The sequence below is a fragment of the Streptomyces sp. NBC_00028 genome (assembly GCF_045041065.1).
In the GTDB taxonomy this organism is placed as follows: Bacteria; Actinomycetota; Actinomycetes; order Streptomycetales; family Streptomycetaceae; genus Streptomyces.
Genome location: NZ_CP108293.1, coordinates 4521224 through 4634693 on the forward strand (window position 1 = coordinate 4521224; position 113470 = coordinate 4634693).

104 protein-coding genes and 3 rRNA genes (2 of these 107 cut by a window edge) are annotated in these 113470 nt (G+C 69.9%); 37 read left to right on the forward strand and 70 right to left on the reverse strand.

Annotated features, from left to right (window positions below; all coding sequences use genetic code 11):
• From OG885_RS20140 to OG885_RS20160, 5 genes are all read right to left on the reverse strand, one after another.
• Positions 1–120: the start of a uroporphyrinogen-III synthase gene (locus OG885_RS20140; protein ID WP_399966880.1), read on the reverse strand. 1590 nt of this gene lie to the left of the window's left edge; 120 of the gene's 1710 nt are visible here — the first part of the coding sequence; the start codon lies at positions 118–120; its stop codon lies beyond the left edge, outside the window.
• Complete coding sequence (gene hemC, locus OG885_RS20145; RefSeq protein WP_399966881.1) at positions 117–1076, reverse strand: hydroxymethylbilane synthase; 960 nt, start codon at positions 1074–1076, stop codon at positions 117–119. The genes OG885_RS20140 and hemC overlap by 4 nt, the downstream gene beginning before the upstream one ends.
• Positions 1077–1081: 5 nt before the next feature.
• A complete protein-coding gene (locus tag OG885_RS20150) occupies positions 1082–2809 on the reverse strand; it encodes a glutamyl-tRNA reductase (RefSeq protein WP_405733460.1) in 1728 nt (575 codons plus the stop codon).
• Positions 2806–3579, reverse strand: a complete 774-nt coding sequence (locus OG885_RS20155) for a redox-sensing transcriptional repressor Rex (RefSeq protein ID WP_405733463.1) — start codon at positions 3577–3579, stop codon at positions 2806–2808. The genes OG885_RS20150 and OG885_RS20155 overlap by 4 nt, the downstream gene beginning before the upstream one ends.
• 235 nt (positions 3580–3814) lie before the next feature.
• On the reverse strand, positions 3815–4102 hold the full coding sequence (locus OG885_RS20160) for a glutaredoxin family protein (RefSeq protein WP_399966884.1): 288 nt from the start codon (positions 4100–4102) through the stop codon (positions 3815–3817).
• Positions 4103–4220: 118 nt separating this feature from the next.
• On the opposite strand from OG885_RS20160, the gene OG885_RS20165 reads away from it, so the two are divergent.
• The 3 genes from OG885_RS20165 to OG885_RS20175 all read left to right on the forward strand — a co-directional run bounded on the left by OG885_RS20165 (position 4221) and on the right by OG885_RS20175 (position 7768).
• Complete coding sequence (locus OG885_RS20165; protein WP_194083959.1) at positions 4221–5141, forward strand: HAD family phosphatase; 921 nt, start codon at positions 4221–4223, stop codon at positions 5139–5141.
• Positions 5142–5500: 359 nt separating this feature from the next.
• Positions 5501–6280, forward strand: a complete 780-nt coding sequence (locus OG885_RS20170) for an ECF subfamily RNA polymerase sigma factor, BldN family (protein ID WP_399966885.1) — start codon at positions 5501–5503, stop codon at positions 6278–6280.
• Between the two features lie 255 nt (positions 6281–6535).
• Positions 6536–7768 (forward strand): DUF5667 domain-containing protein, encoded by a 1233-nt coding sequence (locus tag OG885_RS20175; RefSeq protein WP_405733468.1) that lies wholly within the window; start codon positions 6536–6538, stop codon positions 7766–7768.
• Between the two features lie 64 nt (positions 7769–7832).
• Here OG885_RS20175 and OG885_RS20180 read toward each other — a convergent pair whose 3' ends face one another.
• From OG885_RS20180 to OG885_RS20235, 12 genes are all read right to left on the reverse strand, one after another.
• Positions 7833–8891, reverse strand: a complete 1059-nt coding sequence (locus OG885_RS20180) for a lysophospholipid acyltransferase family protein (RefSeq protein WP_405733471.1) — start codon at positions 8889–8891, stop codon at positions 7833–7835.
• A 14-nt stretch (positions 8892–8905) separates the two neighbouring features.
• Entirely contained in the window at positions 8906–9979 is a 1074-nt protein-coding gene (locus tag OG885_RS20185) for an NAD-dependent epimerase/dehydratase family protein (RefSeq protein ID WP_399966888.1), read from the reverse strand.
• A 236-nt stretch (positions 9980–10215) separates the two neighbouring features.
• The gene (locus OG885_RS20190; RefSeq protein ID WP_003948845.1) at positions 10216–10314 is read right to left on the reverse strand and encodes a 30S ribosomal protein bS22; all 99 of its coding nucleotides are present in this window, start codon (positions 10312–10314) and stop codon (positions 10216–10218) included.
• Positions 10315–10435: 121 nt separating this feature from the next.
• Positions 10436–10648 carry a helix-turn-helix domain-containing protein gene (locus tag OG885_RS20195; RefSeq protein ID WP_004984898.1) on the reverse strand — a complete coding sequence of 71 codons (213 nt, stop codon included), beginning with the start codon at positions 10646–10648 and terminating at the stop codon, positions 10436–10438.
• Between the two features lie 129 nt (positions 10649–10777).
• On the reverse strand, positions 10778–11593 hold the full coding sequence (locus OG885_RS20200) for a phosphatase (protein ID WP_405733475.1): 816 nt from the start codon (positions 11591–11593) through the stop codon (positions 10778–10780).
• A 303-nt stretch (positions 11594–11896) separates the two neighbouring features.
• Positions 11897–13072 carry an acetoin utilization protein AcuC gene (locus OG885_RS20205; protein ID WP_405733478.1) on the reverse strand — a complete coding sequence of 392 codons (1176 nt, stop codon included), beginning with the start codon at positions 13070–13072 and terminating at the stop codon, positions 11897–11899.
• The gene (locus OG885_RS20210; RefSeq protein ID WP_405733481.1) at positions 13023–14240 is read right to left on the reverse strand and encodes an MFS transporter; all 1218 of its coding nucleotides are present in this window, start codon (positions 14238–14240) and stop codon (positions 13023–13025) included. The genes OG885_RS20205 and OG885_RS20210 overlap by 50 nt, the downstream gene beginning before the upstream one ends.
• Positions 14241–14322: 82 nt before the next feature.
• Entirely contained in the window at positions 14323–15048 is a 726-nt protein-coding gene (locus tag OG885_RS20215) for a VC0807 family protein (RefSeq protein WP_405733484.1), read from the reverse strand.
• Between the two features lie 81 nt (positions 15049–15129).
• Entirely contained in the window at positions 15130–15774 is a 645-nt protein-coding gene (locus OG885_RS20220) for an HAD family hydrolase (RefSeq protein ID WP_405733487.1), read from the reverse strand.
• A gap of 62 nt (positions 15775–15836) precedes the next feature.
• Positions 15837–15953: ribosomal RNA gene (gene rrf / locus OG885_RS20225) — 5S ribosomal RNA — on the reverse strand.
• A gap of 113 nt (positions 15954–16066) precedes the next feature.
• Positions 16067–19189 (reverse strand): 23S ribosomal RNA (locus OG885_RS20230).
• A gap of 303 nt (positions 19190–19492) precedes the next feature.
• Positions 19493–21018 (reverse strand): 16S ribosomal RNA (locus tag OG885_RS20235).
• The 16S, 23S and 5S rRNA genes sit together here, the layout of an rRNA operon.
• Positions 21019–21855: 837 nt before the next feature.
• Between OG885_RS20235 and trpS the strand changes: the two genes are divergently transcribed.
• Entirely contained in the window at positions 21856–22875 is a 1020-nt protein-coding gene (gene trpS / locus OG885_RS20240; RefSeq protein ID WP_405733490.1) for a tryptophan--tRNA ligase, read from the forward strand.
• Between the two features lie 46 nt (positions 22876–22921).
• On the opposite strand, the gene proC is transcribed toward trpS, so the two are convergent.
• The 3 genes from proC to OG885_RS20255 all read right to left on the reverse strand — a co-directional run bounded on the left by proC (position 22922) and on the right by OG885_RS20255 (position 25511).
• Positions 22922–23731: a pyrroline-5-carboxylate reductase gene (gene proC / locus OG885_RS20245; protein ID WP_405733493.1), complete on the reverse strand. Its 810-nt coding sequence runs from the start codon at positions 23729–23731 to the stop codon at positions 22922–22924.
• A gap of 131 nt (positions 23732–23862) precedes the next feature.
• Positions 23863–24654 carry an ABC transporter permease gene (locus OG885_RS20250; protein WP_405733496.1) on the reverse strand — a complete coding sequence of 264 codons (792 nt, stop codon included), beginning with the start codon at positions 24652–24654 and terminating at the stop codon, positions 23863–23865.
• Positions 24651–25511 (reverse strand): ABC transporter ATP-binding protein, encoded by an 861-nt coding sequence (locus OG885_RS20255; RefSeq protein WP_405733499.1) that lies wholly within the window; start codon positions 25509–25511, stop codon positions 24651–24653. The genes OG885_RS20250 and OG885_RS20255 overlap by 4 nt, the downstream gene beginning before the upstream one ends.
• Positions 25512–25764: 253 nt before the next feature.
• Here OG885_RS20255 and OG885_RS20260 point away from each other — a divergent pair, with 253 nt between their 5' ends.
• Positions 25765–27207: a SulP family inorganic anion transporter gene (locus OG885_RS20260; RefSeq protein ID WP_405733502.1), complete on the forward strand. Its 1443-nt coding sequence runs from the start codon at positions 25765–25767 to the stop codon at positions 27205–27207.
• Here OG885_RS20260 and OG885_RS20265 read toward each other — a convergent pair.
• The 3 genes from OG885_RS20265 to OG885_RS20275 form a co-directional block, all read right to left on the reverse strand.
• Positions 27171–27938 carry a class I SAM-dependent methyltransferase gene (locus tag OG885_RS20265; protein WP_405733504.1) on the reverse strand — a complete coding sequence of 256 codons (768 nt, stop codon included), beginning with the start codon at positions 27936–27938 and terminating at the stop codon, positions 27171–27173. The two genes, OG885_RS20260 and OG885_RS20265, sit on opposite strands and share 37 nt — an antisense overlap.
• 73 nt (positions 27939–28011) lie before the next feature.
• Entirely contained in the window at positions 28012–28518 is a 507-nt protein-coding gene (locus OG885_RS20270; protein WP_405733513.1) for an EamA/RhaT family transporter, read from the reverse strand.
• Positions 28519–28607: 89 nt separating this feature from the next.
• Entirely contained in the window at positions 28608–28928 is a 321-nt protein-coding gene (locus OG885_RS20275; RefSeq protein WP_405733532.1) for an SH3 domain-containing protein, read from the reverse strand.
• A 181-nt stretch (positions 28929–29109) separates the two neighbouring features.
• Between OG885_RS20275 and OG885_RS20280 the strand changes: the two genes are divergently transcribed.
• Positions 29110–31212 carry a serine/threonine-protein kinase gene (locus OG885_RS20280; protein ID WP_405733535.1) on the forward strand — a complete coding sequence of 701 codons (2103 nt, stop codon included), beginning with the start codon at positions 29110–29112 and terminating at the stop codon, positions 31210–31212.
• A 52-nt stretch (positions 31213–31264) separates the two neighbouring features.
• Here the strand turns inward: OG885_RS20280 and ilvD are convergent, their stop codons facing one another.
• From ilvD to OG885_RS20300, 4 genes are all read right to left on the reverse strand, one after another.
• A complete protein-coding gene (ilvD, locus tag OG885_RS20285) occupies positions 31265–33118 on the reverse strand; it encodes a dihydroxy-acid dehydratase (protein ID WP_405733538.1) in 1854 nt (617 codons plus the stop codon).
• Positions 33119–33219: 101 nt separating this feature from the next.
• Positions 33220–33828 carry a TetR family transcriptional regulator gene (locus OG885_RS20290; RefSeq protein ID WP_405733541.1) on the reverse strand — a complete coding sequence of 203 codons (609 nt, stop codon included), beginning with the start codon at positions 33826–33828 and terminating at the stop codon, positions 33220–33222.
• Positions 33825–34649: a sugar phosphate isomerase/epimerase family protein gene (locus tag OG885_RS20295; protein WP_405733544.1), complete on the reverse strand. Its 825-nt coding sequence runs from the start codon at positions 34647–34649 to the stop codon at positions 33825–33827. The genes OG885_RS20290 and OG885_RS20295 overlap by 4 nt, the downstream gene beginning before the upstream one ends.
• Before the next feature lie 153 nt (positions 34650–34802).
• Positions 34803–35735: a Ppx/GppA family phosphatase gene (locus tag OG885_RS20300; protein ID WP_399952021.1), complete on the reverse strand. Its 933-nt coding sequence runs from the start codon at positions 35733–35735 to the stop codon at positions 34803–34805.
• Between the two features lie 206 nt (positions 35736–35941).
• Between OG885_RS20300 and OG885_RS20305 the strand changes: the two genes are divergently transcribed.
• Positions 35942–36736, forward strand: a complete 795-nt coding sequence (locus tag OG885_RS20305) for a hypothetical protein (protein WP_405742799.1) — start codon at positions 35942–35944, stop codon at positions 36734–36736.
• Between the two features lie 72 nt (positions 36737–36808).
• Here OG885_RS20305 and OG885_RS20310 read toward each other — a convergent pair whose 3' ends face one another.
• The gene (locus tag OG885_RS20310) at positions 36809–38506 is read right to left on the reverse strand and encodes a BACON domain-containing protein (protein WP_405733547.1); all 1698 of its coding nucleotides are present in this window, start codon (positions 38504–38506) and stop codon (positions 36809–36811) included.
• Positions 38507–38694: 188 nt separating this feature from the next.
• Here OG885_RS20310 and OG885_RS20315 point away from each other — a divergent pair, with 188 nt between their 5' ends.
• The 3 genes from OG885_RS20315 to disA all read left to right on the forward strand — a co-directional run bounded on the left by OG885_RS20315 (position 38695) and on the right by disA (position 42078).
• Positions 38695–39381 carry a hypothetical protein gene (locus OG885_RS20315; RefSeq protein WP_405733550.1) on the forward strand — a complete coding sequence of 229 codons (687 nt, stop codon included), beginning with the start codon at positions 38695–38697 and terminating at the stop codon, positions 39379–39381.
• Positions 39382–39461: 80 nt separating this feature from the next.
• Positions 39462–40871, forward strand: a complete 1410-nt coding sequence (gene radA / locus OG885_RS20320; RefSeq protein ID WP_405733553.1) for a DNA repair protein RadA — start codon at positions 39462–39464, stop codon at positions 40869–40871.
• An 82-nt stretch (positions 40872–40953) separates the two neighbouring features.
• The gene (gene disA / locus OG885_RS20325) at positions 40954–42078 is read left to right on the forward strand and encodes a DNA integrity scanning diadenylate cyclase DisA (RefSeq protein WP_399952036.1); all 1125 of its coding nucleotides are present in this window, start codon (positions 40954–40956) and stop codon (positions 42076–42078) included.
• A gap of 20 nt (positions 42079–42098) precedes the next feature.
• Here disA and OG885_RS20330 read toward each other — a convergent pair whose 3' ends face one another.
• On the reverse strand, positions 42099–42926 hold the full coding sequence (locus OG885_RS20330) for a hypothetical protein (RefSeq protein ID WP_405733556.1): 828 nt from the start codon (positions 42924–42926) through the stop codon (positions 42099–42101).
• Between the two features lie 181 nt (positions 42927–43107).
• On the opposite strand from OG885_RS20330, the gene OG885_RS20335 reads away from it, so the two are divergent.
• The 5 genes from OG885_RS20335 to cseC all read left to right on the forward strand — a co-directional run bounded on the left by OG885_RS20335 (position 43108) and on the right by cseC (position 47737).
• A complete protein-coding gene (locus OG885_RS20335; protein WP_405733559.1) occupies positions 43108–44052 on the forward strand; it encodes an A/G-specific adenine glycosylase in 945 nt (314 codons plus the stop codon).
• A 236-nt stretch (positions 44053–44288) separates the two neighbouring features.
• Positions 44289–44831 carry a SigE family RNA polymerase sigma factor gene (locus tag OG885_RS20340; RefSeq protein WP_399952043.1) on the forward strand — a complete coding sequence of 181 codons (543 nt, stop codon included), beginning with the start codon at positions 44289–44291 and terminating at the stop codon, positions 44829–44831.
• Positions 44816–45538 carry a hypothetical protein gene (locus tag OG885_RS20345; protein WP_405733563.1) on the forward strand — a complete coding sequence of 241 codons (723 nt, stop codon included), beginning with the start codon at positions 44816–44818 and terminating at the stop codon, positions 45536–45538. The genes OG885_RS20340 and OG885_RS20345 overlap by 16 nt, the downstream gene beginning before the upstream one ends.
• Positions 45539–45674: 136 nt before the next feature.
• Positions 45675–46379, forward strand: a complete 705-nt coding sequence (gene cseB / locus OG885_RS20350) for a two-component system response regulator CseB (protein ID WP_329336337.1) — start codon at positions 45675–45677, stop codon at positions 46377–46379.
• Between the two features lie 11 nt (positions 46380–46390).
• Positions 46391–47737, forward strand: a complete 1347-nt coding sequence (gene cseC, locus OG885_RS20355; RefSeq protein WP_405733567.1) for a two-component system sensor histidine kinase CseC — start codon at positions 46391–46393, stop codon at positions 47735–47737.
• Between the two features lie 172 nt (positions 47738–47909).
• On the opposite strand, the gene OG885_RS20360 is transcribed toward cseC, so the two are convergent.
• Positions 47910–49493 carry an MDR family MFS transporter gene (locus OG885_RS20360; RefSeq protein WP_405733570.1) on the reverse strand — a complete coding sequence of 528 codons (1584 nt, stop codon included), beginning with the start codon at positions 49491–49493 and terminating at the stop codon, positions 47910–47912.
• A gap of 120 nt (positions 49494–49613) precedes the next feature.
• Between OG885_RS20360 and OG885_RS20365 the strand changes: the two genes are divergently transcribed.
• Positions 49614–50210, forward strand: coding sequence for a TetR/AcrR family transcriptional regulator (locus OG885_RS20365; RefSeq protein WP_405733573.1), 597 nt, complete (start codon positions 49614–49616; stop codon positions 50208–50210).
• Between the two features lie 30 nt (positions 50211–50240).
• On the opposite strand, the gene OG885_RS20370 is transcribed toward OG885_RS20365, so the two are convergent.
• Positions 50241–50789, reverse strand: coding sequence for a M23 family metallopeptidase (locus tag OG885_RS20370; protein WP_405733575.1), 549 nt, complete (start codon positions 50787–50789; stop codon positions 50241–50243).
• A gap of 525 nt (positions 50790–51314) precedes the next feature.
• Between OG885_RS20370 and OG885_RS20375 the strand changes: the two genes are divergently transcribed.
• The 3 genes from OG885_RS20375 (at position 51315) to OG885_RS20385 (ending at position 58049) form a co-directional block, all read left to right on the forward strand.
• Positions 51315–54242, forward strand: a complete 2928-nt coding sequence (locus OG885_RS20375) for an NACHT domain-containing protein (RefSeq protein ID WP_405733578.1) — start codon at positions 51315–51317, stop codon at positions 54240–54242.
• Positions 54243–54359: 117 nt separating this feature from the next.
• Positions 54360–54956: an HAD family acid phosphatase gene (locus OG885_RS20380; RefSeq protein WP_405733580.1), complete on the forward strand. Its 597-nt coding sequence runs from the start codon at positions 54360–54362 to the stop codon at positions 54954–54956.
• A 60-nt stretch (positions 54957–55016) separates the two neighbouring features.
• A complete protein-coding gene (locus tag OG885_RS20385) occupies positions 55017–58049 on the forward strand; it encodes an NACHT domain-containing protein (protein ID WP_405733583.1) in 3033 nt (1010 codons plus the stop codon).
• A gap of 69 nt (positions 58050–58118) precedes the next feature.
• Here the strand turns inward: OG885_RS20385 and OG885_RS20390 are convergent, their stop codons facing one another.
• The gene (locus OG885_RS20390) at positions 58119–60644 is read right to left on the reverse strand and encodes an ATP-dependent Clp protease ATP-binding subunit (RefSeq protein WP_405733586.1); all 2526 of its coding nucleotides are present in this window, start codon (positions 60642–60644) and stop codon (positions 58119–58121) included.
• Between the two features lie 430 nt (positions 60645–61074).
• Here OG885_RS20390 and OG885_RS20395 point away from each other — a divergent pair, with 430 nt between their 5' ends.
• Positions 61075–61851: an SCO3374 family protein gene (locus OG885_RS20395; RefSeq protein WP_405733589.1), complete on the forward strand. Its 777-nt coding sequence runs from the start codon at positions 61075–61077 to the stop codon at positions 61849–61851.
• 9 nt (positions 61852–61860) lie between these two features.
• Here the strand turns inward: OG885_RS20395 and OG885_RS20400 are convergent, their stop codons facing one another.
• From OG885_RS20400 to OG885_RS20445, 10 genes are all read right to left on the reverse strand, one after another.
• The gene (locus OG885_RS20400) at positions 61861–62196 is read right to left on the reverse strand and encodes an Lsr2 family protein (RefSeq protein ID WP_329336353.1); all 336 of its coding nucleotides are present in this window, start codon (positions 62194–62196) and stop codon (positions 61861–61863) included.
• A gap of 225 nt (positions 62197–62421) precedes the next feature.
• On the reverse strand, positions 62422–62970 hold the full coding sequence (locus tag OG885_RS20405) for an amino-acid N-acetyltransferase (protein WP_405733592.1): 549 nt from the start codon (positions 62968–62970) through the stop codon (positions 62422–62424).
• A gap of 9 nt (positions 62971–62979) precedes the next feature.
• Positions 62980–63426: a BlaI/MecI/CopY family transcriptional regulator gene (locus OG885_RS20410; RefSeq protein ID WP_405733594.1), complete on the reverse strand. Its 447-nt coding sequence runs from the start codon at positions 63424–63426 to the stop codon at positions 62980–62982.
• Between the two features lie 135 nt (positions 63427–63561).
• Positions 63562–63756 (reverse strand): hypothetical protein, encoded by a 195-nt coding sequence (locus tag OG885_RS20415; RefSeq protein WP_399952079.1) that lies wholly within the window; start codon positions 63754–63756, stop codon positions 63562–63564.
• A 179-nt stretch (positions 63757–63935) separates the two neighbouring features.
• Positions 63936–64865, reverse strand: a complete 930-nt coding sequence (locus OG885_RS20420; RefSeq protein WP_405742801.1) for a hypothetical protein — start codon at positions 64863–64865, stop codon at positions 63936–63938.
• 178 nt (positions 64866–65043) lie between these two features.
• On the reverse strand, positions 65044–65841 hold the full coding sequence (locus tag OG885_RS20425; RefSeq protein WP_126273529.1) for a type III pantothenate kinase: 798 nt from the start codon (positions 65839–65841) through the stop codon (positions 65044–65046).
• Between the two features lie 5 nt (positions 65842–65846).
• Positions 65847–66824 (reverse strand): carboxylating nicotinate-nucleotide diphosphorylase, encoded by a 978-nt coding sequence (gene nadC, locus OG885_RS20430; RefSeq protein WP_405733599.1) that lies wholly within the window; start codon positions 66822–66824, stop codon positions 65847–65849.
• 5 nt (positions 66825–66829) lie between these two features.
• A complete protein-coding gene (locus OG885_RS20435; protein ID WP_405733602.1) occupies positions 66830–68545 on the reverse strand; it encodes an L-aspartate oxidase in 1716 nt (571 codons plus the stop codon).
• Entirely contained in the window at positions 68542–69543 is a 1002-nt protein-coding gene (gene panC, locus OG885_RS20440; RefSeq protein WP_405733605.1) for a pantoate--beta-alanine ligase, read from the reverse strand. The genes OG885_RS20435 and panC overlap by 4 nt, the downstream gene beginning before the upstream one ends.
• Complete coding sequence (locus OG885_RS20445) at positions 69540–70505, reverse strand: Rossmann-like and DUF2520 domain-containing protein (RefSeq protein WP_405733608.1); 966 nt, start codon at positions 70503–70505, stop codon at positions 69540–69542. Before OG885_RS20445 ends, panC begins: the two co-directional genes overlap by 4 nt.
• A gap of 174 nt (positions 70506–70679) precedes the next feature.
• On the opposite strand from OG885_RS20445, the gene OG885_RS20450 reads away from it, so the two are divergent.
• On the forward strand, positions 70680–71888 hold the full coding sequence (locus tag OG885_RS20450; protein ID WP_405733611.1) for a threonine aldolase family protein: 1209 nt from the start codon (positions 70680–70682) through the stop codon (positions 71886–71888).
• On the opposite strand, the gene OG885_RS20455 is transcribed toward OG885_RS20450, so the two are convergent.
• Complete coding sequence (locus tag OG885_RS20455) at positions 71847–72050, reverse strand: hypothetical protein (protein WP_405733614.1); 204 nt, start codon at positions 72048–72050, stop codon at positions 71847–71849. The genes OG885_RS20450 and OG885_RS20455 overlap by 42 nt on opposite strands.
• Before the next feature lie 154 nt (positions 72051–72204).
• Here OG885_RS20455 and OG885_RS20460 point away from each other — a divergent pair, with 154 nt between their 5' ends.
• A complete protein-coding gene (locus OG885_RS20460; RefSeq protein ID WP_405733617.1) occupies positions 72205–73305 on the forward strand; it encodes a DUF5937 family protein in 1101 nt (366 codons plus the stop codon).
• Between the two features lie 18 nt (positions 73306–73323).
• Here OG885_RS20460 and OG885_RS20465 read toward each other — a convergent pair whose 3' ends face one another.
• The 3 genes from OG885_RS20465 to OG885_RS20475 all read right to left on the reverse strand — a co-directional run bounded on the left by OG885_RS20465 (position 73324) and on the right by OG885_RS20475 (position 75963).
• The gene (locus OG885_RS20465) at positions 73324–73956 is read right to left on the reverse strand and encodes an AAA family ATPase (RefSeq protein ID WP_405733620.1); all 633 of its coding nucleotides are present in this window, start codon (positions 73954–73956) and stop codon (positions 73324–73326) included.
• Between the two features lie 49 nt (positions 73957–74005).
• The gene (locus OG885_RS20470; RefSeq protein WP_399952098.1) at positions 74006–74677 is read right to left on the reverse strand and encodes a response regulator; all 672 of its coding nucleotides are present in this window, start codon (positions 74675–74677) and stop codon (positions 74006–74008) included.
• An 83-nt stretch (positions 74678–74760) separates the two neighbouring features.
• A complete protein-coding gene (locus OG885_RS20475; protein WP_405733625.1) occupies positions 74761–75963 on the reverse strand; it encodes a sensor histidine kinase in 1203 nt (400 codons plus the stop codon).
• Positions 75964–76081: 118 nt separating this feature from the next.
• Between OG885_RS20475 and OG885_RS20480 the strand changes: the two genes are divergently transcribed.
• Positions 76082–77110, forward strand: coding sequence for an SAM-dependent methyltransferase (locus OG885_RS20480; protein ID WP_405733628.1), 1029 nt, complete (start codon positions 76082–76084; stop codon positions 77108–77110).
• Here OG885_RS20480 and OG885_RS20485 read toward each other — a convergent pair.
• Positions 77075–78226 carry an NADH-quinone oxidoreductase subunit D gene (locus OG885_RS20485; RefSeq protein ID WP_399952104.1) on the reverse strand — a complete coding sequence of 384 codons (1152 nt, stop codon included), beginning with the start codon at positions 78224–78226 and terminating at the stop codon, positions 77075–77077. The two genes, OG885_RS20480 and OG885_RS20485, sit on opposite strands and share 36 nt — an antisense overlap.
• Before the next feature lie 31 nt (positions 78227–78257).
• Here OG885_RS20485 and OG885_RS20490 point away from each other — a divergent pair, with 31 nt between their 5' ends.
• A complete protein-coding gene (locus OG885_RS20490; protein WP_405733631.1) occupies positions 78258–78761 on the forward strand; it encodes a PH domain-containing protein in 504 nt (167 codons plus the stop codon).
• Entirely contained in the window at positions 78758–80101 is a 1344-nt protein-coding gene (locus OG885_RS20495) for a PH domain-containing protein (protein WP_405733634.1), read from the forward strand. Before OG885_RS20490 ends, OG885_RS20495 begins: the two co-directional genes overlap by 4 nt.
• Positions 80102–80208: 107 nt before the next feature.
• On the opposite strand, the gene OG885_RS20500 is transcribed toward OG885_RS20495, so the two are convergent.
• The gene (locus OG885_RS20500) at positions 80209–81651 is read right to left on the reverse strand and encodes a hypothetical protein (RefSeq protein ID WP_405733637.1); all 1443 of its coding nucleotides are present in this window, start codon (positions 81649–81651) and stop codon (positions 80209–80211) included.
• A 133-nt stretch (positions 81652–81784) separates the two neighbouring features.
• Positions 81785–82912 (reverse strand): alpha/beta hydrolase, encoded by a 1128-nt coding sequence (locus OG885_RS20505; protein WP_405733640.1) that lies wholly within the window; start codon positions 82910–82912, stop codon positions 81785–81787.
• A gap of 233 nt (positions 82913–83145) precedes the next feature.
• On the opposite strand from OG885_RS20505, the gene OG885_RS20510 reads away from it, so the two are divergent.
• The 6 genes from OG885_RS20510 (at position 83146) to OG885_RS20535 (ending at position 88285) form a co-directional block, all read left to right on the forward strand.
• On the forward strand, positions 83146–84957 hold the full coding sequence (locus OG885_RS20510) for a phosphatidylglycerol lysyltransferase domain-containing protein (protein WP_405733643.1): 1812 nt from the start codon (positions 83146–83148) through the stop codon (positions 84955–84957).
• A gap of 122 nt (positions 84958–85079) precedes the next feature.
• Positions 85080–85973, forward strand: coding sequence for a dihydropteroate synthase (folP, locus tag OG885_RS20515; protein ID WP_405733646.1), 894 nt, complete (start codon positions 85080–85082; stop codon positions 85971–85973).
• Complete coding sequence (locus OG885_RS20520) at positions 85970–86473, forward strand: nuclear transport factor 2 family protein (RefSeq protein WP_405733649.1); 504 nt, start codon at positions 85970–85972, stop codon at positions 86471–86473. The genes folP and OG885_RS20520 overlap by 4 nt, the downstream gene beginning before the upstream one ends.
• 272 nt (positions 86474–86745) lie before the next feature.
• On the forward strand, positions 86746–87105 hold the full coding sequence (gene folB / locus OG885_RS20525) for a dihydroneopterin aldolase (RefSeq protein ID WP_399952120.1): 360 nt from the start codon (positions 86746–86748) through the stop codon (positions 87103–87105).
• Positions 87102–87713, forward strand: a complete 612-nt coding sequence (gene folK / locus OG885_RS20530) for a 2-amino-4-hydroxy-6-hydroxymethyldihydropteridine diphosphokinase (RefSeq protein ID WP_405733653.1) — start codon at positions 87102–87104, stop codon at positions 87711–87713. Before folB ends, folK begins: the two co-directional genes overlap by 4 nt.
• Before the next feature lie 86 nt (positions 87714–87799).
• Positions 87800–88285 carry a DUF3180 domain-containing protein gene (locus OG885_RS20535; protein WP_405733656.1) on the forward strand — a complete coding sequence of 162 codons (486 nt, stop codon included), beginning with the start codon at positions 87800–87802 and terminating at the stop codon, positions 88283–88285.
• Positions 88286–88527: 242 nt separating this feature from the next.
• Here OG885_RS20535 and folE read toward each other — a convergent pair whose 3' ends face one another.
• The 6 genes from folE to dacB all read right to left on the reverse strand — a co-directional run bounded on the left by folE (position 88528) and on the right by dacB (position 96122).
• Positions 88528–89133, reverse strand: coding sequence for a GTP cyclohydrolase I FolE (folE, locus tag OG885_RS20540; RefSeq protein WP_405733659.1), 606 nt, complete (start codon positions 89131–89133; stop codon positions 88528–88530).
• Positions 89134–89256: 123 nt separating this feature from the next.
• Positions 89257–91296 (reverse strand): ATP-dependent zinc metalloprotease FtsH, encoded by a 2040-nt coding sequence (ftsH, locus tag OG885_RS20545; RefSeq protein WP_399952132.1) that lies wholly within the window; start codon positions 91294–91296, stop codon positions 89257–89259.
• 196 nt (positions 91297–91492) lie between these two features.
• A complete protein-coding gene (hpt, locus tag OG885_RS20550; RefSeq protein ID WP_329344192.1) occupies positions 91493–92053 on the reverse strand; it encodes a hypoxanthine phosphoribosyltransferase in 561 nt (186 codons plus the stop codon).
• A gap of 53 nt (positions 92054–92106) precedes the next feature.
• Positions 92107–93171, reverse strand: coding sequence for a tRNA lysidine(34) synthetase TilS (tilS, locus tag OG885_RS20555; RefSeq protein WP_405733662.1), 1065 nt, complete (start codon positions 93169–93171; stop codon positions 92107–92109).
• 175 nt (positions 93172–93346) lie between these two features.
• A complete protein-coding gene (locus OG885_RS20560; RefSeq protein WP_405733665.1) occupies positions 93347–94477 on the reverse strand; it encodes a zinc-dependent metalloprotease in 1131 nt (376 codons plus the stop codon).
• A 67-nt stretch (positions 94478–94544) separates the two neighbouring features.
• Positions 94545–96122: a D-alanyl-D-alanine carboxypeptidase/D-alanyl-D-alanine-endopeptidase gene (gene dacB, locus OG885_RS20565; RefSeq protein ID WP_405733667.1), complete on the reverse strand. Its 1578-nt coding sequence runs from the start codon at positions 96120–96122 to the stop codon at positions 94545–94547.
• Positions 96123–96201: 79 nt separating this feature from the next.
• Between dacB and OG885_RS20570 the strand changes: the two genes are divergently transcribed.
• Complete coding sequence (locus tag OG885_RS20570) at positions 96202–96693, forward strand: inorganic diphosphatase (RefSeq protein ID WP_194078292.1); 492 nt, start codon at positions 96202–96204, stop codon at positions 96691–96693.
• A gap of 136 nt (positions 96694–96829) precedes the next feature.
• Positions 96830–98503: a threonine/serine exporter ThrE family protein gene (locus tag OG885_RS20575; RefSeq protein WP_405733670.1), complete on the forward strand. Its 1674-nt coding sequence runs from the start codon at positions 96830–96832 to the stop codon at positions 98501–98503.
• Between the two features lie 96 nt (positions 98504–98599).
• On the opposite strand, the gene OG885_RS20580 is transcribed toward OG885_RS20575, so the two are convergent.
• Positions 98600–99478: a DedA family protein gene (locus tag OG885_RS20580; protein WP_405733673.1), complete on the reverse strand. Its 879-nt coding sequence runs from the start codon at positions 99476–99478 to the stop codon at positions 98600–98602.
• A gap of 133 nt (positions 99479–99611) precedes the next feature.
• On the opposite strand from OG885_RS20580, the gene OG885_RS20585 reads away from it, so the two are divergent.
• On the forward strand, positions 99612–99977 hold the full coding sequence (locus OG885_RS20585; protein ID WP_399952150.1) for a YbjQ family protein: 366 nt from the start codon (positions 99612–99614) through the stop codon (positions 99975–99977).
• Positions 99978–100001: 24 nt separating this feature from the next.
• Here OG885_RS20585 and OG885_RS20590 read toward each other — a convergent pair whose 3' ends face one another.
• Positions 100002–100763, reverse strand: a complete 762-nt coding sequence (locus tag OG885_RS20590; RefSeq protein WP_405733676.1) for a MerR family transcriptional regulator — start codon at positions 100761–100763, stop codon at positions 100002–100004.
• Between the two features lie 113 nt (positions 100764–100876).
• On the opposite strand from OG885_RS20590, the gene OG885_RS20595 reads away from it, so the two are divergent.
• Entirely contained in the window at positions 100877–102160 is a 1284-nt protein-coding gene (locus tag OG885_RS20595) for an ion channel protein (RefSeq protein ID WP_405733679.1), read from the forward strand.
• Positions 102161–102186: 26 nt separating this feature from the next.
• Complete coding sequence (locus OG885_RS20600) at positions 102187–103587, forward strand: glutamate decarboxylase (protein ID WP_405733682.1); 1401 nt, start codon at positions 102187–102189, stop codon at positions 103585–103587.
• A gap of 23 nt (positions 103588–103610) precedes the next feature.
• Here the strand turns inward: OG885_RS20600 and OG885_RS20605 are convergent, their stop codons facing one another.
• From OG885_RS20605 to OG885_RS20630, 6 genes are all read right to left on the reverse strand, one after another.
• The gene (locus tag OG885_RS20605) at positions 103611–104369 is read right to left on the reverse strand and encodes an ABC transporter permease (RefSeq protein ID WP_405733685.1); all 759 of its coding nucleotides are present in this window, start codon (positions 104367–104369) and stop codon (positions 103611–103613) included.
• Positions 104366–105304 (reverse strand): ATP-binding cassette domain-containing protein, encoded by a 939-nt coding sequence (locus OG885_RS20610; RefSeq protein WP_405733688.1) that lies wholly within the window; start codon positions 105302–105304, stop codon positions 104366–104368. Before OG885_RS20610 ends, OG885_RS20605 begins: the two co-directional genes overlap by 4 nt.
• 73 nt (positions 105305–105377) lie before the next feature.
• Positions 105378–106019, reverse strand: coding sequence for a PadR family transcriptional regulator (locus tag OG885_RS20615; RefSeq protein ID WP_405733691.1), 642 nt, complete (start codon positions 106017–106019; stop codon positions 105378–105380).
• Positions 106020–106029: 10 nt separating this feature from the next.
• Positions 106030–106581, reverse strand: coding sequence for a DinB family protein (locus OG885_RS20620; RefSeq protein ID WP_405733694.1), 552 nt, complete (start codon positions 106579–106581; stop codon positions 106030–106032).
• 109 nt (positions 106582–106690) lie between these two features.
• The gene (locus OG885_RS20625; RefSeq protein WP_405733697.1) at positions 106691–108151 is read right to left on the reverse strand and encodes an aldehyde dehydrogenase family protein; all 1461 of its coding nucleotides are present in this window, start codon (positions 108149–108151) and stop codon (positions 106691–106693) included.
• A gap of 148 nt (positions 108152–108299) precedes the next feature.
• Positions 108300–109124 (reverse strand): helix-turn-helix domain-containing protein, encoded by an 825-nt coding sequence (locus OG885_RS20630; protein ID WP_405742803.1) that lies wholly within the window; start codon positions 109122–109124, stop codon positions 108300–108302.
• Positions 109125–109478: 354 nt separating this feature from the next.
• On the opposite strand from OG885_RS20630, the gene OG885_RS20635 reads away from it, so the two are divergent.
• Complete coding sequence (locus OG885_RS20635; RefSeq protein WP_405733700.1) at positions 109479–109964, forward strand: ATP-binding protein; 486 nt, start codon at positions 109479–109481, stop codon at positions 109962–109964.
• A 92-nt stretch (positions 109965–110056) separates the two neighbouring features.
• Here the strand turns inward: OG885_RS20635 and OG885_RS20640 are convergent, their stop codons facing one another.
• The 7 genes from OG885_RS20640 to OG885_RS20670 form a co-directional block, all read right to left on the reverse strand.
• Positions 110057–110317, reverse strand: a complete 261-nt coding sequence (locus tag OG885_RS20640) for a DUF397 domain-containing protein (RefSeq protein WP_399952176.1) — start codon at positions 110315–110317, stop codon at positions 110057–110059.
• A gap of 148 nt (positions 110318–110465) precedes the next feature.
• Positions 110466–110930 (reverse strand): SRPBCC domain-containing protein, encoded by a 465-nt coding sequence (locus OG885_RS20645; RefSeq protein ID WP_405733703.1) that lies wholly within the window; start codon positions 110928–110930, stop codon positions 110466–110468.
• Entirely contained in the window at positions 110927–111283 is a 357-nt protein-coding gene (locus OG885_RS20650) for an ArsR/SmtB family transcription factor (protein WP_405733706.1), read from the reverse strand. The genes OG885_RS20645 and OG885_RS20650 overlap by 4 nt, the downstream gene beginning before the upstream one ends.
• A gap of 25 nt (positions 111284–111308) precedes the next feature.
• Complete coding sequence (locus OG885_RS20655) at positions 111309–111680, reverse strand: VOC family protein (RefSeq protein ID WP_399952184.1); 372 nt, start codon at positions 111678–111680, stop codon at positions 111309–111311.
• A 65-nt stretch (positions 111681–111745) separates the two neighbouring features.
• The gene (gene rpsR, locus OG885_RS20660) at positions 111746–111982 is read right to left on the reverse strand and encodes a 30S ribosomal protein S18 (RefSeq protein WP_405733710.1); all 237 of its coding nucleotides are present in this window, start codon (positions 111980–111982) and stop codon (positions 111746–111748) included.
• A 5-nt stretch (positions 111983–111987) separates the two neighbouring features.
• Positions 111988–113304 carry a GTP-binding protein gene (locus tag OG885_RS20665; RefSeq protein WP_405733713.1) on the reverse strand — a complete coding sequence of 439 codons (1317 nt, stop codon included), beginning with the start codon at positions 113302–113304 and terminating at the stop codon, positions 111988–111990.
• A protein-coding gene (locus OG885_RS20670; RefSeq protein ID WP_405733716.1) for a type B 50S ribosomal protein L31 crosses the window boundary here: on the reverse strand, positions 113304–113470 show its 3' portion. 91 nt of this gene lie beyond the right edge of the window; 167 of the gene's 258 nt are visible here — the last part of the coding sequence; its start codon lies off the right edge, out of view — the gene reads right to left on this strand; its stop codon occupies positions 113304–113306. Before OG885_RS20670 ends, OG885_RS20665 begins: the two co-directional genes overlap by 1 nt.

Genomic DNA, 113470 nt, shown 5'->3' on the forward strand with positions numbered 1-113470 from the left:
CGCGCTCGCGAGCGCCTCCACGGCGCGCAGAGTCAGTAGTCCCGGATCCCCGGGTCCGGCACCCAGGAAGGTGACGTGCCCGTGCTCAGGACCGGCGGCAGGAAGGGCGGTGGGGCTCACTGTGCTCGCTCCCCCATCAGACCGGCCGCGCCCTGGGCAAGCATCTCGGCCGCGAGTTCACGGCCGAGCGCCATTGCCTGGTCGTACGTCTCGGGCACGGGACCGGTGGTGGACATCTGCACCGTACGAGAGCCGTCGGTGGTACCGACCACCCCTCGCAGGCGCATTTCCTTGACAACGTGCCCGTCGGCCAGCAGGTCGGCCAGCGCGCCCACAGGGGCGCTGCAACCGGCCTCCAGGGCGGCGAGCAGCGACCGCTCGGCAGTCACGGCGGCCCGCGTGAACGGGTCGTCGAGCTCTCCGAGCGCGGCGATCAGGTCCGCGTTGTCCGCGGTGCATTCGATCGCGAGTGCTCCCTGGCCGGGAGCGGGCAAAACCGTGTCGACCGACAGGAAGTCGGTCACTTCCTCGCTGCGCCCGATGCGGTTCAGCCCGGCCGCGGCCAGCACCACCGCGTCCAGCTCACCGTCGTGCACGTACCGGATCCGGGTGTCGACGTTCCCCCGGATCGGCACGGTCTCGATGTCCAGCCCGTGGGCGCGGGCGTACGCGTTCAACTGGGCCATCCGCCGCGGCGAGCCGGTACCGATCCGGGCCCCGCGGGGCAGGTCGGTGAACTTCAGCGCGTCCCGGGCGACGATGACGTCCCGCGGGTCCTCGCGCTGCGGGATCGCGGCGAGCGACAGCTCGTCGGGCTGCCCGGTCGGCAGGTCCTTGAGCGAGTGGACGGCGAAGTCCACCTCACCCTTGAGAAGCGCCTCCCGCAGAGCGGTCACGAAGACACCCGTGCCACCGATCTGCGCGAGCTGCTCCCGCGACACATCTCCGTACGTCGTGATCTCGACGAGCTCGACGGGCCGCCCGGTCACCTGGCTCACGGCGTCCGCCACCTGCCCGGACTGGGCCATGGCGAGCTTGCTCCGCCGTGTCCCGAGCCGTAGCGCCCTGTCACTCATGCCGCTCATGCCGGCCCTCGGTCTTTCTCATTGGTGTTGCTGTCCTCGGCCCGGGAGACGGCGGCCACCGTCTCCGGGTCGAGGTCGAACAGGGTCCGCAGCGCGTCCGCGTACCCGGCACCGCCGGGCTCGGCCGCGAGCTGCTTGACCCGTACGGTCGGTGCGTGGAGCAGCTTGTCCACCACGCGCTTCACCGTCTGTGTGATCTCGCTGCGGTGCTTGTCGTCGAGCCCCGGGAGGCGCCCCTCCAGCCGGGCCATCTCCCCGGCCACCACATCGGCGGCCATGGTGCGCAGCGCGACGACGGTGGGCGTGATGTGCGCGGCCCGCAGCGCGGCCCCGAACGCGGCCACCTCGTCGGCGACGATCCGCCGCACCTGGTCGACGTCGGCGGCCATGGGAGCGTCGGCGGAAGCCTCGGCCAGCGACTCGATGTCGACGAGCCGTACCCCGGCGATCCGGTGGACGGCGGCGTCGATGTCGCGGGGCATGGCGAGGTCGAGCAGGAAGAGCACGGGCTGCGGCCCCGCGGCGATGGGCTCCGGCCGACGCCGCTCGGGAATCCGCCCGACGGTGGCGACGGTCGCGACCAGGGCGGCAATGGCCCCGGCCTCGTCGACAGCGACGGAAGTCTGCGGCCGCGGGGCGTTGTCCACCCAGGCGGCATGCTGCTCGAGCTCGGCGGCGCCCATCCCGGCGACAGCGGCTTCACCGAGCACGGAGAAGCCGGGGGTGGCCTGGACGGCGTTCAGATCAAGCGGACAGTTCTCGTCAGCCGACCCCGTCTGGTCTGCGGGCAGTCGTGCCGCTTGGACCGCACGGGTGGGCGCAGACGGCACCCCGCCGGCGCCGGGCCGCGCGACCTCCACGTCCGGCACCCGCCCACCCACAGCGGCCGCAACGGCCTCCCCGGTGAGCACCAGCCCCGTCGCCCCCGTACAGGACACCACAACATCGGCACGTGTCAGCTCGCCCGGCACCGCATCCATCGGTACCGCGCGGGCCAGCACGTCCCCAACAACCAAGTCGGAAGAGGCGCCCTCATTGAGAATCTCGACCAGCCGCGAGGCCCGCTCGGCGGTCCGGTTGGCGACGACCACCTCACCGACCCCGGCACGCACCAGCGTCGCCGCGGCCAGCGAGGACATCGACCCGGCCCCGATGACCAGCGCCGTCTTCCCCCGGGCCCAGTCCGCGACCTCACCGCCGGAGGCAAGCTGCTCAAGGCCGAACGTCACCAGCGACTGCCCGGCCCGGTCGATCCCGGTCTCGGAGTGCGCCCGCTTGCCGACCCGCAGCGCCTGCTGGAAAAGATCGTTGAGCAGCCGTCCGGCGGTGTGCAGATCCTGCGCCTTGGCCAGCGAGTCCTTGATCTGCCCGAGGATCTGCCCCTCGCCGACGACCATGGAGTCGAGTCCGCAGGCGACGGAGAACAGGTGGTGAACCGCCCGGTCCTCGTAGTGCACATACAGATAGGGAGTGAGCTCCTCCAGCCCCACCCCGCTGTGCTGGGCGAGCAGCGTGGACAGCTCGGCGACACCGGCGTGGAACTTGTCGACGTCGGCGTACAGCTCGATGCGGTTGCAGGTGGCGAGCACCGCGGCCTCGGCGGCCGGCTCCGCGGCGACCGTGTCCTGGAGCAGCTTGATCTGGGCGTCGGCGTTCAGCGCCGCCCGCTCCAGCACGCTGACCGGAGCGCTGCGATGGCTCAGCCCTACGACGAGGAGACTCATGCCGGCATCACGGCGGGTACGTCCCCGTCGGGTCCTTTGTCGGCCGAGGCGGACTCACCGCGCGCGGCGACGGCCGGAGCTCCCCCGTCGTTCCCGGCGGCGGCCTCCTCACCGGCCTTGCGCTGCTCGTGGAAGGCGAGGATCTGCAGCTCGATCGACAGGTCCACCTTGCGCACGTCGACGCCGTCCGGAACGGACAGCACGGTCGGCGCGAAGTTCAGGATGGAGGTGACACCGGCGGCCACGAGCCGGTCGCAGACCGGCTGGGCGGCACCGGCGGGGGTCGCGATGACACCGATGCTCACCCCGTTGTCCTCGATGATCTTCTCCAGATCATCGGAGTGCTGCACGGGGATCCCGGCGACGGGCTTCCCGGCCATGGCCGGGTCGGCGTCGATGAGCGCGGCGACCCGGAAGCCACGGGAGGCGAACCCGCCGTAATTGGCGAGGGCGGCGCCGAGGTTGCCGATACCGACGATGACGACCGGCCAGTCCTGGGTCAGCCCCAGTTCGCGGGAGATCTGGTAGACGAGATACTCGACGTCGTACCCGACACCACGCGTTCCGTAAGAACCGAGGTAGGAGAAATCCTTGCGCAGCTTCGCGGAGTTGACGCCCGCCGCGGCCGCGAGCTCCTCGGAGGAGACCGTGGGGACCGAGCGCTCCGACAGTGCGGTCAGCGCGCGGAGGTACAGCGGAAGCCTGGCGACGGTGGCCTCGGGAATCCCTCGGCTACGGGTCGCCGGTCGGTGAGTTCGGCCAGTTGCCACGGTGCTCCTGCGGGTAGAGCGGGGCTGCAGGCGGTCACACGTACCTAGACCGCCCCGTCGAAAGCAGGCTATGTCTTTGTGAACGCGTGCACAAAGATGGTGTCCGATTTGCCCGGCCAACGTGACCGGGGTCACGCACTGCAGTCTCGGGGGCAAAACGGGTCACTCTCCTCACGAATCCCACCCCCGAGGCCAAGCCGCCAACGATCCTAAGCGAGTTTGCGGATCGTTTGGACTACTCGGTCAGTGCCTTGCGCAGCCGATCTTCGTTCACCCGCCAGAACGTGTGCTGTTCACCGTCGACGAGTACGACCGGAATCTGCTCCCAGTACTGGTCGTGCAGCGTCTGATCAGTGGAGATGTCCTTCTGCTCCCACCGCGCGCCGACCTCGCCGCACACCCTCTCCACCACGAGCTGTGCGTCATCACACAGATGACAACCGGGCTTGCGAATGAGGGTGACCAGCCGATCCTGGGGCGCCACGGACGGCTTGCGACGGAAAAGTGGACTCATACCGGCCATTGTCCCGCGCCCCTCGACCCGCCCGCGAGCAGTCCTTTAACGGTGGAGTCGCGGAGAGTTCACACCCTCCAAACCTCTCGACTCCGGAACCACCGAACAGACTGGCTATGCTCACGCCATGGCCGCTCTCGGATGGCTCACTCCCCGTAGGCGCTCCGCCACGGCGCGGAGCGTGTTGGCAGGCGAGGCCTCGGCGGAGGCCGCGCGCAAGTCGTCACAGGAGGTCGAGGAGACCTCCACCCCGGAACCGGAGTTCCCGGTACTCGGCGACGACAAGGCAGCCGCCTTCTTCGACCTCGACAACACGGTGATGCAGGGCGCCTCGCTCTTCCACTTCGGCCGGGGCCTGTACAAGCGGAAGTTCTTCGAGACCCGCGACCTCGCCAAGTTCGCCTGGCAGCAGGCCTGGTTCAGGCTGGCCGGCATCGAGGACCCCGAGCACATGCAGGAGGCCCGCGACTCGGCCCTCTCCATCGTCCAGGGCCACCGCGTCTCCGAGTTGATGTCCATCGGCGAGGAGATCTACGACGAGTACATGGCCGAGCGGATCTGGCCCGGCACCCGCGCCCTCGCCCAGGCCCACCTGGACGCGGGCCAGAAGGTGTGGCTCGTCACGGCGGCCCCCGTGGAGATCGCCCAGGTGATCGCCCGCCGCCTCGGCCTGACCGGCGCGCTGGGCACGGTCGCGGAATCGGTGGACGGCGTCTACACCGGCAAGCTGGTCGGCGAACCGCTGCACGGCCCCGCAAAGGCGGAAGCCGTACGCGCGTTGGCCTCCGCGGAGGGCCTGGACCTCTCCCGCTGCGCCGCCTACAGCGACAGCCACAACGACATCCCCATGCTCTCCCTGGTCGGCCACCCCTACGCGATCAACCCGGACACAAAACTGCGCAAGCACGCCCGCCAACTGGACTGGCGCCTGCGCGATTACCGCACCGGCAGGAAGGCCGCGAAGGTGGGCATCCCGGCGGCAGCGGGGGTAGGCGCGGTAGCAGGCGGCACAGCAGCAGCGATCGCGCTGCATCGCCGCCGCCGCTAAAGGGCCTTTGCTTTTGGGGGCGCGGGGAACTGCGCGACAAGCCACGACGCGCCCGCACCCAAAACACAACCATTACCCCCCAGCCCCTCCCTCCAGTCGTCTTGTCGGCACACGGCCACAACACGCCCCGACCCTGACCGGAACTCGATCTCAATCGATCAACAACCGGTCACTCTGCGGTACTTGAGAGGGCATCAATCGGTTACAGAAGCGACGTAATCGATGAATAGAGCAACTGGGTGTAGCAGTGCCTGCACGAAGCGTTATTCTCCTCAGACGCAATCCGGTACCCCTCCGTCGCTACGACGGGTGAACGGTCCCGTACTGCACGTGATGGAAGCTCTGCCTCTGGGAGTCCCGTGTACTCACACGTCGGGGTTGACGCCTCGGGCCTGGCTACGCTGCGCGCGACGGTCAACAACCTCATGCGCTTCGTCCCCACCGCGTACGCCGTCCCCGCCCTTGCCGTAGCCACCGCACCAACCGGCCCGTGCTACGCACTGGCCGAGAGCAGCGCGGCCGTCGGCAGAAGGGGACGCTCGGCCGGCGCGGCCACCACCACTACCGCCCGCCGTCCCGCCGCGGACAGCGACAGCGCCCGGATGATGGACCTCGTGGAGCGCGCCCAGGCCGGCGAGGCCGACGCGTTCGGGCGGCTCTACGACCAGTACAGCGACACCGTCTACCGGTACATCTATTACCGCGTGGGCGGAAAGGCGACCGCCGAGGACCTCACCAGCGAGACGTTCCTGCGGGCGCTCAGAAGGATCGGCACCTTCACCTGGCAGGGCCGTGACTTCGGCGCGTGGCTCGTCACCATCGCCCGCAACCTCGTCGCCGACCACTTCAAGTCGAGCCGCTTCCGGCTGGAGGTGACCACCGGCGAGATGCTCGACGCCAACGAGGTCGAGCGCTCCCCGGAGGACTCCGTCCTGGAGTCCCTCTCCAACGCCGCGCTCCTCGACGCCGTACGCCGGCTAAACCCGCAGCAGCAGGAGTGCGTGACGCTCCGCTTCCTCCAGGGCCTGTCCGTCGCCGAGACCGCGCGCGTGATGGGCAAGAACGAGGGCGCGATCAAGACCCTCCAGTACCGGGCCGTCCGCACCCTCGCCCGGCTTCTGCCGGAAGACGCCCGCTGACCCCGGGCGCCGTCCGCCACGCTCCGCCACTTTCCGCGACACCCAACTCACGGTCAGTTAAAGTCTGTTGACTTCGCGATCCGATCATCCGCAGTCCGTAACCCAAGTGCCGCGCCGCTCGTTGTGCGGGATGCAGGCTCCCTGTGGTCACTCCCTGGCCGACTTCGATCACTCGATCGTGTGCATGCGGTCAGGGCGTGCAACCCTCAGGACCCCCTGGGGAGTCGACCGTCATGACGAGAGGAGGTGCCGCCAGTGATCGCGAACGTATCGGCGCACCGGCGGGCGAACGCCTTCGCCCAGGCCCTGGAGGACGAGTCCGACCGGGGCACGGCGGCCCAAGAGGCCGAAGGACCGGCGCCCGACCCGGCCGCCGCCGAACAGACCGGGAGCGGCCGCATGCTGGCCCTCGCGGAATGTCTCGGCGAGCTGCCGAAGCCGGAGCTGGATCCCGAGGTCAAGGTCGTCCAGCGGGCCCAGCTGGTGGCAGCGTTCGAGGCCATGCTCCAAGAGGGCACCGTCGGGGGCGAGGCAGGCAACGCGGTGCCCGAGCAGCGCTCGCATCGCGCGCGAGGCGCCCACCGGGCAACCGGACTGGGCAAGCTACGACCGCGTTCCCGGCTCACCAAGGGCCTCGCCGCCGGCGGGCTCAGCGTCGGCGTGGCCGCGGGAGCCTTCGGCGGGGTCGCGGCGGCCAGCTCGGACGCCCTCCCCGGCGACTCGCTCTACGGCCTCAAACGCGGCATCGAGGACTTCAAGCTCAACTACCTGTCCGACGGGGACGACGAGCGCGGCGAGGCCTATCTCGACCAGGCCTCCACGCGGCTCAACGAGGCCCGTCGGCTGATGGACCGCGACCGCGGCGGCCAACTGGACCACGAGTCGCTGGGCGAGATCCGCCGCGCGCTGTTCGGTATGCAGCACGACGCCTCGGAAGGCCACCGTCTGCTGCACGAGGCGTACGAACGCGACCCGGGCTCCCTCGGCCCCATCCAGGCCCTGTCCTCCTTCTCGCGCTCGCACCGCGAGGTCTGGGGCGCCCTCCGCGACCGCCTCCCGGTCCAGCTGGGCGACGTCAGTCAGCAGGTGTCGTCGGTGTTCGACGCCATAGACGAAGAGGTCGCGCCGCTCCAGTCCCTGCTCCCCCAACCCCCCGCCCAGGGCGGCGGCACGGGCAACAGACAGGGCGGCTCCGGTACGGCGTCCACGGGCACCTCCGGCTCCGACCGCTCGACGGCCCCGAGCAAGGGCAGCGACACATCCGACGGCGCGGGCACCGGCTCCGGCAGCCCCAGCCACTCCGCCTCGTCCGGCAGCGAGGACGGCCTGCTGGGCGGCAACACCGGCGGCCTCCTGGACCCCCCGGAGACCGGCACCAGCACCTCCACCCCCACCGCCACCCCATCCACCGAGCCGGACGTCACCCTCCCACCCCTCCTCCCCGGCCTCCTGCCCGGCCTGGGCATCAACGAAGAAGACGCAAGCTAGAGACGCCAGTACGACTGTGGGGGCGCCCTTCCTGAGAAGGGCGCCCCCACTGTCGTATCACCGACTAGAAGAACACCGACCGCCGCTGCACCAGCAGCTTGTAGAGCGTGTGCTGGATCTGCTCCCGTACCTGGTCCGTCAGGTTGAACATCAGCATCGGGTCCTCCGCCGCCTCCGGCGGATAGCCGTCCGTGTGGATCGGCTCGCCGAACTGGATCGTCCACTTCGTCGGCAGCGGGATCGCGCCGAGCGGCCCGAGCCACGGGAAGGTCGGCGTCAACGGGAAGTACGGGAAGCCGAGAAGACGGGCCAAGGTCTTGGCGTTGCCGATCATCGGATAGATCTCCTCAGCGCCCACGATCGAGCACGGGATGATCGGGGCACCGTTGCGCAGGGCCGTCGAGACGAAGCCGCCGCGGCCGAAGCGCTGGAGTTTGTAGCGCTCGCTGAACGGCTTGCCGATGCCCTTGAAGCCCTCCGGCATGACCCCGACCAACTCGCCCTGTCCGAGGAGGCGTTCGGCGTCCTCCGCGCAGGCCAGCGTGTGGCCGAGCTTGCGGGCCAGCTCGTTCACCACCGGCAGCATGAAGACCAGGTCCGCGGCCAGGAGGCGCAGATGCCGGCCCGCGGGATGGTTGTCGTGGACGGCGACCTGCATCATCAGGCCGTCCAGCGGCAGCGTCCCCGAGTGGTTGGCGACGATCAGCGCGCCGCCCTCCGCCGGGATGTTCTCGATGCCCTTCACCTCGACCCGGAAGTACTTCTCGTACACCGGCCGCAGCAGCGACATCAGGACCTGGTCGGTCAACTCCTCGTCGTAACCGAAGTCGTCGACGTCGTAGTCCCCGGTGAGACGGCGGCGCAGGAACGACAGCCCACCGGCGATACGCCGCTCGATACCACCGGCACCGTCCTCGTCCTGCGGCCCGACCGGCGGCGGCTGTTCCTCACGCGTCACAGGAACATCATCCTGCGCCGGCGCCCTGCTGGGCAGGGGTTGGACCTCACGGACCAGCGAGGACTCCTTGCGCCGGCTCCCCGCACCGCGCCGCCGCGCCGGCCGCTGCACGGCAGCCCCGCGAGACCTGTCGTCGTCGAACGGAATGACCTTGGCGTCCGCCATCGTTGATGCGCTCCTCAGTTGGCGCTCTGCGTCGGGGGCTGGCTCGGAAGATGGCCGCCGCCCAGGGCGGGCAGCGCGGCGATCCGGTCGACGGCCCCCGCGAGGGCCTCCGGCGGCAGCAGCCCGGGCCCACGGACCCGCGCGAAGTCCGCGAAGGTCTCCGCCGTCGTGTACTTCGGCCGGAAGCCGAGCGTCTCCCGCATCTGGACCGTCGACACGACCCGGCCATGGGTCAGCAGCCGGATCTGCTCGGGCGAGAAGTCCGTCACGCCCAGCGTACGGACCAGCGAGCCCGCCCAGGTGACGGCAGGCAGCAGCAGCGGCACGGTCGGCCGCCCGAGCCGCCGCGAGCACTGCGAGAGCAGCAGCACCCCGTCGCCGGCGATGTTGAAGGTGCCGCTGTTGAGCGTGCCCCGCTCCGGCTCGTGCGAGCCGATGCGCAACACCTCGATCACGTCGTCCTCATGGACGAACTGCAACCGGGGGTCGTACCCGAACACGGTCGGCAGGACCGGCAGCGAGAAGTACGAGGCGAGCGGCGTGTCCGCGCTCGGCCCGAGGATGTTCGCGAACCGCAGCACACACACGGCCACATCGGGCCGCCGCCGCGCGAACCCGCGCACATAACCCTCGACCTCGACGGCGTCCTTGGCGAACCCGCCGCTGGGCAGGGACTTGGGCGGGGTGGTCTCGGTGAAGACGGCGGGATCACGGGGCGCCGACCCGTACACGTTCGTACTGGACTTCACCACCAGCCGCTTGACCGTCGGCGACTTCTGACAGGCACCGAGCAGCTGCATGGTGCCGATGACGTTGGTCTCCTTGACCGTGGTCCGGCTGCCACTGCCGAGCGCCATCGCCGTCACATCCAGGTGTACGACGGTGTCGGCGGCCGTCTCGGCCAGCACGCGCGCGATGGTCGGCTGCCGGATGTCGGCCTGGATGAAGTCGGCACCGCCCAGATGGTGCTCGGGCGGCACGGCGTCTACGGCGATCACCCGGTCCACCCGCGGGTCACGCTGGATGCGTCGGACGAACCGGCCCCCCAGTTGACGGGCCACTCCGGTCACGAGCACGACCTTGCCCAAGATCAGCGCCTTCCTTCCCGCACTCGTCCCCCTGCGTACCCTGCCGCGTTCCCCGTCTGCGGCCAACCTAGCGGGTCGATGTTGCGCTGTGATGACCGCCCAATGCTCGAAGTGACGACATCCACAGTCGTACGACCAGACCAGGCCATGTGAAGGAGTGGTGCACTCCGGGTACGCGTGTGGCCCCCCACCGGGTGTGGTGGGGGGCCACAGTCACACTGCCTGCGCAGCGCCGCTTACTTCTTGTTGCGACGCTGAACGCGCGTGCGCTTGAGCAGCTTGCGGTGCTTCTTCTTGGCCATCCGCTTGCGCCGCTTCTTGATAACAGAGCCCACGACTACCCTCGCTCACTTCTCATCACTCGGTGCTGGGCGCCATGGGCCCATACGACCTACAAGGGGCCAGCCTACCCGCCCGAGCGCTGAGGTCGTAATCGAGGGCGTCGCCGACCGATGATCAGGCGGTTTCCACCCCCACATAACTCTCGCGAAGGTACTCGTGAACCGCTTGCTCGGGGACGCGGAAGGACCGCCCCACCCGGATCGCGGGCAGATGACCGCTGTGCACCAAGCGGTACACGGTCATCTTCGACACTCGCATCACCGAGGCGACTTCCGCCACGGTAAGGAACTGAACCTCGTTCAGAGGCCTCTCGCCAGCTGCAGCCATGACACACCTGAACCTTCCGCACTCGACGGCCACCGGCTTCCCCTTCCGGTGACTCTTCGTCGCTGCGTGCTCACTCCCCAATGTAGGGGCGGGTGATGCGAGTGGGGAAGAGGTGCACCCATCGGCGGCCTACTGTGACAGACACGCTCGATTGAGTACGTAGCGGGTAAGCGGCCGGTAGTAATCAGACCGCACAGCGTCATCAAGTGGAACGACGACGGACACGACCCCTTCGGCCTCCCCCACGAACAACGCGGGATCATCCGTGTCGGCCAGCCCAATGGCCTCAAACCCCAGCTGACCTGCCCCGCAGACCCACCCGTGGTCCCCGATGACAAGCTCGGGCAGGCCCATGCCCTGCTCCGCGGCGACCCCCAGCACGGTCCGAACCGGCAGCGGCGAGTGCGTGTGCACGCCGGTCGCACGACCGGAGCTCAACTCGCCGGGTTCCCGCACCAGCGCGACTCCTCGTACGTAGTCAAGGTTGTACGTACGTAGTCCGAACCGGGTCGTTATGTCGACACAGTGACCCTGCGCTGGGGTGAGAACGGTACATCCCGCCGCCGACAGCGCGTCCGCCAACCCTGCGTAGAAGCCGAGCAGCCGATGCGGATGACCGGTCCCCAGCAACACCGTGGCGCCACGCTCCGCGACAGAACCGAGCCGAGCAGCGAAGGCGTCAAGCGCGATGAGAGTCCGCTCAGGATCGATCACATCATGGCCGGTTGTATGCCCGGGATCGCCAGAAACCCCGCACTTGTCGGCCATCAACTCGATCAAATCCCGCTGCCCCCAGGTCTGCTCGGGATCAAGCCCGATCAGCACCCGAGGATCCCGAGCGGCGAAAAGCCGATAACTCCGCAGACTCTCCTCCCGCGAGGTAGCCACGGTCCCGGCCAGACGAGCAGCCAACAGATGGGCGCGCAACGCGCCGGTGCTCAACACGGGAGCGATGCTGACGGACGCAACCGCCGAACGGCATGGGAACAGGAAAACACCGCACAGTTGGCGTAACAGAAAGAAAACCGCCCCCACCTAGCTACGGCCACCCGCCCCTCCGCCCCAGCTGCAGCAAACCGCGACCCGCCCCAGTTACGCACACCCGCCCTTCCTCCGTAGCTGCGGGCAGTCGTGCCGCTGGGGCGGCACGGGTGGGCGCAGCGGCACCCCGCCAGCGCGGGCAAGCGAAAACCCACCCCCGCCCAGCACCACACCGGGCAGCCACCTACTCAACCGCCCTGACCAGCCCTACGCCAGCAACCCCCGCAACGGAAACACCGCCCGCCGAGTAGCCAGCACCGCCTGATCCAGCCGATCCGCAGGGTCGTACCCCGCCTCCCACCCCGCCCACTCCACCGGCCACCGCCCATCAGTCATCCGCATGGGCGCCAACTGCCGCGTACGCGCGAACACTTCCTGCCGCCAGCTCTCCGGCACCACACTCTTCGGCGCCAACTCCCGCCCCGCAGCGATCCCCACAAGATGCGTCCACGACCGAGGCACGACCTCCACCACCGCGTACCCGCCCCCACCCAACGCCACCCAACGCCCCTCGGCATACGAGTGCGCCAGCTCATGACAGGCCACCTGCACAGCCCGCTGCGCATCCAACGACACCGCCAGATGAGCCAACGGATCCTCGAAGTGCGTATCCGCCCCGTGCTGCGTCACCAACACCTGCGGCCGAAACTCGGCAAGCAGCTCCGGCACCACCGCATGGAACGCCCGCAACCACCCCGCGTCCCCGGTCCCCGCAGGCAACGCGACATTGACCGCGCTCCCCTCGGCCGCCCCGTCCGCCCCGGTCTCCTCGGCCCACCCGGTCTGCGGGAACAACGTCCGCGGATGCTCGTGCAGCGAGATCGTCAGAACCCGCGGATCCTCCCAGAACGCCGCCTGCACCCCGTCCCCGTGATGCACGTCGACATCCACATACGCGACCCGCTCGACACCCAGCTCCAACAACCGCGCGATCGCCAGCGAGGCGTCGTTGTAAATACAGAACCCCGACGCACCCCCCGGCATCGCATGATGCAGCCCACCCGCGAAGTTCACCGCGTGCAGCGCATCCCCCCGCCACACAGCCTCGGCCGCCCCCACGGACTGCCCGGCGATGAGCGCGGACACCTCATGCATCCCGGCGAAGGCGGGATCGTCCAGCGTCCCGATCCCGTACGCCCCGTCCGCCGCCCCGGGATTCTCCGACGCCGCCTTCACGGCCTCGATGTAGTCCTCCCGGTGCACGAGCCGCAGCGTCGACTCCCCGGCGGGCTTCGCGGCCACGACCTCCACGTCCCGGTCCAGCCCGAAGGCCCTCACCAGGCTCCGGGTCAGGGCGAGCCGGACCGGATCCATCGGATGCTCCGGACCGAAGTCATAGCCCGTTACTGCCTCGTCCCACATCAGCTGTGCGCGGCCGCTCATGCCCGCCACCGTATCGGTCCGGTTGAGCGGCGAACGACCGGGCGTACACAAGCGTCACCAGCACCAACACCATCGGCACCAGCATCGCCCCGCGATAACTCCAGGCGTCGCCCAGCGCCCCCACCAACGGAGAACCGATCAAAAACCCCACATAGTTGAAGACATTGAGCCGAGCGACAGCCGCATCGGACGCCCCCGGAAACAGCCGCCCCGCCGCCGCGAAGGTCTGCGGCACCAGCACACACAGCCCCAGCCCCAGCAAGGTGAACCCGAGCATCCCGACCCACGCCCCGGGCGCCACCGCCACCACCGCGAACCCGATCGCGGCCACCACGGCCCCCGCCCGCACCACCATCACGGCCCCGAACCGCCGCACCCCGAAGTCCCCGAGCCCCCGCCCGATCAGGGTGGTGACCATATAGACGTTGTATGGCACGGTAGCCAACTGCTCCGAGCTCCCCAGCACATCATCCAGATACTTCGCACTCCAGTTGGAGACGGTCGAGTCCCCGATGTACGCGAAGGTCATCACCAGACACAGCGGCAGCAGCGCCTTGAAGACCACACCACCCCCGCCGCCGCCGGCCTGCGCATCCACCGGCTCGGGCTCACCGCTGTCGACGTACCACCGACTCCCGACGAAGGCGGCCGGCAGCAGCACGATGACCACCGGCAGATACGACACGAACAACGCCAAATCCCAGTGCGCCCCCACCCACGCCAACGAGGCGCCCACGATCCCGCCCAGGCTGAACACGGCATGGAAGCTGAGCATGATGCTCCGCCCGTACGCCCGCTGCAGACTCACCCCGAGCATGTTCATCGAGGCGTCCAGCGCACCCACCGCGAGACCGAAGGCGGCCAGCGCGATCGCCAGCTCGACCATCGCGTCCCCGGCCCCGACCCCGAGCAGCGCCAACAGCACGACCGGCTGGGCCCAGCGCAGCAGCCGACTCGGCGGTATTCGCTTCACCACCTTCTCGGTCGTGACGCTCCCGACCCCCGCCAGCACCGGTACGGCTGCCAGGAAGGCCGGCAGCAGCGCGTCGGAGATCCCGTACCGGTCCTGGATCGCCGGAATCCGCGTCACCAGCAGAGCAAAGGCGACCCCCTGCGCAAAGAAGCTGAACGCCAACGAGGCCCTACCGCGCCGCAGCACATCTGTCATGGCGGCGAGCGTAGGGCCCCGGACTACTCGTGGGTAGATCCAGCCAAAGATGAATTTCCCTCAGCTTTGACGGTCAAGCCCGTCAGGCGGCGACGGCAACCCCCGCCTTGACGGCTTCCTCGGCCTCAACCCCGGCCTCAGCCCCGGCCTCAACCTCTACGGCGATCATCCGCTGCATGGGCCCGGCGCCCAGCGCCCCACCCACCACCATCCCGAGCACCATCGCACCGACCATGACGACCGAGCCCAACCACACCATGGTGTCCACGGGTACGGTGTACGCCCCCACGATCCGCGCCACGCACTCCGCGAGCAGCACCACACCCCACACCACGGAGAAGACCCGCTCGGCCCGCCGGAAGTCCGCCGAAGCCGAACTGAAGGCGGTACCACCCAGGAGCCGCTCCCACGCGGCCTGCTTGGCCGCGTCCGCCTTGACGAGGAAGGGCTGGAGAGCGGCCGTCATCATCGGCCGCCCCAGCACCACCGACACCAGGATCCCGATCCCGACCGTGCTGCTGACCGCGCTGTCCTTGGCCAGCATCAGCCGCGGATCCCCCGAGACAAAGCTGAGCAGCAGCGACACGACGTTCACGACCAGGATGAGCCCCGCGAGCCCGTTGGCCTTCCGCTCCCGGATCGCACACCACACCGTCCGACCGGCAGGCACCACACTGCTCCAGGCCAGGGCGGCGAAGGTGCTCATCCCGAAGGCTTCCCGGAAGAGGTAGTACGACCCGACAGGCACCGCCACGTCCAGGACCAGGGGGCGGAAGGGGTTCTGCTTGCTCGTACTCGTCGTCGTCATGCCCTCAGCTTCTCGTCCGCGAGGGGTCCCCCAGTAGAAACGATCGTCCGGAGCTAGCCATGACAAATGTCAGGCGCGAGATCACCGAAGCAGATGGACCAAGTCCCCCATGTCCGAGAAGAGTTGAGTGGCACCGGCGAGCTTGTCGGCGGGCGTCATGGCGGTGAACCCGTACACATCCATCCCGGCCGCCACAGCCGCCTGGACCCCCAGCGGACTGTCCTCGACGACGACACACCGCTCCGGCGCCACCCCCATCCGCTCGGCGGCGTACAGGAACAGATCCGGCGCCGGCTTACCCCGCCCCACATCCTGCGAACTGAAGATCCGCGACTCCCCGAACCACCGGTCCAGCCCGGTCGTCCGATGCCCCACCCGAATCCGCTCGTGACTCCCGGACGACGCCACGCAGTACGGCACTCCGGCCCCCGCCAGCTCCTCCAGGACATCCACCGCACCGCCCACGGGCTTCAACTCCCGCTCGAACGCGTCAAACACCCGCCGGTGAAAGACGTCGTCGAACTCCGCCGGCAACCGCTCCCCCGTACGCTCCAGCACCAGATCATGGATCCGATGCATCGCGGACCCCATGTAGTCCCGGATGGAGTCCTCGTACGAGGTCGGGTGCCCGAGCTCCGTCAGATAGGCGGCCAGCAACCGATTGGAAATCGGCTCGCTGTCCACGAGGACACCGTCGTTGTCGAAGATCACCAGGTCATAGCGCATAACCTTGAGCCTAAACGCAGAAAACCCCGCACCGAACCGGTGCGGGGGTTTTCTCAAAATTTGTTCGGCGGCGTCCTACTCTCCCACAGGGTCCCCCCTGCAGTACCATCGGCGCTGTAAGGCTTAGCTTCCGGGTTCGGAATGTAACCGGGCGTTTCCCTCACGCTATGACCACCGAAACCCTAATGGTTTCGAGCGAACAAGCACACTCTGTAGTTATTAGTGATGCGTTCTGCTCAAAAAACCGGCAACGGTCGTTGCCTCAGAACTAACACAGTGGACGCGAGCAACTGAGGACAAGCCCTCGGCCTATTAGTACCGGTCACCTCCACCCATTACTGGGCTTCCAGATCCGGCCTATCAACCCAGTCGTCTACTGGGAGCCTTACCCCATCAAGTGGGTGGGAATACTCATCTCGAAGCAGGCTTCCCGCTTAGATGCTTTCAGCGGTTATCCCTCCCGAACGTAGCCAACCAGCCATGCCCTTGGCAGAACAACTGGCACACCAGAGGTTCGTCCGTCCCGGTCCTCTCGTACTAGGGACAGCCCTTCTCAATATTCCTGCGCGCGCAGCGGATAGGGACCGAACTGTCTCACGACGTTCTAAACCCAGCTCGCGTACCGCTTTAATGGGCGAACAGCCCAACCCTTGGGACCGACTCCAGCCCCAGGATGCGACGAGCCGACATCGAGGTGCCAAACCATCCCGTCGATATGGACTCTTGGGGAAGATCAGCCTGTTATCCCCGGGGTACCTTTTATCCGTTGAGCGACGGCGCTTCCACAAGCCACCGCCGGATCACTAGTCCCGACTTTCGTCCCTGCTCGACCCGTCGGTCTCACAGTCAAGCTCCCTTGTGCACTTACACTCAACACCTGATTGCCAACCAGGCTGAGGGAACCTTTGGGCGCCTCCGTTACTCTTTAGGAGGCAACCGCCCCAGTTAAACTACCCATCAGACACTGTCCCTGATCCGGATCACGGACCCAGGTTAGACATCCAGCACGACCAGACTGGTATTTCAACGACGACTCCACCCATACTGGCGTATGAGCTTCAAAGTCTCCCAGCTATCCTACACAAGCCGAACCGAACACCAATATCAAACTGTAGTAAAGGTCCCGGGGTCTTTCCGTCCTGCTGCGCGAAACGAGCATCTTTACTCGTAGTGCAATTTCACCGGGCCTATGGTTGAGACAGTCGAGAAGTCGTTACGCCATTCGTGCAGGTCGGAACTTACCCGACAAGGAATTTCGCTACCTTAGGATGGTTATAGTTACCACCGCCGTTTACTGGCGCTTAAGTTCTCAGCTTCGCACGCCCGAAAGCGCACTAACCGGTCCCCTTAACGTTCCAGCACCGGGCAGGCGTCAGTCCGTATACATCGCCTTACGGCTTCGCACGGACCTGTGTTTTTAGTAAACAGTCGCTTCTCGCTGGTCTCTGCGGCCACCCCCAGCTCACCGTGTAAAACGGATCACCAGTGATGGCCCCCCTTCTCCCGAAGTTACGGGGGCATTTTGCCGAGTTCCTTAACCATAGTTCACCCGAACGCCTCGGTATTCTCTACCTGACCACCTGAGTCGGTTTAGGGTACGGGCCGCCATGAAACTCGCTAGAGGCTTTTCTCGACAGCATAGGATCATCCACTTCACCACAATCGGCTCGGCATCAGGTCTCAGCCTTAATGAGCGGCGGATTTGCCTACCACTCGGCCTACACCCTTACCCCGGGACAACCACCGCCCGGGATGGACTACCTTCCTGCGTCACCCCATCACTCACCTACTGCAAGTCTGGTCCGGCGGCTCCACCACTCCCCTTTGCCCGAAGGCTCCGGGGCGGCTTCACGGCCTTAGCATCGCCTGGTTCGATGTTTGACGCTTCACAGCGGGTACCGGAATATCAACCGGTTATCCATCGACTACGCCTGTCGGCCTCGCCTTAGGTCCCGACTTACCCTGGGCAGATCAGCTTGACCCAGGAACCCTTAGTCAATCGGCGCACACGTTTCTCACGTGTGAATCGCTACTCATGCCTGCATTCTCACTCGTGAACCGTCCACCACTGCCTTCCGGCGCAGCTTCACCCGGCACACGACGCTCCCCTACCCATCCATACAGGCGTTGGCCCTATTGTATGAATGACACGACTTCGGCGGTACGCTTGAGCCCCGCTACATTGTCGGCGCGGAATCACTAGACCAGTGAGCTATTACGCACTCTTTCAAGGGTGGCTGCTTCTAAGCCAACCTCCTGGTTGTCTGTGCGACTCCACATCCTTTCCCACTTAGCGTACGCTTAGGGGCCTTAGTCGATGCTCTGGGCTGTTTCCCTCTCGACCATGGAGCTTATCCCCCACAGTCTCACTGCCGCGCTCTCACTTACCGGCATTCGGAGTTTGGCTAAGGTCAGTAACCCGGTAGGGCCCATCGCCTATCCAGTGCTCTACCTCCGGCAAGAAACACACGACGCTGCACCTAAATGCATTTCGGGGAGAACCAGCTATCACGGAGTTTGATTGGCCTTTCACCCCTAACCACAGGTCATCCCCCAGGTTTTCAACCCTGGTGGGTTCGGTCCTCCACGAAGTCTTACCTCCGCTTCAACCTGCCCATGGCTAGATCACTCCGCTTCGGGTCTTGAGCGTGCTACTCCACCGCCCTATTCGGACTCGCTTTCGCTACGGCTTCCCCACACGGGTTAACCTCGCAACACACCGCAAACTCGCAGGCTCATTCTTCAAAAGGCACGCAGTCACGAGACACCAAGCAAGCTTGATGTCCGACGCTCCCACGGCTTGTAGGCACACGGTTTCAGGTACTATTTCACTCCGCTCCCGCGGTACTTTTCACCATTCCCTCACGGTACTATCCGCTATCGGTCACCAGGGAATATTTAGGCTTAGCGGGTGGTCCCGCCAGATTCACACGGGATTTCTCGGGCCCCGTGCTACTTGGGTGTCTCTCAAACGAGCCGTACAGATTTCGACTACGGGGGTCTTACCCTCTACGCCGGACCTTTCGCATGTCCTTCGCCTATCCATACGGTTTCTGACTCGTCTCACAGCCGACAGACTGTGAAAGAGAGATCCCACAACCCCGCATGCGCAACCCCTGCCGGGTCTCACACGCATACGGTTTGGCCTCATCCGGTTTCGCTCGCCACTACTCCCGGAATCACGGTTGTTTTCTCTTCCTGCGGGTACTGAGATGTTTCACTTCCCCGCGTTCCCTCCACATACCCTATGTGTTCAGGTATGGGTGACAGCCCATGACGACTGCCGGGTTTCCCCATTCGGAAACCCCCGGATCAAAGCCTGGTTGACGACTCCCCGGGGACTATCGTGGCCTCCCACGTCCTTCATCGGTTCCTGGTGCCAAGGCATCCACCGTGCGCCCTTAAAAACTTGGCCACAGATGCTCGCGTCCACTGTGCAGTTCTCAAACAACGACCAGCCACCCATCACCCTGCCCTCTACAGGACAAGTTCACTGGGGCCGGCATCGAGGGGGTTCATTCCCTCAGACACCCAACAGCGTGCCCGGCACCTTCGCCACTCGTGATCAGCGTTCCACGCTCCGAAGAGCAGTACTGGCAGCCCGAGATGACTGAAAGTGCCGAATAATCAACGTTCCACCCATGAGCAACCACCGCAGAACGTTTGCCTGCGTAGTGGCCTCTGGACAACCTTGCGGCTGCCTAGAAGTGCTCCTTAGAAAGGAGGTGATCCAGCCGCACCTTCCGGTACGGCTACCTTGTTACGACTTCGTCCCAATCGCTGGTCCCACCTTCGACAGCTCCCTCCCACAAGGGGTTGGGCCACCGGCTTCGGGTGTTACCGACTTTCGTGACGTGACGGGCGGTGTGTACAAGGCCCGGGAACGTATTCACCGCAGCAATGCTGATCTGCGATTACTAGCAACTCCGACTTCATGGGGTCGAGTTGCAGACCCCAATCCGAACTGAGACAGGCTTTTTGAGATTCGCTCCACCTCACGGTTTCGCAGCTCATTGTACCTGCCATTGTAGCACGTGTGCAGCCCAAGACATAAGGGGCATGATGACTTGACGTCGTCCCCACCTTCCTCCGAGTTGACCCCGGCGGTCTCCTGTGAGTCCCCATCACCCCGAAGGGCATGCTGGCAACACAGGACAAGGGTTGCGCTCGTTGCGGGACTTAACCCAACATCTCACGACACGAGCTGACGACAGCCATGCACCACCTGTACACCGACCACAAGGGGGGCACTATCTCTAATGCTTTCCGGTGTATGTCAAGCCTTGGTAAGGTTCTTCGCGTTGCGTCGAATTAAGCCACATGCTCCGCTGCTTGTGCGGGCCCCCGTCAATTCCTTTGAGTTTTAGCCTTGCGGCCGTACTCCCCAGGCGGGGAACTTAATGCGTTAGCTGCGGCACCGACGACGTGGAATGTCGCCAACACCTAGTTCCCACCGTTTACGGCGTGGACTACCAGGGTATCTAATCCTGTTCGCTCCCCACGCTTTCGCTCCTCAGCGTCAGTAATGGCCCAGAGATCCGCCTTCGCCACCGGTGTTCCTCCTGATATCTGCGCATTTCACCGCTACACCAGGAATTCCGATCTCCCCTACCACACTCTAGCTAGCCCGTATCGAATGCAGACCCGGGGTTAAGCCCCGGGCTTTCACACCCGACGTGACAAGCCGCCTACGAGCTCTTTACGCCCAATAATTCCGGACAACGCTTGCGCCCTACGTATTACCGCGGCTGCTGGCACGTAGTTAGCCGGCGCTTCTTCTGCAGGTACCGTCACTTTCGCTTCTTCCCTGCTGAAAGAGGTTTACAACCCGAAGGCCGTCATCCCTCACGCGGCGTCGCTGCATCAGGCTTTCGCCCATTGTGCAATATTCCCCACTGCTGCCTCCCGTAGGAGTCTGGGCCGTGTCTCAGTCCCAGTGTGGCCGGTCGCCCTCTCAGGCCGGCTACCCGTCGTCGCCTTGGTGAGCCATTACCTCACCAACAAGCTGATAGGCCGCGGGCTCATCCTTCACCGCCGGAGCTTTCAACCACCACAGATGCCTGCGGTAGTGGTATCCGGTATTAGACCCCGTTTCCAGGGCTTGTCCCAGAGTGAAGGGCAGATTGCCCACGTGTTACTCACCCGTTCGCCACTAATCCCCACCGAAGTGGTTCATCGTTCGACTTGCATGTGTTAAGCACGCCGCCAGCGTTCGTCCTGAGCCAGGATCAAACTCTCCGTGAATGTTTACCGGTAATCCGGTCGACACACACGAGAGCGGAACCACCGGAGGAATAATCCGATGGTTCACAGCGTCCTCGCTGTGTTATTTCAAAGGAACCTCGCCCCAACCGAATGGCTGGAGACGGGGTATCAACTAATCTGGCGTTGATTTTTGGCACGCTGTTGAGTTCTCAAGGAACGGACGCTTCCTTTGTACTCACCCGAGAGACTCTCTCAGGCTTTCCTCCGGGCTTTTCCCTTCGGTCTTGCGTTTCCGACTCTATCAGACCGTTTCCGGTTCCGATTTCCTCGGTGCTTTCCAGGTTCCCGCTTTCGCGTTTCCCTTTCCGGCGGTTCCGACTCTATCAGATCCTTTCGGGCCTGACTCCCAGTCAGCGGGGCTTGTCTTCCCGGCCCTTGGGCCGTTCCGACGAGTGAGACTTTAGCGGATTCCCGGCCCCCGAGCTAATCGGGGGTCCGCGTCCTTTCGAACGTGGATTCCTCATTTCGCGAATACGCACGGCAATACGCACGACGACGGATCGTCGATTGTTTGCTGGTACCTGCGGAATGGCTGTCCGGGGACCGACCGGAGTCGGCTCTCACGTCGGACAACTCGGAGAACACTACGGACCAGGTCCGGGTGTGTCAACTCCACTTCGGAGGGCACCCTCCAGGCGTACTGTGGGACGCATGACGACGCGTACGTACACCCAGCTGTGGTGGGCCGCCTGACGGCGGCCGGACCTACGTATGCACTCAACGGCCGCCGCTTCGGCGGCCGTTCTCGTTTCTCCTCCGGAGCTCCAGGGGGACGGCCCGCGCAGGCGGCGGTCCCGACCAGGAGGTGGAGTAGAGATGACGCGTGTCTTCAGTGGGGTCAAGCCGACCGGGCATCTGACGCTGGGGAACTACCTGGGTGCCATGCGGCGGTGGGCTGCCGTGGACCAGCACCAGGCAGACGCGCTCTTCTGCGTCGTGGACCTGCACGCGCTGACCGTGGACCACGATCCGGCGCGGGTGCGGCGGCTCAGCCGGCAGGCGGCGACCCTGCTGCTTGCCACGGGGCTGGATCCGGAGCTGTGCACCGTCTTCGTGCAGAGTCATGTGGACGAGCATGCGCGGCTGTCGTATGTGCTGGAGTGCGTGGCCACCGACGGTGAGATGCGGCGGATGATCCAGTACAAGGAGAAGGCCGCGCGGGAGCGGGAGCGTGGCGGGAGTGTGCGGCTGTCGCTGCTGACGTATCCCGTGCTGATGGCGGCGGACATCCTGGCGTACCGGACGGACGAGGTGCCGGTCGGGGACGACCAGACGCAGCATGTGGAGCTGGCGCGGGACATCGCGGTGCGGTTCAACCAGCGGTACGGCCATACGTTCGTGGTGCCTCGGGTCACGCGTCCCGGGGTGGCGGCTCGGGTCATGAATCTTCAGGATCCGGCGTCGAAGATGGGGAAGAGCGACGACGTCGGGCCCGGAATCGTCTATCTGCTGGACGAGCCGGACGTGGTGCGGAAGAAGGTCATGCGGGCGGTGACCGACAGTGGGGCCGAGGTCGTGTACGACCGGGAGGCTCGGCCGGGGGTGGCGAACCTGCTGGAGATCCTCGCGGCCTGCTCGGGTGGGAACCCCGAGGAGCTGAGCGGTGTATATGAGTCGTACGGCGCCTTGAAGAAGGACACCGCGGACGCCGTGGTGGAGGTGCTGAGGCCCGTGCAGGAGAGGCACAAGGAGTTGTGCGCGGATCCGGGCTATGTGGAGGGGGTGCTGCGGGATGGTGCGGAGAAGGCTAGGGCGATGGCTCGGCCGACCGTGGATGCCGCGTATCGGGCGATCGGCTTGCTGCCGGCGGCCGCCGATATCGGCGTGAGCCTTTAGGGCGGGCGCGGGGCCGCCCCTCCCCGGGGTGGGGCGGCCGGTGCGGTCAGTTGTTGCCGGAGGCCAGCTCGCGGCTGCGGTCGCGGGCGGCTTCCAGGGCGGCGATGAGGGCTGCTCGTACGCCGTGGTTCTCGAGTTCGCGGATGGCGTTGATCGTCGTGCCCGCGGGGGACGTGACGTTCTCGCGGAGCTTGACGGGGTGTTCGCCGCTGTCGCGGAGCATCGTGGCCGCGCCGATCGCGGACTGGACGATGAGGTCGTGGGCCTTGTCGCGGGGCAGACCGAGCAGGATGCCGGCGTCCGTCATGGCTTCGACCAGGTAGAAGAAGTACGCCGGTCCTGAGCCGGAGAGGGCGGTGCAGGCGTCCTGCTGGGACTCGGGGACGCGGAGCGTCTTGCCGACGGCGCCGAAGATCTCCTCGGCGTGGGCGAGGTGGTCGGCGGTGGCGTGGCTGCCGCCGGAGATGACGGACATGGCCTCGTCGACGAGGGCGGGGGTGTTCGTCATGACGCGGACGACCGGGGTGCCCGCGGCGAGGCGCTCCTCGAAGAAGGAGGTGGGGATGCCTGCCGCGCCGCTGATGATCAGGCGGTCGGCGGGGACGTGGGGGGCGAGCTCGTCCAGGAGGGTGCCCATGTCCTGCGGCTTGACCGTGAGGATCAGGGTGTCGGCGGTCTTGGCGGCCTCGGCGTTGGTAACCGGGGTGACTCCGTGGCGCGCACGGAGTTCTTCGGCTCGCTCCTGTCGGCGGGCGGTGACGAGGAGATCGGCCGGGGCCCAGCCGCCTCGGATCATTCCGCTGAGCAGGGCTTCGCCGATCTTGCCGGTGCCGAGGACTGCGACTTTCTGGGTCATGGCTGCGGGTGCCCTCCGGGGGTTGCGTCGTCCGGGGTTCATCCTCGCACCGGGCGTGGGGGTGTGGCTCGGTTGTCCGGTGGGCGGGATGTCCTGGTGGACGGCCGGGCGGGGTGTGGGCGCCCGTGCGGCTACTGGGTCCTGCGCCTGAGGGTCGCGGCGCCGAGGCCCAGGACCAGCAGGGCGCAGCCGGCCACGATCAGGGCGTCACGGACGAAGGCGGCGGTCATGTCGGTGTGCTTGAGGACCTCGTTCATGCCGTCGACCGCGTAGGACATGGGGAGGACGTCGGAGATGGCCTCCAGGACGGGGTGCATGTTGTCCCGGGGGGTGAACAGGCCGCAGAGGAGGAGCTGGGGGAAGATCACGGCCGGCATGAACTGGACGGCCTGGAACTCGGATGAGGCGAAGGCCGAGACGAAGAGGCCGAGGGCGGTGCCGAGGAGGGCGTCGAGCAGGGCGACCAGGAGGAGGAGCCAGGGGCTGCCGGTGACGTCGAGGCCCAGGCCCCAGAGGGCGAGGGCGGTGGCGAGCGTGGACTGGATGATCGCGAGGGTGCCGAAGGCGAGGGCGTAGCCGGCGATGAGGTCGCCTTTGCCGAGGGGCATGGCGAGGAGGCGTTCGAGGGTGCCGGAGGTGCGTTCGCGGAGGGTGGCGATGGAGGTGACGAGGAACATCGTGATCAGCGGGAAGATCCCGAGCAGGGAGGCGCCGATGTTGTCGAAGGTCTGCGGGCTGCCGTCGAAGACGTAGCGCAGCAGGAACAGCATCACGCAGGGCACCAGGATCATCAGCGCGATCGAGCGGGGGTCATGGCGGAGCTGGCGCAGGACGCGGGCTGCGGTGGCGAGGGTGCGGGAGGCGTTGAGGGCGCTGGTCGGGGTGGGGGTGACGGGTGTGGTGGTCGCGGTCGTGGTGCTCATCGAGTCGTCTCCTTGTCGTTCTCCTTCTTGTTCTCCCTCTTGCTCTCCGTCTTGTTCTCCGTCTTGCTCTCCGTCTTGTTCTGCCTGCGGCCGGCTGCGACGGCCTCGTCCACGAGGTGCAGGAAGGCGTCTTCGACGGTGTCGGCGCCGGTGCGGGTGCGCAGGGCGTCCGGGGTGTCGTCGGCGAGGATCTCGCCTTCGCGCATCAGGAGGAGGCGGTGGCAGCGCTCGGCCTCGTCCATGACGTGGGAGGAGATGAGGAGGGTGGCGCCGCGCTGGGTGGTGATGTCGTGGAAGAGGTTCCAGAGGTCGCGGCGCAGGACGGGGTCCAGGCCGACGGTCGGTTCGTCGAGGACGAGGAGTTCGGGGGCGCCGAGGAGGGCCACGGCCAGGGAGACACGGCTGCGTTGGCCGCCGGAGAGGTTGCCGGCGAGGGAGTCGGCGTGGTTGGTGAGGTCGACGTCGTGGATGACCCGGGTGACGTCGGTGTGGCGGCGGTCGGCGGCGGCGTGACCGGGGGTGAGGATCGCGGCGAAGTAGTCGAGGTTCTGGCGGACGGTCAGGTCGTCGTAGACGGAGGGGGCTTGGGTGACGTAGCCGATGCGGGTGCGCAGGGTGGGGTGTCCTGCGGGGCGGCCGAGGACGTCGAGGGTACCGGTGACCTTGGCCTGGGTGCCGACGACGGAGCGCATGAGGGTGGATTTTCCGCAGCCGGAGGGGCCCAGAAGGCCGGTGATCTGGCCGCGGGGGACGGTGAAGTCGAGGCCGCGCAGAACCGTGCGGGTGCCGCGGACGACGGTGAGGCCTTCGGCGTGGACGGCTGGGGTGTCGGGCGGACCGGACACATAATTCATCATGCGATGAATAATGCTCTCGGGCCCAGGGCCCGTCAAGCGGCGTGCGTGCGGCGGGTGCGGCAGCGCAGGCGCGTGCTGGCGTGATCGGAAGCAGACAGTCCGGCCGGTGTGCCTCAAGAGCCCCCTGTGGCTCGGCGGAACGGGCTGCGCGATCAACTCCCCTTCCTGACAATGGGATTCAGTGCCGGGTACTCCCCCGACGCGGCACGCCCACGCATCTCCCGATGGCTTCGCAACCGGAGGTGCTCCTGATATGCGTGTCCTGCGCGATGGTCCTTGCAAGGCCGATCTGTTCGCTTCTCTCGTCGTGTTTCTCGTGGCGCTGCCGCTGTGCGTAGGGGTCGCCATAGCCTCCGGTGTGCCCGCCGAGCTCGGGCTGGTGACCGGGATCGTCGGTGGACTGGTCGCCGGGACGCTGCCTGGCAGCAGCCTTCAGGTGAGCGGGCCGGCGGCGGGGTTGACCGTGCTGGTGTACGAGGCCGTGCACCGGTACGGGGTCGGAGCGCTCGGGGCGCTGGTGTTCGGGGCCGGGCTGGTACAGCTCGGGCTCGGGGCGCTGCGGCTCGGGCGGTGGTTCAGGGCGGTGTCCGTGGCGGTCGTGCAGGGGATGCTCGCCGGGATCGGACTGGTCCTGGTCGCCGGTCAGGTCTATGCGCTGGGCGACGCGACCGCGCCCGGGGGCGGGCTCGCCAAGCTCTCCGGACTGGTGTCGCTGCCGGCGCTGCTGGATCCGGTGGCGTTGTCAGTGGGGGGTGCCACAGTTGCCGTACTGCTGCTGTGGCCGCGGTGGGAGCGCGGGGCGCGTCTGGTGCCGGCGCCGCTCGTCGCGGTCGGCGTCGCGGCAGCGGTGACCGGGGTGTTCGGCCTGGACGTGCGGCGGGTCGAGGTGCGGGGGCTGCTGGATGCCGTACGGCTGCCGGAGGCCGCGGATGTCGGCCGGTTGACGGAAGTGGGCGTGCTGGGGACGGTCGTGGCGTTCGCGCTGATCGCGTCGGCGGAGTCCCTGTTCAGCGCGGCGGCGGTGGACCGGCTGCATGACGGGCGGCGTACGGACTACGACCGTGAGCTGATCGCGCAGGGCGCGGGCAACGCGGTGTGCGGGGTGCTCGGGGCGCTGCCGATGACCGCGGTGATCGTGCGCAGCGCGGCGAACGTGCAGGCGGGGGCCCGGACCAAGGCGTCGCGGGTGCTGCACGGGGTGTGGCTGCTGCTCTTCACGGTCGTCGTGCCCGGGGTGCTCGGGGTGATTCCGGTGGCGGCTCTGGCCGCGCTGCTGGTGCACGCCGGGTGCAAGCTCGTGCCGGTGCGGGAGGTGCGGGTGCTGTGGCGCGGGCATCGGGGGGAGGTGGTCGTGCTGGTGGTGACCGCGACGGCGATCGTCGTGGGCAATCTCTTCGAGGGGGTGTTGGTGGGGTTGGCGCTGGCGGTGGCGAAGACCGCGTGGGACGCCAGCCATGTGCATGTGGAGACGGAGGACCGGGGTGAGGCCGGGCTGGTCGTGCGGGTGCTGGGGCATGCCACGTTCCTGCGGCTGCCGAAGCTGCTCGACGCGTTGGAGGCGTTGCCCCGCGACCGGGAGGTGCGGCTTGAGCTGGGCGGGCTGCGGCATCTGGACCACGCCTGCGCGGCGGCCCTGGAGGGGTGGGCCGCCGGGCGGGGTCAGGCGTTGAGGGCGACGAACAGCTTCACGTCGTAGGTCTCCTCGACGATTCCGTCCGGGAACACCTGGAGCAGGTGGCGGCGCTCCTCGGTGAGGAAGGCCGTGGTGTGTTCCTCGTCGGCGACCAGGAAGATCGAGTGGCTGCCGAGGTTGGCCAGGTGGGCGTCGACAGGGATGCGGCGGCTCCAGCGGACCGTGCGCTGGGTCAGGCCGAGGCGGCCGGCGGGGTCCACGGCCCGGGCGCCGACGTTGCGCTGCTCGGCGGTGACGTCCACGGCGAAGTGGCGCTCGATCCGCCGCGAGGCGTCGGCGATCCACGGCACGTCGTGGGCGTCGGTGTTCCACCACAGAGCGAGCGCGCCGCCCGGGCGCAGCACGCGGAACGCCTCGGCGCCGGCGAGGGCCGGGTCGGTCCAGTGCCAGGCCTGGGCGTAGGTGACGAGGTCGAGGGAGGCGTCGGCCAGGGGAAGGGTGTTGCCGTTGCCGCGGACGATCGGTATGTCGGGGTGGCTGTGGCGGAACTGGGCGGCCATGCCGTCACCGGGTTCGACGGCGAGCACGTCGGCGCCACGGGCGTGCAGCAGGGCGGTGGCGATACCGGTGCCGGCGCCGATGTCCGCGACGCGGGCGCCGGTGAGGGGCCGGCCCGCGAGGTCCTCCACGGCGTCGAAGAGGGCGGGCGGGTAGGAGGGGCGGTTCGCCGCGTACTGGGCTGCGGCGGCGTTGAAGGAGTGGGCACGGGCGGTGTGCGAGGAGGCCGTCGTCATACCGCCATGGTGGCGGAGGTGGGTGCGGGGCGCGGTGAGTTCTTGGTGAGAGGGGATGCGGGGGCGGGTGCGCTCAGGAGCGGCGGCGCTTCTTCGACGGGTTGCCGGTGCGGCGGGTGCTGCGCTTCTCGTACTGCTTGAGGGCCGTCTCGTACTCCTCGCGATGGAGCTTCTCGCCCGGGGCCTCGGTGAGGGAGCGGAAGAAGTAGGCGAGGAGGGAGCCGACGAAGCCGATGGCCAGCAGGCCGCGCAGGGAGGCCTGGCGGTCGGGGTCGGGGCGCTTGGTGAAGCCGTCCCAGGTGTGGCGGAAGGCGAGGGCGCTGCAGATCGCGAACATCACGACCATCAGGAGGGTGACGAAGCTGCCGATGTCGGCGATCGCGAGGCCTTCGTAGGCGAAGCGGAGGACGAGGCAGGAGGCGATGGCGGCAGCGAGGGAGCCGACGGCGGCGCCCGTACGGCGGGCCGTGTAGCCGTGGTCATGGTCGACCCAGGTCGTGCCGAAGAACCGGATCGGCTCCGGGCGGGGGCCGGGTGCGGAGCCCGCCGGGGTTTCCTGGGTGCCGTTGTCGTCGCTCACGCGTCGATTATGGCTCCGAGGCGGGCGCGGGCTCCGCGAGGGCTCAGCAGCGGCCGGCCAGGTAGCCGTCGCTGCCGGAAGGCACCGGTTCAGACCGAGCAGCGCGGACGGATGTAGCCGTCACTGCCCGTGTTCACATAGGCGTCCGAGACGTACTTGCCGTTGGCGATGGAGTCCCAGATGTTGCTCGTGCCGTACGGGCCCGTGATGGTCGTGCCGGGCGTCTGGCACAGGATCGCGACCTTCGCCCCCTCGGACAGTACGTCGACGATGGAGTAGGTGGTGCCCGGTCCGCTGCGGACGTTGAGCCGCACCCCGGGCGCGACTGAGTAGTAGCGCACGGTCGTTGTCGCCGTCACGGCGATCTCCTGCTCGGCGCCCCCGACCTCTTCGACACGATCAACCGACATGAAGACCCTCCCCCGTTGAGCCCCACGCTTGTCGTGGGCCCCATTGATTCCCCCGTGGCACGTCCCGAAACAGACGTGCGCGACTCGAACACGAACGCTAGCAAGCCGCCTCTGTCTCGTACGAGTCATCGACTAGGCTCCGTGCGTCGCGCACGCGGACGAACAGCACGGGGGTGGTCCCATGGCGCCACAGCAGAACACCGGAGCGGGCGCGGAAGCGGAACTTCCCGAATACGCCGGTCACTACCGCCTGGAAGCACGTCTCGGCTCCGGTGGCATGGGTGTCGTGCATCGTGCGCGCAGCGCCTCGGGGATGACGCTCGCGGTGAAGGTCGTACACGCCGAATTCGCCAGGGATCCCGAGTTCAGGGGACGTTTCCGGCAGGAGATCTCCGCGGCGCGCAGGGTCAGCGGGGCGTTCACCGCGCCCGTCGTCGACGCCGATCCGGAGGCCGAACGGCCCTGGATGGCAACCCTGTTCATCCCCGGGCCGACCCTCGCCGACGAGGTCAAGCGGAACGGCCCCATGCCCGCGGCCCAGTTGCGCCGGCTGATGGCGGGACTGGCCGAGGCGCTGCGCGACATCCACCGGGTCGGGGTCGTCCACCGGGATCTCAAGCCGAGCAACGTGCTGCTCGCCGAGGACGGGCCCAAGGTCATCGACTTCGGCATTTCTCGGCCAAAGGACAGCGAACTACGCACCGAGACGGGGAAGTTGATCGGCACCCCGCCTTTCATGGCGCCCGAGCAGTTCCGGCGACCGCGGGCCGTCGGCCCCGCCGCCGACATCTTCGCGCTGGGATCCGTGATGGTCCACGCGGCCACAGGTCGGGGGCCGTTCGACTCCGACAGCCCGTATGTCGTCGCCTACCAGGTCGTCCACGACGAACCCGACCTGACCGACGTACCGGAGAATCTCGCGTCGCTGGTCGAGCGCTGTCTGGCCAAGGAGCCCGAGGACCGGCCCACGCCCGACGAGTTGATGCGGGAGTTGCGGTCGGTCGCGGCCTCGTACGACACCCAGGTGTTCATCCCCGCCCAGCGCACCGGCGAGACGCCCGGGCAGCCGGAACCGCCCCCCGTGGCGTCGAAGAAGAGACGGGGTGGCCGGCGGCCGGGCAAGCGGGCGCTGATCGGGGCCGGGGCTCTGGGGTTCGTCGCGCTGGCGGCGCTGGCCTCCGTCCAGTTCGTCGGCGACGGGGGCGCGAGTCCGCGGAGCAGTGCGGCGCCGGCCACGTCCGCCGGGTTCAGCCCATGGGCCACCCGACCGAAGGGCGCGGAGGGCGGTCTGCCCCGGTGCTCGTACGGCGGCGGGCGGCTGCTGTGCGTGCAGAGCGGGCTGGTCACCGGTCTCGATCCGGCCGATGGCCGGGTGCTGTGGCGCCACTCGCTCGGCGACGGCGACTCCCCCAGCGAGCCGCCGGTCTTCTCCGGCGGCCTGGCGCACGTGGTGACCCACACGGGCCGACGGCTGCTCGCGCTCGATCCGGCGACGGGCACCACCCGCTGGAAGCTCGACCTGTCCGCGTACCGGGGCTTCGCCCACGCCCGCGGGACGCTGCTGCTGACCGGCGCCGACGGCAGGGCCACCGGCGTCGACAGCGCGACGGGCGAGGTCAAGTGGCGCAAGCGGCTGCCCGGTTCGGCCGACGCGAGCTTCGCGCCGTTCCCGGACAGCGTCTGGGCCTACCGCACGACCAGATCCGCTGACGGAACCAGTACGCGGGTGACGCGAGTGGACCCGGCCTCGGGCGAGGTCGAGCGGGACGACCGGCTGGCGGGGGCGCTGCGCCCCGTCGGCACCTCGGACGGCGGCGTCTTCTTCCTTGCCGACGGCGGCAGTTACGGCGAGACGAGTGCCGTGGTCCGTTACGACCCGGAGTCCGGGGCGGTGCGGCGCGTGTCGCTGGCCGTACCCGTGGACCAGGCGCAGGCCACCGTGCGGGGCGACCGCGTCTGGCTGCTGGGCACGGGCGGCTCGCTGGTCGCCGTCGACATGAGCGCGAAGAAGCGGTTGTGGTCGCTCGAGACGGCCGTGAGCCAGGGTTCGGCACCGCTCAGCGACGGCCACCGGGTGTACGTCACCGCCCCCGACGGCCGGCTGCTCGCCGTCTCCGCCGCCGGCGGACGGCTGCTCGGGCAGACCCCGCCGCGGCTGGGCCCGCACGCGGACCAGGTGACGTCCTCACTGCCGGTACCCGTCCTCACCGACGGCCACGCCTACGCCACCGCCCCCGACGGCACCATCTTCGCCGTAGACGCGCAGAACCCGTCGGCCTGGTAGCAGCCGAAAGGGCCGCCCCCGAAAGCGGAGGCGGCCCCGTGGCTCAGAGGGTTCAGCCCAGCTTCGACACGTCCCGCACCGCGCCCTTGTCCGCGCTCGTGGCCATCGCCGCGTAGGCACGCAGCGCGGCCGAGACCTTGCGCTCACGGTTCTTGGGGACGTACGCCCCGCCCAGCGCCTGCTCGCGGCGGGCGAGCTCGGCGTCGTCGACGAGGAGGTCGATCGTGCGGTTCGGGATGTCGATGCGGATGCGGTCGCCGTCCTCGACGAGGGCGATCGTGCCGCCCGCGGCGGCCTCCGGGGACGCGTGGCCGATCGACAGGCCCGAGGTGCCGCCGGAGAAGCGGCCGTCGGTGACGAGGGCGCAGGCCTTGCCGAGGCCGCGGCCCTTCAGGTACGAGGTCGGGTAGAGCATCTCCTGCATGCCGGGGCCGCCCTTGGGGCCCTCGTAGCGGATGACCACCACGTCGCCCTCCTTGATCTCCTTCAGGAGGATCTTCTGGACGGCCTCTTCCTGGGACTCGCAGACGACCGCCGGGCCCTCGAAGGTCCAGATGGACTCGTCGACGCCGGCCGTCTTCACGACACAGCCGTCGACCGCGAGGTTGCCCTTGAGGACCGCGAGGCCGCCGTCCTTGGAGTAGGCGTGTTCGGCGGAGCGGATGCAGCCGCCCGCCGCGTCCTCGTCCAGCGTGTCCCAGCGCTCCGACTGGGAGAAGGCCTCGGCGGAGCGGACGCAGCCCGGGGCCGCGTGCCACAGTTCCACCGCGTCGGCGGAAGGGGAGCCGCCGCGGACGTCCCACGTCTTCAGCCAGTCCGCCAGGGACGGGCTGTGCACCGAGTGGACGTCCTCGTTGAGGAGGCCGGCGCGGTGCAGTTCACCCAGCAGGGCCGGGATACCGCCCGCGCGGTGCACGTCCTCCATGTAGTACGTGCGGTTCCTCGCGACGTTCGGCGCGACCTTGGCCAGGCACGGCACGCGGCGCGAGACGGCGTTGATCTCGTCGAGGCCGAAGGGGACCTCCGCCTCCTGGGCCGCGGCCAGCAGGTGCAGGATCGTGTTGGTCGAGCCGCCCATGGCGATGTCCAGGGCCATCGCGTTCTCGAAGGCCGCGAAGGTGGCGATCGAACGCGGCAGGACCGTCTCGTCGTCCTGCTCGTAGTAGCGCCGGGTGATGTCCATGACCGTACGGGCCGCGTCCTCGTACAGCCGGCGGCGGGCCGTGTGCGTGGCCAGGACCGAGCCGTTGCCGGGGAGCGAGAGGCCGATGGCCTCCGTCAGACAGTTCATCGAGTTGGCGGTGAACATGCCGGAACAGGAGCCGCAGGTCGGACAGGCGTTCTCCTCGATACGGAGGATGTCCTCGTCCGAGATCTTGTCGTTCACGGCGTCGGAGATCGCGTCGACCAGGTCGAGCGTGCGGACCGTGCCGTCCACCAGGGTGGCGCGGCCGGACTCCATCGGGCCGCCGGAGACGAAGACCGTCGGGATGTTCAGACGCAGGGCCGCGTTGAGCATGCCCGGCGTGATCTTGTCGCAGTTGGAGATGCAGATCAGGGCGTCGGCGCAGTGGGCCTCGACCATGTACTCGACCGAGTCCGCGATCAGGTCGCGGGAGGGGAGGGAGTACAGCATGCCGCCGTGCCCCATCGCGATGCCGTCGTCCACCGCGATCGTGTTGAACTCGCGCGGGATGCCGCCGGCCTCGACGATCGCCTCGGAGACGATCCGGCCGACCGGCTGGAGGTGGGTGTGGCCCGGCACGAACTCGGTGAAGGAGTTCGCGACGGCGATGATCGGCTTGCGGCCGATGTCCGCACCGGGTACACCGGAGGCGCGCATCAGGGCGCGTGCGCCCGCCATGTTGCGGCCGTGGGTGACTGTGCGGGACCTCAGCTCGGGCATCGTCGCTCGCTCCTTCAGACAGTTGTGGCTGCTATTGAGCGTACGCCGGTCATCCAGGGGGCGGGACGAGGTGTCCGGAATGCGGGACGCGCATCTCGCGCTCAGGGCCCGGTCAGGTGTCCCTGCACCACCGGCGCCACCCGCGCGATGATCTGCTCCACGTCCGCCGACGCCAGCGGCTCCACCTTGATCACGTACCGGAGCATCGCGATCCCGACCAGCTGTGCGGCCGCCAGTTCGGCGCGCAGTTCCGCGTCCGGGGCGTCGAGCTCACCGGCGATGCGGCGCAGCAGCTGCGCGGAGACCAGGCGGCGGAAGACAGTGGCGGCGGCCTCGTTGTTGACCGCCGACCGGACGATCGCGAGCAGCGGCTTGCGGGTCACCGGGTTCTCCCAGAGCCCGAAGATCACCCGGGTCATCCGCTCGCCGACGTCGTCGAGCGGCCCTTCGAGCACGGTGTCCCGCACGATCAGCGCCGGCGCGAAGGCCACCTCCACGGCCGCCTCGAAGACCTGCTCCTTGGTGCCGAAGTAGTGGTGGACCAGGGCCGAGTCGACCCCGGCGGCCTTGGCGATGCCGCGCACCGACGTCTTCTCGTACCCGCGCTCGGAGAACTCCTCGCGGGCGGCGGCCAGGATGCGGTCGCGGGTTCCGGCGGATTCCGTACGAGGAGGTCGGCCCCGGCGTCGCGCGGTCGCGCCGTCGGTCACGGCCGGGGCACCTTCACGGCCGACGCCAGATGGAGCCGGGTGAACGCCAGCGCCTCCGCCAGGTCGGCCTCACGTTCGGCGCTGGACATCGCGCGCCGGGTGTTGACCTCGATGACGACATGGCCGTCGAAGCCGGTCAGGGCGAGACGTTCCAGCAGCTCGGCGCAGGGCTGGTTGCCGCGCCCGGGGACGAGGTGCTCGTCCTTGGCCGAGCCGCGTCCGTCGGCGAGATGGACGTGGCCGAGGCGGTCGCCCATGCGGTCGACCATCTCCATCGCGTCGGAACGGGCCGTCGCGGAATGGCTGAGGTCGATCGTGAAGTGCCGGTAGTCCTCTTTGGTGACGTCCCAGTCGGGGGCGTACGCGAGCATCTCGCGGTCGCGGTAGCGCCAGGGGTACATGTTCTCGACGGCGAACCGCACGTCCGTCTCGTTCGCCATCCGCCAGATCCCCTCGACGAAGTCGCGGGCGTACTGGCGCTGCCAGCGGAACGGGGGGTGGACGACGACCGTGCTCGCGCCCAGCTTCTCGGCGGCGGCCTGGGCACGCTGGAGCTTGACCCAGGGGTCGGTGGACCAGACGCGCTGGGTGATGAGCAGGCAGGGGGCGTGCACGGCGAGGATCGGGATCCGGTGGTAGTCGCTCAGTCTGCGCAGGGCTTCCATGTCCTGGCTGACGGGGTCGGTCCACACCATGACCTCTACGCCGTCGTAGCCGAGGCGTGCGGCGATCTCGAAGGCCGTCGCCGTGGACTCCGGGTAGACGGAGGCCGTGGAGAGCGCCACCTTCGCATCCGGGATCCGTACGACTGGTTCTGCCACGGGGGTCAGCCTAAAGGGTTGGGTCGGGTGGGTGCGGGGTGCCTGTTCGCCGTTGTGGGGTTTGCCACGGGGCGGGTGCGGGTGCGGGTGCGCTGTGGCTTGTCGCGCCCCGCGGCGGAGTCGCAAATGTCCCAGCCCCGCGCCCCTGGGGTGTTACACCGAGCCCATGTGATCAAGTCGGCGTAGGATCACGCCTTCTCGCAGCGCCCAGGGACAGATCTCCAGCTTCTCCACCCCGAACAGGTCCATCGCGCCCTCCGCCACCAGGGCGCCCGCGAGGAGCTGTCCGGCTCGGCCCTCCGAGACTCCCGGGAGTTCGCTGCGCTGCGCCTCCGTCATGCCTGCCAGCTGGGGTACCCACGCCTCCAGGGACTCACGCTTCAGCTCGCGCTGGACGTAGAGGCCCTCGGCGGAGCGGGCGGCGCCGGCGAGACGGGCCAGCTGTTTGAAGGTCTTGGAGGTGGCGACGACATGGTCGGGGGCGCCGAAGCGGCTGAACTCGCCGACCGTGCGGGCGATCTGGGCGCGGACATGACGCCGCAGGGCCCTTATCGCCTCCGGGTCCGGCGGGTCGCCCGGGAGCCAGCCCGCGGTGAGGCGGCCGGCGCCGAGCGGCAGCGAGACCGCGGCGTCGGGCTCCTCGTCGATGCCGTACGCGATCTCCAGGCTGCCGCCGCCGATGTCGAGGACGAGCAGCTTCCCGGCCGACCAGCCGAACCAGCGGCGGGCGGCGAGGAAGGTGAGACGGGCTTCCTCGGCGCCGGTGAGGACCTGGAGCTCGACGCCGGTCTCGGCCTGCACGCGCGCGAGGACGTCGTCGGCGTTGCTGGCCTCGCGCACGGCGGAGGTGGCGAACGGCAGGAGGTCCTCGACGCCCTTGTCCTCGGCGGCCTGGAGGGCCTCCTTGACGACGGCGATCAGTCGGTCGACCCCTTCGGGGCTCACGGCCCCGGCCTCGTCGAGGAGTTGGGCCAGGCGCAGCTCCACCTTGTGCGAGTGCGCGGGCAGCGGGCGTGCGCCAGGGTGCGCATCCACCACCAGCAGATGCACCGTGTTCGATCCCACGTCGAGGACACCGAGTCTCATGTACGGAACGCTACTGCCAGCCGGGACGGGCGCCGTCCCCGGAGCCGTCCTGGGCGACTTACCCTGGACGCGTGCCAAAGACCAAAAAGGCGAAGAATGAGCAGGCCGTTACGGCCTCCGATGCTTCTTCGCGGGCGAAGTCGCAGGTGAAGTCGTCGGGGCAGGCGTCGGTGCAGTCATCGGCGGACTCCCAGAAGACGCAGCTGATGACCGAGGTGAAGTCGCCGAAGATGTCGAAGAAGGCCCGGGCCGCGGACGAGAAGGGGCTCGACTTCGCGCGCGCGTGGGTGGAATTCCCTGATCCGGCAGACGACGAGCAGGTCTTCCGGTGCGATCTGACATGGCTGACCTCTCGCTGGAACTGCATCTTCGGCAGCGGCTGCCAGGGCATCCAGGCGGGCCGCGCGGACGACGGGTGCTGCACGCTCGGAGCGCACTTCTCCGACGAGGACGACGAGAAGCGGGTGGCCGGTCATGTGGCCAGGCTCACGCCGGAGATCTGGCAGTTCCACGACGAGGGCACCGAGCACGGCTGGATCTCGGAGGACGAGGACGGTGACCGGCAGACCCGCCCCTACCAGGGCTCGTGCATCTTCCAGAACCGTCCCGGCTTCGCCGGCGGCGCGGGCTGCTCGCTGCACATCCTGGCCATAAAGGAGGGCCGCGAGCCGCTGGAGACCAAGCCGGACGTCTGCTGGCAGCTTCCGGTGCGGCGGACGTACGAGTGGATCGACCGGCCCGACGACACCCGGGTGCTTCAGGTGTCGATCGGTGAGTACGACCGGCGCGGCTGGGGTCCGGGCGGCCATGACCTGCACTGGTGGTGCACGTCGGCGACCTCGGCGCACGGCGCGGGCGACCCGGTGTACGTGTCTTACGGCCCGGAGCTGACCGAGATGATGGGCAAGGCCGGCTACGACCGCCTGGTCGAGCTGTGCGAGGAGCGGCTGGCCTCGCAGCTGCCCCTGCTGGCGCCGCATCCCGCGGATCCGGTGGGCTGAGGGGCGTATCGCGCGGGGCTGCGGGCGCCTCCCACTCGCCCCGTGGGCTGACCGCTCCATTCGGCGACCGGTCTACGACGTCGACGGGCTCGGGTCGCCGCTGCCGCTGGGCGGCGGGGTCGAGCTCGCCGGGTCCGAGGGTGCCGTGTCCGTAGGGGTCGGGTCCGGGTCGGACGACGAGGGTGGTGGGTCGCTCGGGCTCGGGTCCGTGGGTGCCGAGGTCGTGGGCGTCGGGTCGGGGTCGGAGGACGAGGGCGGCGGGTCGGCGGGGGTGCCGGGGTCGGTCGGGGTGGGCGCGGTGCCGTAGCCCTCGATGGAGACGACGGCTCCGGCCGGTGACACGGCCACCCGCGCGCTCCAGTAGCCCGACGGCTCGCGCAGATGGTCCACGTACACCTTGATCGTCAACGCTTCGCCGGGGGCGAGGGTTCCCGAGGACTGGCTGAGGTAGAGCCAGGAGGCGCCGGTGGTCGCGGACCAGCGGACCGGGGTGTCGCCGGTGGCGGTGAGGGTGATCAGCGTGGTGTCGCCGCTGTGGCCAGCCGCCACCTCCAGGTGACCGGCGCCCTTCTTGCCCGCGCCGGTGACGCTGATGACCTCCACGGACACATCGGGCTTGGTGCCCTTGGTGAAGCGGTCGCCGGGCCGGATGCTGGCGTTGGCCGCGTTCTCGTAGCCGTCGCCGACCGCCTCGCCGTCCAGGCCGCCCGGGCCGCTCGCCTCACTGGCGGAGGCCGAGCGGCCCTCGGCGCCCTCGGCGGTGGGCGTGCCCCGGTAGGCGGCCCACAGCGCCAGCACCGGGGCGGCGACGACGGTGGCGACGACGGTCGTGGTCACGGCACGCGCGCGGAGGCGGTCGCGGCGGGCCGCGCGGTCCTTCGGGTCCATGGGAAAACCACGCCGGTCGAAGCGCGGCGCGGCGGCGCCCCGCGCGCGCGGGAGGTGTGCCATGGCGACGTGCAGGGTCGCGCGGGGCGCCTCCAGGACGGGCAGCTCCGAGGGGGTGACGCTCGCGCCGGGCCAACGGCAGCTGACCGCGCGCTCGGCGGTACGGCGGCAGCGCGGGCAGTCGTCGACATGCCGGACGAGTTCACGGCGCACGGCCGTGCTGAGCACCAGCTGGTGGTCACCGGTGAGGCGGGCGACGCCCGGGCAGGTGCCGGTCTCCACGACAGCGAGGGCCGCGCGGGTGCGCTCGACCTCGCAGGCGGCTGCCGCGAGCAGTTCACGGGCGGCGGTCAGATCCATGCCGAGGACGGCGGCCACCTCGTGGGCGGCGAGGTGGTGGCGCACGGCGAGTTCGAGGGCCTCGCGCTGCTCCGGGGTGGTGCCGGCCGCCTCCGGCCAGGCGAGCAGGGCGAGTTCACGCCGGCGCTCCTCCTGGACCTGCTCGGAGACGGGCGGGCCTGCCGGGTCCCGGTGCGGGGTGTGGCGGCCCGCCGCGTGGGTGGCCTGACGTTTCTGCTTGGCCTCGGCCAGCTTGCGCAGACAGGCCCAGCGGGCCAGCGCGTACAGCCAGGCCCGGCGGTCGCCGGCCGCGTCCGGGCCGCGGCGCTTCTCGGCGAGGGCCAGGACGTCGCCCAGGGCGGCGGTGGCGGCGTCGTGGTCGCACAGGACGGACAGGCAGTAGGTGAACAGGCCGTCCAGGTACGGCTCGTAGCGCGCGGGTGTGCGCTGCGCGAGCGTGCGCGCGGCACCGCGGTCGCGCGCCTCCCGTTGCGCCCGATGTGCGCCGGTGGTGCGGGTCGAGGTCTGCGGACTGCTGCTCATCACCCGTGGACCGTAGGACGCGGCAGTTGGCCCCTTCCCGCACCTTGAGCACTTTTACTCCGTACGGGTGAAACGATCCCTCATAAGGGGACAGGAACCCTCTGTTCCGGCGATCTGAGTGTGACGTACGCCATTTCCTGAGTAGCCGTACTCATGTCCGGCTCACGGCGCGCTCACAGACTTCGGGCATGAGACGAATTTCCCTGATGCCGATCGCGGCGCTGACGGCAGCGTGCGGGCTCGCGCTCGCGGGCTGCGGCACCGAGCGGGCGGCGGACGCGTCCGCGCGGACCGAGGTCGACCGGGTCCAGCCGGGCTCCTCCGCCTCTCCCACGCCCCGGTCCGACCCGGCCGACGACGAGTCCGGCGACTCCGAGTTCCTCGCGTTCATGATGCTCCTCAACACGGTCGCCGAGCCGTGCCTGCCGGAGCTTCCGACCGCGGTGCCCCCGGAGGAGTCGGAAGCCATGGAAGAGATCCCTTCCGATGCGCCCCTCCCCGACGAACTGCCCCTCCCCGACGAGCCGCCGCCCACGAGCGAGCCGCGCGACCCCGAGGAGGCCTTCCAGGAGATCGAGCTGAGCTCCGTCGAGAAGTGCGACGCCGACCAGCACGCCGGTCGCATCACGAAGGCTCTCGCCGCCGGCCCCGCCGACCCGGCGCCGGGAGACGTCGCCACGGTCCTGCGCGGCCTCGGCTATCTCGACGAGCGCATCGACGGCCCGCAACGCGCGCGTGATGGCGTCGAGTTCACGCTCGACCTGCGGGTGATGGGCGGCTCGCTGTGCCTGTCCGGCACCACCAACGGCACGAAGACCACGATCGAACCGTACGGCGCCGACGTGGAGGTCGACTGCACGCAGGTGCGGAGGTGAGGCACCTCTTCGCGGGGGTGAGGGAGCGCGGAAACTGAGCCCTGGCGGACGTTGTCAGTGCGGGCGGCTACGGTTTCGTCATGGCTGCCCGTACGAAGACCGCCAAGGACCGCCCCGCCTTCCGCTGCACGGAGTGCGGCTGGCAGACGGCGAAGTGGCTCGGCCGCTGCCCCGAATGCCAGGCATGGGGCACGGTCGAGGAGTACGGCGCGCCCGCGGTGCGTACGACGGCACCCGGCCGCGTCACCACCTCCGCCGTGCCCATCGGCCAGGTCGACGGCCGTCAGGCCACCGCCCGCTCCACCGGCGTACCCGAGCTGGACCGGGTGCTCGGCGGCGGCCTGGTCCCCGGCGCGGTCGTGCTGCTGGCGGGCGAGCCCGGAGTCGGCAAGTCCACGCTCCTCCTCGACGTGGCGGCCAAGTCGGCGAGCGACGAGCACCGCACCTTGTACGTCACCGGCGAGGAGTCGGCCAGCCAGGTCCGCCTACGCGCCGACCGCATCAAGGCCATCGACGACCATCTGTACCTCGCCGCGGAGACCGACCTGGCCGCCGTCCTCGGCCACTTGGACGCGGTGAAGCCGTCCCTGCTCATCCTGGACTCCGTACAGACGGTGGCCTCACCGGAGATCGACGGCGCCCCCGGCGGCATGGCCCAGGTGCGCGAGGTGGCGGGCGCGCTCATCCGGGCCTCCAAGGACCGCGGCATGTCCACGCTCCTGGTGGGCCATGTCACGAAGGACGGCGCGATCGCGGGCCCGCGCCTGCTGGAGCACCTGGTGGACGTGGTGCTCTCCTTCGAGGGCGACCGGCACGCGCGCCTGCGCCTGGTCCGGGGCGTCAAGAACCGGTACGGCGCGACGGACGAGGTCGGCTGCTTCGAACTGCACGACGAGGGCATTACCGGCCTTGCCGACCCAAGCGGACTTTTCCTGACCCGTCGTGACGAACCGGTCCCCGGCACCTGTCTGACGGTCACCCTGGAAGGCCGCCGCCCCCTGGTGGCCGAGGTCCAGGCGCTGACGGTCGACTCACAGATCCCCTCCCCCAGGCGCACCACCTCCGGTCTGGAGACCTCCCGCGTCTCGATGATGCTGGCCGTCCTGGAGCAGCGGGGCCGGATCAGCGCCCTCGGCAAGCGGGACATCTACTCCGCGACGGTCGGCGGGGTGAAGCTCTCGGAGCCCGCCGCGGACCTGGCCATCGCCCTCGCGCTGGCCTCCGCGGCGAGCGACACCCCGCTGCCCAAGAACCTCGTCGCGATCGGTGAAGTGGGCCTCGCGGGCGAGGTCAGACGGGTCACGGGCGTCCAGCGCCGCCTGGCCGAGGCGCACCGTCTGGGCTTCACCCACGCACTCGTGCCGGGCGACCCCGGCAAGATCCCTCCCGGCATGAAGGTCCTGGAAGTCGCCGACATAGGAGACGCCCTGAGAGTCCTTCCGCGCTCGCGTCGGCGAGAGGCCCCACAGGACGCGGAGGAGCGCCGGTAGACTTTGCCCTGGTCTCGCCCGTCCGTACGAACCGAATGTGCGAAGCGGGGGCACCAGAAGAACCTGCGACCGGAGGAGTGCAGTGGCAGCCAACGACCGGGCAGCAGCTCCCGGAAAGTCCGGCGGGAGCTCCGGTGCCGATGGCCTGATGCGCGCCTCACTGAGCGCCGTGGCACCCGGCACGGCCCTGCGCGACGGCCTGGAGCGGATTCTCCGCGGCAACACGGGCGGGCTCATCGTGCTCGGATTCGACAAGACGGTGGAGCCGATGTGCACGGGCGGTTTCGTCCTGGACGTCGAGTTCACGGCCACGCGCCTGCGTGAGCTGTGCAAGCTGGACGGCGGCATCGTGCTCTCCACGGACGGCTCGAAGATCCTGCGGGCCGGCGTCCAGCTGGTCCCGGACCCGACGATCCCGACGGAGGAGACGGGCACCCGCCACCGCACGGCGGACCGTGTCTCCAAGCAGGTCGGCTTCCCGGTCGTCTCGGTCTCCCAGTCGATGCGTCTGATCGCCCTCTACGTCGACGGCCAGCGCCGCGTCCTGGAGGACTCCGCGGCGATCCTGTCCCGCGCGAACCAGGCCCTGGCGACCCTGGAGCGCTACAAGCTCCGCCTGGACGAGGTCGCGGGCACGCTGTCGGCGCTGGAGATCGAGGACCTGGTCACGGTCAGGGACGTCTCGGCGGTGGCCCAGCGTCTGGAGATGGTCCGCCGGATCGCCACGGAGATCGCCGAGTACGTCGTCGAACTCGGCACCGACGGCCGCCTCCTGGCCCTCCAGCTCGACGAGCTGATCGCGGGCGTCGAGCCGGAACGTGAGCTGGTCGTCCGGGACTACGTCCCCGAGCCCACCGCCAAGCGCTCCCGCACGGTGGAAGAGGCCCTGTACGAACTCGACGCCCTCACCCACGCGGAGCTGCTCGAACTCCAGACGGTGGCAAGGGCGTTGGGCTACACGGGTTCACCGGAGGCGTTGGACTCGGCGGTGTCCCCGCGGGGCTTCCGCCTCCTGGCCAAGGTCCCCCGTCTCCCCGGCGCGATCATCGACCGCCTGGTGGAGCATTTCGGCGGCCTGCAGAAGCTCCTCGCGGCAAGCGTGGACGACTTGCAGACGGTCGACGGGGTCGGCGAGGCGAGGGCGAGGAGCGTCCGCGAGGGCCTGTCGAGGCTGGCGGAGAGCTCGATCCTGGAACGGTACGTGTAACAACCGAGCGCGCCCGCCCCTCAGTCGCTCTCCAGCACGAACGACGTCTGCACCTTCGCGAAGCCGGGCGCGGCCAGCTCCACCAGATACGTCCCTGCTCCCGCCACCCCCGCCGGCGGCGTCGCGCACTGCGGCGCGCTCGGCTTGCGGTCCCACTTCACGGTGTACGTGATGCTGCTGCCGGCCGGCGCCCGGAACACCAGGCTCCCCGCGGTCTTCGGGCAGTCGGCGGACGACCAGTAGTCGTCGTCCTCCGCGGCCTGAGTGATCGTCAACACCGCGCTCTTCGGCCCGAGATCGACCTTGCAGTCGCCGCCGGAGGTGTTCGCCGCGGTCACCAGCAGGGTGGGCGTCTCACCGGGCTCGTACCCGTTGTGGAGGCTGCGTACGGTCAACTTCACCGCGCCCGGCGTGCAGTTGGGCAGGGTGGAGCCCGCAGGCACCGTGTCGTTCTGACCGACACCGCTGCCCGCACCGCCGCCGGCCGCGCCGCCCGTGTCGCCTGAACCGGAGCCGCCGGACGCGCCGGAACCCGCCGTCGACCCGGAGCCGTCACCGGACGCGTCGCCGGACCCCGATCCACCGGAGTCGCCGCCACCGCTCGACTCGTCGCGCCCGCCCGGGGCTTGGCTGATCGCCGGCCCGGAACTCGTCGGCCCGGGGGTGATGGAGGTCGCGGGATTCTTGCCGTTGGTCCCGTCGGCGCCGTTCTTGCCACCACCGCCGCCCGAGGTCACCACCCACGCGATCAGCAGCGCCAACAGGGCCAATACAGACAGCAGTACGGCCCTCCGACGCCAGTAGATGGTGGAGGGAAGCGGCCCGACCGGATTGCGCAGAGATCCCACGGCGCAAACTGTACGAGAGATCGGCGCCTCCGCTGCCCCTACCCGCCGCGGGAGATCACAACTTTTCCGGATCATCGTTCCGGACGCGGGTGTTCCCCCTTGCCTTTCGCCGGGTGCGGCCGGGCCTCAGGGGTGGCGGTGCCCCCGCACCCCCTCCCCCGCATGGCAGGATCGGAAGGCCATGACTGCGCCCATCACCACACCCCCCGCCCCCTCCGAAGCCGAAGCCGAAGCCGCCGCCGACGCCCCCGCCGGAGAGCATCTGCACGCCCCCGTCATCGACTGGTTCGACGAGCACGCCCGTGATCTGCCCTGGCGGCGCCCCGAGGCCGGGCCGTGGGGGGTGATGGTCAGCGAGTTCATGCTTCAGCAGACGCCGGTCAGCCGCGTCCTGCCGGTCTACGAACAGTGGGTGGCCCGCTGGCCGCGCCCCGCCGGCCTCGCCCAGGAGGCGCCCGGCGAGGCCGTACGCGCCTGGGGCCGGCTCGGCTATCCGCGGCGCGCGCTGCGTCTGCACGGCGCCGCCGTCGCGATAACGGAACGGCACGGCGGCGACGTACCCACCGACCACGCCCAGCTGCTCGCGCTGCCCGGCATCGGCGAGTACACGGCGGCGGCCGTCGCCTCCTTCGCCTACGGGCAGCGGCACGCGGTCCTCGACACCAACGTCCGGCGGGTCTTCGCGCGGGCCGTCACCGGAGTGCAGTACCCGCCGAACGCCACCACCGCGGCCGAACGCAAGCTGGCCCGCGCCCTGTTGCCGGCGGACGAGCCCACCGCGTCCCGCTGGGCCGCCGCCTCCATGGAGCTCGGCGCGCTGGTGTGCACCGCCAAGAACGAGTCCTGCCACCGCTGCCCGATCGCCGCGCAGTGCGCCTGGCGGCTCGCGGGCAAGCCCGAGCACGACGGTCCGCCGCGGCGCGGACAGACGTACGCCGGTACCGACCGCCAGGTGCGCGGCAAGTTGCTGGCGGTCCTGCGCGAGGCGCACGCGCCCGTGCCGCAGGCCGCGCTCGACCGGGTCTGGCACGAGCCGGTGCAGCGCGCCCGGGCCCTGGACGGGCTCGTCGCGGACGGGCTCGTGGAGCCGCTGTCGGGCGGTTTGTATCGGCTGCCGTTGACGTAACGCCGCACAGACACCGCCCCAAATCCCCCCAAACCGGCGCCATTCGCTGCGCCGGTTTACCCCTTTCCTGCTTCCGTTACACAACCGACGGACAGCCGAGGGCTAGCCGCGCGCTGCTCCGCACAGCCCCGTGACAACCGCTCCGTAGCTTCATTGGCGTACCGCAGGACGGCGGCACACAGGCAATGAGGAACCGGCGGCAGGCAAGTCGGAAACGGGGATGGAGGCGGTCGATCATGGCGCAGGGAGAGGTGCTCGAGTTCGAGGAGTACGTCCGCACCCGGCAGGACGCGTTGCTGCGCAGCGCCCGTCGCCTGGTCCCGGACCCGATCGACGCGCAGGACCTGCTGCAGACGGCGCTGGCACGGACGTACGGCCGCTGGGAGACCATCGAGGACAAGCGGCTCGCGGACGCCTATCTGCGCCGGGTCATGATCAACACCCGGACCGAGTGGTGGCGGGCCCGCAAGCTGGAGGAGGTGCCGACCGAGCAGCTCCCGGACGCCTCGGTCGACGACGCCACCGAGCAGCACGCGGACCGCGCCCTGCTGATGGACATCATGAAGGTGCTCGCCCCCAAGCAGCGTTCCGTGGTCGTCCTGCGACACTGGGAGCAGATGTCCACAGAGGAGACGGCCGCCGCCCTCGGCATGTCGGCCGGAACGGTCAAGAGCACGCTGCACCGGGCCCTCGCCCGGCTCCGCGAGGAGCTGGAGAGCCGCGATCTGGACGCACGCGCGCTGGAGCGTGAGGAGCGGGAGCGTTGCACGGCGGCCTGACCGACAGGGCCCGCGGCGCCGACGGGACATTCGGCGCCGACCCCGACCCCGTACCGGGGCGGGGCGCTTTCCAGGCGGCGATGACGGCGGTGGCCGTACTCGCCGCCCTTGCCCTTTTCGTCTCCGCCTGCGCCACCGGCGGCACCGGCACGCGCGACGAGGGCCCGGCCCATGTCGAGACCTCGGCCGGCTCGGAGATGGCGGCGGGCACCGCACCCTCGGCGAAGGCCTCGTACTCCGGCAATCTGACCAAGACGGAGGCCGCCCAGCTGCTCAAGGACGACCCCGCGGTCTCGGCGGAGGTCAAGAACGACCTCCAGCCCTGCACCGGCGACGACCCGCCCGTCGACGTGACCTCCGGGGACCTGACCGGCGGCACCGCGCGTGACGTCGTGGTCAACGTGCTGACCTGCGGCGACATCATCGGCATAGGGGCGTACGTGTATCGCCTTCAGGACGGCGCGTACGAGAATGTGTTCAAGGCCGAGGAGCCCCCGGTCTACGCGCAGATCGACCGCGGCGACCTGGTGGTGGACAAGCAGGTGTACGAGAAGGGCGACGCGGTGGCGGCACCCTCCGGCGAGTACGTGTTCATCTACCACTGGTCGGCAGGCCGGTTCGTCAAGCGCTGGGACCAGTACAGCGAGTACGGCGAGACGTCCGACGGGCCCTCCGAGGACACGCCCAGTCCGGTGCCGACGACCTGAATTTCGAAAAACGCTCCGGATCCCGTGAACCGATCGGGCCCTCCGGAACGATCACCTTGCAGGACCGAAGCAGACGACGCAGACGACACAGACGACCCAAGACCGAATCAGACGACCAAGGACAGAGAGCAGCGGGATGGCAGACCAGACTCACGTGCTGTTCGTCGAGGACGACGACGTCATCCGCGAGGCCACCCAGCTCGCCCTGGAGCGGGACGGCTTCGCGGTCACCGCTATGCCCGACGGCCTGTCGGGCCTGGAGGCGTTCCGGGCGAACCGCCCTGACATCGCCCTGCTGGACGTCATGGTCCCGGGCCTGGACGGTGTCAGCCTGTGCCGGCGCATCCGGGACGAGTCGACCGTGCCGGTGATCATGCTGTCGGCGCGCGCGGACTCCATCGATGTCGTGCTGGGCCTGGAGGCGGGAGCCGACGACTATGTGACGAAGCCGTTCGACGGCGCCGTGCTGGTCGCCCGGATCCGCGCGGTACTGCGCCGCTTCGGACACGCGGGCGGTGGTGACCGGGGTGAGGAGTCCGCGTCGGCGGCGGACGGCGGGGTGCTGACGTTCGGCGAGCTGGAGATCGACACCGAGGGCATGGAGGTGCGCCGGTCCGGCGAGCCGGTGGCGCTCACTCCGACCGAGATGCGCCTGCTCCTGGAGTTCTCCTCCGCGCCGGGCACGGTCCTGTCCCGTGACAAGCTCCTGGAGCGCGTGTGGGACTACGGGTGGGGTGGTGACACGCGCGTGGTGGACGTCCATGTGCAGCGACTGCGGACGAAGATCGGCCAGGACCGCATCGAGACGGTCCGTGGCTTCGGCTACAAGTTGAAGGCCTGAGCGGGGCGGACATGCGGGGGACATTTCAGCGCCTGGTTCCGGCGCGGCTGGAGCGTACGGGCATTCGTACGGGACTGCGGTGGAAGCTCAGCGCCGCCATCGCGTTCGTCGGCGCACTCGTCGCGATCGCGCTGAGCCTGGTCGTGCACAACGCGGCCCGGGTCTCGATGCTGGACAACGCCCGCGATCTCGCGGACGAGCGCATCCAGATCGCCCAGCGCAACTACGACCAGTACAAACGACCGAACCCGTTCCCCAACGTCAAGATCAACGACTCGGCGCTGCCGGCGCAGCTGCGGGAGAAGGTCGAGCACGGGCGCCGGGCCACCTATGTGACCGACCGGCCGGGCGGGGAGCCGGACATCTGGGCCGCCGTACCGGCCGCCGACGGAAACGTGCTCTCCCTGCACACCACGTTCACCGACCGCAGCACCGACATCCTCAACGACCTCGACCAGGCCCTGGTCATCGGCTCCATCGCGGTGGTCCTCGGCGGCAGCGCCCTCGGTGTCCTCATCGGCGGCCGCCTGTCGAGCCGGCTGCGCAAGGCGGCGACCGCCGCGGGACAGGTCGCTAGCGGCGAGACGGACGTCCGGGTGCGGGACGCCATCGGCGGTGTCGTACGGGACGAGACCGACGACCTGGCGAGCGCGGTCGACGCGATGACGGACGCGCTCCAGCAGCGCATCGAGGCCGAGCGCCGGGTCACCGCCGACATCGCGCACGAACTGCGCACCCCGGTGACGGGCCTGCTGACGGCGGCCGAGCTGCTGCCGCCCGGCCGGCCCACGGAGCTGGTGCTTGACCGGGCGAAGGCGATGCGCACCCTCGTCGAGGACGTGCTGGAGGTGGCCCGCCTGGACAGCGCGTCCGAGCGGGCGGAGTTGCAGGACATCCTGCTGGGCGAGTTCGTCAGCCGGCGGGTGACGGCCAAGGACCCGGAGATCGAGGTCCGCGTGGTGCACGAGTCGATGGTCACGACCGACCCGCGGCGCCTGGAGCGCGTCCTGTTCAACCTCCTCGCCAACGCCGCGCGGCACGGCAAGCCGCCGATCGAGGTCACCGTCGAGGGCCGCGTCATACGCGTCCGCGACCATGGCCCGGGCTTCCCCGAGGACCTCCTCGCCGAGGGCCCGAGCCGGTTCCGCACGGGCAGCGCGGACCGCGCGGGGCACGGCCACGGCCTCGGTCTGACCATCGCCGCGGGCCAGGCCCGGGTGCTGGGCGCCCGGCTCACCTTCCGCAACATCAGACCGGCGGGCGCGCCGGAAGGGGTGCGGGCGGAGGGTGCGGTGGCGGTGCTGTGGCTGCCGGAGCATGCGCCGACGAACACGGGGAGCTATCCGATGATGCCGTGAGGTTGCGCGCATCACTGCCGGGTGGGGCCGCCGTCACGGAGGTTCGCCTTGATGCCGTACGGCATGCGGAAGGCCCCCGGGGCGGACACCGCCGGGGGCCTTCAGCTCATCCGCGCTTACGCGTTACTGCGTCAGATGTCGACTGCTCTACTGCTCAGTCGCGCGCCGACGGTCAGACGGCCTCGACCATCTGTGTCGGAGCCGCGGGGGCCTCCGCGTCCGTCTTCGGTCCCGCTCCCTTCAGCGGCACCTCCTTGACGAACACGGCCGCCACCAGCGCGACCACCGCGACGACGGACCCGAGCAGGAACGCCGAGTGCGTGCCGGAGGAGACCGCGTGCTGGTACGCCTCGCGCAGCGCGACCGGCAGCTTGGCCAGGCTCGCCGCGTCCAGCTGGGCGGACTGCTCGGTCATCTTGGCTCCGGCCGAACCGCCGCGCTCGGCCATGACGTCCTGGACCCGGTTGTTGAACAGGGCGCCCATGATGGCGACGCCGAACGACGAGCCGAGGGTCCGGAAGAGCGTGGTGGACGACGAGGCGACGCCCATGTCCTTCATCTCGACGCTGTTCTGCGCGACCAGCATGGTGATCTGCATCAGACAGCCCATGCCGAGCCCGACGACGGCCATGAACACACCGGAGGTGACGCGTGAGGTGCCGGTGTCCATCAGCGACAGCAGGTACAGGCCGACGACCATCAGCACACTGCCGAGGACGGGGAAGACATAGTACCGCCCGCTGTTGGTGGTCACACGCCCCGCCACCATCGAGGTCACCAGCATGGCGCCGAGCATCGGCAGCAGCAGCAGACCGGAGTTGGTCGCGGAGGCGCCCTGGACGGACTGCTGGTAGAGCGGCAGATAGAGCGTCGCGCCGAACATCACGAAGCCGGTGACGAAGCCGATGAGCGACATCAGCGTGAAGTTGCGGCTGCGGAAGATGTGCAGCGGCACGACCGGCTCGGCGGCCTTGGTCTGCCAGAACACGAACCCGATCAGCGAGGCCACGCCGATGCCGATGAGCTCCATGATCCGCGCGGAGGTCCAGGCGTACTCGGTCCCGCCCCATGTGGTGACCAGCACGATCGAGGTGATGCCGACGGTCAGCAGCACGACACCGAGGTAGTCGATGCGCGCCTTGGCCCGCTTCTTCGGCAGGTGCAGTACGGCGCTGATCGCGGCCAGCGCGACGACACCGAGCGGCAGGTTGATGTAGAAGGACCAGCGCCAGCCCCAGTTGTCGGTGATGGTGCCGCCGACCAGCGGTCCGCCGATCATCGCGAGCGCCATGACGCCGGCCATCATGCCCTGGTACTTACCGCGCTCGCGCGGCGGAATGAGGTCACCGATGATCGCCATGACACCGACCATCAGACCACCGGCGCCGAGGCCCTGAACGGCCCGGAACCCGATGAGCTGCGGCATGTCCTGTGCCATACCGCTGAGCGCGGAGCCGATCAGGAAGATCACGATCGACGACATGAAGGCGCCCTTGCGCCCGTACATGTCACCGAGCTTGCCCCACACGGGTGTGGAGGCCGCGGTCGCCAGCGTGTAAGCCGTCACGACCCAGGCCAGATGTTCGAGTCCGCCCAGATCGCCGACGATCGTCGGCATCGCGGTGCCCACGATCATGTTGTCGAGCATCGCGAGCATCATCGTGATCATCAGGGCGAGCAGGACGACCCGCACGCTCCGGGGTTGCTTGTCCTCTACTTCTTCTTGCGTGTCCGTCGCGTCCGCCGTGTCCGCCATGCTTTCCACTCCCCCAGCTACTTACTTGCCGCCCGGCAAGTTGACTACACTGGGGAAAGTAGACCCCCAACTAGCCGGGCGTCAAGTAAGTTTTGGTCAAAGCCAAGGGCTTCACGAAGAATGGGCGGCACCATGGACGGCACCAGGCAGCGGCGCCGCGGGAACACCCGCCAGCGCATCCAGGACGTGGCCCTCGAACTCTTCGCCGAGCAGGGCTACGAGAAGACGTCGCTGCGCGAGATCGCAGAGCGCCTGGAGGTCACGAAGGCGGCGCTGTACTACCACTTCAAGACCAAGGAAGAGATCCTGGCCAGCATCTTCGACGATCTGACCCAGCCGATCCTCGACCTGATCGAGTGGGGCAAGGCGCAGCCGCACACCCTGGAGACCAAGCAGGAGATCGTACGGCGCTACAGCGACATCCTCGCCGACGCCGCCCCCCTGTTCCGCTTCATGCAGGAGAACCAGGGGACGGTACGGGAACTACGGGTCGGCGAGGACTTCAAGGGGCGCATGCAGGGCCTGCGGGACATCATGATCGACCCGAAGGCGGACCTGGTCGACCAGGTCCGCTACGTCAGCGCGATCTTCACCCTGCACGCCGGGATGTTCTTCCTCCAGGACATCGACGGCGACCAGGAGGCCAAGCGCAAGGCGGTCCTTCAGGTGGCGTCGGAACTGGTGACCCAGGCCCACCACGGCTCCGACAAGGTCTAGATCGGGCCGGGATCGGGCAAGGGATCCGGCTTAGACCGTCACGCCCTTGGAGCGCAGGAAGGCGACCGGGTCGACGGCCGAGCCGTAGTTGGCGGTCGTGCGGATCTCGAAGTGCAGGTGCGGCCCGCTGGAGTTGCCGGTGTTGCCGGACAGGGCGATGCGCTGGCCGGTCTTGACGACCTGGCCGACCTTGACCTCGATGCGCGAGAGATGGGCGTACTGCGAGTAGAGCCGGTTGCCGTGCTTGATGACGATGGCGTTGCCGTACGCGGAGCCGTCACCGGCGCCGTTGCCGCCGGCCTTGACGACGGTGCCGCCGTGCGCGGCGAAGACCTTGGTGCCGCTGGACACCGCGAAGTCCTGGCCGCTGTGGGTGGACTGCCACATGCCGCCGGCCTGCGCGAAGCTGGCGCTCAGCGTGTACTTCTTCACCGGGTCGATCCAGGAAGCCGAGCTCCCCGCCGCGGACGCGACCCCGGTTCCCAGCACGGCCGTGGCACCCAGACCGGCGGCCACCACGGCCACGCGGGTGCGGAGCGCGGACGTACGGGAAGAACGGGAAGAGTTGCGCGAGAACATCGGAACCTCATGGGGACGGGGACAGAAAAACCACCCGGCGCACAGGCATCCGCCGGATGGGGCATCCCTTGGTAACCCCGACCTCGCGGAACGCCCAAACCGCTGATCTACGACGGAAGCTAGTACTTCATCTGAAAACTTCCGCATCCTTGACAGAGCGCGCACTAGGGACGAATCCACCCAGGAGTGCGCAATGCACTCAGGGGTTCCAGAACAAATGTCCTTTTTGCCCGTATCGGGCTTACTGCTATGCGGCTTAGTAACGGACAAATCGCCTGTGCGGCATGTCACCGGGTGTGGAGATCCAGGGACGCGGGGATGTGACGGGGGCTACGCTGCGGGGTCTCTGCGAGGGCGCACGGGGACTCAGGGGGAGGCCGGGTGGAACTCAGGGCCGTCGCGACGGAGGAACTTGCTACGCGGACCGCCGCCTCTGTCGGCCGCCTGGTCGATGAGACGTTGAGGTCACCTGGCGGTCCACCGTTTCCGCCCGAGGAGCGAGCGCCGGTCACCAAAATTCTTCTGGTGCGACTGGTCCACCTGGCAGACGTCGACATGAATGCGCTGACGGCACTGCGCCCGGGGTATCGCGACATCGCCCGGCAACTGCGCCGTAAAGCAGGACACGATCCGAGCCTCTCCGCCGAGGCCGCGTCCTTCGTGGACCTGGTCACCGACTGGCTCTGCCTCCAGTTCACCACCCTCCTGTCCCAACCCTCCGCCCTCGCGCCCCGCGACTGGTCGCAGCTCTTGGCCGAACTCATCGCCAAACTGGATGAATTGACCCACAGCAGCGGCCTCCCGGACCTCCACGACGCCAGATTCCACCGCGACTACCTCGCCTACGTCGCCAAACGCCACGGCCAATTGACCATCTACGGCGTGGACCTGGTGAATTCCCCCTCCAAGTGGCCGCTGGAAGTCGCCTATCTGAGCCTTGAGGTCTCGGCACCGAAAACCGACTGGCTCCTCACGACGAACGAGTTGACCGTGGGCGTCGACGGCCACCGGCCCCTCGCCCCCCTCCCCGCCGACCAGGTCCTCGCCCACCACGACCGCGTCCTCCTGCGCGGCGTCGCCGGCTCCGGCAAGACCACCCTCGTGCAGTGGCTGGCCGTCTCCGCAACCCGGGCCGACCCGGACGGCGCGATGTCCCACCTCTACGGCCGCGTCCCGCTGGTCATGCCCCTGCGTACCCTCACCCGGCACGGCGAGCCGCTCCCCGCCCCCGACGGCTTCCTCAGGGCCTCGGGGTGCCCGTTGGCCGAGACGCAGCCCGAGGGCTGGACCGACCGAGTGCTCGCGCAGGGCCGCGGCCTCGTCCTGATCGACGGCATCGACGAGATCCCGGAGGCAGAACGCGACCGCGCCCGGACATGGCTGCGCGAACTGATCGCCGCCCACCCCGGCAACCGCTGGCTCGTGACGTCCCGCCCGAGCGCCGTCCAGGACGACTGGCTCGCCGCCGACGGCTTCACGGAACTCACCCTCTCCGCGATGAGCCCCGCGGCCGTAGCCACCTTCATCGCGCACTGGCACCGGGCGGCGGCCGCCGGGAACACCGACGAGGACGCACAACTCTCCGCCTACGAGCAGCAGTTGCTGACTGCCATCCGCAGCAAGACCGATCTCGGCCGACTCGCCACCAACCCCCTGATGTGCGGCCTGATCTGCGCCCTGCACCGCGACCGGCGCGGGTATCTCCCGCAGGGCCGCAAGGAGTTGTACGAGGCGGCGCTGGCGATGCTGCTGGCCCGCCGGGACCGCGAACGCGCGGTCCTCACCACGGGCGGCGTGGAACTGCAGCAGGAACCCCAGACCCAGCTCCTCCAGCGCCTCGCCTACTGGCTGATCCGCAACGGCCGTACGGAGATGGACCGCGACCGCGCCGAGCAGATCGTCGCCGACATCCTGCCCGCCGTACCGTCCGCCGCGGCCCTCGGCGATGCCAAGGCGGTCTTCCGGCATCTCCTCGACCGCACCGGGCTGCTCCGCGAACCCGCCCCGGACGCCGTCGACTTCATCCACCGCACCTTCCAGGACTATCTGGGCGCCCGCGCGGCCGTGGAGATCTGGGACATCGGCCTGCTGGTCGAGCACGCGGTCGACGACCAGTGGGAGGACGTGATCCGCATGGCCGTGGCCCACGCCCGGCCACGGGAACGCGCGGAGATCCTCCAGGGTCTGCTGGCGAAGGGGGACGCGTGCGAGGAGGGGCGGGAACGGAGCCGGGTGTTCCTGCTGGCGGCGGCTTGTCTGGAGCACGCGACGGAGTTGGATCCGGGCGTGCGGGGCGCGGTGGAGGAGCGGGCGGCGACGCTCGTACCGCCGCGCACCGCGCAAGCCGCGGAAGCGCTCGTGGCGGTCGGCCCGCTGGTCCTGGATCTGTTGCCGGGGCCGGAGGGTCTCGATGACGCGACCGCCCTCGCCGTGGTGACGACCGCCGCGCGCGTGGCGTCCGAGACGGCGATCCCGTATCTGGCGCAGTTCGCGCAGCACCGGTCCTGGCAGGTCCGGAGCCGGCTCGCAGAGTGCTGGGAGTCGTTCGACGCCGAGCAGTACGCAAAGGAAGTCCTCGCCCACGTCCCGCCGGACAGGGTCGTCTTCCCGGTCACCACCCCCGAGCAGCTACGGGCACTGCGTTCCCTGGGCGGTCGCCCCAGGGTCTCCTTCCGGGGATCGCTGCCGGCGCGCGAGATGGCGAAGTACGTGGCCGAGACCCAGCCGACCGTTGTCAGCATCGGCAGGAACCCGGCCCTGACCGACCTCTCCCCGCTGGCAGAAGCCGCGCGGCTGGTCGATCTGTCGCTCGGCAACTGCCCCCGCCTCGCGGACCTCGGCGATCTCCGGGGACCCGGTCTCCGGTGGCTCACCATCCAGCACCTCAGCCCCGACCTCGACCTGCGCCCCCTGGCCACCCTCGACCGGCTCCAGCTGCTCGAACTCTCCCTGCCGGAGGTGGGCACCTGGTCCATGGCGATGCTTCCGGCCCGCGCACCACTGCACAGACTCGGGCTCGGCCTGAGAACGCCCGCATCCGAGGTCGGGCTGATCGGCCTGAGCCGTTTCGAAGGGCTCAGGAACCTGACGCTGAGCCCGGCCGCCGGCCCCTCATCCGCCGCCGAGTGGTCGGAGCTGTGGAAACTCCGCGAGCTGATGACGCTCCGGCTGTCCGCGGCCTCCCTGCCGCTGTGCCCATCGGCCACCACATTTCCCAGGGTCACCCGTCTGACCCTCGACGTGAACGCGAACGAGCCGCCGAATCTCGCTTGCCTCCCCGCGCTCTTCCCCGCCCTGACCCACCTCGTCCTCGTAACCCCCTTCGCCACCCGGCCGGACTGGGATCTCAGCCCGCTCAAGGACCTGCCCGAGCTCCGGCAGATCGCCCTGCCGCACAACGATGTCCGCGTCCGAGGCCGGGCTCAGCTCCCGCACCGCGTCCAGATCAAGTAGTGCACGCCTCTTCCCACTTACCCCCCAGTAACCTTACGGTTCCCCTCGCGCCACCCACGCCAACCACCATGCCCCCGTCAACGGCAGCAGCACCGGACGTGAGAGGACCCCCCACCCATGACGAACCGAGGCCCCTTGGTGCGCCGAATGACCGTCACCGCCGTCTCCACGGCGGCCCTCGTCGCTCTCGCCGCCCCGACCGACGCCGTCGCCGCTGAGGACGTCGATTACGCCACCTGGCAGCAGGACTGCCAGACCGTGGCGGACCAGGCACTGCCGTACCTCAAGCAGCGGATCGCCGCGACGAAGCCCGGTGAGAAGCAGGCGATCGTCTTCGACATCGACAACACCACCCTGGAGACGGACTTCGGCTTCAGCTACCCGTCGCCGGCCAACAAGCCCGTCCTGAGCGTCGCCAAGTACGCCCAGGAGCACGGCGTTTCCCTGTTCTTCGTGACCGCCCGCCCCGACATCATCGCCTCGGTGACCGACTACAACCTCAAGCAGGTCGGCTACCAGGTCAGCGGCCTGTACGTCCGCAACTTCATCGACCTGTTCAAGGACGTCGCCACCTACAAGACGGCCAAGCGCGTCGACATCGAGAACAAGGGCTACACGATCATCGCGAACATCGGCAACAGCGCCACCGACCTGTCGGGCGGCCACGCCGAGAAGACCTTCAAACTCCCGGACTACGACGGCCAGCTCTCCTGACCCAGCAGGTCAACTGCCGATATCCTCACCCCCGTTCGCGCGATCACGGGGGTGAGGCGGATGGACCCGGCGGTCCTCGGCAGCAAGTTGGCGTCCAGCCTGATGGCGTCCCTGGTCAGGAAACTCTTCGCACCGGACGCCCCGGGAGCGGGCCTGACCGACAAGCCCGTACGCCTGTCCTCCCTCGTCTCCTTCCGCGGCGAGAAGCGCGCCCTCGGCGAGAAGGAAGTCCGCGCGCTGTCCCGCCGTATGGTCGGCGCGGCCACCGACTCGCCCGGTGAGCCGCCCTTCCCCGCCGACGAGGAAGCGGCCGTCGTCGAGGCCCTCACCGCCCGGCTGCTGGCCCTGGGCGACCTGGAGATGGACGACGTACAGGCGGTCGACCTCGGCCACTGGGAACTGGCGCGCGCCCTCGCCCGCGCGGCCCCCTCCCCCGTCGGCCTGTCCACCGACGCCGGCTACTTCCTCGACTCGGCGACCGAATGGGCCTGCCTCCAGATCCTGGAGTTCTTCACCCGCAGGTCCACCTTTGTCACCCGCACCCTCGTCGAACAGTCCCGCAGACAGGCCGCGCTGATCGCGAAGACCGACGAGCTGCTGGCCCGCACCCCCCGCCCCGGCGCCGAGGACCGCACCTTCGAACGCCGCTATCTGCGCCATGTCGCCGAGCGCCACAACCACATCACCATCTACGGCATCGACCTGCGCGACTCCCCGGACCGCTGGCCGCTGGAGGTGGCCTATCTGAGCCTGGAGGCCACCGCGTCCCAGGAGCGGGTGCGGGCGGAGGACCACGACGCGTCCGGCGGACCGGTCACCGTCCAACTCCCTGCCGAGGAAGCGCTCTTCGCCCACGAGCGGGTCCTTCTGCGCGGCGACGCCGGCTCCGGCAAGACCACCCTGGTGCAGTGGCTGGCGGTGACGGCGGCCCGCGAGGGCCTCCACATCCCCTACGTCCTGCCGCTGCGCACCCTGATCCGCGCGAGTGAACTCCCCTCGCCGCACGGCTTCCTGAAGGCCGTGAGCTGTCCGCACACCCCGCCGGACGGCTGGACCGAGCGCGTCCTCGCGGCCGGCCGCGGCCTGGTCCTCGTCGACGGGCTGGACGAGATCCCCGCCGCCGACCGCAACCGCACCCGCGACTGGCTTCTCTCCCTCATCCACGCCTTCCCGGGCAACCGCTGGCTCCTCACCTCCCGCCCCACCGCGGTACGCCCCGACTGGCTCGCGGGCGAGGGCTTCCACGAACTCCTCCTGTCCCCGATGCGCCGTGCCGAGGTCGCCACCTTCGTCCACCGCTGGCACACGGCGGCCCAGGCCCCGCAGTACGAGACCCCCCTCCTCGACTCCCTGCGCACCAAACGCGACCTGGCCCGCCTCGCCACCAACCCCCTGATGTGCGGCCTGATCTGCGCCCTGCACCGCGAACGCCGGGGCTATCTCCCCACGGGCCGCAAGGAGTTGTACGACGCCGCCCTCACGATGCTCCTCACCCGCCGGGACCGGGAGCGGGGCGTGGAGGAACCCGAGCTGAGCGAGGAGGCCCAGCTGGAGATACTGCAACGCCTTGCGTACGCGCTGGTGTTGAGCGGCCGGACCGAGATGGACGCCGCGACCGCCAAAGGCATCGTGGAGCGCTGCCTCCCCTCGATCGCGATACGGGGGGACGCGGCGACCACCCTCAGGACGCTTCTCCTGCGCAGCGGCCTCCTGCGCCAACCCGCCGACGGCATCGTCGACTTCGTCCACCGCACCTTCCAGGACTACCTCGGCGCCCGCTACGCCGTCGAGGAAGGCCACCTGGACGTCCTGCTGAGCCACGCGGACGACGCTCAGTGGGAGGACGTGGTCAGACTGGCGGTGGCTCATGCCCGGCCGCGGGAACGGGCGGTGCTGCTGCAGCAGTTGCTGGCCAGGAACGTCCCTCGTCTGACCGTACTGGCGCTGGCCTGCCTGGAGCATGCGACGGCGGTGGACCCCGGGGTGCGGGCCGCGGTCGAGTCACGGGCCGCCGTGCTGATCCCGCCGCGGACGAACGAGGAGGCGATGATCCTGGCCAAGGCAGGTCCTCTGGTGCTGGAGCTGCTGCCGGGGCCGGAGGGACTGACGGACGAGCAGGCCTTGGGCGTCGCCGTCACCGCATCGCTCCTCGGCGCGGAGGAACCAGAGGGAGCACTGGCAGTGTTGCGGCGCTTCCGAGAACACCCAGACTTCGACGTCCGGCGCCAACTCGCCGGCACCTGGCAGCGATTCGACACCGCGGAATACGCCGCCGAGGTCCTGGACCATCTGGACCGAGCGAACCTCTACGTCCTCTGCGAGTCTGCCGAAGAGCTGTCGGCCATCTCCGGAATGCGCCCTTGGCCTCGCCTCTCCATCCGAGGACCGCACCAGGTCGAGGACATCCTGAGCACCGTACCCGGCCCGGAGGCTGTGACGGCACTGGATCTGAGAAACAACCCCCTCCTCACCGATCTGAGCGCCCTGTTGCCTTTCAGCTCGCTCCGCACCCTATGGCTGGAGAACTGCCCGACTCTTGATGGACTGGACCGACTGCCATGCGACGCCCTCGTCCTCACTCATATCGCGGATGTCAGGGGCCTGCGATCACTGCGGTGGCTGCGCAGCCTGTCCCTCGTACAGGAATTGCCGGGCACAGCCCTCACTGACGCCCTTCCGGCGGACGCGCCACTGAGGGCCCTCTTCCTGGGCCGGAACAGCACCGAGACCACAGGCCTCCGCGGACTGCAGCACTGGTCGGCCTTGCGCACCCTCAGTCTTGGTCCGCTGACCGTCGAACTGACCGCCGCAGACTGGCAGTCGGTCAGCGCACTACCGGAACTGGACCAGCTCTACTTGAACGCAGAAATCGTCCGAACCTTCCCGCACTCCATAACGGCGATGCCCGAACTCCCCGGCATCGAAGACCTGCGAGTAGCCGCGATGAACGGCGCTGAAGACCTCGCCCCCCTGGCCGACCGCCTACCGAATCTCCGCTCGGTAACCCTGCAAGGCCTCCCCGGCGAACCCATCTCCGCCCCTCTCTACGCCGACCTCTTCCCAAATGTCGCGATCAAACTGGACCAGCGCTGAAACCCTGAAGGGCAAAGCAAAGGGACCGGCGCCCAAAGGCACCGGTCCCTCCACGCATCGCCCTACGGCTTACGCGTCCTTGCTCAGATTCGGCCCAGCCCCGCCGGCCGCCTGCTCGATCGGCGGAACGTCCGGCAGCGCCGACTTCTCCTCGCCGCGGAAGGTGAAGGTCTGGGTCTCGCCCTCGCCCTCCGTGTCGACGACCACGATGTGACCGGGACGCAGCTCGCCGAAGAGGATCTTCTCCGACAGCGTGTCCTCGATCTCGCGCTGGATCGTGCGCCGCAGCGGACGCGCGCCCAGCACCGGGTCGTAACCCTTCCTGGACAGCAGCTCCTTGGCGGACTGGGAGAGCTCGATGCCCATGTCCCGGTCCTTGAGGCGCTCGTCCACCTTGCCGACCATGAGGTCGACGATCGCGAGGATGTCGTCCTGGGTCAGCTGCGGGAAGACGACCACGTCGTCGACGCGGTTGAGGAACTCGGGGCGGAAGTGCTGCTTGAGCTCGTCCGAGACCTTGTTCTTCATGCGCTCGTAGTTGGACTTCGTGTCACCCGTGGCCGCGAAGCCCAGGTTGAAGCCCTTGGAGATGTCCCGGGTGCCGAGGTTGGTCGTCATGATGATGACCGTGTTCTTGAAGTCCACGACCCGGCCCTGGGAGTCGGTCAGCCGACCGTCCTCCAGGATCTGCAGCAGCGAGTTGAAGATGTCCGGGTGGGCCTTCTCGACCTCGTCGAAGAGGACGACGGAGAACGGCTTGCGACGGACCTTCTCGGTCAGCTGGCCGCCCTCTTCGTAGCCCACGTATCCGGGGGGCGAACCGAAGAGGCGCGAGACCGTGTGCTTCTCGCTGAACTCCGACATGTCGAGGGAGATCAGCGCGTCCTCGTCACCGAAGAGGAACTCGGCGAGCGCCTTGGACAGCTCGGTCTTACCGACACCGGACGGACCGGCGAAGATGAACGAGCCACCGGGACGCTTCGGGTCCTTGAGGCCCGCACGCGTACGACGGATCGCCTTCGAGAGCGCCTTGACGGCGTCCTTCTGGCCGATGACCCGCTTGTGGAGCTCGTCCTCCATGCGCAGCAGACGCGAGGACTCCTCCTCGGTCAGCTTGAAGACCGGGATGCCGGTGGCGGTCGCGAGGACCTCGGCGATCAGCTCGCCGTCGACCTCGGCGACGACGTCCATGTCGCCGGCCTTCCACTCCTTCTCGCGCTTGGCCTTCGCGGCGAGGAGCTGCTTCTCCTTGTCGCGCAGAGAGGCCGCCTTCTCGAAGTCCTGCGAGTCGATCGCGGACTCCTTGTCCCGGCGGACACCGGCGATCTTCTCGTCGAACTCGCGGAGGTCCGGCGGCGCGGTCATCCGGCGGATGCGCATCCGGGAGCCCGCCTCGTCGATCAGGTCGATCGCCTTGTCGGGGAGGAAGCGGTCCGAGATGTACCGGTCGGCCAGGGTCGCGGCCTGGACGAGGGCCTCGTCCGTGATGGACACACGGTGGTGGGCCTCGTAGCGGTCGCGCAGACCCTTGAGGATCTCGATGGTGTGCGGGAGCGAGGGCTCGGCGACCTGGATGGGCTGGAAGCGGCGCTCCAGGGCCGCGTCCTTCTCCAGGTGCTTGCGGTACTCGTCCAGCGTGGTGGCGCCGATGGTCTGCAGCTCACCGCGGGCCAGCATCGGCTTCAGGATGGAAGCCGCGTCGATGGCGCCCTCGGCGGCACCCGCACCGACCAGCGTGTGCAGCTCGTCGATGAACAGGATGATGTCGCCGCGGGTGCGGATCTCCTTGAGCACCTTCTTCAGGCGCTCCTCGAAGTCACCGCGGTAGCGGGAGCCGGCAACCAGCGCGCCGAGGTCGAGGGTGTAGAGGTGCTTGTCCTTGAGGGTCTCGGGCACCTCGCCCTTGACGATGGCCTGGGCGAGGCCCTCGACGACGGCGGTCTTGCCGACGCCGGGCTCACCGATCAGGACCGGGTTGTTCTTGGTACGGCGGGACAGCACCTGCATGACCCGCTCGATCTCCTTCTCGCGCCCGATGACCGGGTCGAGCTTGGACTCACGAGCGGCCTGGGTGAGGTTCCGGCCGAACTGGTCGAGGACCAGGGACGTCGAGGGGGTGCCCTCGGCAGGCCCGCCGGCGGTGGCGGTCTCCTTGCCCTGGTAACCGGAGAGCAGCTGGATGACCTGCTGCCGCACCCGGTTGAGATCTGCGCCCAGCTTGACCAGGACCTGGGCGGCGACGCCCTCGCCCTCACGGATCAGGCCGAGCAGGATGTGCTCCGTGCCGATGTAGTTGTGGCCCAGCTGAAGGGCCTCGCGGAGCGACAGCTCCAGGACCTTCTTGGCACGGGGGGTGAAGGGGATGTGCCCGGACGGGGCCTGCTGGCCCTGGCCGATGATCTCCTCCACCTGCTGGCGGACCGCCTCGAGCGAAATCCCGAGGCTCTCAAGGGCCTTGGCGGCGACACCCTCACCCTCGTGGATCAGGCCCAGGAGGATGTGCTCGGTGCCGATGTAGTTGTGGTTGAGCATCCGGGCTTCTTCCTGAGCCAGGACGACAACCCGCCGCGCGCGGTCGGTGAACCTCTCGAACATCGTTAATCGCTCCTCAGAGCGGTCAGGCAGTGGGGGGAACTTCCCCTCCCTGTCCTTCCGCAGCTTAGTCCCGCAAGCGGGGACCGCTCATTCCAACTGCCGACACCGTCCTTGGCCTCCTGACCCCGAACGCCGACATCTGCTCCAACCTGATGGTGCGAGACGATGTTCCCGCAGGCCAGGCAGTTACCCCTACCATCAGTACGCCGATGGCGAACGTGAGACGGCCTGTCCTGCGTGTCGCCCCCTCCCACTAGGGATGTCTTACCCGCTGGGACTGACACTCCATGCGGCGCGGCCCCGTTCCCTCCGCTATGGGCGAACAACGTTGCGCTTCCCCGCACCCCCGGAAGCCCCCTCTTCGGCCACGCTGCGCATTCAGTGGAACACCCAGCGTAACTCGCACGCTTCTCGGACGGTTGCACTTGTCATGGTTGGCACTCTCCCCCCTGCCACTGCCCCCCTCGCCCCCGCGACCCCGTCGGCCCCCACCGTCCCGCTCCCCCGTCGGTCGCTCGACGCGAGCGATCAGGTCCGCCGGTGGTACGAGAACGAACTGGGGTGGCCGACGGTGCCCGACGCACCGGGAACTTTGGTACGACTTTCCGTGGGCCCCCGCTTCGACGTCCTGGACGTCCCGACCGAGGCGGGCCGCGCCGCGCTGCGCCACCTGGCACCGGGCTCCCCGGTCGCCGTACAGGGCGGCCGGATGCGGCTCCTGCTGGCTGCGGGCAGCGCGGACGAGGTGCCGGGAATCCTGGACTGGCTGGAATGGGGTTCGCTGCCGCTGGATCTGAGGGCGATCGGAGAGGGCGGCGTCATGGACGCCCCACTGCCTCCCGAGCCGGCCTCGGATCTGCCGACCGCACCGCTGCGGCACTCCTCGGCACCGGGGACGGCCGAAGCCGTACGGCTGACTGTCCTCGCCCTTGCGCCCTTCGCCCCGGCCATCACTGGATCGTCGTCCGAGCCGGGTTCCGCCGGGTCGCGACCGCTCCCCTGCGGTCCGTCCGGCGCTCTCCAGGGGGCCGCCGTGTGGCTGCGGCCCCCCGAGGCGGGATGCGAGGTCGAGGCCTCGCTGCCGACGCTGTCGGCGCTGGGGGGCGGTGGGGGCGCCCCGGATCTCGTACGCGTGCTGGACACGGTGGCCACGCAGTGCCACCGCCTGCGACTGCGCGCGTGCGCTCAGCCGCCCGCCTTTTCGTAGGCGTCGCGCTCAGGCGTTGGCCTTCTCGTAAGCCTCGCGAATGGCCGCGGGAACACGACCGCGGTCGTTGACCTCGTGACCGTTCTCCTTGGCCCAGGCGCGGATCAGCGCGGTGTCCTGGCTGCCACCGGAAGCGGCGCGTGCCTTTCCGCGACCGCCCGCGGCACGGCCTCCGGTACGACGACCACCCTTCACGTAAGGGTCGAGAAGGCCACGGAGCTTGTCCGCATTGGCAGTCGTGAGATCGATCTCGTACGTCTTGCCGTCCAGCGCGAACGTCACGGTCTCGTCCGCCTCGCCGCCGTCGAGGTCGTCGACAAGAAGGACCTGAACCTTCTGTGCCACCGGATTTCCTTTCATCGATAACTTCGAGGACCCGGGTCTGCGGCGTCCGCCGTTTCGCCGCCCCCTGTTATATGCAGTACTGCAGTACGTCGGAAAGCAAACCGCTTTTGCTGGAAAAACACAAACCCCTGGGAGAGACTGACCGACCACCCTCGGTCCGGAAACATGCGCGTTTCGGACATAGGGAACCTGGGCAGGGCCGTCCCGTGGAATAGGGCATGACGATCACAGATGCAGAAGCATCCGGCTGTTGCCCAAGGTGTTCGGTTTCACTCGTTCGAGACCCAGGAACTCCGCGACACCCTCGTCATAGGAACGCAACAGCTCCGCGCGGACATCGGTGTCAACGGGTGTCTCGCCGATCTCGACGAAGCCGTGCTTGCCGAAGAAGTCCACTTCGAAGGTCAGACAGAAAACACGCCGAACACCGAGCCAGCGAGCGGTGTGCAGCAACTTCTCCAGCAACTGATGGCCGACACCGGCGCCCTTCAGGCCCTGCTTCACCGCGAGAGTACGAACTTCCGCGAGGTCTTCCCACATCACGTGCAGTGCGCCGCAGCCGACGACCTCGCCGTTGTCGTCCCGTTCGGCGACCCAGAACTCCTGGATGTCCTCGTAAAGCGTCACCGTGGCTTTGTCGAGCAGGATGCGTCGCTGGACGTACTCGTCAAGGAGGCTGCGTACCGCCTGGACATCGCTGGTGCGGGCCCGCCGGACGGTGATGGCTTTTGCGCTGACTTCGGGGCTCCGGGTGGACGCGCTCTCTGCTGACATGTGCGGACGCTATCGCCCGCCGCCGTCCGGTGCCGAGCCGGGGTTCTCACGGCTGGTATCCACAGCGGTATCCGTCGCGGCCGGTTCCGGGGTTTCCGGTCCTTGGACGATCCGTACGGCGTCCCGCAGCGCCTGTCGCTGTTCGTCGCTCATCATGCCGAAGAAGGCGACGAGAGCGGCGGCGGGGTTGTCGCTCTGGGACCAGGCGTCGTTCATCAGCGCGGCGGCGTAGGCGGCGCGAGTGGAGACGGCCTCATATCGATAGGCCCGTCCTTCGGCCTCCCGGCGCACCCAGCCCTTCTGATGGAGATTGTCCAGAACGGTCATCACCGTGGTGTAGGCGATGGACCGTTCCTGCTGCAGATCTTCCAGGACTTCCCGAACGGTCACCGGGCGGTTCCACTTCCACACCCGCGTCATGACCGCGTCTTCGAGTTCTCCCAATGGGCGAGGCACAGTTCAGCACAATAGTGGGAGATCTCGGTATTGGCGTGCCGGACGTGCACTTTCACCGGCAAACAAGAACAAAAAGGGCGTACGACTCGGAAAACTAGGGAGTCGTACGCCGGCGAGGGCGGGGTCGGACGCCTGTCAGACGTCGGTCTTCGCGGAGGCGGAGGAGGCGGACGCCTGACGGGACCCCTCCACGCGCGCGAGAGCGGCGTCGACGACGGCGTCCTCCTTGGCCTTGTTGGCGCCGCCCTGGGTCTTCACGATCACCCTGATCACACCGATGAAGAACACCGCCATGACGACGGGGGGCACGAGCGCGGAGACGTAGTCCATGCGTCCAGGGTAGCCACGGGCCCCACGCGCGCGGGCCCGGGGTGGTCACCGACCGGGCCAGGAAGGCCCCTACGCACGCGCCCGCGGGGCCGGGAAGGAAAGAACCCCGGCCCCGCGGGCGATGTCGATGCCGCTGTCGATGTCGATGTAGATGTCTGTCGTGGCGAACGCCTGGCGGGTCAGCCCGCGGCGAGTTGCTGCGGCGGGCTCGCGGGCGGGGGCGGTGCGGGCTTCCGGCGCGGGAAGACCTCGCCCGGGGTGGGAATGGGGCGTCCCGGCTTGGGGGCCGCGGGCGCCGGGCCCGGCTTCTCCGCGGGCTTCTTCTTCACGGGGGCCGCCGGCTTCTCCGGCTGCTCAGCGGAGGCCTCGCCGCGCACTCCGACACGGGCCCCGCCGGCTGCTTCGGTGAGGCCTGAGACGCGGGCCCCGCCGGGGACCTCGGCGAAGCCTCCGACACGCACCTCGCCGGCCCTGACGCCGAACACCCCGGGCCGGACCTCGCCGGACAGCACACCGGACACCCCGGGCCGGGACTCGTGCCACGTCTCGCCGTGCTCTCCGGGTCGCTTCCCGGAGTCGCTTTCGCGTGAGCCCCCGCCCGGTTTCCGGTCCGGTTCCCCGCCGGATCCCTTGCCCACGTCCCCCTCGGAGCCCGCCGGAGCGGCCGAGAGGCCCCCAGGGAGGGCCAGGAGGCGGGTGCGGGAGGCCGGGACGGCCGGAGTGGCCCGGCGGGCCGTGCCGCGGGCCAGACGGGCGCGCACGTCCTGCTCGGCGAGTTTCTGGCAGCGGTCCAGCAGGGCGGCCGCGATGGGGTTGCCGCGCAGGGCGCGCAGCGCGGCGAGGTCGTCGGGGTCGGGGCGGTACCCGGCTCCCAGCGCCTCCTCCAGGAGGGTGAGGTAGCCGGCGGCGGTGCCGGGCAGGGCGTCGCGGTACCGGGCGAGGTCGGCCACCAGGAAGGCACGCAGCCGGGCGCCCTCACACATCGCCTCGTCGAGGGAGTCGGCGAGGCGGAGGCAGTCCTGGACGTCCTCGGCCGAGGCGGTTCGGGGGTGAAGGGCGAGGGCGAGAGCGCGGCGGAGCACACGCAGCTCCTCCACACCGAACGCCATGCCGCCGCGGGATCCGTATGGCGTGGGCATGCGGCGACGATACGCGCTAATCAGACAAATTCGACATAGCGGATGGGCGTGGCGTGAGGGGCCACCCGGTTGCCCTCACGCCACCGCGCGCCCGGCGCCGACGGTTGGGGCACAGCCGCCACCCGCGCCCTCGCTCTCGCCCGACGGATCACATCCGCGACACGTTCCGCTCGTACACCAGCCGAAGCCCCACCAGCGTCAGCCACGGCTCGTGCTCGTCGATCACCGAGGACTCCCCGAGGACCATCGGCGCGAGTCCGCCCGTGGCGATCACGGTCACGTCGTCCGGGTCCTCCGCCAGCTCCCGGGCCATCCGGTTGACGACGCCGTCGACCTGGCCGGCGAAGCCGTAGATGATGCCCGACTGCATGGCCTCGACCGTGTTCTTGCCGATCACGCTCCGCGGCCGGGCCACCTCGATCTTCCGCAGTTGCGCGCCGCGGACGCCGAGCGCCTCGACCGAGATCTCGATGCCGGGCGCGATGACCCCGCCGATGTACTCCCCGCGCGCGGAGACCGCGTCGAACGTCGTCGCCGTACCGAAGTCGACGACGATCGCGGGGCCGCCGTAGAGCTCGACCGCGGCGACCGCGTTGATGATGCGGTCCGCGCCGACCTCCTTGGGGTTGTCGGTCAGGATCGGCACGCCCGTCTTCACGCCGGGCTCGACGAGGACCGCCGGCACGTCGCCGTAGTAGCGCCGCGTGACCTCACGCAGCTCGTGCAGCACCGAGGGGACCGTCGCGCAGATGGCGATGCCGTCGATGCCGTCGCCCAGTTCGTCGCCGAGCAGCGGGTGCATGCCCATGAGGCCCTGGAGCAGCACCGCGAGCTCGTCGGCCGTGCGGCGGGCGTCCGTGGAGATGCGCCAGTGCTCGACGATCTCCTCGCCGTCGAACAGGCCGAGGACGGTGTGGGTGTTGCCTACGTCGATCGTGAGGAGCATCGCGACTACTCCGCCTCACGCAGGTCGAGACCGATGTCCAGGATCGGCGAGGAGTGCGTCAGGGCTCCTACGGCGAGGTAGTCGACGCCGGTGTCGGCATACGCGCGCGCGTTGTCCAGGGTCAGCCGGCCCGAGGCCTCCAGGGCGGCCCGCCCGTGCACGAGCGCCACCGCCTCCTCGCACTCGCCCGGCGTGAAGTTGTCCAGAAGGATCAGATCCGCGCCCGCGTCCACGACCTCGCGCAGCTGGTGCAGGGTGTCGACCTCGACCTCGATCGGCACGTCCGGGAACGTCTCCCGTACGGCCTTGAAGGCCTGGGCGACGCCACCGGCGGCGACCACGTGGTTGTCCTTGACCAGGGCGGCGTCGGACAGCGACATCCGGTGGTTCACGCCGCCGCCCGCGCGCACCGCGAACTTCTCCAGCGACCGCAGGCCCGGCGTCGTCTTCCGCGTGTCACGCACGCGTGCCTTCGTGCCGTCCAGCACGTCCGCCCACGCGCGCGTGGCGGTCGCGATGCCCGACAGCCGGCACAGCAGGTTCAGCGCGCTGCGTTCGGCGGTGAGCAGGTCACGCGTGCGCGTGGTGACCGACAGCAGCTTCTGCCCGGCCTCGACCCGGTCGCCGTCCTCGACGTGCCGCTCGACCTCGAACTCGGCCTCGCAGACCACAGAGACGACGGCCTCGGCGACCCGCAGGCCGGCCACGACGCCCGCCTCGCGCGCGACGAAGTCGGCGGTGGCGACGGCGTCGTCGGGGATGGTCGCGACGGTCGTCACGTCCACCCCGTGGTCGAGGTCCTCCTGGATGGCCACGTTGGCGATGTCCTCGACCTCCACGGGGTCGAGCCCCGCGTCGGCCAGGAGCTGGGCGAGCGCGGGGTCCAGTCCGCACTCCAGGTACTCCTCGCCGCCGTCCGCGCCACAGGCACAGCCGTCGCCGCAACCGCCGGACGAGGCGAGGGGAAGGTCGTCGGTGCTCACTACTGTCACTGCTCCTGAAGAGGCCGGCGGGTCGGGGGGAAGTCTGCGGTATCCGTGGTGTGCACGGCGAGGGTGCGGTCCGGATTCAGCCGTACGACGATGTGGCGGCGCCATGCCGCGTCGTCGCGGTCGGGCTGGTCCTCGCGCCAGTGGCAGCCGCGGGTCTCCTCGCGCCGCTGGGCGGCGGTGACCAGGACGCGGGCCACGCACAGGAGGTTGGTGGCCTCCCAGGTGTCGACGCCGGGCTCGGCGGTCTTGCCGTTCTCGTCGAGGGCGTCACGGGCCTCGGCGTGCAGCCGCTGGAGCTGTTCGGCTGCCTGGTCGAGGGACGCGGCTGAGCGCAGGACGCCCGCGCCGCTCGTCATGATCCGCTGGATCGCGAAGCGGGCCTCGGGCGACTGAAGGGGGTGCGCGGGCTTGTCGGGGTGCTCGACCGGCTCGGGCACGCGCGCGTGGAGGCCGTTCGCCGCGTGGGCCGTCGTGATGTCCGCGGCGATGCGCTCGGCGTAGACGAGGCCCTCCAGGAGGGAGTTCGACGCGAGCCGGTTCGCGCCGTGCACGCCGGTGCAGGCGACCTCGCCGCACGCGTACAGGCCGGGAACGGTCGTACGGCCCTGGGAGTCGGTGCGCACGCCGCCGGAGGCGTAGTGGGCGGCCGGGGCGATCGGGATGGGCTCGGTGACCGGGTCGATGCCGTGGGCGCGGCAGGCGGCGAGGATCGTCGGGAAGCGGTGCTCCCACATGTCGGCGCCGAAGTGCCGGGCGTCGAGGTACATGTGCTCGGCGTCCTGGGCCAGCATGCGGCGCAGGATGCCCTTGGCGACGATGTCGCGGGGCGCGAGCTCGGCCAGTTCGTGCTGGCCGACCATGAAGCGCACGCCGTCGGCGTCGACCAGGTGGGCGCCCTCACCGCGTACGGCCTCGGAGACGAGGGGCTGCTGGCCCTCGGCGTCGGGGCCGAGGAAGAGCACGGTGGGGTGGAACTGGACGAACTCGAGGTCGGAGACCTCGGCGCCCGCGCGGAGCGCGAGGGCCACGCCGTCGCCGGTCGACACGGACGGGTTGGTGGTCGCGGAGAAGACCTGGCCCATGCCGCCGGTCGCGAGGACGACCGCGGGGGCGTGCACGGCGCCCACGCCGTCGTGCTGGCCCTCGCCCATGACATGCAGTGAGACGCCCGCCGTACGGCCGTCGGCGTCCGTGAGCAGGTCCAGGACGAGCGCGTTCTCGATGGTGCGCACGCCCCGCGCGCGGGCCGCCTCGACCAGGGCGCGGGAGATCTCCGCGCCGGTCGCGTCGCCGCCCGCGTGGGCGATGCGGCGCCGGTGGTGGCCGCCCTCGCGGGTGAGCTCCAGGCCGCCCTCTTCGGACTCGTCGAAGTGCGCGCCGGTCTCGATGAGGCGGCGTACGGCGTCGGGGCCCTCGGTGACGAGGATGCGGACAGCCTCCTCGTCGCACAGGCCCGCGCCCGCGACCAGGGTGTCGTCGAGGTGCTGCTCGGGGGTGTCGCCCTCGCCGAGGGCCGCGGCGATGCCGCCCTGTGCCCAGCGGGTGGAGCCGTCGTCGAGGCGGGCCTTGGTGACGACGACCGTCCTGAGGCCCGCGGCCTCGCAGCGCAGGGCCGCGGTGAGACCGGCGACGCCGGAGCCCACGACCACGACGTCCGCGTCGATCGACCACCCCGGTGCGGGCGCGTGCAGTCGTATGCCTGTCCTGGTCACGAGGCGGCTCCGAAGGTTCCGAAAGTGAGCGGAAGGTTGTCGATCAACCGGGTCGTCCCCACCCGGGCGGCGACGGCGAGGACGGCCTCACCGGTGAAGTCGTCCTTGATCTCGCTGAAGTCGGAGGGGTCGACCAGCGCCAGATAGTCCAGCTCCAGGGGCGGCGTGAGGCGCGCGGCGTCGTCGAGGACGAGGCGGGCGGCGGAGCGCACGGCCGAGGGGGCGCCCGGGATGGCCTTCGCGACGGCGTGCGCGTCGGCGGCCGCGCGGGACTCCCCTATGGCGCTCAGCGCCTCGGCACGCGCGTGCGTGGCGGGCACCTCACGCGCCCGGGCCCGCAGCGCCTCCTGCGCGGCGTGCCGGTCGCGGCCCGCGAACAGGGCCTGGGAGAGCGCGAGCGCCGTGCGGCGCTCCTGGGGCGAGAGGTAGCGGTTGCGGCTGGACAGGGCCAGGCCGTCGTCCTCGCGCACGGTGGGTACGCCGACGATCTCGACGCCGAAGTTCAGGTCGCGCACCATGCGCCGGATGAGGGCGAGCTGCTGGGCGTCCTTCTGTCCGTAGAGGGCGACGTCGGGCCGGGTGAGGTGCAGCAGTTTGGCGACGACCGTGAGCATGCCGTCGAAGTGCCCGGGGCGCGTGGCGCCCTCCAGGCGCTCCCCCATGGGGCCCGCACTGACGCGGACCTGGGGCTCGCCGCCGGGGTAGACCTCGTCCACGGAGGGTGCGAACACGGCGTCCGCGCCCGCCTGTTCGGCGATCTTGATGTCGGCGTCAAGGGTGCGCGGGTAGCGGTCGAGGTCCTCGCCCTGGCCGAACTGGAGGGGGTTCACGAAGACGGTGACGACGACCTCGCCCTCGGGCCCCGCGATCTCGCGCGCGGTGCGGATCAGGGTGGCGTGCCCCTCGTGCAGGGCGCCCATGGTCATCACGACGGCGCGGCGGCCGGCGCGTACACGTGCGTGGAGCTCGTCGGCGGTGCGCAGCAGGGTGGTGGTCATCCGGCGTCTCCCTCGGTGCCGTCGGTGCCGTGAGGCCCGCTGGTTCCGTTGGTTCCGTTGGTCCCGTTGGCGAGTACCCCGAGGAGGTCCTCGGCGAGCTCGGGCTTGAGCAGCCCGTGGGCGAGCGCCCGGTCGGCGGTCGCGCGGGCCATCGCGAGGTATCCGGCGACGGTCTGCGGGGAGTGCTTGCGCAGTTCGGCGACGTGCGCCGCGACGGTGCCGGCGTCCCCGCGCGCGACGGGGCCGGTCAGGGCCGCGTCGCCGGAGCGCAGGGCGTTGTCGAGGGCGGCGCCGAGGAGCGGGCCGAGCATCCGGTCGGGGGCCGTGACGCCCGCCTCGCGCAACAGTTCCATGGACTGGGCGACCAGCGTGACCAGGTGGTTGGCGCCCAGCGCGAGCGCCGCGTGGTAGAGCGGCCGGTGTTCCTCGGCGATCCACTCGGGCTCGCCACCCATCTCGATGACGAGAGCCTCGGCGGCCATCCGCAGCTCCTCGGGGGCGGTGACCCCGAAGGAGCAGCCGGCGAGCCGGTGGACGTCGACGGGGGTGCCGGTGAAGGTCATCGCGGGGTGCAGGGCCAGCGGCAGCGCGCCCGCGCGCAGGGCGGGGTCGAGGACCTTCGCGCCGTACCGCCCGGAGGTGTGCACCAGCAGTTGTCCGGGCCGTACGGCGCCGGTCTCGGCGAGGCCCTCCACGAGGCCGGGCAGGGTGTCGTCCGGGACGGTCAGCAGGACCAGGTCGGCGCGCTGGAGGACCTCGGCGGGCGGCACGAGCGGGACATCCGGGAGCAGTTCCGCGGCCCGCTTGCGGGAGGCGTCGGAGACTCCGGAGACGGCCACCGGGCGGTGCCCGGCGAGCTGGAGGGACGCGGCCAGCGCGGGCCCGACGCGTCCGGCGCCGACGACGCCGACGGTGAGGCGCGCGGGGCGGTCCCTGGGGTCTGGCTGTTGGCTTGTACTCACGCGACGGAGGCCTTCCCGTTCCAGTCCGCATCTGGGTACCGGACGATTTCTCGTCATGTTAACGCGATTGGTTCCAGGGGCGTCCGGTTGTCCACAGGCTGTGGGTTTCCCCACGCTGCGGGCGGACGGAAATGCGGGTGCCCGCAGGGCGGGCCGCGAGGGATGATCCCGGGCATGAGCGATGCTGCGGAGCAGGTGGACGAGAAGTCGGCGGAGGAGCTGCTGCGGGAGCGGCGCCGCAACGCCGTACGGGCGGCGGGTCGGGTCCTGTGGCGCGGCGGGGTGAGCGGCACGATGCGGGAGCGGCTCGCGGCGCTGGCGCAGGCCGCCCCCGAGGTCCACGACGTGGACGAGCCCGGGGACATCTACGGCAACGGGGTCGTGACGGCCCTGGAGGAGCGGGTCGCGTCCCTGCTGGGCAAGGAGGCCGCGGCGTTCTTCCCGACGGGCACGATGGCCCAGCAGGTCGCCCTGCGCTGCTGGGCGGCCCGTACCGGGAACCCCGCGGTCGCCCTGCATCCGCTGGCCCACCCCGAGGTTCACGAACGCCATGCCTTCACGCAGGTCAGCGGCTTGCGCCCGGTGCGCCTGACGAGTGAGCCCCGGCTGCCCACCGCCGACGAGGTGCGTGACTTCGACGAGCCCTTCGGCGCGCTGATGTTGGAACTGCCGCTGCGCGACGCCGGATTCGTCCTGCCCACCTGGGAGGAGCTCACCGAGGTCGTGGAGGCGGCGCGGGAGCGCGACGCGGTGGTGCACTTCGACGGCGCGCGCCTGTGGGAGACCACCGTCCATTTCGGCCGCCCCCTGGAAGAGATCGCGGGCCTGGCGGACAGCGTCTACGTGTCGTTCTACAAGTCGCTCGAAGGCTTCGCCGGCGCGGCGCTGGCCGGCCCGAAGACGCTGGTGGACGAGGCGAAGACCTGGCGGCACCGGTACGGCGGGACGGCCTTCCAGCAGTTCCCGACGGCGCTGTCCGCGCTCGTCGGCCTGGAGCGCGAGCTGCCCAGACTGCCGGAGTACGTCCGCCACGCGCGCGTGGTGGCCGCCGCCCTGCGGGAAGGGTTCGCGGAGGCGGGCGTGCCGTGGGCGCGCGTGCACCCCGAGGAACCGCACACCCACCAGTTCCAGGTCTGGCTGCCCTACGACCCCGAGGTACTGGTCGAGGCGGCGCTGCGGCAGGCCGAGGAGACCGGGACGTATCTGTTCACCGGCTACTGGGACCGCGGCGGACCGGGCCTGGCCCTCGCCGAGGTCACCGTCGCCGCCGCCGGCCTGGGGTGGACGGCCGACGACGTGAAGGCGGCGGTGGCGGACTTCGTGGCCCGGCTGCCGCAGGGCTCAGTGGCCGGGGCGGAGCCGGCCGCCCAGCAGGCGCCGTAGCCGCCGCCGCGCGGGCCGTTCGGCGAGCACCGCGCGGAAGAGGCGGTAGTCCCGCCACTCGCGCACGACCCGCCAGTCGTGCGCGCCGGGCGCGGGCGGTGCGGGCTCGCCGTGCTGCTGGGCGCGGTAGGTGTCGAGGAGGTACTGCTGCGTGATGCTCATGCCTGATCGCCTTCTCGGGACGTGCTCCGACGGGGCGGGGGCCGCGGCTGCCCCGTCTTCCCAGGTTGCGCCGGTACGGCGGCGAAGTCGCGCCGATTGACGGCCGCCGTCAATCGGGGACGGCGTTGTCAGTGGCCGGGTGCACCATGAGGGCATGAGCGTGCGCATCGACATCACGGGGCTGCGGCCGGAAGGGGTCGCCGTCGTGCCCTCGCCCCTGGCCGAGCTCGGGATGGCGCTGCACGCGCTGGCCGAGCCGGGGCACCACCCGGGCCTGCAGGGGTGGGTGACGGGCGTGACGGCCGGCCTGGACCCGCATCTGGCCGACCGGATGTGCGACGCGGACTTCCTGTGGCGCTCGACGTTCTCGGACCTGTTCCTGCCGTACGCGGGCGTGCCGGGCGGCGCCCTCCCCGGTGCCACGCTCGCCGAGGAACTGGACCTGCTGGACAAGCTGAGTGACGAGCAGTTCGTCGACGCGGCCCTGGAGTTCAGCTGCGCGATGCCCTACGGCGTCGGCCCCAGTCCGCTCGCCGACACCGAGCTGGGGCGCCGCGCCCTGGAGCTGGCCGCCGCGCGGGGGCCGCGGCAGCAGCGGTTCAGCGAGCTGCTGCTGACCGATCCGCCCAAGATCCGGGCCTGGCTGCGGCAGTTCCTCCAGGACTGCGACGAGGCGTTCTTCGCGCAGGCCTGGGCCCGCCTGAGTCATCAGCTCGCGGCCGACGCCCGGCACAAGACCGACCTGCTGCGCCGCAAGGGCCTGGCCGAGGCCCTGGCCGCCGTCTCCCCGGCGATCACGCTCGACGAGGCCGCCGGGGAGATCACGGTCGACAAGCTGAGCGTGGGCCGTACGGCCACCGAGAGCGGCGCCCTGCTCCTCGTACCCACCAGTCTCGGCCGGCCCCACCTGTCCGTGCTGTACCGGCGGGACTGGCAGCCGGTGGTGCAGTACCCGGTCGGCTCGCCGGAGCTCACGCCTCCCTCGTCCGTGGAGCAGCTCGCGCTGCGGATGACGGCGCTGTCCCACCCCGTGCGGATGCGGATCTGCCGCAATCTGGCCCGCAGCGCCTACACCACGAGCGAGCTGGCGCAGGTGCACGGCATGACCGCCCCGGAGATATCCCGGCACCTGGGCGTGCTGAAGAAGGCGGGCCTGGTCTCCACGCGCCGCCGTGGCCGCTATGTCCAGCATCAGCTGGACATAGCCGTCGTGGCCCGGCTGGGCAGCGACTTCCTGGAGGGCATCCTGCGCTGACCGCGCCGCCCGCGCGGCTCAGTCGAACCGGATGTGCCGCACGCCGATCCGCGCCTGCCTGAGCCGCGTCCGCAGCGCACCCTCGTTGTTCGGCCGCAGCCGCAGCCCCGCGAGGACGGCGATGCGGTCGGCCGTCTTGGGCACGGTCGAGTCGTCCGTCCACAGATGTTCGGCGAACTCGGGCTCACGCAGCCGCTCCAGACAGTGGTCGAGCTGTTGCACCGCCCAGGTCTCACGCCCCAGACCGGCGTTCTTCCCGCCCACGAACTGAAGGAGGTGCCCGAAGCCGCGCTCCCGGAGCCGCTTCAAGACGGTCTCGCGCTGGGCGAGGAGCGTGAAGTGGCGTACGTCGTGGCCGAGTTCGCCGAGTCGGCCCACGGTCTCGGCGAAGTAACCGGAGTTCGTGACCGTCATGGGGGCGATGACCACGCCGTCGTGTTTGGTCAGGGCGAGGTCGAGGACCTCGACGACGCCCTGCCGCCAGGTCGTCAGATCCTGGAAGTCACCGCGGAGTTCGGGCGGCAGCATGCGGCGCAGCCCGAAGCCGGCGTGCTCGGGGTCGCAGACGACGCTGCCGGGCAGACGGCGCTGGATCTCGTACGCGGTCTGGGTCTTGCCGCCCCCGAAGGGGCCGTTGATCCAGAGGAGCATGCGCAGACCCTAGTGGGCGGCGGTCACGCGCGCGTCACGGTCGCCCGACTCAACCGTGCCCGCCGGCGCGCACCAGCCCCGTCTCGTACGCCAGGACGACCACCTGGACCCGGTCCCTGAGCCCGAGCTTGGTCAGGATGCGGCCCACATGGGTCTTCACGGTCGCCTCGGACAGCACCAGGCGGGCCGCGATCTCGCCGTTGGACAGCCCCTGGGCGACCAGGATCATGACCTCGCGCTCCCGGTCGGTGAGCCGCTCCAGCTCCTTGTGCTGGGGCTCCTTGCCGGCGCTCGGCAGCATCGGCGCGAACCGGTCGAGGAGGCGGCGGGTGGTCGAGGGGGCCACCACCGCGTCGCCGCTGTGCACCGCGCGGATCGCGGCGAGGAGCTCGCCGGGCGGCACGTCCTTGAGCATGAAGCCGGACGCGCCCGCCTTCAGCCCGGAGAAGGCGTACTCGTCGAGGTCGAAGGTGGTCAGGATCAGCACCTTCGGCGGGTTCTCCTCCTGGCAGATGCGCCGGGTGGTCTCCACGCCGTCCAGCTTGGGCATGCGCACGTCCATCAGCACCACGTCGACGGCCGTCGCGCGCAGCACCTGGAGGGCCTCGACGCCGTCGCCCGCCTCCGCGACGACCTCCATGTCCGGCTGGGCGGCGAGCACCATCCGGAACCCGGTGCGCAGCAGCACCTGGTCGTCGACGAGCATCACGCGGATCGTCATCGGGGCCTCTTCCGTCTCTCTACAGGGCTTCTTGATCGTTCGGCGGGGGCGTGACAGGTGTCAACAGGGGGCGTGCGTAGGCGTCAATGCGCCGGTTTGAGCGGGAGCAGGGCGCTGATACGGAATCCTCCGCCCGGACGCGGTCCCGCATCCAGCGTGCCGCCGACCATACCGACGCGCTCGCGCATCCCGATCAGGCCGTGGCCCTGGCCGTCGGCGCCGCCGTCCTCGTACAGCTCGTGGGGCGCACCCTTGCCGTCGTCCTCGACCAGCAGCCCGAGCCCGTCGTCGAAGTAGACCAGGCGCACGCTCGCGCCCGCGTTGGGCCCGCCGTGCTTGCGGGTGTTGGTGAGCGCCTCCTGCACGATGCGGTACGCCGTGAGCTCGACGCCGCTGGGCAGCGGGCGCGGGGTGCCCTCCACCTTGAAGTCGACGGGGAGGCCGGAGGTGCGGCACTGCTCGACCAGGTCGTCGATCTGTTCGACGTCGGGCTGCGGTACGTACTCCCCGACCTCCTGGTGCTCGCCGGTGCGCAGCACGCCCAGCAGGCGGCGCATCTCGGCGAGGGCCTGGCGGCCGGTCGAGGAGATCGTCTCCAGGGCCTTCCGCGCCTGGTCGGGCGCGGCGTCGAGGACATACGCGGCGCCGTCGGCCTGCACCACCATCACCGACACGTTGTGCGCGACCACGTCGTGGAGCTCGCGGGCGATCCGGGCGCGTTCGGCGGCGACCGCGACCTTCGCCTGCGCCTCGCGCTCCTTCTCGAGCCGGCTCGCGCGCTCCTCCAGCTGCGCGAAGTACGCGCGGCGGGTGCGCACCGAGTCGCCGAGCACCCAGGCCAGCGCGAACGGCACCGTCTGGAACACGATGAGCGCCGCGTTGGCCAGGGCGCTCGCGTCGTGGTTCCACCACCGCAGATGCGCCACGCACGCCGCGCTCAGCCCCATGGCGAGCGCGAGCCGGGACGCCCAGCGGGCGCCGGTCGCGGCGACGGTGTAGACGATCACGAGGAACGCGAAGTCGCCCGGCGTCGTCGAGACGTCCGTCAGCAGTTGGACGACGCCGATGGCGATGGCCAGGAGCAGCATCTTCTCCGGCATGCGCCGGCGCAGCGCGATCACCAGGCACAGCAGCAGGATGACCGGGATGATCGCGGCCTCCGCGTCGGTGCCCTCGTCCGACTGCTCGGCGACTTCGAACATGACCGAGATCCCGAACAGGAAGACGGCCCAGAAGCCGTCGACCCATGTCGGGTGCCTGCGGAGGAAGTCATAGAGGCGCTGCACGTAACCCAGCGTAGGGAAGCGTGATGTGTGCAGGGGTCAACCGGAGGGTCGATCCACGCGCCCCCGGCATACTCCCCAAGGTGGAGGCTCCGCTCCCCTGTACGCATAGTCTGGCGCCGTGACGGACGGGACGGCGGACGAGTGGCGCGGCTGGCGGGCGGCGACGGAGGCCGCCCTGTACGGCCCCGACGGCTTCTACCGCCGCCCTGAGGGCCCGGCCGGCCACTTCCGTACGTCCGTGCACGCGTCGCGGCTGTTCGCCGAGGCGGTGGCCCGGCTGCTGTGCCGGGTCGACGAGGCCCTGGAGCGGCCCGCGGCGCTCGACTTCGTCGACATGGCGGCCGGCCGGGGCGAGCTGGTCACCGGGGTGCTCGCGGCGCTGCCCGCGGACGTCGCGGCCCGCACGCGCGCGTACGCCGTGGAGATCGCCGACCGCCCGCCCGGCCTCGACCACCGGATCGAGTGGCTGCCCGAGCCCCCGCACACGATCACCGGGCTGCTGTTCGCCAACGAGTGGCTGGACAACGTGCCGGTCGAAGTCGCCGAGGTGGACGCCGCGGGGGTCGCGCGGCGGGTGCTCGTACGGCGGGACGGCACCGAACGTCTCGGCGAGCAGCTCTCCGCCGCGGAGGCGCGGTGGCTCGCGCGGTGGTGGCCGCTGCCCGCCGAGGAGGGGCTGCGGGCGGAGATCGGGCTGCCCCGGGACGAGGTGTGGGCGGACGCGGTCGGGTCCGTGGGGCGGGGGCTCGCGGTGGCGGTCGACTACGCGCACGCCGTGGACGCGCGCCCCCTGTTCGGGACGCTCACCGGGTTCCGCGCGGGGCGCGAGACGGCGCCCGTGCCGGACGGGTCGTGCGACATCACGGCGCACGTCGCGCTGGACGCGTGCACCCTCCCTGGAGGGCGCGTACTGGCGCAGCGCGAGGCACTGCGCGCCTTGGAGATCACAGGCGCACGCCCCCCGCTCGCGCTGGCGACCACACAACCCGCGGCCTACGTCCGCGCCCTCGCGAGCGCCGGCGAGGCCGCCGAACTCACCGCACCCGGGGGCCTCGGCGACTTCGGCTGGCTGCTCCAGCCCGTGGGCATCGAGCACGCGCCCCTGGGCGGCCTACTTGTCGATGTCCCCGACCACGAAGAACAGTGACCCGAGGATCGCCACCATGTCCGCCACCAGCGTCCCCGGGAGCAGCTCCACGAGGGCCTGGATGTTGTTGTACGACGCCGAGCGGAGCTTGAGCCGGTACGGGGTCTTCTCGCCCTTGCTGACGAGGTAGTAGCCGTTGATGCCGAGAGGGTTCTCGGTCCACGCGTACGTGTGGCCCTCGGGTGCCTTGAGGACCTTGGGGAGCCGCTGGTTGATCGGCCCCGGCTCCAGCTCGGCGAGCCGGTCCAGGCAGGCGTCGGCGAGGTCGAGGGCGTTGTGGGTCTGCTCCAGGAGGACCTCGAAGCGGGCGAGACAGTCGCCCTCCGTCCGGGTCACCACCTTCAGGGTGTCCTGGAGCTCCCCGTAGGCGAGGTACGGCTCGTCGCGGCGCAGGTCGAAGTCGACGCCGGAGGCGCGCGCGATGGGCCCGCTCACGCCGTAGGCGTGCACGGCCTGCGGGGCGAGAGCGCCCACGCCCCGCGTGCGCCCCCGGAAGATCTCGTTGCCGAGCACCAGGTCGTCGTACACGTCCATGCGGGAGCGCACGGCGGCGACGGCGGCACGCGCGCGTCCCGTCCAGCCGGCCGGGAGGTCCTCCTTGAGGCCGCCGACGCGGTTGAACATGTAGTGCATGCGCCCGCCGGAGACCTCCTCCATGACGTTCTGGAGCACCTCGCGCTCCCGGAACGCGTAGAAGACCGGCGTGATGCCGCCGAGCTCCAGGGGGTACGACCCGAGGAACATCAGGTGGTTGAGGACCCGGTTGAGCTCCGCGAGCAGCGTGCGCGTCCACACCGCGCGCGTGGGGACCTCCATGCCCAGCATGCGTTCGACGGCGAGCACCACGCCCAGCTCGTTGGAGAAGGCCGACAGCCAGTCGTGGCGGTTGGCGAGCATGATGATCTGCCGGTAGTCGCGCGCCTCGAAGAGCTTCTCCGCACCGCGGTGCATATAGCCGATCACCGGCTCCGCGTGCTGGATCCGCTCGCCGTCCAGGACGAGCCTGAGGCGCAGCACACCGTGCGTCGACGGGTGCTGGGGCCCGATGTTGAGCACCATGTCGGTGCTCTCCGCGGCGCCGCCGATACCGACCGTGGTCTCCGTCGTGGGAGTCATGGACACAGTCTCTCCTACGTACGCTGACCCTATGGAGACGGGGAGCGGGCAGGACACGGAACCGGTGGCGGGCGAGCCGGTGTGGATCGGGCTGCCCCCTGGGCTGCTGCGGATGCGACGGCTGTTGCTGGTGGTGTGGCTGGGGCTGACCGCCCTCGCGCTGGGTCTGCTGCTCGGCCTGTTCGCGGGCCCGGTCTGGGCCGCCCTCGCGCTGCTGCCGCTCGCCGCCATCGCCTGGGGCTGGGTGATGCTCGGCCGCAACTGGGCCTCCTGGCGCTACGCCGAGCGCGCGGACGACCTGCTGATCAGCCGGGGTGTGCTGTGGCGCGAGGAGACGGTCGTGCCGTACGGACGGATGCAGCTCGTCGAGGTCACCTCAGGCCCCGTGGAGCGGCACTTCGGGCTCGCCAGCGTCCAGCTCCACACGGCCGCCGCGGCGACCGACGCCACCATCCCCGGCCTGGAACCGGCCGAGGCGGAACGGCTGCGCGACCGGCTCACCGAGCTCGGCGAGGCCCGATCGGCGGGCCTGTGACGACGCCGGGTCTCGACGACGGCGTGCCCGGGCTGCGGGCCAAGCCGCCGGTGACCGAGCGGCGGCTGCACCCCGTGACCCCGCTCAGACGGGCGTGGGCACCCGTGGCGGTGCTCATCGGGTGGGCGGTGCACGACCCCGACCAGGCGCAGCGCCAGCTGACCCGGCTCACCACCACGACCCTGCTGATCGCGGTCGCCGTCCTGGTCCCGGCCGCCGCCCTGTACGGCTTCCTCACCTGGTGGTACACGCACTTCGCGGTCACCGAGTCCGAACTGCGCATCCGTACCGGTCTGGTGTTCCGGCGCACCGTGCACATCCGGCTGGAACGCATCCAGGCCGTCGACGTCACCCAGCCGCTCCTCGCGCGCGTGGCGGGCGTCGCCAAGCTGAAACTCGACGTCATAGGCGCCGACAAGAAGGACGAGCTCGCCTTCCTGGGGGAGCGTGAGGCGCGCACACTCCGCGCGGAACTCCTCGCGCGCGCCGCCGGGTTCGCGCCCGAGACGGCGCACGAGGTCGGCGAGGCTCCGGCGCGCGAGCTGCTGCGCACGCCCCCGCGCGACCTCGCGACCGCCCTCGTCCTGACGGGCGCCACCTGGGGCGCGCTGGTCGCCGCCCTCGTCGTACCGCCCGTCCTGTGGTTCGCCACCCACAGCCTGTGGACGGTCCTCGCCACCGGGCTGCCCCTGCTCGGCGCGGCGGGCGCGAGCAGCGTGGGGCGGTTCGTCGGCGAGTACGACTGGACCGTGGGCGAGTCGCCCGACGGACTGCGGATCGACCACGGACTCCTGGACCGCTCGCACGAGACGGTGCCCCCAGGGCGCGTGCAGACCGTGCGGATCGTGGAGCCGTTGCTGTGGCGGCGGCGCGGCTGGGTGCGGGTGGAGCTGGACGTCGCCGGGTCGTCCAACTCGGTGCTGGTGCCGGTCGCCCCGCGCGAGGTCGCCGAGGCCGTCGTCGCGCGCGTGCTGCCCGGCGTGACGGTGCCGCCGCCGGCCGCGCTGTCCCGGCCGCCGCGACGCGCCGGACGGTGCGTGCCGGTGTGGTGGCGCGGCCACGGACTCGCCGTCACGGACGCGGTGTTCGCGGCCCGGCAGGGACTCCTGAGGCGCAGCGTCGCCCTCGTGCCGCACGCCAAGGTCCAGAGCGTACGGCTCGTTCAAGGCCCCTGGCGGCGCCTGTGGGGGCTCGCCGACGTCCATGTGGACACGGGGGCCGGCAAGACCGTCACAGCCCGTCTGCGGGACGCGGAGGAGGCGGCGGAGCTGCTGCGGGCGCAGGCCGAGCGCTCACGGACGGGACGCCGCGACGCGCTGCCGGACCGCTGGATGGCCTGACGGCGGCGCTGCCGCGCCACGAGCCAGAGGCACGACTGGTCACGAAAACGGTGAGGCCGCGCGGCCCCCGACCGGGAACCACGCGGCCTCACCGCCAGGCGACTCGCTCAGGACACCGCGCTGCGCAGCCCCTGCACGTCGATCTGCTCCGTCTCGTCGTGTGCCGTCAGGTCGATGACCTGGCCGACACCGCGCGACTGAGCGTCGGCCGGCTTGAACTCCGCCTCGGCCTCGGCCTTGTGGAGCGCAAGCGCCTCCTGGCCGACCACGTCGGCGAGGTCCTCGTTCTGCACCGCCTCCAGGGCGGCGGACGCCTTCTGCATGCCGAAGAAGTCGAAACCGCCCTCGACCGTCGGACGCCGCACGGGCGCCGCCGGGACGACGGCCACCGCGGTCGGCGCGACGAAGTGTCCGGAGGGCTGCTGCACGGGCTGGGCCGGCTTGGCCGTCGTGGTGGGGGTGATGGCGACCGCGCGCTCGTGCTCGTCGGCCGCCACGGGCTGCCCCTGCGCCTCGTCCTCCTGCGCGGACTGCGCGGCCTCCACTGCGGAGTCGCCGGAGGCGTGGACCTCGGCGGCGACGGGGCCGGCCTGGGCCGGCACGTGCTTGGTGGGGCTGTCGCCCTTGGGACCGCCGTCGCCGTCCGGCGTGCCGTCCCCCTTCGGGGAGCCGTCGCCCTTGGGCGAGCCCTCGCCCTGGGGAGCATCCGTAGCGACATCCGTAGAGGCGTCCGTGGAAGCCTCCTTGGAGGCGTGCACAGAGACTTCCTCGGGAGCCTCGGCGACTTCCCCGGGAGCCTCGGCGACTTCCCCGGGCGTCTCGGCGACTTCCTCGGGCGTCTCGGCGTCGGCGTCACCCTTGCCGGCAGCCTCCGCGTCGAGCTTCGCCAGCGCCACCTTGGCCCGCAGGAACAGCTGAGAACCCTCCGGCGAGAAGATCGCGGGCGTCTCCGGCTCGTCGTCGGCGGCCTCCACGACCTCCGGACCCGCCACCGCCTCCGCGCTCTCCGCCTCGTCGTCGACCGAGGCAGCCACAGCCTCGTCCTCCTCGACGCCGGCCGCGGGAACCGGCACCGGAGGCAGCGCGCGGGCCGGCGCGGCCTCTATCTCCAGGAGACGGCGGCCCTCCAGGGCGCTCGCGCGCTCGGTCTCCGCCGTGGCGTACCGGCGCAGCAGCGCCGCGTGCTCATTGCGCAGGCCCGCGAGTTCGGAGCGCTTGGCCCGCAGCCGCTGCTCCAGCTTGGCGCGCAGTTCGCGCGACTCCTCGAGGTCGGTCTCCAGTTCGGCGACCCGCTCCTCGAACCGCCACTCGTCGCCGGCACGCGCGCGCGTGAGGTCGGCGACCTGCTTGCCGGCCTGCGCGTCCCAGCGGCGCATGACGGCAGCACCGACCACCGCCGTCGCCGCGGCGCTCGCGGCGATGACACGCAGCACGGCCTGTTGCGAGAACACCCAGGGTCCGAAGGCGCAGACGAGCGAGACGCCTGCGATCGCCGACGGGGGAAGCAGCCTGTGCAAAGGCGGTGAATGGCGGTGACGTCCACGTGGCATGGCCAGAAACTTACCGCGCGTAGGCGAACCGTGGTGCCCCGGCCCGTAAAAACACAGCCATCCCGAGGCCTTCACACGACATCAGGAATCAGACCGGCCACCGAATTCGACACCGCCAAGATCATTTCCGGTCTCATCGGTCGCTCAACCGCCCGCTGATCCACTGGAGAGTCGCCGGAATCTCCCGCCGCCAGGTGTTGAAGTTGTGCCCGCCGCTTTCGAGGATGATCGACGAGATGCGGGTCCGGCCGTTCTCCTTGACGCGCTCTATGAACTTCAGGGTGTCCTTGTAGTTGGACTCGCCCACCTTGCTGCTGCTGACGAGCAGTGAAGTGTCGGGGGCCGGCTCGTGCTTGAGGTACCACCACAGGTCGGCGCGGTTGCGGAGTTCCTCGTTCCCCTGGAAGAGATCACCCGTGGTGGGGTCGATGGGCGCCTTGTAGTACGGCGAAAGGCCCGCCCCCGCGGCGTACACCTCGGGATGGTGCATGGCGAGCTTCAGCGCGCAGTAACCGCCCGTGGAGTCACCGATGACGCCCCAGCTGCCCGGCTTCTTCCCCACCCGGTAGTGCGCGAGTACGGCGTCCGGCAGATCTTTGGCGAAGAACGACTCCGTCTGCGGTCCGTTCGGAATGTCGACGCACTCCGTGTCCCGCGGCGGCGCGACCGTCGGCCGCAGCATCACCAGGATCATCGGCTGCATACGGCCGTCCTTGGCGAGCTCCAACGCCGTGCTCGGATAGTGGAGTTTGTCGACCAGCGCCCGCGCGGTGCCCGGATAACCGGTGAGGACCACGGCCGCCGGGAACGTACGCGTGCGGTACTGGGGCTGGAAGTACTCCGGCGGCAGGTAGACGTACGCGGACGTCGCGATGTGCGTCGTACGGCCCACTATGTCGACCTGCTGGATCTGTCCGGCGCGCTGCGGCCGCCCGCTGCCGGTCTCCTTGACCCGTCCCACGTCCGTCACCTGGAGCGGTCCGCCGGAGCCGCTGTTCGCCGTGTGGTCCATGACGACGCCCTGCTCGTCCTCCTGACCGAACAGGTCGGCCCAGCTCGCGTAGAACCCGAAGGCCTGGTTGGCGCCGAGCCCGAGCGCCGCGAACAGCGCCAGCTGGGTCGCGAACAGCAGGCCCACGCGCCCGCTGACGGCCCGCCAGCTGCGCCGGGCCAGCCGTGGCCACAGCCATACCGTGCCGACGAACAGAGCCACGGCCGACGCGATCGCCAGCACCAGCACGTTGTTGCCCGTGAGACCCATGGTTGCTTCCTGCCTGCGCTTTCTCCCCGTACCGACGCGCCTCCCGCGGATCTTCGCGAGGGCTTGTCCGGCCCTTTTCCCGGCCTTTGAACCGGCTTTGGAGAAGTGAGTGAACCTCTCTCCCCGAGACACCGTCCTAGAGGGCGCAATGTCGCCGGATGCCCGAATCGGGCCCGGATCCAAGGTCTCTCGCAGAACTACGGGATGCGATGTCTGTCAGGACAGATGAGGAAATGTCGGGCGGGGTTCCGAGCCGATCACCGCGTGTGCGGCGCGTACTGCGCGGCCCGCGCCCTGAGGCCGTCCCGGTCCTGGTCGCCAGAGCCTGCGCGGTGGTGGGGCTTCTGGACATTGCCGCGGGGGTGTTCCCGCGCTTCCGTCACAGCCGTATGCACACCCTGGCCGAGGTGCTGCCCGGCGCGCTCGGGCCGTTCGCCGCGGCGCTCTCGCTGAGCGCCGGTGTGCTGCTGCTCCTGCTCGCGCACGGCCTCAGGCGCCACAAGCGGCGGGCCTGGCGGGCCGCCGTGGTCCTGCTGCCGGTCGGCGCGGTCGCGCAGTTCACGTACCGCCACTCCCCGGTGGGCGTGCTGATCTCGCTCGCCCTGCTCGCGCCGCTGCTGATCCACCGCGACCAGTTCAAGGCGCTGCCCGACCCGCGCAGCCGCTGGCGCGCGCTCGCCAACTTCGTCCTCATGGGCGCCGGTTCCCTCTTCCTCGGACTGGTCATCGTCAGCGTCCACCCCAGGACGCTGGTCGGCGACCCGAGCCTGGCCGATCGCATTACGCACGTCCTGTACGGCCTCTTCGGCTTCGAGGGCCCGGTCGACTACCAGGGCAACACCTCCTGGACGGTCGCCTTCTCCCTCGGCGCCCTGGGCCTGCTCACGGCCATCACCACGATCTACCTGGCCTTCCGCCCCGAACACCCCGCCGCGCGCCTCACAGAGGACGACGAGGTCCGTCTGCGGGCCCTGCTGGACAAGCACGGCGGGCGCGACTCCCTCGGCCACTTCGCCCTGCGCCGCGACAAGGCCGTCGTCTTCTCCCCCAGCGGCAAGGCCGCGGTGACCTACCGCGTCGTCTCCGGCGTCATGCTCGCCAGCGGCGACCCCATCGGCGACGTCGAGGCCTGGCCCGGCGCCATCGAGCGCTTCATGGACGAGGCCAGGGCCCACTCCTGGACGCCCGCCGTCATGGGCTGCTCGGAGACGGGCGGCGAGGTCTGGACCCGCGAGACCGGCCTGGACGCCCTCGAACTGGGCGACGAGGCGGTGGTGGACGTCGCGGATTTCTCCCTCGCCGGGCGCGCGATGCGCAACGTGCGCCAGATGGTCAAGCGCATCGAGCGCGCGGGGTACGAGACCCGCGTACGGCGCGTCCGTGACCTCGGCGACGCCGAGCTGGAGCGCGTCCGCCGCGCCGCCGACGACTGGCGCGGCACCGACACCGAGCGCGGCTTCTCCATGGCGCTGGGCCGCATCGGCGACCTCGCCGACGGCGACTGCCTGATCGCCACCGCCCACAAGACCGACGAACAGCCCGGTGAGTACGGCGACCTCAAGGCGATCCTGCACTTCGTGCCCTGGGGCCACGACGGCGCCTCCCTGGACCTGATGCGCCGCGACCGCTCGGCGGACCCCGGTATGAACGAACTCCTCATCGTGGCCGCGCTCCAGGCCGCCCCCAAGTTCGGCATCACGCGCGTGTCGCTCAACTTCGCCATGTTCCGCTCCGCCCTCGCGCGCGGCGAGAAGATCGGCGCGGGCCCGGTACTGCGCGCCTGGCGCGGACTGCTGGTCTTCCTCTCCCGCTGGTTCCAGATCGAGTCCCTGTACAAGTTCAACGCCAAGTTCCAGCCCCGCTGGGAACCCCGCTTCGTCGTCTACCGCGCCTCGGGCGACCTGCCCCGCATCGGCTTCGCCGCCATGCAGGCCGAGGGCTTCGTGAACCTCGCCCTGCCCCTGCCGCGGTTCCTGCGCCGCCGCCGGACCGCCGCACGCGCGTGCGCGCACGCGGTGGCGGAAAGAGACGTCCGCGCGGCATGACCCCGAAACAGCCGGGCCGCCCAAGGACAGGCCCGGGCGGAAGCCCCACCCCCTCTCCAGCCCGGGGGCTTCCGCTCGGGCCGCACGCCGGTACGGCTCCGCGCGGGGCCTAGGCTGAACGTATGAGCAAGCAGAGCGGACGCGGGCGCGTCGTCGGCCTACCGGCATGGGACCGCTGCGCGGTCATGGGGGTCGTGAACGTCACGCCCGACTCCTTCTCCGACGGCGGCCGCTGGTTCGACACGACCGCAGCCGTCAAGCACGGCCTCGCCCTCGTCGCGGAGGGCGCCGACCTGGTCGACGTCGGCGGCGAGTCGACCCGCCCCGGCGCCACCCGCGTCGACGAGGCCGAGGAGCTCAAGCGCGTCATCCCGGTCGTCCGCGGCCTCGCCTCCGAGGGCGTCACCGTCTCCGTGGACACCATGCGTGCCTCCGTCGCCGCCCAGTCCCTCGCCGCCGGCGCCGCCCTCGTCAACGACGTCAGCGGCGGCCTCGCCGACCCCGCGATGATCCCGGTCGTCGCCGAGGCGGGCGCCCCCTTCGTCGTCATGCACTGGCGCGGCTTCCTGGAGGGCGGCAACGTCAGGGGCATCTACGCCGACGTCGTCACCGAAGTCATCGACGAACTGCACGCACGCGTGGAGGCCGTCCTCGCCGGCGGTGTCTCCCCCGACCGCATCGTCGTCGACCCCGGGCTGGGCTTCTCCAAGGACGCCGAGCACGACCTCGTCCTGCTCGCCCACCTCGACCGCCTGCTCGCCCTCGGCCACCCGCTGCTCGTCGCCGCCTCCCGCAAACGCTTCCTCGGTCGCGTCCTCGCCTCCGACCCGGAGGCAGCCCCGCCGCCCGCCCGCGAGCGCGACGCCGCGACGGCCGCCGTCTCCGCACTCGCGGCGCACGCCGGCGCATGGGCGGTGCGCGTGCACGAGGTGCGCGCGACGGCGGACGCGGTGCGGGTCGCGCGCGCCGTGGAAGGGGCGCGCGAAGCAAACAACAGCGCAGAGGGAGACCGGTGAGCACCGCCCACACCGACGTCGAGCAGGTGGAAGCCGCCAACACCGCCTACTACGAGGCGATGGAGCGCGGCGACTTCGAGGAACTCTCCTCGCTCTGGCTCACCCCCGCCGACCTGGGCGTCGACGAGGAGTACCACGATCCCGCAGACGCGGGCGGGATCTCCTGCGTGCACCCCGGCTGGCCCGTGCTCACCGGCCGCGGCGAGGTCCTCAGGTCGTACGCGCTGATCATGGCGAACACCGACTACATCCAGTTCTTCCTCACCGACGTCCATGTCTCCGTCACGGGTGACACCGCCCTGGTGACCTGTACCGAGAACATCCTCAGCGGCGGCCCCGCCCCCGAGGGCGGCGAGGAGCTCGGCCCGCTCGTCGGCCAGCTGGTGGTCGCCAGCAACGTGTTCCACCGCACCCCGTCCGGCTGGAAGCTCTGGTCCCACCACGCCTCCCCCGTTCTGGCCGAGAACGACGAGCCCGAAGGGGACGAGACCCCGTCCTGAGTGGGTAGGCGCACCTTGGGGCGCCCCGGACCATGCACCGGACGGACCAAGAAGTGGTTGAGATCACGAACCCCTGGGTAGGGGCGGCTACCAACCCGTGAGCCGCCGGGTCCCCCAGGGGAAACACCCGGTGAAACCTCCTGGCCCCGGCCCGGCCCCACGCCCCCGTGGACCGGTGCTGTCAGTGCCCGCGGGTAGATTCGTTCGAGGCCGGTGTGCCGCCCGCACCCGGTACGAACCGGCCATTACCGACGATTGCAGGAGTGATTCGCGTGGATCGTGTCGCGCTGCGCGGCCTGAAGGCCCGCGGGCACCACGGCGTGTTCCCCAAGGAGCGCGAGGAGGGCCAGACCTTCATCGTGGACCTCGTCCTGGGCCTGGACACCCGGCCGGCCGCCGCCGACGACGACCTGTCGAAGACCGCGCACTACGGCATCGTGGCGGAGGAGGTCGTGGCCGTCGTCGAGGGCGAGCCCGTCAACCTCATCGAGACGCTCGCCGAACGCATCGCCCAGGTCTGTCTGAAACACGAGGGCGTCCAGGAGGTCGAGGTCTGCGTCCACAAACCGGACGCACCGATCACGGTCCCCTTCGACGACGTGACGATCACCATCACCCGGAGCCGAGTATGACCGCGTCCTTCGCCACGGGTCCGAGCGACCCGACCGTCCAGCCGGTACCCGCCTCCGTCGTCCAGCAGGTGGACGCCGCCGACACCACCCTGCACAACCCCCAGCGCGCCGTGATCTCCCTCGGCTCCAACCTGGGCAACCGCCTGGAGACCCTCCAGGGCGCCATCGACGCCCTGGAGGACACCCCCGGCGTCCGCGTGAAGGCGGTCTCCCCGGTGTACGAGACCGCGCCGTGGGGCGTCGAGCCGGGCAGCCAGCCGTCGTACTTCAACGCGGTGGTCGTCGTGAAGACGACACTCCCCCCGTCCTCCCTCCTGGAGCGGGCCCACGCGGTCGAGGAGGCCTTCCACCGCGTCCGCGACGAGCGCTGGGGCGCCCGCACCCTGGACGTCGACATCGTCGCGTACGCCGACGTCGTCTCCGACGACCCGACGCTCACCCTCCCCCACCCCCGCGCCCACGAACGCGCGTTCGTCCTGGCGCCGTGGAACGACGTGGAACCGCAGGCACAGCTCCCCGGCCTCGGCCCCGTCTCCGGCCTCCTGGACGACATCACGCGCGACGGCGTCGAACCCCGCAAGGACCTGGAACTCCGGCTGCCCGAGTAGTCGTTAAGGTCAACAGCACGAGCGTCGGGCACAAGGATCAGGGCAACCACACCGTCCCTGCCATCCGGGGGAGCTGAAGGGTCACCGTGAGAGAGCTGCGCATCAGGCTGCTGGCCGGCGTGTTCGTCGTCGCCGGAGTCCTGTCCTGGGCGGGCGCCCGCCTGTGGGCCTCGATCGGGACCCTCCCCAGCGTCCCCCTGGCCGCCCCCATCGTCCTCGCCCTGATCGCCGTGGTCCTGCTGTCCACGGCGCTCTCGATCCGCGCCCGCCTCAAGGCCCAGCGCGAGCGCCGCCCCGAGGCCAAGGGCGTCGACCCCCTGATGGCCGCCCGCGCCGTCGTCTTCGGCCAGGCCAGCGCCCTGGTGGCCGCCCTGGTCGCCGGCATGTACGGCGGCACGGGCGTCTATCTCCTGGAGTCCCTCGACATCCCCGCCCGCCGCGACCAGGCCATCTACGCCGGCTTCTCGGTCCTGGCGGGCATCGCGGTGATAGCGGCCGCCATCTTCCTGGAGCGCGTCTGCAAGCTCCCGGAGGACGACGACAACAACACGGGGGCCACCTCGGCGGCCTGAGGCGCCGACCTGGGGCGCCTGGGGCCTGTCCGGCGGATCATGCCGCAGACGCGGGGTCTGGCACGCCGGCCTGCGGCGTTGTCGTCGGTTGCCGACTCCCCCACTCTCGGCTGCGCTCGAGCGGGAGGGGCCCCCACCGCGGCGCCGCCCTCCTCCGCCTTGCATTCCGACGCACCAGACCCCGCTCACCGGCGCCGCATGACGAACCGCGGCTTTCCTGCGACCTGATCCGCCGGACAGGCCTAGCGCGCCATGATGAGGCTCATCGCCTCGTTGCGCGTCGCCGCGTCGCGCAGCTGGCCGCGCACCGCCGAGGTCAGGGTCTTCGCCCCCGGCTTACGGATGCCGCGCATCGACATGCACATGTGCTCGCACTCCACGACGACGATCACGCCGCGCGGCTCCAGGATGTCCATCAGGGAGTCCGCTATCTGCGTGGTGAGTCGTTCCTGCACCTGCGGCCGACGGGCATAGACGTCCACGAGCCGGGCCAGCTTGGACAGACCGGTGATCTTGCCGGTGGTGGCAGGGATGTATCCGACGTGAGCGACGCCCCGGAACGGCACCAGATGATGCTCACAAGTCGAGTACACCTCAATGTCCTTCACGAGCACCATCTCGTCGTGCCCCAGGTCGAACGTCGTCGTCAGCACGTCCTCGGGCCTCTGCCACAGCCCCGCGAAGATCTCCTTGTAGGCCCGAGCCACCCGCCCCGGCGTCTCCCTGAGTCCCTCGCGGTCCGGGTCCTCGCCGACCGCGATCAGCAGTTCGCGTACGGCGTTCTCGGCGCGCTTCTCGTCGAACTCGCCGATGGAGCCTTCGCCGTCCAGCGTCACGGGGTCGGTCATCTGGTGCCTCGTTCCTCGGTGTCCCTGCCTGCACGGCTGAAAAACGCCGCGCCCCCCAGGCTAGAACCTGGGGGGCGCGGCATCCATTCCGGGCCTGGTGAGGACACCGGGGCCGGGGAACGGTCAGCTCTCCGGACGCTCCTCGGGGGCCGGCTCGGCCACCGGGGCGGACTCCGCCGCCGTGGCCTTGGCGGTCGAGATCGCCGGGGTCGCGCCGTTGGCGCCGTTCGTCAGGGCGAGCTCCTTCGGGGAGAGCACCGGCGGACGGGTGGACGGCGTACGGCGGGAGGAGCCGGTCCAGGCGGGCCTGGCCGGGCGCTTGACGATCGCGGAGAAGATCTCGGCGATCTCCTCCTTGCCCAGCGTCTCCTTCTCCAGCAGCTGGAGGACGAGGTTGTCGAGGACGTCGCGGTTCTCGACCAGGATCTCCCAGGCCTCGTTATGCGCGTTCTCGATCAGTTTCTTGACTTCCTCGTCCACCAGGGCGGCGACCTCTTCCGAGTAGTCGCGCTGGTGGGCCATCTCACGGCCGAGGAAGGGCTCGGTGTTGTCGCCGCCGAACTTGATGGCGCCGAGCCGCTCGGTCATGCCGTACTGCGTGACCATCGCGCGGGCCGTTGCCGTGGCCTTCTCGATGTCGTTCGCGGCGCCCGTGGTCGGGTCGTGGAAGACCAGTTCCTCGGCCGCGCGACCGCCCAGCATGTAGGCGAGCTGGTCGAGCATCTCGTTGCGCGTGGTCGAGTACTTGTCCTCGTCCGGCAGGACCATCGTGTAGCCGAGGGCGCGCCCGCGGGACAGGATGGTGATCTTGTGGACCGGGTCGGAGTTGGGTGAGGCCGCCGCGACCAGGGCGTGTCCGCCCTCGTGGTACGCGGTGATCTTCTTCTCCTTGTCGGACATGATCCGGGTCCGCTTCTGCGGGCCCGCCACGACGCGGTCGATCGCCTCGTCCAGCATGTGGTTGTCGATCAGCTTCTTGTCCGAGCGGGCCGTCAGCAGCGCGGCCTCGTTCAGCACGTTGGAGAGATCGGCACCCGTGAAGCCCGGCGTACGACGGGCGACCGCCGAGAGGTCGACGTCCGGGGCGACCGGCTTGCCCTTCTGGTGAACCTTGAGGATCTCCAGACGGCCCTGCATGTCCGGGCGGTCGACCGCGATCTGGCGGTCGAAGCGGCCGGGGCGCAGGAGGGCCGGGTCGAGGATGTCGGGGCGGTTCGTGGCGGCGATCAGGATGACGCCGCCCTTCACGTCGAAGCCGTCCATCTCGACGAGCAGCTGGTTGAGGGTCTGCTCACGCTCGTCGTGACCACCGCCGAGGCCGGCGCCGCGATGGCGGCCGACCGCGTCGATCTCGTCGACGAAGACGATCGCCGGGGCGTTCGCCTTGGCCTGCTCGAAGAGGTCACGGACTCGGGAGGCACCGACACCGACGAACATCTCGACGAAGTCGGAACCGGAGATCGAGTAGAACGGAACGCCGGCCTCGCCCGCGACGGCACGCGCGAGCAGGGTCTTGCCGGTGCCGGGAGGACCGTAGAGCAGGACGCCCTTGGGGATCTTGGCGCCGACGGCCTGGAACTTGGCCGGCTCCTGGAGGAACTCCTTGATCTCGTGGAGTTCCTCGACGGCCTCGTCGGACCCGGCGACGTCCGCGAAGGTCGTCTTGGGGGTGTCCTTGGTGATGAGCTTCGCCTTGGACTTCCCGAAGTTCATGACCCGGGAGCCGCCGCCCTGCATCTGATTCATCAGGAACAGGAAGACGACCACGATGAGGACGAAGGGAAGCAGGGAGAGCAGGATGCCGACGAACGCGTTCTGCTTGGTCGGCGAGACGGTGTAGCCGTCGGGAATCTGCTTCTGCTCGAACTTGGTCTGCAGTGTCGCGGCGAGGTTCTGGCCCTGGTCTCCGATGTAGCTCGCCTGGATCTTCGAGCTGCCGTCGACCTTCTCGCCGTCCTTGAGCTCGACCTTGATGGTCTGCTCGTCGCCGGTGGTCAGTTTGGCCTGCTGGACCTTGTTGTCATTGATCGCCTGGACGACCTGGCCGGTGTCCACCGTCTTGTAGCCACCGGACGAGCCGACGACCTGCATCAACACGACCACGGCAAGGACGGCCAGCACGATCCACATGACCGGCCCACGGAAGTATCGCTTCACGTCCATCCATACGGAGCGGTGTCGCCCCGTCCCTCCTGCCATAGTGAGTTTGATAAGACAGTTCTTCTGACGGTACCCCAGCTTTGTTGCCCAAAGCCGCACGGGACGGCTGAACGAGCCCGTCTGCATGCTCCAACGGCGCGAAGCCCGCCGGGGTTCCCGATCGTCTCAGGAAGACGGCTCGCTTGGCCCCAAGGCCGGCTCAGCCGCCGTAGACGTGGGGCGCGAGCGTACCGACGAACGGGAGGTTGCGGTACTTCTCGGCGTAGTCGAGGCCGTAGCCGACGACGAACTCGTTGGGGATGTCGAAGCCGACCCACTCGACGTCGATGGCGACCTTGGCGGCGTCCGGCTTGCGCAGCAGCGTGCACACCTTGAGCGTCTCGGGCTCGCGGGAGCCGAGGTTGGACAGCAGCCACGACAGGGTCAGGCCGGAGTCGATGATGTCCTCGACGATCAGGACGTGCTTGCCCTTGATGTCGGTGTCGAGGTCCTTGAGGATCCGGACGACACCGGAGGACTGGGTGCCCGCGCCGTACGACGACACGGCCATCCAGTCCATGGTGACGGGGGTGGACAGCGCCCGCGCGAGGTCGGCCATGACCATCACCGCGCCCTTGAGGACGCCGACGATGAGCAGGTCCTTGCCCGCGTACTCCGCGTCGATCTTCGCGGCCAGCTCAGCCAGCTTGGCGTCGATCTCTTCCTTGGTGATGAGCACCTCTTTGAGGTCGGTGCCCATGTCTTTCGCGTCCACCCGCATCACTTTCGGTCGTCCCACCGGCCGGTCCGGCACCCCTCGCAAAGGGATGGGATTCAGCCTTGCCGAATCACCAGTCTGCCACCCTGACGCTGGGCGACGACCTTGCCGGGGAGATTGATGGCCCCCTGGCCGCGCCAGCCGGTGATCAGCCGGTCGACTTCCTCGATGTGGCGGGCGAACAGCGAGCCCGCCGGGGCACCTGCCTCGATGGCGGCGCGGCGCAGTACACGGCGGCGTACGGCGGGCGGCAGGGCGTAGAGCTTGGCGCACTCCAGCAGGCCGGCCGCGTCGCGTACGGCGGCCGCGGCCTGACTCGCCCAGGAGTCGAGGGCGTCCGCGTCGTCGCGGGAGAGCTGGGCCGTACGGGCGAGTGCCTCGACGACTCCTTTGCCGAGGGCCTTCTCCAGGGCGGGCAGGCCTTCGTGGCGCAGCCGGGAGCGGGTGTAGGCGGGGTCCGCGTTGTGGGGGTCGTCCCAGACGGGGAGCGCCTGGACCATGCAGGCCTTGCGGGCGGTCTGCCGGTCGAGCTGGAGGAAGGGGCGGCGGTAACGGCGCGCGGCCCCCGGCCCGCCGGAAACGGCGGCCATGCCGGACAGGGAGCGGATGCCGGAACCGCGGGCGAGGCCGAGCAGGACGGTTTCGGCCTGGTCGTCGCGGGTGTGGCCGAGCAGGACGGCGAGGGCGCCGTGGCGGTCGGCCGCCGCGTCCAGGGCGGCGTAGCGGGCGTCGCGGGCGGCGGCCTCGGGGCCGCCTTCGCGGCCGACGGTCACGGCGATGGACTCGACCGGGTCGAGGCTGAGCCCGCGCAGGCGCAGGGCGACTTCCTCGGCGCGCAGGTCGGAGCCGGGCTGCAGGCCGTGGTCGACGGTGACGCCGCCGGCGCGGATGCCGAGCTTGGGGGCCTCGAAGGCGAGGGCGGAGGCGAGGGCCATGGAGTCGGCGCCGCCGGAGCAGGCGACGAGCACGAGCGGGGACGGCGGCCGCGCGTGCGAGGAGTCATGCGAGGAGCCACCGGACGAGGAAGTGTCGCCGGCAGAACCGCTGTGGTCGTTGAGGATGTCGTGGAGGACGCGGCGGACCGCCAGGCGTATCGCCGCGACCGCAGGATGGGGACCCATGTCCGGTTCCCTTCATGAAGTTTTCGGGGGTGAGCCCGAGGTTCGGTCACTCAGAGTGTGTAGATGGTGACAGAACCGGGGCGTTCCCCGAGCATTGCACGCCTACCCAGGGCTCACGGTCCCTCGGACGGGTGATTGGAGGGGCGTTCGCCTGCCGTCGGCCGGATTTCTTTGACTACTCGGCTTTGCGGTGCACCCGCGCGATCCAGTCCGCCGGTTTGGCGATCTCCGTCTTCGTGGGGAGGGTGTTGGGCGAGGTCCACACCCGGTTGAAGCCGTCCACGCCGACCTCGTTGACGACGGCCCGTACGAAACGTTCGCCGTCACGGTACTGCCTGAGCTTGGCGTCCAGACCGAGCAGTTTGCGCAGGGCCATGTCGAGCCGGGAGGCGCCCTTGGCCCGCCGCTGCTGGAACTTCTCGCGGATCTCCTGGACGCTCGGCACGACGGCCGGGCCCACGCCGTCCATGACGAAGTCGGCGTGGCCCTCCAGAAGGGACATGACGGCGGTGAGGCGGCCGAGGATCTCGCGCTGGGCGGGGGTCTGCACGATCTCCACGAGCGAGCGCCCGCCGTCGTCCTCCTCGGCCTCGGGGCGTCCGCCGGCCAGCGACTGGGCGGCCTCGCGGATGCGTTCCAGGACGGTCATGGGGTCGACGTCGGTCTCCCCCAAGAACGACTGGATTTCGCCCTCCAGGTGGTCCCGCAGCCAGGGCACCGCGGTGAACTGCGTGCGGTGGGTCTCCTCGTGCAGGCAGACCCACAGGCGGAAGTCGTGGGGCTGTACGTCGAGTTCGCGCTCCACGTGCACGATGTTCGGGGCGACGAGGAGGAGTCGGCCGCCTCCGTGCTCCCCGGCCGGGAGTTCACGGGTGGCGGGGGCGAAGGTCTCGTACTGGCCGAGGACGCGGGACGACAGGAACGACAGCAGCATGCCGAGTTCGACGCCGGTCACCTTGCCGCCGACGGTGCCGAGGACCGCGCCGCCGGGCGTGTTGCCGCGGCGTTCCTGCATCTTGTCGAGGAGGGGCTTGAGGATCTCCCGGAAGCCGGCGACGTTGGCCTTCACCCAGCCGGGGCGGTCGACGACGAGGACCGGGGTGTCGTGGGCCGCGTCGGTACCCATCCGGGTGAATCCGCGGACGTGTTCCTCGGAGGCCTTGGCGTGCCGGCGCAGCTCGGCGACGACGGCGCGGGCCTCGTCGCGGCTCACTTCCGGGCCCGGCCGCACGAGCCGGGTCGCGGTCGCCACCGCGAGATTCCAGTCGACCATCTGAGAAGAAGCAGCACCACCGATGCTCGTCATGCGTCAACCGTACGTGAGCGTTCCCGCTTGGGGCAGGCCGCGGCGAGGTCGGCTCCCTGCCGGTCCGTCAGCCGCAGCCGCATGCCGCCAGTGCCGTCGCCGCCTTGTCCAGGGCCGACTGGGCCGCGTCCTTGCTGGTCGTGTTCGACGCCAGGAACGCGAAGGCCAGCAGGCGGCCGTCCCGGTCGACGACCGTGCCCGCCAGCGTGTTCACGCCGGTGAGCGTGCCGGTTTTGGCGCGTACGACGCCGGCCGCGCCGTCGGGCGTGTAGCGGGTGGTCAGCGTGCCCGTGAAGCCGGCCACGGGGAGGCCGGTGAGGACCGGGCGGAGTTCGGGGTGGGCGGGGTCGCCGGCCTTCGCGAGGAGGGCGGTCAGCAGGTCGGCGGTGAGCTTGTCGTCACGGTTCAGCCCGCTGCCGTCCTTGAAGGAGACGCCGTTCACGGGGAGTTGCAGCTTCTTCAGCTCGGCGCGGATCGCCTTGCCACCGCCGTCGAAGTCGGCGCGCGCCTTCGTGGCCACGGCGGTCTGGCGGGCCAGTGCCTCGGCGATGTCGTTGTCGCTGTTGGTCAGCATGCGCTCGACCAGGGTGGACAGCGGCGGTGAGGAGACCTCCGCCAGCGTCTCCGCGCGGTCCGTCGCCTTGGACAGGCCCGGGGACGTGGTCTTGATGCCCTCGGCCTCCAGGAAGGCGGCGAACTTGCGGGCCGCGTCATCGGCCGGGTCCGGGGCCCGGACGGCGGTACCGCTGGTGGAGTCGTCCGTGCGGGCCTCGTCGGCCATCAGGGGGCTGACCTGGGCGAGGTTGGCGTCGACGCCGATGGGGTGGAGTCCGGAGCCGGCGTAGAGGGTGGTGTCGTACGACAGCGTCACCTTCCGTACGTCGTCCTTCTTCAGGGCCTTGGCGGTCCGCACGGCGAGTTCGCGCAGGCTCGCCCAGCCCTCGGCGTCCTTGCGGGCGGTGAGGGTGGGGTCGCCGCCGCCGACGAGGACGAGTTCGTGGGTGCCGGGTTCCAGGGCGGTACGGGTGGTGAGGCGGTGGTCGGGGCCCATGGCCGACAGGGCGGCCACGGCGGTGGCGATCTTGGTGGTGGAGGCGGGGGTGAGGGCGTCGTCGGCACCGGCGCCGTACAGGCGCTTGCCGGTGGCCACGTCGACGACCGCGGCGGTACGGCGGGTGCCGAGCGCCGCGTCCTCCAGGAGCGGGGTGAGGACGGCGGTGAGGGCACTGTCGCTCGGCGCGGACTTCACGGTGTTCGTGGCGCCGCCGAGGCCGGTGAGGACGGAGGCGGCGCTCGGGGCGGGCTCGGGGCCCGCCGCCGTCGTACCGGAATCGCCGCCGTGATCTGCGCCACCCGTCTGCTCCAGGGCGACCGCGTGGTCCCGCTCGGCCGTACGCTGACCGGTGGAGTCCCAGGGACCCGCGGCGGTCACCACGACGGCCGTCAGGGCCAGGCCGGCGGTGGCCGCGCCCGCGGTGTACTGCCAGGTCTTGACCGTCGTCAGACGTGTGACCTGCGGTTTCGCCGCGTTCGCGGCGCGTGCCAGCTGGGGGCGTACGGCTGCCAGACGGGGTCGGACGGCGTTCGCGACCCGCGCCACATGCGGTCTCGCGGCCCGCCAAAGCCTCAGTTCAGGCACGACCACCAGCCCCTTTCGCGATCACACACCTGCGTGAGGGACACTTAACCACCAGAACTATGTGCTGATCATGGAGGAGCCACCGGTGGAGTTCGACGTCACGATCGAGATCCCGAAGGGTTCGCGGAACAAGTACGAGGTGGACCACGAGACCGGTCGGATCCGCCTGGACCGTCGACTCTTCACCTCGACCGCCTACCCGACCGACTACGGCTTCGTCGAGAACACTCTCGGCGAGGACGGCGACCCGCTGGACGCGCTGGTCATTCTTGACGAGCCGACGTTCCCGGGCTGCCTCATCAAGTGCCGTGCGATCGGCATGTTCCGGATGACGGACGAGGCCGGCGGCGACGACAAGCTGCTGTGCGTCCCGGCGACCGACCCGCGCGTGGAGCACCTGCGTGACATCCACCACGTGTCGGAGTTCGACCGCCTGGAGATCCAGCACTTCTTCGAGGTCTACAAGGACCTGGAGCCCGGCAAGTCCGTCGAGGGCGCCAACTGGGTCGGCCGGGTCGACGCCGAGGTCGAGATCGAGCGTTCGTACAAGCGCTTCAAGGAGTCCGGCGGCCACTGAGCCTCCTGACGATTCCTGTGGCGAACGGGCCGCACGCACACGCGTGCGGCCCGTTCGCGTATCCGCGCAGCTGTGGGGAACGTGTCTGTGCGCATACTGAGGCGACGGATGGTGCCGTACAGGGAGCGATACGCAAGTGACGTCGGCGGAGGACCGCAAGCCGCAGTCGGACGAGGCGAGGAGCGTCTACGACCCGGAGATCACGTCCGAGTTCGCGATTCCCGACGGGCTCGCCGTCCCGAAGGGGGTCGGCGGGGAGTCGGAGACGTCCTCGGAGTTCGCCGTGCCGCAGGGGCTGGATGTCACCGCGGCGCCGGTCGCGGAGTCGGAGGGCTCGGCGTTCAGCACGCCGCGCACCTACAGCGCAAAGCACGCCCCGGCCGCGTTCACGCCGCCGACCGGGATTCCCGTGGTCTCGCTGACCAAGGACGTGCCCTGGCAGGACCGGATGCGCACGATGCTGCGGATGCCGGTGGCCGAGCGGCCCGCGCCGGAGCCGCTGCACAAGGAGGACGAGACCGGGCCCGCCGTCCCGCGCGTGCTGGACCTGACGCTGCGTATCGGGGAGCTGCTGCTCGCGGGCGGTGAAAACGCGGAGGACGTGGAGGCGGCGATGTTCGCCGTCTGCCGCTCGTACGGCCTCGACCGCTGCGAGCCGAACGTCACCTTCACGCTGCTGTCGATCTCGTACCAGCCGTCCCTCGTCGAGGACCCGGTGACGGCCTCCCGGACCGTACGGCGGCGCGGCACCGACTACACCCGGCTCGCGGCCGTCTACCAGCTGGTGGACGACCTCAGCGACCCCGAGACGGCGTTCTCGCTGGAGGAGTCGTACCGGCGGCTCGCCGAGATCCGCCGTAACCGGCATCCGTACCCCGGCTGGGTGCTGACCGGGGCCGGCGGACTGCTCGCGGGCGCCGCCTCGGTGCTGGTCGGCGGTGACGTGATCGTGTTCGTGGCGGCCGCGCTGGGCGCGATGCTCGGCGACCGGCTGGCGTGGCTGTGCGCGGGGCGCGGGCTGCCGGAGTTCTACCAGTTCACGGTCGCCGCGATGCCGCCGGCCGCGATAGGGGTCGCGCTGACCGTCGCGGACGTGGACGTGAAGGCGTCGGCGGTCATCACCGGTGGGCTGTTCGCGCTGCTGCCGGGGCGGGCGCTGGTGGCGGGGGTGCAGGACGGGCTGACCGGCTTCTACATCACCGCGTCGGCGCGGCTCCTTGAAGTGATGTACCTGTTCGTCGGCATCGTCGTGGGCGTGCTGGTGGTGCTGTATTTCGGGGTGCAGTTGGGGGCTGATTTGAACCCCGACGTCGCGCTCATCATCGAGGAGCGGCCGCTCTGGCAGATCGGGGCGTCGATGCTGTTGTCGTTGACGTTCGCGGTGCTGTTGCAGCAGGAGCGGTCGACGGTTCTCGTGGTGACGCTCAACGGGGGTGTGGCGTGGTCCGTTTACGGCGCGCTGCACTATGTCGGGGAGATCTCGGCCGTTGCCTCCACGGCGGTGGCGGCGGGGCTGGTGGGGTTGTTCGGGCAGATGATGTCGCGGTACCGGTTCGCTTCCGCGCTGCCTTATACGACCGCGGCGATCGGGCCCTTGCTGCCGGGGTCCGCGACGTATTTCGGGCTGTTGTCGATCGCTCGGGACGATGTCGACAAGGGGCTGGTGTCGTTGGCCACGGCTGCGTCGCTTGCCATGGCCATCGCCATCGGGGTCAATCTGGGGTCGGAGATCTCGCGGTTGTTCTTGCGGGTTCCCGGTGGGGCTTCTGCGGCGGGGCGCAGGGCTGCGAAGCGGACGCGGGGGTTCTGAGGCCGGGTGCCTACGAGCTCGGGGCTTGAGGTCCGACGGCGGCTGCGGGTCGGTTGTGCTTGATCGCGCAGTTCCCCGCGCCCCTTCAGGGCGCTTCTAGTAGCCCTGGTTGTACGGGTACTGCTGATTCTGCTGGTTGTCGTAGCCCTGCTGCTGCGGGTACTGCTGGGCGTACTGCTGCTGGTCGTAGCCGTACTGGTCGTTGTAGCCGTACTGCTGCTGGCCCTGGTTGCCGTTGTCGTAGTACTGCTGCTCGTTCTCCGACGGGATGCGGCGGAGCTGCGTCGTCGCGTCGTCCATCGGTGGGGGCTGGTAGGCCTGGGGCTGCGGGGTTGCCGGGGTTTCGGCCGCCGCCCTCTTCTTCTTGGCGCGCTCCCTGAGGTACTCGATGATGATCGGGACGACCGAGACGAAGACGATGAGGACGAGGATCGCCTCGACGTTCTTGTGGATGACGTCGATCTGACCGAGCCAGTACCCCGCGAGGGTGACGCCCGTGCCCCAGGCGACGCCGCCGATCACGTTGTACGTCAGGAACGTGCGGTACTTCATACGGCCGGCGCCCGCCACGATGGGGGCGAAGGTGCGGACGATCGGGACGAAGCGGGCCAGGACGATCGCCTTGGGGCCGTACTTCTCCATGAACCCGTGCGCCTTCTCCAGGTTCTCCTGTTTGAAGAGCTTGGAGTTGGGGCGGCTGAAGAGCCTGGGGCCGAAGAACTTGCCGATCATGTAGCCCACTTGGTCGCCGAGGACGGCGGCCAGCACGATCAGGAGGCAGACCAGCCACAGCGGCTGGCTGATGAAGTCGCCCTGCGCCACGAACAGACCCGCCGTGAACAGCAGGGAGTCGCCGGGCAGGAAGGCGAAGAGCCCCGACTCGGCGAAGACGATCAGCAGGATGCCGGGGAGGCTGAACGTCTCGATCAGATAGTCGGGGCTGAGCCACTCGGGGCCTAGCGCGAGCGTGGTCACGGGTCTGTGGCTCCTGGTGCTGGGGGGACGGGCCGGGGCTGCTGCCCAAAAGTATCAACGCAGGCGTCGGAGCCCAGGTTCCATGGGGCCGCAGGGGATGCGCTGTGAGCTCTCCGGGAGAAAGCTGTGAGCCATGAGTATCGATGATTTCGGCGGCGGCCAGGGGCCCCAGCCCGATGTGCTCGTGGTGACCACCAACGACGTGCCCGGCTTCCGGGTGCAGGAGGTACTGGGGGAGGTCTTCGGGTTGACCGTGCGCTCCCGGCATCTGGGCAGCCAGATCGGCGCGGGGCTGAAGTCGATGATCGGCGGCGAGCTCAAGGGACTCACCAAGACGCTGGTGCAGACCCGCAACCAGGCCATGGAGCGGCTCGTGGAACAGGCACGCGCGCGGGGCGCGAACGCCGTGCTGATGTTCCGCTTCGACGTGACGGAGGCGGCCGACGTCGGCACCGAGGTGTGTGCCTACGGGACCGCGGTGGTCCTGACCCGGGAGTGAGCCCCCGGGCCCGGGTCAGGCCGACTAGGAGGTGTGCCGGGCCGCGTTCGCCCTGATCGCGTCCCTCAGGTGCTCGGCGAGGCCGTCGCCCATGGCGTCGTAGAACGCCTTGAAGCGCTCGTCGGAGACGTACATGTCGCCGAAGCACAGGTGCATCTCGTAGGGAGTCTCGAAGTAGTACCTGCTGATGTGCTGCCGGTGTTCCTCGGCGAGGTCCATGGCGGCCTCGCCGGATGGCTGCTCGCCGGCCGTCACCAGGGCCGCGTACCGCTCGCCCCAGTCGTCGACCTCGGCCTGGATGCGCTTCCAGTCCTCCTTGGTGTACGTCGCGGCGCGGCGCTGGGACTCGGTGTACGCCTCGGTGCCGCCCCAGCGCTGTTCGGCTTCCTCGGCGTACTGCTCGGGGTCCTTGTCGCCGAAGACCTCGAAGCGTTCCTCCGGTGTCAGGTTGATGCCCATCGTGCGTGCCTCCATGGCCTGCTCCACGGCCGCCGCCATCTTCTGGAGCTTCTCGATCCGGGCGGACAGCAGCTCATGCTGGCGGCGCAGGTGGGCGCGCGGGTCCGTGGCCGGGTCGTCGAGGAGCGCGGCGACCTCGTCGAGCGGGAAGCCGAGCTCCCGGTAGAACAGGATCTGCTGCAGCCGGTCGAGGTCGGCGTCGCTGTAGCGCCGGTGGCCCGCGTGGCTGCGCTCGCCGGGCGCGAGCAGGCCGATGTCGTCGTAGTGGTGCAGGGTGCGCACCGTCACTCCGGCGAAACCGGCGACCTGTCCCACGGAATAGCTCACTTCCGCTCCCTTCTCGGTACGCGCTCCACAGTGGGTCCTCACGCGACGTGAGGTGCAAGCCCGTGAGGCGGACTCCGGATGTGGTGCCCGTTTTGCCCGTTTATCGTGGGCCCGTGGCCCAGGACACCGCGCAGCAGGCACCCGCAGCCCCGGCGACCCCGGCCCGTGCGCTGCTCCCCCTGATCCTCCCCGCTCTCGCGGTGGGCGTGGGGGCGAGCCTGATCTTCGTCGGGGTGAGCGCAGCGGCCGAGGCGTTCCAGGACGTGCTGTGGCAGAACCTGCCGGACGCTCTCGGTGTGGGCCGGTACTCGGTGCTGTGGATGCTGGTCATGCTCACCGCGACCGGGGTGGCGGTCGGCCTGGTGGTGTGGAAGGTGCCGGGCCACGCCGGACCCGACCCCGCCACCACCGGCCTGGACGCCCCCGTGCTGCCGCCCGTCGTGCTGCCGGGCCTGGTCCTCGCGACGGGCCTGATGCTGGCCGGCGGGCCGAGCCTCGGCCCCGAGAACCCGATCATCGCCGTGAACGTCGGGATCGCCTTCTGGCTCGGCCGGCGGCTCCTTCCCCGGGTGCCGGGCCGGCTGTGGCCGGCGCTGGCGGAGGCGGCGACGATCGGCGCGCTGTTCGGTACGCCGGTGGCGGCGGCTCTCGTGATCTCCGAGGCGCTGGCCGGACGGCAGGTGAAGGGGGCGCTGTGGGACAACGTCTTCGCGCCGCTGGTCGCCGCTGCCGCGGGCGCCCTGACGACCACCCTGGTGGCCCATCCGTCCTTCGATCTGCATCTGCCCGCGTTCGGGCGGCCCGGCTGGGGCGATCTGCTGGCGGCGCTGGTGATCTCGTCCACGGCGGCCCTGCTCGGCATGTGTGCCGTCCGCGCCTTCCCGTACGTCCACGCCGCCTTCGCCCGGCTGCGCCACCCGATGCTCGCGCTGCCCGTCGGCGGCCTGGTGCTGGGGCTCCTGGCCGCCGTGGGCGGTCATCTCACGCTGTTCAAGGGGCTGGAGGAGGTCGGGGAGATCGCCGCCCACCCGGACGGCTGGTCGGCCGGGGAGTTCGCCACGATGACCGTGGTGAAGCTGGCCGCGTTGCTGGTCGCCGCGTCCTGCGGCTTCCGCGGCGGACGGATCTTCCCCGCCGTTTTCGTCGGCGCCGCCCTCGGGCTGTGCGCCCACGCCCTCGTCTCCGGCGTCCACCCTGCCGTCGGTGTCGCCACGGGTGTGCTGGGCATGCTGCTCGCCATCACCCGGCAGGGCTGGGTGAGCCTGTTCACGGCCGCCGCGCTGGTGGCCTCGCCGACGATCCTGGCCCTGCTCTGCATCGCCTCGCTGCCCGCCTGGCTGCTGGTGACCGGACGCCCCCAGATGCAGCTGCGCGACGACGGAACCCCGATCCGCTGAACCCCCCCATTTCGAGGAGTCGATCGATGCCGCTCCACAAAGGTCCCGACCAGCACGACCAGCGCCTGATGTCCGTCAACCCCTTCTACGGGGAGGCCAATCCGGTCGGCGGCATGACCGAGGCGCCGCCCACGCACCGGCTCCCGGACGCTCCCCTGCCGCCCTCGACGGCGTACCAGCTGGTGCACGACGAGCTGATGCTGGACGGCAACTCCCGGCTCAACCTCGCCACCTTCGTCACCACCTGGATGGAGCCGCAGGCCGGCATCCTGATGGGCGAGTGCCGGGACAAGAACATGATCGACAAGGACGAGTACCCGCGCACCGCCGAGCTGGAGCGGCGCTGCGTGGCGATGCTCGCCGACCTGTGGAACGCACCCGATCCGGCGGCCGCCGTGGGCTGTTCGACCACCGGATCGAGCGAGGCCTGCATGCTCGCCGGGATGGCGCTGAAGCGGCGCTGGAGCAAGCGGAATCCGAAGCCGGGCGCCCGGCCGAATCTGGTCATGGGCATCAACGTCCAGGTCTGCTGGGACAAGTTCTGCAACTTCTGGGAGGTGGAACCCCGGCTCATCCCCATGGAGGGCGACCGCTTCCACCTCGATCCACAGGCCGCCGCGGCCCTGTGCGACGAGAACACCATCGGGGTCGTCGCGATCCTCGGCTCCACCTTCGACGGCTCCTACGAGCCCGTCGCCGACCTGTGCGCCGCCCTGGACGAGTTGCAGGAACGCACCGGCCTCGACATCCCGGTGCACGTCGACGGGGCGTCCGGCGGGATGATCGCGCCGTTCCTCGACGAGGACCTGGCCTGGGACTTCCGGCTGCCGCGCGTCGCCTCCATCAACACCTCGGGGCACAAGTACGGCCTGGTCTACCCGGGCGTCGGCTGGGCGCTGTGGCGCGACCACGACGCCCTGCCCGAGGAGCTGGTCTTCCGCGTCAACTATCTGGGCGGCGACATGCCGACCTTCGCGCTCAACTTCTCCCGGCCGGGCGCGCAGGTCGTCGCGCAGTACTACACGTTCCTGCGACTGGGCCGCGAGGGTTACCGGGCCGTGCAGCAGACCACCCGGGACGTCGCCGGGCGCCTCGCCGAACGCGTCGAGGCCCTCGGCGACTTCCGGCTCCTCACCCGGGGCGACCAGCTACCGGTGTTCGCCTTCACCACCGGGCACGACGTGACCGCGTACGACGTCTTCGACGTGTCCCGGCGGCTGCGCGAGGGCGGTTGGCTGGTGCCGGCGTACACCTTCCCGCCGAACCGCGAGGACCTGAGCGTCCTACGGGTCGTCTGCCGCAACGGCTTCTCCGCCGACCTCGCCGAGCTGTTCGTGGACGACCTGCGCCGGCTGCTGCCCGAACTGCGCCGCCAGCCGCACCCGTTGACCAAGGACAAGGGCGCGGCTACCGGGTTCCACCACTGAAAGCCACTGGGGCCGACCGAGGGCTACTTACTGAGCGCCGCGAACCGCCGTACCGCCAGCGGGAAGAAGACCGCGAGCAGGGCCAGCGGCCAGGCCACGGCGGGCCACACCTGGTCCGTGCCGAGGCCGCCGAAGAGGTCCCGTACGGCCGTCGCCGTGCGGGACATCGGGTTCCACTCGACCACCGTGCCGAGCCAGTCCGGCATGGAGGCGGGCGTGGCGAGCGCGTTGGACAGGAAGCCGACCGGCCAGACCAGGATCTGCACGGCCTGCACCAGTTCGGGCTTCCCGGCCACCAGCGCCAGGAAGATCCCGATCCAGAGCATGGCGAAACGGAAGAGCAGCAGCAGCCCGAGGGCGCCCGTGAACGCCACCGGGCCACCGTCCGGCCGCCAGCCGAGTGCGAACCCGACGCCGACGAGGGCCCCGAGCCCGACCGCCGACTGGAGCATGTCCGCCACCGAACGCCCCACCAGGACAGCCCCGTTGGCCATCGGCAGGGAGCGGAAGCGGTCGATGACGCCCTTGTCGAGATCCTGGGTCAGGGCGATCATCGTGCCCTCCAGGCCGAAGGCCATGGTGAGCGCGAGCATCCCGGGGACCAGATAGTCGACGTACTCCCCCTCGACGCCCCGGCCGCCGCCGATGAGATAGCCGAACATCAGCAGCAGCATCACCGGGAAGACCAGGCCGACGACGACCCGCACCGGCTGCCGCGCCCAGTGGGCGAGTTCGCGCCGGGTCATGGTCCAGGAGTCGGTCAGCGCGTACGACATGCTCATGCGGCTCCCTCCGTGAGGTGCAGGAACACCTCGTCGAGCGTCGGCCGCCGCAGCGCCATGTCCTCCGCCTCGATTCCCGCTTCCTCCAGCGCCCGTACGACCCCGGCGAGCGCCGCCATCCGGTCGGTGACCGGGGCGCTGAGCAGCCGGCGGTCGGTGTCGACGCGCACCCCGGCCCGGTCGACCGGCAACACCGCCACCGCCGCCCCCAGTTGCCCCGCGTCCCGCAGCACGACGTCGATACGGTCGCCGCCGGTCGCCTTCTTCAACTCGTCCGGTGTGCCGTCCGCGACGGCCCGGCCGGCGTCCACGACCGAGACACGGTCGGCGAGTTGGTCGGCCTCCTCCAGGTACTGCGTGGTGAGCAGGACCGTCGTACCGCCGCCGACGAGTGACCGGACCGCGGACCACACCTCGGCGCGCCCGCGCGGGTCGAGACCCGTGGTCGGCTCGTCCAGGAAGAGCACCTCCGGTTCGGTGATCAGGGAGGCGGCCAGGTCCAGGCGGCGGCGCATGCCTCCGCTGTAGTGCCGGACCGCCTTGCGGCCGGTGTCGGCCAGGCCGAACCGGTCCAGGAGTTCGCCGGCACGCGCGCGTGCCCGGCGGGCGCCCAAGTGGTAGAGGCGGCCGAACAGTTCCAGGTTCTGCCGGCCGCCGAGTTCCTCGTCGAGCGCCGCGTGCTGGCCGAGCAGGCCGATGCGCAGGCGTACGGCATAGGCCTGCCGTACGACGTCGAGTCCGGCCACCTCGATGCGGCCGCTGTCGGGGCGCAGCAGGGTGGAGAGGACGCGGACCAGGGTGGTCTTGCCGGCGCCGTTCGGGCCCAGCACCGCGTGCACCGTGCCCCGGGCGACCGTGAGGTCGAGCCCGTCCAGCGCCGGTCTGTCGCCGTATTTCTTGCGTGCTCCCTCGACGGTGATCGCCGCTTCGGTCACTGCCCCTCCCACGCTAGTCAAAGTTGACTACCCGAACGAAAGTAACTCCGCGAAGCTCATTGGTCAAACTTGATTAGCCTGCATCCTCCGGATGCCGCTCCCCCGTCGCGTACGGGTTCTCCTCGCCCTCGGCGAGGACGCCGACGAACGGGGCCCCCTCCCCGGCGAACGTGTACGCCCCGTCCTCGATCCGGGCGATGAGCCCCTGGGTCCACTCGGCCTCCGCGTCGGCCGTGTGGATCCAGAGGTTCATGATCTCGCCGATGTGGCCGAGCTGTTCGGGGCCGTCCTCGGGGACGTAGTGCTCGGTGACGGACGCGCGCCACTCCTCGCTCTGCCGGATCCGCTCCTTGAGCAGCGCCACGACCTCGGCACGCGGCAGGTCGAGCATGCAGCCGATGGCCGCCGACTTGACGTCCATCTTCTGGTCGTACGAGGTCAACGCCTCGCGCACCAGCCGCAGATACTCCTCGGTGCCCGCGTCCGTCATCTCGTACTCGGTGCGCGGCGGGCCGCCGGCCGTCGACGGGGCGATCTCGTGCGCGCGCAGGAGCCCTTGCTTGGCCATCTGCTTGAGCGCGTGGTAGATCGAGCCGGGCTTGGCGTTGGACCACTCGTGCGCGCCCCAGTACTCCAGGTCGTTGCGCACCTGGTAGCCATGGGCCCGCCCGTGCTGGCGCACCGCGGCCAGCACGAGGAGACGGATCGCTGACATGGGGTCCAGACTAGGACGCCCGCTCCCCGCTCTCCGCGAGGGCCACCAGGTCCCAGGCCGACCTGCCGTCCAGGGACTCGCGGACGATGTCGGCGTGACCGGCGTGCCGGGACAGCTCACGGATCAGGTTGAGCAGCATCCAGCGGACGGAGACCCGGCTGTCCGGCGGGAACCAGGGGTCGTTCGGGAGCGGGAAGGTGTCGTCGAGGCTCGGGACAGAGCGGACGTACGCCTCCGTCTCCGCGGCGACCTTCTCCCCGTACGCCAGCTGCGACTCGACCGTCTCGCCGTCGACCAGGGCGAAGCACTCGTGCCAGTTCGCCTCGGTCCGCTGTACGGCCGGCGGCTCGCCCTTGGCCCGGGCGACCCAGCCCTGCTCGACCTCGGTCACATGCTTCAGCAGCCCGGCGAGGGTCAGCTCGCTCGCGCTGGGGCGCGAGGCCGCCTGCTCGTCGGTCAGCCCGAGCAGTGCGCGCCGGACGGCGCCGCGCTCCGCGGCCAGATAGCCGAGCAGCGCGCCGCGCTCGTCGCCGTGCGCTTCCGCGGGAACGTGGGTGACCATGAGCGGCCGCCTTTCGTCGGGACCCGGGGGGCTCTCCCCCTGACACCGACGAAGCTACGGGCCCTTGCGGTCAGCTTCTGTCCGCAAGGGCCCGCCGCGCGAGAACCGTCTAGAACGGGAAGCCGCTCCGGCCGTGCTGGACCGAGATCCACTTCAGGGTGGTGAACGCGTCCAGCATCGTGTCGCCGTTGAGGCGGCCGATGCCCGAGCTCTTCTCGCCGCCGAAGGGGACGATCGGCTCGTCGTGGACGGTGCCGTCGTTGACGTGGAACATGCCGGTGTCGATCTGCTTGGCGAAGTTCACGCCGCGCTCGATGTCGGCGGTGTGGACGGCGCCGCTGAGGCCGTACGGGGTGTCGTTGACGACGCGGACCGCCTCCTCCTCGCCGTCGACCGGGATGAGGAAGGCGACCGGGCCGAAGACCTCCTGCTGGAGGAGGGCCGAGTCGGCCGGGAGGCCGGTCAGGACCGACGGGGAGACCAGGTTGTCCCTCGTCTCGCCGCGCAGCAGGGCCGTCGCGCCCTCGGCGAGCGCCTGCTCGACGGTGCCCGAGACGGCGTCCGCCTGGGAGGAGTTGATGACCGGGCCGATGACGGTCTGCGGGTCGCTCGGGTCGCCGACCTTGAGGGACTTGACCTTGGCGACGAACTTCTCGGTGAACTCGTCGGCTATCGAGCGGTCGACCAGGACGCGGTTGGCGGCCATGCAGACCTGGCCCTGGTGGACGTACCGGCTGAAGACGGCGGCGTCGACCGCGTAGTCGATGTCGGCGTCGTCGAGGACCACGATGGCGCTGTTGCCGCCGAGTTCGAGGACCGAGCGCTTGAACAGCGAGGCACAGACGGTCGCGACGTGACGGCCGACCTTGTCGGAGCCGGTGAAGGAGATGACCTTCGGGATCGGGTGCTCCAGGAAGGCGTCGCCAATCTCCGCGATGTCGGTGATGACGACGTTCAGCAGCCCCTTGGGCAGGCCCGCGTCCTCGAAGATCTTCGCGACCAGGGAGCCGCCGGTGATCGGGGTGTTCTGGTGCGGCTTGAGCACCACGCCGTTGCCGAGCGCGAGCGCCGGGGCGACCGACTTGAGGGAGAGCAGGAAGGGGAAGTTGAAGGGGCTGATCACACCGACGACGCCGACCGGTACGCGGTAGACGCGGTTCTCCTTGCCGTCGATCGGCGAGGGGATGATCCGGCCCTCGGGACGCAGGGAGAGGTGGATCGCCTCGCGCAGAAACTCCTTGGCCAGGTGGAGTTCGAAGCCCGCCTTGAGGTACGTGCCGCCGAGCTCGGCGATGATCACCTCCGTGATCTCCTGCTCGCGCTCCTCGATGAGGCGCAGGGCCTTCTCGAAGACCGCGCGCCGCGCGTACGGGTTGGTGCCGGCCCATTCCTTCTGGGCGCGGGCGGCCGACCTGTACGCCTCGTCGACCTCGTCGACCGTGGCTATCGTGATCGACGCCAGCTTCTCGCCGTCGTACGGGTTGAAGTCGATGATGTCCCAGGAGCCGGTGCCCGGGCGCCACTCACCGTCGATGTACTGCTGGGCCAGGTCGGTGAAGTACGACGACATGTGATCCCCAAATCACTAGCGGACACGGTCGCTTGTGGGCGTGCGACCAACATCACGGTCTGATCACACGTCATCGTACTTGTGGGACAAGCGAGTTGGGGACACAGAGCTAAGTTATGGGGAGAACCCTCGGGCGCCCTGGGCGGCTTCAGGAGAGCTGGAGGAGACCCCGCAGCAGGTCCCGGCTCTCGTCCGGCCCCGGACTGTCCTGCTGGAGCTCCTTGAGGGCGCTCTCGTACTGGGCGACGTCCTCGTGCTTGTCCAGATAGAGGGCGCTGGTGAGCTGCTCCAGATAGACGACGTCGGTGAGGTCGGACTCCGAGAAGCTCAGGATCGTGAACGCGCCGCTCTCGCCCGAGTGGCCGCCGAAGCTGAACGGCATGATCTGCAGCCGGACGTTGGAGTGTTCGGAGATCTCGATGAGGTGCTGGAGCTGGCCCCGCATCACCTCGCGGTCGCCGTAGGGGCGGCGCAGGGCCGCCTCGTCGAGGACGATGTGGAAGTCGGGGGCGTTCTCGGCGACGAGGTACTTCTGCCGCTCCAGGCGCAGCGCCACCCGCCGCTCGACGTCGGCCTCGCTCGCGCCCTTCATGCCGCGCCGGACGACCGCACGTGCATACGCCTCGGTCTGGAGCAGCCCGTGCACGAACTGCACCTCGTACGCGCGGATGAGGGAGGCGGCGCCCTCCAGACCCACATAGGTGGGGAACCAGCTCGGCAGGACGTCGGAGTAACTGTGCCACCAGCCCGCCACGTTGGCCTCGCGGGCGAGGGAGAGCAGCGACATGCGCTCGGCCTCGTCCGTGATGCCGTACAACGTCAGGAGGTCCTCGACGTCCCTGGTCTTGAAGCTCACCCGGCCCAACTCCATCCGGCTGATCTTCGACTCGGAGGCCCGGATGGAGTAGCCCGCGGCCTCGCGCGTGATCCCCCGCGCCTCACGCAGTCGCCTGAGTTGTGATCCGAGCAGCATGCGCCGCACCACCGATCCCGGCTCTCCCGCGCTCACGTTCGCCAGCCTCCCCAACCGTCTTCAGGGGCCGAAGTCTGCCACTAAAACACTTCGAGCTGTACTCGTCCGATTACAGAGATGGAAAGAAGCCAAAGATTCCACACAGGAGGGAGCGAGGAGAAGGCAAGAGCGGGAAGGAAGTTGGCGGAAAAAATGCCCAACAAGCGGTACGGGAGCATCCAATTCGGTCACGTGCACGTGCATCTGCACCTTGCATCTGCACCACACATCCGAAACCATGGTCCCGCGCAACCGCTGCATCGCAACGACCGCGAGTTCCCGGGAGTGCCTCGCATGGGGATGAATGGATCGACCATGCTCGAGCCGTTACGGCAGGGCCTTCCGCCGCTGGATCCCACGGCCGTGTCCAACGCCGCCTCCTGCGCTCTGCCCGCCCGCTACGAAGCGGTGCGCGAGGCACGGCAGTTCACCCGCAGAACGCTCGACCAGTGGGACATCGGCGACCGTTTCGACGACGTCTGTCTCGTCGTCTCCGAACTGGTCACCAACGCCCTGCGGCACGGACTGCCGGGCGGCAACGGCCACGCCCCCGATCAGATCCCGCCAGTGCGGCTGCATCTGATGCGCTGGACGGACCGGTTGGTGTGCGCGGTGCGCGATCCCAGCCACGACAGCCCGGTGGCGCGCGACTCGGACGACTTCTCGGCGGAATCCGGCCGCGGCCTGTTCCTCGTCGACTCCTTCGCCGACAGCTGGGGCTGGCATCCGCTCGCCGGCACCCTCAACGGCAAGGTCGTCTGGGCGCTGTTCCTGCTCCAGCCGCGGGAATCCTCGGAGTGAGCCCCCGCGGCGTTTTTCGGCGCCACGGATCTACGCGCGTCACCGCCCGTAGGGAGCCGGTCACCCCGGGCTGACCGGGGTCCCGCGCACGCTCACCCGGCTATCAGGTGGTCGAACTCGCCGTCCTTGACCCCGAGGAGCATCGCCTCGATCTCCGCGCGGGTGTAGACGAGCGCCGGGCCGTCCGGGAAGCGCGAGTTGCGCATGGCCACGCCGCCGTCCGGCAGCCGCGCGAACTCGACACAAGAACCCTGCGAGTTGCTGTACTGGCTCTTCTGCCAGGCCACCCCGCTCAGATCCGTGGCCGCCATGCCGTTGTACACGTCCATGCCGTTGTACACGTCGTGGTCCACAGGTCGCTCCCCGGTGGTGCGGTGGCCTTGGGGCCATTGATGCAATGGTCAACTGGTCCGGATCATAGCTCTGTTCACGTGCAGATGCATGAGCAGATGCACGTGCACGCGGGGTGTTCCCGTGGTTACAGATGTGACGTACGCGGTGCTACATCCGTTCCAGCACGTCCCCCAGAGCCCGCATCACATGCGACCTCCAGCCCCCGTCCATGATCGTCCGGGCCATCAGCTGCGCGGGGTCGTCGGGGTCGAATCCCTCGTGTACTAGAAAGAGACGCGTTCCACGCCCTTCCTGTTCCACCTTCCACGTGATGGTCCAGTCGGCGGAATTGGCAGGATCCGTGTCGGTCCAGCGGACGCTCAGCATCCGCTCCGGCTCGTAGGCGAGAACCTCCACGTCGAGGGTGCCGGAGAAGCGGGTGTTGGGCCGCGGGACCGAGCTCATCGTGTACCGGTGACCGACCTCGAGACGGAACGCCTCGGCCCCTTGCATCTGCCACTGCGCGAGCAGTTCGGGCTCGGTGAGGGCGCGCCAGACCTTGGCGGGCGGGTGCGGGAAGAACTGGTCGACGCGGATGACGGTGAGGTCGTCGCCTTCGGGTGCGGTGCTCATGGGGCGCCATCGTCGGGCATCCGGTCCAGCAGGTCGCCGAGCTCCCTCAGCCGGTCGCGCCAGAACCGCTCGTACGGGTGGAGCCAGTCCTGCACCTCGGCGAGCGGGGCCGCCTCCAGGCGGTAGATGCGCTGTCGGCCGGAGCGCTGCTCGGAGACGAGGCCGGCGTCGCGGAGCACCTTGAGGTGCTCGGAGAGGCTCGGGCGGGCCATGTCGAAATGGGCGGCGAGGGCCTGCACCGGCTGAGGGCCGCCGTCGCGGAGGAGGCGCAGCACCTCGCGGCGGGTGGCGTTGGCGAGCGCGGCGAACACCCGGTCCGCCTCGGCCTCTTCACGGACCCCCGCTGCGGTCATGCCGGCCCTCCTCCTGGTGCGCGTCCTAGTGGTGCGCTTCCGTCAGCAGCATCAGACCGTTGCCATCGGGATCCGCGAACGAGGCCATCCGGCCCCAGGGGAGCTCGTCGGGGCCCTGCACGCGGACGCCCGCGTCGGTGAGCCGTGCGCAGTCGGCGTCGACGTCGGTCGTCACCAACATGATCCCCCGCGCCTCGCCGGGCTCGAAACCGCCCATCCCCGGGCCGGAGAGCGTGAACACGGTCTGCGCCCCGGCGGGCGCCACCTGGAGCCACCGCCCCTGGGGCAGGTCGAGGTCGGCGGTGACGTCCATGCCGAGGACCTCGGTGTAGAAGCGCAGGGCGCGGTCCTGGTCGGCGACGGGGAGGGTGACGAAGGAGGCGTGTGTGATGGTCATGGGGAACACGATAGGTAGGTGATTCCCTACGCGTCAAACGTAGGGAATCACCTACCTATAGCCGTTCACCTGGCGCTGGAGTACGGCAGCAGCGCCATCTCCCGGGCATTCTTGATGGCACGGGCCAGCTGTCGCTGCTGCTGGGCGGTGACGCGGGTGACGCGGCGGCTGCGGATCTTGCCGCGGTCGGAGATGAACTTCCGCAGCAGGTCGGTGTCCTTGTAGTCGATGTACGTCACTCCGGCCGCGTCCAGCGGATTGGGCCGGTGCTTGGCAGGCTGGCGTTCGGTCTTGCGGGGCACGGGTCTCAGACCTCCAGGAGGGTGTCGAAGGCGGGCGGCAACTGCTTCCAGGCGGTGCGGCCCGCCGCGTACTCGGTGTCGGTCAACAGGCAGGACTCCAGCAGCCGTTCGAGTCCGTCGCGGTCGAGCGCGGGGGACGTGAAGACCAGGTGCTGGCAGCAGTCGCCGTGCTCGGGGTGCCAGTCCAGCGCGGCGGCGGCGCGACGCACCGGCGGGACCATGTCCCAGGCCGCGTCGGGGAGGGAGGCGAGCCAGGGCCCGGCGCTCTCCACACACAGCGCGCCCCCGGCCGCGTCCCAGTGCAGCAGGGTGTCCGGCCGGTCCGCGAGCCAGAACCGGCCCCGGCTGCGGGCGGCGGCACAGGTGATGTCCTCCAGCGCCTCGTACAACCGTTCCGGGTGGAACGGCCGGTCCCGGTGCCATACGAGCGTGGAGACGCCGTGGGCATCGGCGTCGGCGGGCAGCAGGGCGCAGGCGGGGTGCTGGGCCGCGGCGGCGGCTTCGACATCGAAGCCGGCGAGGGCGGCCTGGGCGAGGGGGTTCAGGGGCGGAAGGGGGGTACCGCCCTGCGGGCCTTCGGCCTGCCCCGAGAGGGGCCGTGCGCCGGCCGGGCCACCGGCGTCGCCCGAGAGGGGCCGTGCGCCGGCCGGGCCACCGGCGTCGCCCGAGAGGGGCCGTGCGCCGGCCGGGCCACCGGCGTCGCCCGAGAGGGGCTGCGCGCCGGCCGGGCCGCCGGCGTCGATCAGGATCCGGCGGGCCGTCGGGTGAAGCTGGGCCAGCAGTTCGTGGTCCTCGTCGTCGGCCTCCTCCGAGTCGGCCACGGCGAGGACCGGGGCGTATTCCAGTTGGCGGGCGAAGGTGTCGGCGATGGTGCGTTGGTCGGTGGCGGCCGCGGCGAGGCCGCGTTCGGCGAGGTCGTCGCCGTTGCCGAGGTAGGGCAGGACCAGTGCGGGGTCCACGGCGGTAATGACACCGGTGACCGTGAGGCCGCCGGCGGTCACCACCTCCGCCATGGCCTTGGGCTCGACGGAGTCCCACAGTTCGACCACGGCGAGCCGGGTCACCCCGTCGTCCGCGATCCGCCGCAGCTCGGGCACCAGGTCTTCCCTCAGCGCACAGCACGCGCAGTCGTTGACCAGCGGCGTCTCGGCGGCGGAGAGCAGACCGGAGGCGTCGCGCACGGTGCGGACGACCGTGCCGGCCGCGGCCGTCGCCAGGTCGTGGTGGAGCACGACACTGGCGGGCACGTCGGCAAGGAGGCGCGCGACGGCAGCCTTGCGGGCGTCGGCGTGCAGCCCGCCGACGATCACGACCGAGAGCATCAGCCCCGCTCCCCCGGCCGGCCGTACCGGCGCTCGAAGCGCTCCACGCGGCCGGCGGTGTCCAGGACGCGTGCGGTGCCGGTGTAGAAGGGGTGGCTGACGTTCGAGATCTCGACGTCCACGACCGGGTAGGTGTGGCCGTCCTCCCACTCGATGGTCTTCTCGC

Coding starts and splice junctions, on each gene's coding strand:
- hemC (WP_399966881.1), bottom strand. CDS start 1,076: ATGAGTGACAGGGCGCTACGGCTCGGGACACGGCGGAGCAAGCTCGCC.
- OG885_RS20150 (WP_405733460.1), bottom strand. CDS start 2,809: ATGAGTCTCCTCGTCGTAGGGCTGAGCCATCGCAGCGCTCCGGTCAGC.
- OG885_RS20160 (WP_399966884.1), bottom strand. CDS start 4,102: ATGGCCGGTATGAGTCCACTTTTCCGTCGCAAGCCGTCCGTGGCGCCC.
- OG885_RS20165 (WP_194083959.1), top strand. CDS start 4,221: ATGGCCGCTCTCGGATGGCTCACTCCCCGTAGGCGCTCCGCCACGGCG.
- OG885_RS20180 (WP_405733471.1), bottom strand. CDS start 8,891: ATGGCGGACGCCAAGGTCATTCCGTTCGACGACGACAGGTCTCGCGGG.
- OG885_RS20195 (WP_004984898.1), bottom strand. CDS start 10,648: ATGGCTGCAGCTGGCGAGAGGCCTCTGAACGAGGTTCAGTTCCTTACC.
- OG885_RS20205 (WP_405733478.1), bottom strand. CDS start 13,072: ATGAGCGGCCGCGCACAGCTGATGTGGGACGAGGCAGTAACGGGCTAT.
- OG885_RS20210 (WP_405733481.1), bottom strand. CDS start 14,240: ATGACAGATGTGCTGCGGCGCGGTAGGGCCTCGTTGGCGTTCAGCTTC.
- OG885_RS20215 (WP_405733484.1), bottom strand. CDS start 15,048: ATGACGACGACGAGTACGAGCAAGCAGAACCCCTTCCGCCCCCTGGTC.
- OG885_RS20220 (WP_405733487.1), bottom strand. CDS start 15,774: ATGCGCTATGACCTGGTGATCTTCGACAACGACGGTGTCCTCGTGGAC.
- trpS (WP_405733490.1), top strand. CDS start 21,856: ATGACGCGTGTCTTCAGTGGGGTCAAGCCGACCGGGCATCTGACGCTG.
- proC (WP_405733493.1), bottom strand. CDS start 23,731: ATGACCCAGAAAGTCGCAGTCCTCGGCACCGGCAAGATCGGCGAAGCC.
- OG885_RS20250 (WP_405733496.1), bottom strand. CDS start 24,654: ATGAGCACCACGACCGCGACCACCACACCCGTCACCCCCACCCCGACC.
- OG885_RS20255 (WP_405733499.1), bottom strand. CDS start 25,511: ATGATGAATTATGTGTCCGGTCCGCCCGACACCCCAGCCGTCCACGCC.
- OG885_RS20260 (WP_405733502.1), top strand. CDS start 25,765: ATGCGTGTCCTGCGCGATGGTCCTTGCAAGGCCGATCTGTTCGCTTCT.
- OG885_RS20265 (WP_405733504.1), bottom strand. CDS start 27,938: ATGACGACGGCCTCCTCGCACACCGCCCGTGCCCACTCCTTCAACGCC.
- OG885_RS20275 (WP_405733532.1), bottom strand. CDS start 28,928: ATGTCGGTTGATCGTGTCGAAGAGGTCGGGGGCGCCGAGCAGGAGATC.
- OG885_RS20280 (WP_405733535.1), top strand. CDS start 29,110: ATGGCGCCACAGCAGAACACCGGAGCGGGCGCGGAAGCGGAACTTCCC.
- ilvD (WP_405733538.1), bottom strand. CDS start 33,118: ATGCCCGAGCTGAGGTCCCGCACAGTCACCCACGGCCGCAACATGGCG.
- OG885_RS20300 (WP_399952021.1), bottom strand. CDS start 35,735: ATGAGACTCGGTGTCCTCGACGTGGGATCGAACACGGTGCATCTGCTG.
- OG885_RS20305 (WP_405742799.1), top strand. CDS start 35,942: ATGACCGAGGTGAAGTCGCCGAAGATGTCGAAGAAGGCCCGGGCCGCG.
- OG885_RS20310 (WP_405733547.1), bottom strand. CDS start 38,506: ATGAGCAGCAGTCCGCAGACCTCGACCCGCACCACCGGCGCACATCGG.
- OG885_RS20315 (WP_405733550.1), top strand. CDS start 38,695: ATGAGACGAATTTCCCTGATGCCGATCGCGGCGCTGACGGCAGCGTGC.
- radA (WP_405733553.1), top strand. CDS start 39,462: ATGGCTGCCCGTACGAAGACCGCCAAGGACCGCCCCGCCTTCCGCTGC.
- OG885_RS20335 (WP_405733559.1), top strand. CDS start 43,108: ATGACTGCGCCCATCACCACACCCCCCGCCCCCTCCGAAGCCGAAGCC.
- OG885_RS20340 (WP_399952043.1), top strand. CDS start 44,289: ATGGCGCAGGGAGAGGTGCTCGAGTTCGAGGAGTACGTCCGCACCCGG.
- cseB (WP_329336337.1), top strand. CDS start 45,675: ATGGCAGACCAGACTCACGTGCTGTTCGTCGAGGACGACGACGTCATC.
- cseC (WP_405733567.1), top strand. CDS start 46,391: ATGCGGGGGACATTTCAGCGCCTGGTTCCGGCGCGGCTGGAGCGTACG.
- OG885_RS20360 (WP_405733570.1), bottom strand. CDS start 49,493: ATGGCGGACACGGCGGACGCGACGGACACGCAAGAAGAAGTAGAGGAC.
- OG885_RS20365 (WP_405733573.1), top strand. CDS start 49,614: ATGGGCGGCACCATGGACGGCACCAGGCAGCGGCGCCGCGGGAACACC.
- OG885_RS20370 (WP_405733575.1), bottom strand. CDS start 50,789: ATGTTCTCGCGCAACTCTTCCCGTTCTTCCCGTACGTCCGCGCTCCGC.
- OG885_RS20380 (WP_405733580.1), top strand. CDS start 54,360: ATGACGAACCGAGGCCCCTTGGTGCGCCGAATGACCGTCACCGCCGTC.
- OG885_RS20385 (WP_405733583.1), top strand. CDS start 55,017: ATGGACCCGGCGGTCCTCGGCAGCAAGTTGGCGTCCAGCCTGATGGCG.
- OG885_RS20390 (WP_405733586.1), bottom strand. CDS start 60,644: ATGTTCGAGAGGTTCACCGACCGCGCGCGGCGGGTTGTCGTCCTGGCT.
- OG885_RS20395 (WP_405733589.1), top strand. CDS start 61,075: ATGGTTGGCACTCTCCCCCCTGCCACTGCCCCCCTCGCCCCCGCGACC.
- OG885_RS20405 (WP_405733592.1), bottom strand. CDS start 62,970: ATGTCAGCAGAGAGCGCGTCCACCCGGAGCCCCGAAGTCAGCGCAAAA.
- OG885_RS20415 (WP_399952079.1), bottom strand. CDS start 63,756: ATGGACTACGTCTCCGCGCTCGTGCCCCCCGTCGTCATGGCGGTGTTC.
- OG885_RS20420 (WP_405742801.1), bottom strand. CDS start 64,865: ATGGCGTTCGGTGTGGAGGAGCTGCGTGTGCTCCGCCGCGCTCTCGCC.
- OG885_RS20425 (WP_126273529.1), bottom strand. CDS start 65,841: ATGCTCCTCACGATCGACGTAGGCAACACCCACACCGTCCTCGGCCTG.
- panC (WP_405733605.1), bottom strand. CDS start 69,543: ATGACCACCACCCTGCTGCGCACCGCCGACGAGCTCCACGCACGTGTA.
- OG885_RS20450 (WP_405733611.1), top strand. CDS start 70,680: ATGAGCGATGCTGCGGAGCAGGTGGACGAGAAGTCGGCGGAGGAGCTG.
- OG885_RS20455 (WP_405733614.1), bottom strand. CDS start 72,050: ATGAGCATCACGCAGCAGTACCTCCTCGACACCTACCGCGCCCAGCAG.
- OG885_RS20460 (WP_405733617.1), top strand. CDS start 72,205: ATGAGCGTGCGCATCGACATCACGGGGCTGCGGCCGGAAGGGGTCGCC.
- OG885_RS20465 (WP_405733620.1), bottom strand. CDS start 73,956: ATGCTCCTCTGGATCAACGGCCCCTTCGGGGGCGGCAAGACCCAGACC.
- OG885_RS20470 (WP_399952098.1), bottom strand. CDS start 74,677: ATGACGATCCGCGTGATGCTCGTCGACGACCAGGTGCTGCTGCGCACC.
- OG885_RS20485 (WP_399952104.1), bottom strand. CDS start 78,226: ATGACTCCCACGACGGAGACCACGGTCGGTATCGGCGGCGCCGCGGAG.
- OG885_RS20490 (WP_405733631.1), top strand. CDS start 78,258: ATGGAGACGGGGAGCGGGCAGGACACGGAACCGGTGGCGGGCGAGCCG.
- OG885_RS20500 (WP_405733637.1), bottom strand. CDS start 81,651: ATGCCACGTGGACGTCACCGCCATTCACCGCCTTTGCACAGGCTGCTT.
- OG885_RS20505 (WP_405733640.1), bottom strand. CDS start 82,912: ATGGGTCTCACGGGCAACAACGTGCTGGTGCTGGCGATCGCGTCGGCC.
- OG885_RS20510 (WP_405733643.1), top strand. CDS start 83,146: ATGTCGGGCGGGGTTCCGAGCCGATCACCGCGTGTGCGGCGCGTACTG.
- folP (WP_405733646.1), top strand. CDS start 85,080: ATGAGCAAGCAGAGCGGACGCGGGCGCGTCGTCGGCCTACCGGCATGG.
- folK (WP_405733653.1), top strand. CDS start 87,102: ATGACCGCGTCCTTCGCCACGGGTCCGAGCGACCCGACCGTCCAGCCG.
- folE (WP_405733659.1), bottom strand. CDS start 89,133: ATGACCGACCCCGTGACGCTGGACGGCGAAGGCTCCATCGGCGAGTTC.
- ftsH (WP_399952132.1), bottom strand. CDS start 91,296: ATGGACGTGAAGCGATACTTCCGTGGGCCGGTCATGTGGATCGTGCTG.
- hpt (WP_329344192.1), bottom strand. CDS start 92,053: ATGCGGGTGGACGCGAAAGACATGGGCACCGACCTCAAAGAGGTGCTC.
- tilS (WP_405733662.1), bottom strand. CDS start 93,171: ATGGGTCCCCATCCTGCGGTCGCGGCGATACGCCTGGCGGTCCGCCGC.
- OG885_RS20560 (WP_405733665.1), bottom strand. CDS start 94,477: ATGACGAGCATCGGTGGTGCTGCTTCTTCTCAGATGGTCGACTGGAAT.
- OG885_RS20585 (WP_399952150.1), top strand. CDS start 99,612: ATGAGTATCGATGATTTCGGCGGCGGCCAGGGGCCCCAGCCCGATGTG.
- OG885_RS20600 (WP_405733682.1), top strand. CDS start 102,187: ATGCCGCTCCACAAAGGTCCCGACCAGCACGACCAGCGCCTGATGTCC.
- OG885_RS20605 (WP_405733685.1), bottom strand. CDS start 104,369: ATGAGCATGTCGTACGCGCTGACCGACTCCTGGACCATGACCCGGCGC.
- OG885_RS20615 (WP_405733691.1), bottom strand. CDS start 106,019: ATGTCAGCGATCCGTCTCCTCGTGCTGGCCGCGGTGCGCCAGCACGGG.
- OG885_RS20620 (WP_405733694.1), bottom strand. CDS start 106,581: ATGGTCACCCACGTTCCCGCGGAAGCGCACGGCGACGAGCGCGGCGCG.
- OG885_RS20625 (WP_405733697.1), bottom strand. CDS start 108,151: ATGTCGTCGTACTTCACCGACCTGGCCCAGCAGTACATCGACGGTGAG.
- OG885_RS20630 (WP_405742803.1), bottom strand. CDS start 109,124: ATGCTGCTCGGATCACAACTCAGGCGACTGCGTGAGGCGCGGGGGATC.
- OG885_RS20635 (WP_405733700.1), top strand. CDS start 109,479: ATGCTCGAGCCGTTACGGCAGGGCCTTCCGCCGCTGGATCCCACGGCC.
- OG885_RS20645 (WP_405733703.1), bottom strand. CDS start 110,930: ATGAGCACCGCACCCGAAGGCGACGACCTCACCGTCATCCGCGTCGAC.
- OG885_RS20650 (WP_405733706.1), bottom strand. CDS start 111,283: ATGACCGCAGCGGGGGTCCGTGAAGAGGCCGAGGCGGACCGGGTGTTC.
- OG885_RS20655 (WP_399952184.1), bottom strand. CDS start 111,680: ATGACCATCACACACGCCTCCTTCGTCACCCTCCCCGTCGCCGACCAG.
- OG885_RS20665 (WP_405733713.1), bottom strand. CDS start 113,304: ATGCTCTCGGTCGTGATCGTCGGCGGGCTGCACGCCGACGCCCGCAAG.